This is a genomic window from Vibrio sp. M60_M70 (genome assembly GCF_037162085.1).
GTDB lineage: Bacteria > Pseudomonadota > Gammaproteobacteria > Enterobacterales > Vibrionaceae > Vibrio > Vibrio diabolicus.
On record NZ_JARLUL010000001.1, the window covers coordinates 2,422,203 to 2,537,545 of the forward strand.

The window sequence follows — 115,343 nt, forward strand, 5'->3', positions numbered from 1 at the left end:
ATGAAAAAGGCACCATTCGGACCATCGACGACTCAGGAAAAGCTTCGCCTATTCCAGGAATGGTGATTTACCGCTTTAACTCGCCGCTGACTTACTTCAACGCACCTTACTTTAAACGCCGAGTGTTAGAGCAAGTAGAACATCACAAAGACGCAAGTTGCGTTGTCATCGACGCCGTATCGAGCTTTACTCACTTGGATCTCAGTGTGATGGCAACACTGGCAGATATTCACAATACTTTAAAAAAGAGAGGCGTACGCTTAATCCTCGCAGGAAGGAAACGACGCTTACGTCAATGGTGTGAGCTTACTGGTATCAGCACCAGTGAAGGAGGCATCTTACTGCGAGCCGATATGTACCTTGCCATTAAACTTAGTGGCTGTTACATCAGTGCTGTGGGTGAGGGACAAATTCCTACTGTTCAAAAAGAGCCTGATTTAGAGCAGCCACCCAAACCAATTCCAGAAGTGGCTTAAGTAGAAATTTAATATAGAAAACAGGAAATTAAACTCCTGTTTTCTATTGCTTATTTGCACAGCTGAATACGTGTTACACCTTCGGCTTAAACTTTTTTGTCATCCCTTGGCTTTTAGGAGCCACCAGCCTATAACCAAGCTTTTCGTAAAAGACCGGTTCATCAGCAATCATAGAAACGTAAGAGCCTTCAAGTGCAACAGAAGAAAGATAACCGTCGATGTATTCCATGACTTTTCTACCTAAACCGTTACCTTGATAATCAGAATCAACGGCAACGTCGACAATTTCGAAGTTACACGCCCCGTCACCAACAACCCGACCCATTGCAATGAGCTTTCCTTCATCCCGAACAGATACGCCATATAACGAATTGGGTAGACCAATTTCAGCAGCTTTCAACGATTTGGGTGATAGCCCGGCTTTGATACGCATATCACAGTATTCTTTCGGGCTTGGTACATGCTCTTCATATCTTATTGTCATTATGTACTACTCCTTTGTATCACCTTGGAGCTTACACAACCAAACTGTATAAATAAACAGTTAAAAATTGGAAAGATGTTCCCGTTAAGCACACAAAGTATCGGGTCTGGAAAAGAAGCCACCGACAACTCTGACGCCATAATAGATATAAGTTGCTCTGAAGCTAGACATTCCTTTTTCTAAACATATTTCTCTCAGCAACATATCCGCATGCTTTCGAGCACTTTGAGGCAACACCTCTTCCCTCATGAGTTGGTAAAGAGCATCATGAACTAAAGAAGCTTTCATAATGTTTTTTGTGTCTAATGCTGGCCCACTCGCTCCATCCCATGCATAGCCCTTTTTAATCGTTAACACGCCTTGTTTGGACAAACTAAGAAAAGGGCTGTCATACACCTGACTCACTGAAATGCGAGTCTCAATCTTTTCTTCAGAATGGAGAGTGTATTTGTACTTCTGACGCTTTTTGTATTTCATAACCTAACCGCCTAACTAACTTGAGTGGGAGGAACGGGGATAACTCTCAAATTAGAGTTTCTCAGAGAGTTTTTTCAAGTAGGACTTAGCAAGCTCATGGTTATCTCTACTCAACCACTTAATACAATCAAAGAGTTCCCAGATCAGGCCTTGATCACCACTGGTATAAACTGGGAAATCTTCATGCTTTGGCGCAGGTTCATCAGTAACCATGCCCGCAATCACATCAGCTTTATCAAATAAAGTCTTAAATGGCTTAGAAAGTTTGAAGGGCTCACAGAGATCTAAACAATGAATCTCTGCACTGGTTAGGTCATTAAAAATGTATTTTTTGAAACACGCATTTTCGTTGTGCTCTCCCTCAAGGCGATAAAAAATGTCTTTATTAGCTTCAAACTGGGTAAAACAAAGCTCTGAGGCTTTATGGAAGTTGTTTTGAGTAAAGACAACAACATCAGCGTCCGAAATACGGTCACCTTTTCCTGATGACAATGAACCAAGCAATACCGCAGCAACAACGTCTTTTTCAGAATAAAAGGCATCATAAGCAGACTCAACCAAGGCCTTTTGTCGTGGTAAATGCTCTAGTTCTAACGCTCCAATTGTCATAACTCACTCCGTCGATACGCACTAAAATCAAGTCGAAACGTAAAGAGTATCATGCGAGCTTTATTATGATTAATCAACGTTAAATCATGGTGTTACTTTAAAATAAAATGATTAATGATCATTAGAAACATCAAATTCTGTCTCAAACTTAAACTGAAAAAAAACGGAGCCGATTGGCTCCGTTTCTAGGTTTATGTGTTACTACTATTTCTTTGGCACTTCTAACTGCATCTCTGGCATGGCATCGCGCTTCGCTTTAATTTTGCGCCAGACTATCCATGCAATGATCACAATCAGCAGCATTATCACGTTACCCACCGCGATAATAATCATGCTGCGCTTACGCTCAGCCTCCCGCTCAGCAATAATTTGCTTTTCCATTTCAATACGGCGCTGCTCGGCTAATTCAGCTTCTTTTGCAATTCGAGCGGCTTCTAGATCAACGTCATCAACTACACTGAAGGTTTGCTCTGGAATAGGAAACACCAGTGGACGTTGCGTCGCAAAATCAGTGGCAAAGAGCTCGCCGCGCCATGCGTATTTACCAAGTTCAGCGTCGTTATTGAGGTTCAGCGTGGTTCTCATTCCATCTTTAGAAACCTGGCCTTGGCTGTAGCTAACAAAGCCATCGGGTGCATCTTGTTCCACCGTGACTGCGATTGAGCCTGGCGCGATCATACCTTGCTCACCACTCACCACCAATTGGTGTGGTTTGTCAGGATTGCGCGCCTGAATAAAAGTACGAGAAATTGGGTTCGGATAAACCAAGATGACTTGCTCTTGCGCTCGTAAGAATACGCCATTACCAGAGGTGATTCGCGCACGGTACTTACCGGGCTCAACGTCTATTGGTAGTTGGACAGTGAACACACCATCCCCTGCTTTTTCATCCAAGCCGCGGCCATCATCAGCAAACTCACCCACAACCATCTGCACTGGACGTGCTTCTTTGATCAACTCATCTTCATTTTCGACAAACTTGGTAAATGTCACGCGTAGATTCACGCGTTCAAGGAAGTCGCGCAGTACAAGAGGTTTGTCGTCGGAGGTTAGGCGAGCTGTAAACTTAAGCGCTTCCCCATTATATAATCGGTTTGGGAACACATCCGTGCTGAGCTTTAAGTGAGAAATTAAGCGGATGTTATTTTTAGGAGTGACTTTCCCCACAGCCTGCCATGGGCCTGGCATAGGGTTGTCAACGGAGATAATATCGAGTGAGGCTTCTTGGTACCAACGTACATTGTCGTAGGCGTCCCAAGCATAGTACTTTTTACCGTCAGGGCGGACTAAAACAACTGGCTGAGAACTTTGCTCACGATAAACTAAAAAAGTGATCTGCTCGATGGTTGGATCCACTCGAAAGCGATTGTCTAACAAAGACATAGCAGATTCACTCGATGCACTCGAGAGACTACTCCATATCGCTAAAAACGCGACCAACAAAGCCCTCAGCATAGCTTCTCCTATTGATGCCAAATACAGTCGTTCACCAACTCTAATCTTTTTTGGTGAGCTTCTAGTTCATCGGCACTTGCGCGCAAAACCTTTAGCGCTTTTCTTCCTTCAATACGGCGAATGGTTTCTACCCCACCCTCTTGTTTATTCGCGTTAAACTCTAGACTCGTTTGACCACCCGTCATAAAGAGGTAAACGTCGGCTAGAATCTCCGCATCGAGCAAAGCTCCGTGGAGTGTACGGTGCGAGTTATCAATACCGTAACGTTCACATAAGATATCAAGGTTGTTTCGCTTACCTGGGAAGATTTTCTTCGCCATAGCAAGGGTGTCGGTCACCTTGCAGTAGTCGTCCGTTTTGCCGATGTTAGGATCGAGCATGCCAAACTCGTAATCCATAAAGCCGGTATCGAAGGGCGCGTTGTGGGCAACAAGTTCTGCGCCTTTAATAAACTCAAGAAACTCTTGGTGCACGCTCGCGTATTCCGGTTTATCAACCAAGAATTCATCCGTAATACCGTGAACTTCAACCGCTTCTGGTTGGATTTCACGATCGGGTTTTAAATAAACGTGGAAGTGACGACCAGTCAGCTTACGGTTGATGATCTCCACGGCACCGATTTCAATAATGCGGTGTCCCATGTAGTGAGGACCACCCTCGCGGTTCATACCTGTGGTTTCGGTATCGAGAACGACAATGCGGTTATATTCAGAATTGCTGCTGGTATTCATAAGGTTATGTATGTCAGACTATGCTTTATTAAATGTTTCGGCTAATAGTACCAAAAAATATGACCAAACACGTTGAGATTTTCACTGACGGTTCTTGTTTAGGTAACCCAGGACCAGGTGGTTACGGCATTGTATTGCGTTACAAAGACGTAGAAAAGACGCTTTCCAAAGGCTACACGTTAACCACCAACAACCGCATGGAAATGTTGGCGGCTGTCGTCGCGCTGCAGACGTTAAAACAACCTTGCAAAGTCACTTTAACGACTGACAGCCAATATGTGCGCCAAGGTATTACTCAGTGGATCCATAACTGGAAGAAGCGTGGCTGGAAAACAGCGGATAAAAAACCCGTGAAGAATGCCGATCTATGGCAAGCTCTAGACAAAGAAACCGCACGCCATCAAGTTGAATGGCACTGGGTTAAAGGCCACGCTGGTCATCGTGAGAATGAAATTTGTGATGAGCTAGCCCGTACCGCCGCAGAAAACCCAACCGAGGAAGATACTGGTTACCAACCCTCTTAACGAGATTCTTTCCTCATAGTATTGCCCTCTCGATTCATCACCCCTAGTGGTGTGAGCTTTTTCTTCAAACGCCAATGCGGTTTGATAGGCTTGAGAGGGTATGTTCGTTTCCGTGCCACAATGTAATACAAACTCCCTGCTGGTGACGCCCAATCACCGAGACTGTTTTCCAACCATGTCCACATCGTGCGGTAGCGCTTCATCGGAAACAGCGCGTAACGGTCGCAATGAATCACTTGATAATTAAGTAACCCTAACCAGTCGTTGATGCGGTTCGACGTAAACATTCGTCCACTCCAAGGCAAATTATGTTTACGCCAAGGAAGCAAACTCGCTAATCCAGTCAAACTTAGTGGGTTAAATCCAGTGATTATCAAATAACCATCATCCATCATCACTCTATCGACTTCCCGTAGCAAACGGTGTGGATCGCTTGCATAGTCGAGCTGATGAGCGAGTATCACAACATCAAAGCTTTTTTCTAAAAAGGGCAATTCGTAACCATCTGCAATCACATTATGCAACGGATTCTGGATATCTACGTTGACTTGGTGTTGAATGTTACAATTACAGCTGGTTAGCTCACAGCTCAACCCGCCCAGTTTGAGCATATGGTAACCGAAGAGTTTCGGACACCATTCATCAAGTCGGGTCTGGATTGACTCAAGCACCCACGGACCGTTGTTCATTGCTGACCAAGTCGACGGGTGTGGTATAGTTTTGTTGCTGAGTGCTGGTTTCATTAACCACCTGACTAAAATGGGTGACGGAGAACGAATCGTGTTAGAGATCAAAAGCATACCCGCATTTAATGATAATTACATCTGGCTGATACAAAATAGCGATAAGCGTTGCGCAGTCGTTGATCCGGGCGATGCGAAGCCAGTGTTAGAATACTTGCAGGCTAACGAATTAACTTTAGAAGCGATTTTAATTACGCACCACCACAACGATCACATTGGTGGCGTTCCAGACTTAGTGCGTGCCTTTCCTGAAGTCGCCGTTGTGGGCCCGAAATCTGAGCCAATTCCAACCCTAACGACACCAATGGAAGAAGGCGACAAGCTGGAGTTGTTTGGTGAGATTTTCTTAGTACTTGGGTTACCCGGCCATACTTTGGGACATATCGGTTACGTTGGGGACGGAAAACTGTTTTGCGGTGATGTGCTCTTTTCTGCTGGCTGCGGTCGTATTTTTGAAGGTACGCCTGAGCAAATGTTTGAATCACTGAGCAAACTAACGTCTCTACCAGAAGAAACTCAAGTCTTCTGCGCGCATGAATACACCGCGAGTAACGTGGCGTTTGCTTTAGCGGTTGAGCCTGATAATGAGCAGCTCCGTCAATATCGCGATGATGTAAACCGACTGCGAGCCCTAAACATTCCGACACTTCCAACAACAATACGCAAAGAAAAGTGGATTAATCCGTTCTTGCGAACCACCAATCCTGACGTGGTTCAATCTGTTGCTAGTCGTATTAAAAATAGCGATCCATGCTCGGTTTTTACTGCTTTGCGTGAGTGGAAGAACGAATTTTAACCATTTTCTGCTTGTAAGTTTGCAAGACCCCAGTATTATCAGGGGCTGATTTTTCGAGAAGCGCCACTGGCGCTTCTCTTACGTTTGGGGTTGATATAAATCTATTTGAATTTCTCCCCATTGCATAATTTAGAAGCTCTTTGCCTCTATTAATTAGTTAGTGTTTAAAAGATGTCTATTATCTTGCGACTGCCACGCACATTGTGTTGCGCGACAGGCAGGTGAAGATAAAAAGGCCCTAAATAGGCTGAATCCATGCGTTTGAAGTATACCTGGGCGTTGGCGTTGTTATTATCTGGCTGTCAATTGACTCAGTCAGACTCAACGTCTTCTACACCAGAAACCAATAAATCTGAGCAGACTGCAAAACAAAATGCAGCGAAGGCTCAACCGGGCAACACATCGTCTTTAGCAAAAAAATCCGCTAACGACGCGCCTAAAGTTCTTTCCCCTCAGGAACAAGAAGATGTATGGCAACGTATCGCCATGCAACTTGAAATGGATATCCCAAACCATAAGAAAGTGGACTACTACCGTACGTGGTATCTAAAGCACCCGAATCACCTTTACACAGTGTCTAAGCGTGCGACTCCTTTTCTATACATGATCACAAAACGTATCGAAGAGCGTGGACTCCCAATGGAGCTTGCTTTGCTTCCTGTGGTGGAAAGCTCATTCGATGCCTTTGCCTACTCACACGGTAGCGCGGCTGGATTGTGGCAATTTGTCCCTGGCACCGGAAAGATGATGGGACTAGAGCAAAACTACTGGTATGACGGTCGCCGAGATGTGGCAGCAGCAACGGATGCCGCACTGAACTACCTTGTACAACTAAACGAGCGTTTTGATGGTAGCTGGGAGCATGCAATTGCTGCTTACAACAGTGGTGGTGGCCGTGTTTCTAGCGCAATTCGTAAGAATAAAAAGCTCGGTAAACCTACCGATTTCTTCTCATTGGACTTACCAAAAGAGACCAGCAGTTACGTACCTAAGCTGCTAGCTTTGGCTGATGTCATCGCAAACCAAGACAAGTACGGACTTAATATTCCTGCGATTCCAAACAAGCCTGTTCTAACGCTTGTCGATCCGAAAGAACAGCTTGACCTGGCCATTGCAGCAGATTATGCCGGCATTGGTGTGAAAGAGTTACAAAGTTACAACCCTGCATACAACCAATGGTCGACTGCGCCTGAAGGTCCGCACCAACTTTTGATTCCGGTAGAGAAAAAAGAGACTTTTCTCACTAAGGTGGAGAAAAACCGTGGTAAAGGGATGAAGGTCGCTCGCTACAAGGTGAAGTCTGGTGACTCTTTAAGTGTGCTAGCTAATAAATACGGCACAACCACAAAAGTGATTCGACGTGCAAACGGCCTGTCGAATAACAATATTCGTATTGGCCAATACCTACTGATTCCGACGTCAACAAAAGACGATGCGAAATACGCACTAACGGCACAAAATCGATTAAGCAAGACTCAATCACGTGCTCGTGGACAACTCAAGCTCACTCATGTCGTTCAGTCTGGAGAAAGTTTGTGGTCAATCGCACGTGAAAATAAAGTGTCGTATAAATCGTTAGCAAAATGGAATGGCATGGGCCCTAAAGATCCATTGCGCGTTGGTCAAAAGCTCGTGATTTGGAAGGACTCAGACAAAGGTGCTGTGATTCGTACCGTTTTCTACAACGTTCGCTCTGGTGACACCATTAGCGGCATTGCAAGCAAGTTCAAAGTAAAAACGAACGACATCGTGAAATGGAACTCGCTACACAAGAATAAATACTTACAACCAGGTCAAAAACTTAAGTTGTACGTTGACGTAACGAAGGTAAGTGTATGAACCCATCAAGCAACCCACTTGTGATGCTGTTGGACATTTTTCGTTCTCCAACATCTTGCTTTCTAGCGCTTTACCAACGCGGCGGATGGGGATGGCAACCGTTCATCTTCTTGATGCTTAGTCCGTTTTTATTCTGGGGCGCTTACTTTTCGAATGTCGATTTCACGTGGCTCAGTGACCAACTTGCCGCGCAGTTTCAGCAAATCGACCCAAAGCAGATTGAGCTATTAGAGCCAAACACGCTAATGGCAAGTGCGATCATCAATGATGTATTCAACCGCTTTGCCACCTTACTGTTGCTTGCGCTTTGGTTCTTTCTTGCAACGAAGGCAAGCAAGCAACAATATGGTTACTGGAAGTGGTTTGCCGCGTCGTGTGCAATCTTATTCCCAGCAGTATTGGGCGATATCGCAAGCTACGCGAGCCTGTTACTCAAGCATGGTCAGGTGATGACTTACGCAGCAGATTTAAATAGCCTAAATGGTTTGTTAAAACTGCCACTCACCAACGAGTGGTCGCATTTTGCCAGCTCACTACCACTACTGCTGCCTTGGTACATTGTACTGGGCTACGGTGTTGTGCTTACTTGGACTGAGTTTGAACGTGGGCAAGCCTTGGTGATTGCAAGCCTGCCATGGGTATTCTTCTACGTTATTTGGGCGCTTTATATTGTGGTGACCTAAGCTAGTCATCTAACGTAAATGACAGTAACAATGGGTTATGATCGGAAGCGTCGCTCTGCGGCGCTTTCGCGTATTTGAGGGTCAGTCCTCGGTAAAATACGTGATCCAACGGTAATCCCGTTATAAATTGGACTCGATGATCAGGCGAGAACGTCACTTCTTGCAAGTCCGCGGCTTTTAAGGTCTGTCGCATCGCATTAACGCGAGATTCACTCCAACTATTGAAGTCTCCAGCGAATAGGATCGGCCCTGTATGATGCTTTAAAAGCATTTCAAGAGCCGTTAACTGAGAGACATACTCTTGCGTGCCAACCGTGAAGTTAATTGCATGTACATTCACCACAGCGAGTCTCTCGCCATTGCTTAATTGATATTGGCTGTATAGTGCAGACTTGGGTAAACGCAGCCAAGGCTCTTTAGACGTATAAGCACAGGCTTTTTCTGGTTGCCCTTGAGCGATACTAATCACACCCGCACCGCTGCCCAGCGCCTTAAAGGCACTCACTTGGTTGCTGACCCAGTTGCCATCCACCAACCATTGCTTAAAAGATGGTGTCATGCTGGCTTCTTGCAATAACAGCAGCTGCTTATCAGCAGAGAATTCATTGAGTGCGCTTTGCCAATTATTCCGGTTCTGTTTGTAGATATTCCAGACAAGTACATTGATTTCACCGCCCTGATCCAGAGCTTTTGAGCCGCTAAATTCGATACACCTAATATCCTGCGTCAGCTCTGAACCTGTTTGAGTAATGATTTGCGGCTGATCTGGTACGGTGAAAATAACCTGGAAGCCGACCAATACCGCCATAATAAGAAAAGCTAACGCCAGAAAAAAACGCTTAAACATACGACAAACCTGAATATACGCACCCTAAAACTGGAACAACCAACCTCGGGTTATTTGATTTCACTGAAAGTAAAAAACAAAAAAGGAGCCACTTGGCTCCCTTTTAGCATAATAAATACGAGACAGGTAACAAGAAACCTTAGATCGCGTCTTCGTCTTCTTCACCAGTACGGATACGAACCACACGTTCAACATCAGTAACAAAGATTTTACCATCACCAATTTTGCCGGTTTGCGCGGTTTCAATGATCGTCTCTACGCATTTATCAGCCACATCTTCCGTTACAACGATTTCGAGCTTCACTTTAGGCAGAAAGTCCACCATGTACTCTGCACCACGGTAAAGCTCGGTGTGACCTTTTTGGCGACCAAAGCCTTTCACTTCAGAGACGGTCATCCCTGTAATGCCAACTTCAGCTAGCGCTTCTCGAACATCATCCAATTTAAATGGCTTGATAATCGCTTCAATTTTTTTCATGTTCATCCCTTAAGCTTCAATCGATTGCGCTTATTATCGTTTAGCGTTTCGCAACATTCAATGTTTGTCTCTGATCCACCAGCGAAAATCCAGATTGAGCAAATTAACATAGCGAATATCGTGAGTTGATAAAACCCCAGTGAGGACTGCTCAATGCCCAATCGTCCAAGCTTTTTCAGACTCGCGTTTACTTCAAACTTGCGTAGTAAGCCGCTAGATTAGCGATGTCTTCATCAGACAACAGTGAAGCTTGAGCTTGCATAACAGCAGCAAGACCACCTGTTCGCTCTTTGTTTTTATAGGCTTTAATTGAACTGATAATGTATTGCTCGTTTTGCCCTTTCAGGTTTGGGTAACCCGGAATGACAGCAATGCCGTCGGCGCCATGACATGCTGCGCATACTCCTGCCTTTGCTTGACCAGCTGTGGCATCTCCCGCTGCTAGAGCATGACCACAGAACATGGTTAGCGCCACCATTGCGCCCATGATTGTTTTTTTCATTGCTTCACCTAATCAATTATTATTTAAGGATTTTTATATTTTATAATCGGCATTGTGGCATGAATTTTCATTACCTGCGCCAAATAAGTTCACAATCTTGACCATTAAACGCCTGATCAACGAACAGCTCTGCCACAGCAACGACTCGGTCTTGATACATCAAAATCGGAATTTGACGACGCAGCCAGCTTGGCACATTGTATTCTTGGAACAACTTCTTCAGTTTTCGACTGTGATTACGCGTGGTTGGATGCGCTGATAAGCCTTCCGGATTAAAGGTCACGCGAAGCAATTCTGGCTGACTCGGAAGCGCAATCGTTGCGTTGCTAGAACTCGTCGTTAAGGTCAGCTCCCCTAGCCGCTCTGGAAGCGATAAAACGGTATCGACTTGAATCGTACTTTGCCACTCAGTGACGTCAGCGATTTCCGTTACCCAATAGAGACGATTTCGAAAACGGCGCACTTCACCTTGTTTAAGTTGTAGTTTGGGGTTGGCATCTTGCTGAGCTAATGCGACTTCATTCCAGATAAGATTGAGTTGTACCTGAGTCGGCATACTAGTATTAAGCTTAGCCAGCCACATACGAATCAAGCGCGCACGCGCTAATTCACTGTGCTTAGCCAGTTCTTCAATACTCAAACTTAGATCCGTTTGTAAAGCGCGTTCAAACACCGCGCTCAATAGTTCATCCAATAGCGCTTCTTGTTGAGCACATAAGCTTGCACTGCGCTGAACCGCTTGATGGATACTCGGCCAGCGACCAGACAATTCAGGGATAACACAATGACGAAGAAAGTTACGATCATAACGAGTATCTTGGTTGCTTTCGTCTTCCACCCACTCCAAACCTAATTTAGTAGCCGCGTCTTCGATGGTCTTCCGCTTGATAGTAAGCAATGGTCGAACTAGGGACCCACTAGAAAACGGCATACTCTCCGCCATCGAAGATAACCCTTTTGGCCCGCTGCCTCGCTTAAGAGCAAGGAGAAAAGTCTCTAGTTGATCATCAGCATGTTGGCCGGTCAACAGTATATCGCCTTCTTGAATGTACTTAGTTAAGGCTTGATAGCGAGCTTCACGAGCAAGAAGTTCAATACTTTCACCATTGCTGATGTCTAAGCTCACTCGCTCAATCGAGCATGATATCCCTACTTGTTTTGCCCAAAGTAGGCATTTATCGGCCCAATCATCGGCATTCGAGCTCAAACCATGGTGCACATACACAGCGTGACACTCTATCGAATGCGCTTGTTGATAGCGACTGAGTAATTCGAGTAAAAGACGTGAATCCACGCCTCCGCTAAACGCCAAGACAACCTTAGTGCCTGATTGATAGTAGCGGCCGAGAACTTGAGCAAAATGCGGGTAAAGCGATTCCATAAGCGATCCGATAGGTACAAAAAAGGGCTGGACTCTCATCCAACCCTTTCTATTTTAACTGTTATCACTTGAGATATCAGCTAACGCTTAATAGCAATCACCGAAATTAACAGTAACCGTAGCTCATTAGGCGCTGGTAACGACGTTCACGTAGCGTCTCTTCATCCAATTGTTCTAGCTCTTCTAGCTGACGAAGTAGTGTTGCTTTCATATTCGCTGCCATTTGAACATGATCGCGATGAGCGCCGCCTAGTGGCTCTTCAATGATTTCGTCGATCAGTTCAAGCTCTTTAAGACGAGGAGCAGTTAGACCCATCGCTTCTGCAGCTTGCGGTGCTTTGTCAGAATCACGCCATAAGATTGAAGCACAACCTTCAGGAGAGATTACTGAGTATGTAGAGTACTGAAGCATGTTCACGTAGTCGCCTACACCAATTGCTAGTGCGCCGCCTGAACCACCTTCACCAACAACGTTACAGATTACTGGCACTTTAAGACCAGACATCACTTTTAGGTTTTTCGCGATAGCTTCAGATTGACCACGCTCTTCTGCGCCCACACCTGGATACGCGCCAGCCGTGTCGATAAATGTGATGATCGGCATGTTGAAACGCTCTGCCATTTCCATCAAACGTAGCGCTTTACGGTAACCTTCTGGTTTTGGCATACCAAAGTTACGTTTCACTTTCTCTTTGGTTTCACGACCTTTTTGGTGACCAATGATCATCACAGGGCGGCCTTCAAGGCGAGCCATGCCACCCACAATCGCTTTGTCGTCTGCAAACGCGCGGTCACCCGCTAATTCATCAAACTCCTCAAAAGCGTGTTGGATGTAATCCAGCGTGTAAGGACGTAGTGGGTGACGAGCCAGTTGAGCTGTTTCCCATGCGCCTAGGTCACTGAAGGTTTTTTCTTCAGCTCTAAGCTTTTCTTCTCAAGCTGTTCGATTTCTTTATCCAGGTCAATCGCAGAATCACCACCGTGACGAGAGACATCACGTAATGCTTCAATTTTCGCTTCTAGTTCTGCGATTGGCTTTTCAAATTCAAGAAAGTTTAGGCTCATCTATGAATCCTTGTTTACTCAGCGTCTAACATATTGCGCTGAATTTTTAGTTAAATTCGAGTTCTACCTGGCTTTTGCCAAGCAACTGTTTTAAATCGTCGAGTAATGTATCACTTGGCGTTACTCGCCACTCGGTGCCCAATGTTAACCGCGCTCTGGCGTCGGCACGCTGGTAGTATACATTGACGGGTACGGTTCCGGCTTTGTGCGGTTCTAAAATACGGCTGAACTGCTCAAAAAACTGATCGTTGATCTGAGTTGCATCTATCGATACCGACAAACCACGAGCGTATTTCTCGCGCGCACTGCCGAGATCCATAACTTCACGCGCCGACATTTTAAGGCCACCGTTGAAGTCATCAAAGCTGACCTGTCCAGAAACGACCAAAATTCTGTCTTTTTCGAGAAGTTCAGCGTATCGATCCAGTGCATCTGAGAACAACATCACTTCCATGCGACCACTTCGGTCATCCAGTGTCATAATGCCAATTCGTGTACCACGCTTGGTCGTCATTACACGAGCGGCAATAACCAAACCAGCCACCGTGACAGATTGGTCGCGACGCGTTGGCGTTGCGTCTTTTAGTCGACAACTGGTGTATTTGTTTAGTTCCTTTACGTAGGCGTTAATTGGGTGCCCTGTCAAATATAGACCTAGGGTATCACGCTCGCCCTCTAACCACACTTTTTCTGGCCAAGGCGGAACCTGCGTATACTTATGCTCTACTTCTTCAGGCGCATCCGTTAACACACCAAACATATCCGTTTGACCAAACGCCTCAGCTTGGTGATGTTGACTTGCTGCTTTTACCGCATCATTGAGTGACGCCATCATCGCCGCGCGGTGTGGGCCTAGTCGATCCAACGCGCCCGCGTAAATCAGCTTCTCTATCACTCGTTTATTGACGCGTTTTAGATCAACTCGAGCACAGAAATCAAATAGGTCTTTAAAGTGACCACCTTTATTTCTCGCCTCAAGAATCGCATCGATAGGGCCTTCACCTACCCCTTTTATCGCACCAATACCGTAAACAATTGCGCCATTTTCATCAACATTAAAGCGATATAGGCCAGAGTTGATGTCTGGTGGCAGCACGGTGAGCTTCATACGGAAACACTCATCGACCAAGCCAACGACTTTTTCCGTGTTATCCATATCAGCTGTCATTACCGCGGCCATAAATTCGGCAGGATAATGGGTTTTCAGCCAAAGAGTCTGATAAGAAACCAATGCATAAGCAGCAGAGTGCGATTTGTTAAAACCATAACCAGCGAACTTCTCTACCAAGTCGAAGATTTTCATCGCCAACTCGCCATCGATACCGTTCTTTATCGCACCTTCTTCAAAGATAGCACGTTGTTTTGCCATCTCTTCTGGCTTTTTCTTACCCATTGCACGACGGAGCATGTCCGCACCACCTAGCGTGTAACCCGCTAAGATCTGCGCAATCTGCATTACCTGCTCTTGGTACAGGATGATGCCGTAGGTTGGATCAAGCGTCTCTTTTAGCGACTCGTGTTGCCACTTTTCATCTGGATAAGAGATCGCTTCTCGGCCATGTTTACGGTCGATAAAGTTATCTACCATGCCCGATTGCAAAGGACCCGGACGGAAGAGTGCTACCAACGCGATAATGTCTTCGAAACAGTCTGGCTGAAGTCGTTTGATCAGCTCTTTCATGCCCCGAGATTCAAGCTGGAATACTGCTGTCGTTTCAGAGTTTTGCAACAAACGGAAAGAGGCAGGGTCTTCTAACGGTATGGATTCAATTTGAACCGGTTCTTTACCTTCTCGCTCTAGACGTGGGTTAATCAGTCCTAACGCCCAGTCAATAATGGTTAAGGTACGTAAACCCAAGAAGTCAAACTTAACTAGGCCAGCGGTCTCAACATCGTTTTTATCAAATTGAGTAACCGGAAAGTGACCTTCAGCATCTGCATAAATTGGTGCAAAATCGGTAATTGTTGTAGGTGAAATTACAACGCCACCAGCGTGTTTACCGGCGTTTCGCGTACAACCTTCCAAAATATGACACATGTCGATGAGTTCTTTAACTTCCTCGTCGGCCTCATACAACTCAGGTAGTGCAGGTTCAGCTTTAAACGCCTTATCTAGCGTCATGCCTGGATCGGGCGGGATCAGCTTTGAAATACGATCAACAAAACCAAATGGATGACCCAATACGCGGCCAACGTCACGGATTACCGCTTTTGCCGCCATGGTACCAAACGTGATGATCTGAGACACCGCGTCACGACCGTACATTTCCGCAACGTGGTCAATAACTTGGTCACGTTTATCCATACAGAAGTCGACGTCGAAATCGGGCATCGAAACACGTTCTGGGTTCAAGAAACGTTCGAACAGCAAGTCGTATTCTAGTGGATCCAGATCGGTGATTTTTAGTGCGTAAGCCACCAAAGAGCCGGCACCTGAACCACGTCCAGGACCTACAGGAATTCCATTATCTTTTGACCACTGGATGAATTCCATTACGATCAAGAAGTAACCAGGGAATCCCATTTGGTTGATAACATCTAGCTCTATCTGAAGACGTTCATCATATTCAGGGCGGCGACGTTTCCTCTCTTCCTCATCTGGAAATAGGAACTCTAAACGCTCTTCCAAGCCCTCTCGGGATTTCATGACTAAGAACTCAGTCTCTTTCATCCCTTCAGTTGGGAAGGCTGGTAGGAAGTACTCCCCTAAGCGCACAGTCACGTTACAACGCTTCGCTATCTCGACACTGTTTTCTAACGCTTCAGGAATATCAGCAAACAGCTCGCACATTTCTTCTTCTGTACGAAGATATTGCTGCGGACTGTAGTTTTTTGGCCTGCGCGGATCTTCTAATGTGTAACCATCGTGAATCGCTACGCGTATTTCATGAGCATCAAATAGGTCAGGACTCAGGAATACAACTTCATTGGTCGCCACTACTGGCAAGTCTTGCTGCTCTGCCAATTCAACTGCAAAGTGAAGATAAGTTTCTTCATCTGGACGACCGGTACGAAGTAACTCAAGATAAAAGCGATCTGGAAAATGCTGTTTATAAAAATCAACACACCCCTGCACTATTTGACGGTTGCCTTTCAAAAGGCCGCGACCAATTTCCCCGCTTTTACCGCCGGATAATACAATCAGGCCTTCAGACATTTCAGCCAACCAGGCTTTATCAATCACAGGGTGGTGTTGAACATGTCCACGTAAGTACGCTTTTGATATCAATAACGTCAGGTTCTTATAACCCACATTATCCGCCGCAAGCAAAGTCACTTGAGTCAGCTCTTCACCAAACTCGTCCGACTGCATTTTAAAGTCAGCACCTATGATCGGTTTAACACCACAGCCATGCGCCGTACCGTAAAACTTCACCAAACCACATAGGTTGGTAAAGTCGGTCAACGCCATTGCGGGCATACCGAGCTCAGCAACTTTCTTTACGATTGGCGGAACTTTGTTGAGGCCATCCACCATCGAGAAGTCACTATGAACACGCAGGTGGATGAATTTGGGATCTGACATTAACAGGTACCGTGTAACTCTATTTTGTTGGGGATTCTAACCTAAAGAGGTTGGGTTTATAACACCAATTAGATCGTTTGATTATTCTATGCCTAACGCTTTTTTTACTGGCTTGAAACTCTTGCGGTGTTCACTGATCACTCCGTGTTGCTCAATCGCTTCAAAGTGCGCTTTAGTTGGGTAACCTTTGTGCTTCGCGAAGCCAAATTGTGGATGAAGTTTATCCAACTCTTCCATCTCTTGGTCACGCACGACTTTGGCAATAATTGAAGCCGCACTGATTTCGGCAACACGTAGATCGCCTTTTACTACAGCTTGAGCATCCATTGGCAGCTCCGGACAACGGTTACCATCAATCAACACCAAATCAGGTTGAACCTGTAACCCCGCCACTGCACGCTGCATCGCAACCATGGTCGCCTGCAAAATATTCAGTTGATCGATTTCTTCAGGAGAACAACGCCCGACCGCCCACGCCAATGCTTTTTCTTTGATTTCAGGAAGCAGCGCCATGCGTTTCTTTTCGGTCAATTTTTTCGAATCGTTCAAACCTTCAATAGGATTGTTAGGATCAAGGATAACCGCAGCGGTGACGACGTCTCCCACCAAAGGGCCACGTCCTACCTCGTCGACTCCGGCCACAAACTGATAACCTTGTGGATATTCAAACGGAGGGAGTTCAACTTTGGTTTTGGTCGCTTTTGGTTTAACAGCCATGATAAATCTCTATTTTTCAATCAGTTTTAGAACCGCGTTTGCGGCTTGTTGGTCCGCATCTTTACGAATCCAATGATGCATTTCCGTAAACTTATCTAACATCGGTTTATTGTCGCTTTCCAATAAGCGAGAAACCTCAGTAAACAAATTGTCTGGTGTGCACTCATCTTGTAGATATTCTTTGACGAGCTCATCATCCGCCAAGATATTCGGCAATGACACATACTTCGTTTTCAATAAACGTTTAGCCAAGAAAGCGGTAAATGCATTCACACGATAACCCACCACCATTGGACGCTTGAGAAGCATACACTCCAACGCTACGGTACCAGAGGCCAGCATCACTGCATCGGATGCGGTGATGACGTTACGTGCGGTGTCATCAACTAACTTGAAGTCCAACTCTGGTGCGAGCTCTTTCCATGCTTGTTCAAACTGCTCACGGCGTTTTTGATTAACAAGTGCGACAACAAACCCCAGTTCTGGAAATTTTTTATGAAGTAACTTGCAGGTTTCAATAAATGGCTCAGAGAGCATTTTTAACTCGCTACCACGACTGCCTGGCAGGACAGCAAGCCACTTTTTATCTTGTTCTAAACCAAGCAACTCACGTGCAGGCGCTTGCTCTGATTCAAGTGGGATGGAATCAGCCAAGGTATGACCAATGAACTCGCAAGGTACATTAAATTTGTCGTAGAACGCTTTTTCAAAAGGAAGAAATGCTAACACCAAGTTCGTTGCCGCTTCTATTTTAAAGATGCGCTTCTGACGCCAAGCCCAAACAGACGGACTCACGTAATGAACGGTTTTAATGCCCGCTTGCTTGAGGTCAAGCTCCAGGCGTAAGTTGAAGTCAGGAGCATCGATCCCGATGAAAACATCAGGCGGATTCTGAGTAAAATACTGAACGAGCTCAGCTTTCACTTTAAGAAGTCTCGGTAAGCGGCCTAAAACCTCGACCAATCCCATCACCGCAAGCTCTTCCATATCAAACAGAGACTCGCAACCTTGGGCTATCATTTTCGGACCGCCAATGCCTACGAACTCTGCGTCTGGATATTGTTGCTTTACTGCTTTGATAAAGCCTTCACCTAGCGTATCGCCAGACAATTCTCCGGCAATGATGCCAATACGTAATGGTCTTTCCATATCTACTTCGCTATTTTTCCTGTGCGCTATGGATAACGGTTTGCCTTATCCATAAAACACAAAAAGATCGTAACCTCAAATTCGGTCACGATCTTTTTATTTATTGGTTCATTCGCCAATTAACGAATAATGCCACGTTCCGTCGTTTCCAGAATATCTGAGAAACGCTTCACAGCCGGCCACTCTTGAGCCATTTCAGCCAGAATAGGCTTCACTTCTTCTAGCGTCTTACCTGAACGATAGATTTCTTTATACGCTTTTTGCAGCGCACGAATCTCTGGTTTCTCAAAGCCGTTACGCTTCAAGCCAACAAGGTTCAAGCCGAAAGGAGTCGCGTGGTTACCTTGCGCGAGTACGTAAGCTGGGACATCTTGCACCACTGCTGAGCAGCCGCCAATGTACGCGTAGGCGCCCACTGTACAAAACGGATGAATCGCAGACAGTGCCATCACACCGGCATAATCTTCAACAGTAACGTGACCACCAAGAATCGAGTTATTACCGATATGAGTATGGTTACCAATAACAACATCGTGCGCAATGTGTGCATTCACACATAATAAGTTGTCATCACCAATGATCGTGGTTGCTTTGTCTTGCACTGTGCCGCGGTGAACTTGGACCGCTTCACGAATGACGTTACGATCACCGATAACCACAGTTGTGTCTTCACCACCGTATTTTTTGTCTTGGTTTTCTTCGCCAATGACAGCATGTGGGAAAATACGGTTATCTTTGCCAATAGTCGTGTGACCTTTGATCACAACGTGAGACATCACTTCTGTGCCTTCACCAATTTCAACCGTAGAGGTGATGTACGTAAAAGGACCTACTGTTACGTTAGCACCAATTTTGGCGCCCTCTTCTACCACCGCTGCCGGGTGGATTTTAGCGGTTTCATGAATCATATTAAAACTCTCGACGAGCACACTTCAGTTCTGCAGAACATACCACTTCGCCGTCAACTTTTGCTACACCGCTAAATGCAGCAATGCCGCGACGTTCTTTCAGAAATTCTACTTCAATAACCAATTGGTCGCCCGGAACCACTGGTTTACGGAATTTCGCGCCGTCTACGCTTGCAAAGTAGTACAGTTCATTTTCTGTTGGTGCACCAAATGATTTAAATGCAAGTAAGCCTGTTGCTTGAGCCATTGCTTCTAAAATCAAAACACCTGGGAATACTGGTAGTTGAGGAAAGTGACCTGTGAACTGAGGTTCGTTAACCGACACGTTTTTAATCGCGTGAAGGTACTTCTCTTCTTGGAAGTCTATCACTCGGTCGATCAATAAGAATGGGTAGCGATGAGGTAGTAGCTCTTGAATTTCAGAGATGTTCATCGTTTTCTTTTCAGTAGTCAAAGTCGTCTTCCTATATCAATTTTTTGCCGCCAGGATGGCAAACGTGGCAACAGGTCGTAAAGCCGAATCGCTTTGCAATATACTAGCAAAATACGCACCATCTTGGAGTTAAATCTACTTAGAGCGCGTCATTATAGAAGAAAAAGACCCGCATTTCGCGAGTCTTCGTACAGAATATGGAACTAGAGCCTGTTAGCTTTCACGTTAAATACAGAGCGAAAGATAACTTGTTCTAAATTTCTTCTTTCTGTTCCAGCTGTTTTTCAACCGCTTTCAGGCGCTTATTCATCTCATCAATACGGTGAACTCGAGTTGCAGTTTTACGCCACTCTCTGTTCGTTTGTAGTGGAATACCTGATGAGTAAAGGCCTTTTTCTTCGATACTGCGCATTACCATGCCCATACCTGTAATCGCCACACCATCTGCGATAGTGATATGGCCATTCAGAACAGACGCGCCGCCAATCTGGCAGTACTTACCAATTTTTGTACTGCCCGCGACAATAGTACCACCAGGCATCACGGTACCATATCCGATCTGCACGTTGTGCGCGATTTGAAGTTGGTTATCCAGAATGACATTGTCTTCAATGATAGTATCTTCGAGTGCACCGCGGTCAATCGTAGTACAAGCACCAATCTCAACGCGGTTACCGATACGCACTGAACCAAGCTGAGGAATTTTAATCCACTCGCCTTTGTCATTCGCATAACCGAAGCCATCAGAGCCAATGACGGTGCCCGATTGAACAAGACAGTCATCACCCAATGACACTTCATGATAGATAGTGACATTAGCCCAAAGCTTGGTGTTATTCCCTAGCTTGGCGTTCTTACCGATAAAACAACCAGCGCCAACGCTTACGTTGTCGCCGAGTTCCACGCCCGTTTCAATCACGGCGTTAGCGCCGATTGTAACGTTCTCACCCATCTTAACGTCAGCGGCAATCACAGCACTTGGTGCAATATCGTCTGCCGGTTTTGGTGTGGTATCCATCGCTTGGACCACACGAGCAAATGCGACATAAGGGTCCGAAACCACTAGCGCGTTTCCAACGCATTGCTCTTTATGCTCAGCCTTTACCATAACAACGGTAGCTTGGCACTCAGAAAGGTGTTTTGCGTATTTTGGGTTAGACAAGAAGGTTACATCACCTTCTTGTGCTTTATCCATTGGGGCAACACGGCTTACAACGAGAGACTCGTCACCAAACAGCTCACCCCCGGTAATTGTCGCCAATTCGGCTAATGTTAATGTCTTCATAACTTCTTATTTTAGAGCTTTAATTACGTCTTCAGAGATATTGTATTCTGGCTTGCCGTACTGCAAAGCAGAGATATCAATCACAAGATCGTAACCATTTTTGTCTGCGACTTTCTTAACTGCATCTTGAATCGTTTTGAAAAGCTTCGCTTTTTCTTCAGCTTCACGACGCGCACTTGCTTTTTCAAGTGCTTGTGCTTTCACTTTGTACTCGCTGTCTAGCTTCGCGATATCGATACGTAGCTTTTCAACTTCGTCTTGACCCAAAAGCTCGCCGTCACGTTGTAGCTTCTCAATCTTTGTTTTAGCTTGTGCTTGGATTGACTTCAGTTCATCAGCTTTGCTTTTGAAGTCTTTCTGCATTTTTTGTAGTACAACTTCACGTTGAGGAAGAGCTTGGAAAACTTGAGCTGTATTTACATAAGCAATTTTCTGTGCAGCTTCTGCCGCATTTGCAAACATTGAAGAGCTCAGTACAAGAAGGCCAATCCCAGCCGCTTTGATCATTTTATTCAAAATATTTTCCTCTTTAGAAAGTTCTACCGATAGTGAATGTGAAGAACTCTTCATCATCGCCATCAAATTTCTTAATTGGTTTCGCTAGTGAGAATACTAGTGGCCCCATTGGAGACATCCACTGCAACGCCGCACCGTAAGAAGAGCGGTAGTTGGTTGGATCTGAGTAATCGTAGTAGTAGTTAGCACCCGAAATGTTGCTATTTTCTCGATAATCAAACTCGGTATCCCAAACACTTGCCATATCAAAGAAGATACTGGTACGAATTTGGTTTTGTACTTCCTCTGATGCGAACGGCGTTGGAACGATCAACTCAATACTTGCTAATGCGACTGCGTTACCACCCACTGAATCATCTGTCGCAATATCTGTACCATTGTTAGAGCCGGATGTATCGCGGTAAACCGCTTTAGGGCCAACAGAGTTTGAGCCAAAGCCACGAAGCGATGTAAAGCCACCTGCGTAGTAGTTTTCGTAGAATGGGAACAAGTTATCGTTACCATCCGTTTGACCGTAACCATTACCGTAACCCAAGCGGCCACGGAACAAGAGGGTAAACTCATGCTTTTTAGTTAATGGTACATACTGGCGAACATCGTACTGCAGTTTAAAGTATTGAACGTCAGAGCCAGGTACGGTCATTTTATAGGATGCACGTTGGTGGTTACCTGCCGTTGGGAAGTAACCACGGTTTAAGTTATTACGTGTCCAAGAGATATTGAAGTCGAAGTCGTTCGTATTCAATGCCCCACTTGAATCTATATTATCTTTTTGCGCTTCTAAGAACTGCTCTACCTGCAAGTAAGGCGATAAGTTACCGATCTTGTTGTGCGTATAACCGACACCGAATTCAAAACGGTTCAACTCATCGAATGGGAAGCCCCACGTTAAGCTCGCGCCATAGCTTTCGTTGGTATAGTCAACGATATTGGCTTCTTTAGCTTCAAATTCGTTATAGAAAACCTTACCACCCAAGCTTACACCGTCTAAGTTCCAGTACGGGTCTCGGTAATCTAGACTGATGTTTTTCTGGTAGTCATTCATCATCGCGTTGATACCAACACGGTTACCGCTACCAATAAAGTTATCTTGTTGCAGGCCAACCTGGAAGCTCACACCCGATTCTGTACCGTAGCCAACACCGAAGTTAACGCTACCAGAGTTCGCTTCTTTGACAGAGTAAACTAGGTCAACTTGATCATCACTACCAGGAACTCGAACCGTCTGTACTTCAACATTTTCAAAGTAGCCCAAACGATTTAGACGAGTTTTACCCGTTTCAATCGATTTCGAGTTCAACCAACTGCCTTCCATCTGACGCATTTCACGACGAAGGACCTCATCTTTGGTTGAGTTGTTACCCGTGAAGCGGATATCACGTACGTAAATACGGTTACCCGGGTCTACGTTAACGACCAAAGAAACTTCTTGATTCTCGTCGTCAAACTCAGGAATGGTATTCACTTGAGGATAAGCGTAGCCGGACTCACCAAGCACACGTTTAATACCCTCTTCCATTGAAGTGACCAACGAGCCGTTGTACGTCTCATTGTCTTCAAATGGTACAAGTCGTTCGAACGTCGCTTCCTCACCAATCAAATCACCACGGAACTTTACGTCCTTGACGGTATAAACCTCTCCCTCTTCTAAGCCAAGAGTAATGTATACCCCTTTCTTGTCAGGAGAGATTGCAACTTGTGTCGAATCAACGTTAAATTTTAAGTAACCGCGGTCCAGATAGAATGATTTGAGCGCTTCAATATCACCTGCAAGCACTTGTTTTTGGTACTTTTCGTCAGACAGGAAATTCCACCACGGCACATCAACATTCAAGTTAAAACGAGAAAGAAGGTCCTCATCGCTGAAAACTTCATTGCCGATAAAATTGATTTGCTGAATTTTTGCCGACACGCCTTCAGTAAAGACAAACTTTAGGTCAGAACGGTTACGTGGCAGTGGAGTCACCACAGCTTTTACTGTGGCGTTGTATTTACCTACGCTGTAGTAAAAGTCTTCTAAGCCTTTTTCAATGTTGCTTAGCGTGGTGCGGTCAAGCGCTTCGCCTTCACGAACACCAGATGCGTTCAGGTTTTCTTGTAGCTGCTCGTCCTTGATTGCTTTGTTACCAGAAAATGAGATGCTGGCAATGGTAGGACGTTCTTTGACTTGAACCATCAGAACGCCGCCGTCACGTAACACTTTCACATCTTCAAAGTTACCAGATGCATACAGTGCACGGATAATCTCTGCAACATCGCCTTGGCCAATGGTATCACCGACACGTACAGGCATTTTCAACAACGCAGCACCCAGTGCTACACGCTGCAATCCATCGATTTCAATATCTTGAACTACGAAGTTCTCTGCTCCATTTGCAGATACACTGGTCGCCAGTAAACTTGCAAATAGAATTCGCTTAATCGCCATACTTGTTCTAATTATTCCTTGCTACTGCTTTTGTCTCTGAACTATCACAGACGAGTAAAATCATTAAATAGCGCTAACGCCATGAGCGAGAAGATGATCGCACCACCAATTCTAAAACCCATTTCCTGCACTCTCTCAGGAACGGGACGTCGAATGACTGCTTCAATTGCAAAAAACAACAAATGACCGCCATCCAACATTGGTAAAGGAACGAGATTAATAATACCTAGGTTAACACTAATTAGAGCGAGAAAACCTAAAAAGTAGACCAAGCCATAATCAGCCGTCGCACCTGCGCCTTTGGCTATTGATATTGGACCACTCAGATTATTCAGACCAACGTCACCAACAATCAGTTTCTTAAGCATGCTGATTGTCAAGCCAATGACTTGGCCGGTTTTGTCTACCGCCTTACCTACTGACTCGAATACACCAAACTGAAGGTCGAAGCGATAACTTTCTGGCCATTCTGCGACTTTAGGTGCAATACCTGCAAAACCAACGACTTCTTTGTTAGCTAGCTCACGGCTACCTGGCGTCAGCGTTAATGTTTGCTCATAGCCCTGACGCAATACCGTTAATTCAATCGGTGTATCAGGATTAGAGCGAACCGCTTCAACAACTTGCTTCCACTCCGTGACGCGTTGTTCACCAATAGCGACAATCTCATCACCTGGAAGCACACCTGCTTTTTCCGCCGCTCCACCTTGCGAAACCTGTTCGATAACGCGATACACCTCCGGTGTATACGGCGCAAAACCTAATGACTGCATCGCAGACTGAGTTTCAGGGTCGAACTCCCATTCGCGCAGATCGAGCGTTTTCGTTACTTCTGAACCAACTTCATTCGCTGACGTCAGTGTTACTGTCATCAAATCATCGCCAATATGAGAAATCAATCCCATATTTACCGATTCCCAATCCGGAGTTTTGATACCAGATATCGATTTAAGTTCCATTCCAGATTCAATTCCGGCTTCTGCGACGATCGAATTGGGCGTAACTTCACCAATTACTGGCTTAACTGCTGGGATACCAATAAGAAATACGAGCCAATAGGCGAAGATTGCGAAAAGGAAGTTAAAGATAGGGCCTGCCGCAACAATAGAGGTTCGCTTCCATAGCGGCTTCTTATCAAACGCTAAGTGCTTCTCATGTTCTGGCACCTCATCAACACGGCTATCAACCATTTTTACATAGCCGCCGAGAGGGATCATTGAGATGCTGTACTCCGTTCCGTCTTTGCCTACCTTACTCCAGATAGACTTACCGAAACCGATTGAAAACTTTTCAACTTTCACGCCGCAACGGCGAGCAACCCAAAAGTGCCCAAACTCGTGCACAGCGACAAGAATGCCCAGTGCGACGATAAAAGAAATGAGATTCCACAATATACCAGTCATCAGCTACGCTCGCGTATGGTTTCTAGGGCAATAGTTCGTGCCATTCTATCTAGCTCTAACAAGCTTTCCAAGCTATTCGCATTCTCAGCTTTGCAGCTTGCATTGATTTTATTCAACACAGACTCATTGATGCGAGCGATATCCGTAAAACCTAGGCTGTTATTTAAAAATGCATCAACAGCGACTTCATTCGCTGCATTCAGTGCCGTTGTTGCATGTTGACCTTCATAACAAGCGTCAATTGCTAGTTTTAAACATGGGTAACGAGCAAAATCAGGTTGCAAAAACGTCAATTCGCCAATTTGCGTGAAGTCTAGTGGCTTAACCCCAGCTTCAACTCTTGATGGGTATGACATAGTCAGTGCAATAGGGGTCGCCATATCCGGCTCACCCATTTGTGCCAAAACCGAACCATCGCGGTATTGAACCATTGAATGAATAACAGACTGCGGATGAATAATAACCTTTAGCTGCTCGCGAGCCGCATTAAACAACCATTTAGCTTCGATATACTCCAAGCCTTTGTTCATCATCGTGGCTGAGTCAACGGAAATCTTTGGTCCCATCGACCAGTTTGGATGGGCGATCGCCTGTTCAGGAGTCACCTTTTCCAGTTCTGCGATGTCAGTGTAACGGAAAGGACCACCAGAACCAGTCAGCAAAATATGAGAAATGCCATGTTCTTGTAAATTACAACGACCTAAATTGGTTTGTACTTGCTGTGGTAAGCACTGGAAAATAGCATTGTGTTCACTATCGACGGGAAGTAGCTCCGCACCAAACTCTTCTACGGCATCAATAAATAACTGGCCTGACATGACCAGTGCTTCTTTATTTGCCAACAATACTCGCTTACCAGCTTTCACAGCAGCCATGGTAGGCAGTAGACCAGCCGCTCCGACAATAGCAGCCATCACACTGTCAACTTCGTCCAATGAAGCAATATGGCATAGAGCATCCACACCACCTAATACTTCGGTGTTTGGCGAAACCAAATGTAACTCAGATTGGAGTTGAATCGCTGCGGCTTTGTCCGCCATTACCGCGTATTTAGGTTGCCACTGACGACATAGCCCGATCATCTTTTCAACGTTGGTGCTTGCCGCTAAGGCAACGACAGAAAACAGCTCTGGGTTTTGTTCGACCACTTTAAGCGTGCTTGCACCAATGGATCCAGTAGCACCAAGAATCGTTAACTTTTGCATGTTGTAAGACCGTTAGAAAGCTCAGGAGCGACAATGCCGCTCCTGATAAATTAGAATACGTAGTAAAGAAGAGCAAAAACTGGGAATGCTGCGGTTAGGCTGTCAATACGATCGAGCACACCGCCATGTCCTGGGATAATGTTGCTGCTGTCTTTAATGCCTGAGACACGCTTGAACATACTTTCCACCAGATCGCCGAGCACTGATATAACAACAGTAACCAACGTAATCAACACCATATGGACAGGACTGGAGAACTGAATATCAAACCAATCAGCAAATGCCCACGCCACGATCAATGCCGTGATAATGCCGCCAATAAGCCCTTCAATGGTTTTATTCGGACTGACATGTGGCGCCATCTTACGTTTGCCTAAGCTTTTGCCTGCAAAGTAAGCACCGCTATCTGCAGCCCATACCAAGAAACAAACGTATAACACGAGCTTTGCTCCGTGGTATGGATCTACCGTAATGTCATGAGCTCTAAGAATAACCACACTCCAAAGGAATGGAATTAATGTGAGAAAACCAAACACATGGCGTAAAACAAAATTATTTTGCCAAGATTTCGTCGTTTTGGGATAAGTAATCGCCATTAAGCTAGCAATAATCCACCAAACAAAACCAAGGCCCAGCACAACATAATGAGGCGTTGCTAAATGGTTGAGGCTATGTGCGTCAGGCGAAATATATAGAAAACTAAGTCCGGTAACAATGACTGCCGGAACGAGGGCAGCAAAGCGAGAGTTGCTTCCTGTAAATTGAGTCCACTCCCAAAAACCTAATAGGGTAATTGCAGTTAAAGCGGCAATAAAGCCCATTAGGGGTAATTTAAAAATGCCTAAAATAACCAGGGGAGCTAAAATTAGTGCTGTTATTATTCTCTGTTTCAAACTAACTAGTCCTTATTGAGCTGCCATCAATGCCTTTATTTGTTCACCTGTACAGCCAAAACGACGTTCTCGATTGATAAACCAAGTTACAGCTTCAACTAAGCTGTCTTCGTCGAATTCCGGCCAATACTCGGGTGTAAAGTACATTTCTGCATAAGCCATTTGCCACAACATAAAGTTGCTGATGCGACACTCTCCACTGGTACGAATCAAAAGATCCACTTCAGGTAAGTCTGCCATGGTCAAATGCTCAGTGATTAGCTGCTCATTGATATCCTCTACACGAATCTCACCGTTACGTGCTTTTAACGCTAACGTTTTGGCCGCTTCTGTGATGTCCCACTTACCGCCATAATTGGCTGCAATGTTTATCACCATCCCCGTGTTACCTGCCGTTAGATTTTCAGCTTCTACAATCTTCTTTTGTAGACGCTCACTAAATCGACTGGTATCACCGATCACGCGCAACCGTAAATTATTTTTGTGTAGTTTTTTTACTTCACTAGACAGGACCGTGATAAACAGTTCCATCAAAAGACCCACTTCTTCCTCCGGACGACGCCAGTTTTCACTACTAAAAGCAAATAGCGTCATGGCTTTAATGCCAAGCTTTGAAGCAGCAGCCACGGTCTTACGAACGGCATTAACGCCTTTTTTGTGACCAAATACGCGAGGTTTTCCTTTGGACTTAGCCCAACGGCCATTACCGTCCATAATGATGGCAATATGCTTAGGAAGGGAATCAGAGAAGGCTTGAGAATTTTGCATAGGGAGTTAATTGAGTTCCATCAGTTGGATAGACTAACATAAAAAAACGCTGAGCTGTGAGCACAGCGTTTTCCAACAGTGATGTGTGTGGGAGTATTAAACTTCCATCAACTCTTTTTCTTTTGCAGCAAGAACTTCATCGATCTTCTTAACTGCAACGTCAGTTAGCTTTTGGATCTCTTCTTGTGCTTTACGATCTTCATCTTCAGAGATTTCTTTATCTTTTAGAAGCGCTTTTAGATCGTTGTTTGCGTCACGACGGATGTTACGAACAGCAACACGACCACCTTCAGCTTCACCACGAACAATCTTAACTAGGTCTTTACGACGCTCTTCCGTTAGTGGTGGAAGTGGAACACGGATGATAGTACCAGCAGACATAGGATTTAGACCAAGATCAGACGTCATGATCGCTTTTTCTACTTTCGGAGTCAGCTCTTTATCGAAAACCGTGATTGCAAGTGTACGTGCATCTTCAGCAATAACGTTTGCTACTTGGTTTAGAGGTGTTGCTGCACCGTAGTATTCTACAGAAATACCAGATAGTAGGCTTGGGTGTGCACGACCTGTACGAATTTTAGAAAGGTTGTTCTTAAGCGCTTCAACGCTTTTATCCATGCGCTCTTGCGCGTCTTTTTTGATTTCGTTAATCACAGTTTCACCTTAAAAATGTCATCTTTCCTGAAGAAAGCCTAAAACGGTTGAGCAAAGCAAACGCCACCCTAATGCTTTGGGTGGCACCTTGGGACAAGCTTATTCGTTGATTAGCGTGCCTTCTGCTTCGCCCATAACCACGCGACGTAGTGCGCCTGGCTTGTTCATGTTAAATACGCGGATTGGCATTTTGTGGTCACGAGCTAGCGTAAACGCCGCCAAGTCCATCACTTTCAGCTCTTTATCCAGAACTTCTGCGTAAGATAGCTTATCATACAGCTCTGCGTCTGGGTTTGCTACAGGGTCAGCAGTAAATACACCATCAACTTTCGTCGCTTTTAGTACAACATCCGCTTCGATTTCAATACCACGTAGGCAAGCAGCAGAATCCGTTGTAAAGAACGGGTTACCCGTACCAGCAGAGAAGATGACAACACGGCCTTGGCGAAGCTCACGGATCGCATCAGCCCAATTATAGTCGTCACATACGCCTTTTAGAGGAATGGCAGACATAACGCGCGCATTCACGTATGCACGGTGAAGAGCATCGCGCATCGCTAGGCCATTCATTACTGTAGCAAGCATACCCATGTGGTCACCAACTACGCGGTTCATACCTGCTTCAGCAAGGCCTGCACCACGGAACAAGTTACCGCCACCGATAACTACACCAACCTGAACACCCAGTTCAACCAGTTCTTTAACTTCTTGTGCCATGCGATCAAGGACCGCAGGATCAATACCAAAACCGTCTTCACCTTGAAGAGCTTCACCACTCAGTTTTAATAGAATACGTTGATACGCTGGTTTAGGGTTCGTAGTCATGGAGTTTACCTTCCAAAGAGAGTTGTTGATTAACAGTCATGAATAGACACAAATTCAGTTATGGCTATTCATCACGGCTAATCGTTCACTGCTCATAAAAAGACCGCAGCCAAGGCTACGGTCTAATCTTTATACAGTCTCTAAGGATTAACCTTTTTGAGCTGCAGCAACTTCTTCAGCGAAGCTCATTTCTTCTTTCTTCTCGATACCTTCACCTACTTCTAGGCGAACGAATGTAGAAACTGAAGCGCCTTTTTCTTTCAGCATTTCACCTACAGTTTTCTTAGGTTCCATGATGAAAGCTTGACCTGTTAGAGAGATCTCGCCAGTGAATTTCTTCATGCGGCCAACAACCATCTTCTCAGCGATTTCAGCAGGCTTGCCTTCGTTCATTGCGATTTCAACTTGAACCGCTTTCTCTTTTTCTACTACGTCAGCTGGTACGTCTTCTGGGTTAACGAACTCAGGCTTAGAAGCAGCAACGTGCATTGCAACGTGCTTAAGAGTTTCTGCGTCGCCTTCACCAGCAACAACAACACCGATTTTCTCACCGTGACGGTAAGAAGCAATTGCAGTGCCTTGAACGTATTCTACGCGACGGATAGTGATGTTTTCACCGATTTTAGCTACAAGAGCTACACGTGCGTCTTCGAATTGTGCTTGTAGCTCTTCAACAGTCGCTTTTGAAGCTAGAGCTGCAGCTGCAACTTCTTCTGCGAATGCAGTGAAGTTACCGTCTTTAGCAACGAAGTCAGTTTGGCAGTTAACTTCAAGAAGAACAGCAACGCCGTTTTCTTCTTTGATGATGATTGCGCCTTCAGCTGCAACGTTACCAGCTTTCTTAGCTGCTTTCGCTGCGCCAGATTTACGCATGTTTTCAATTGCTAGTTCGATGTCAGCGTTTGCTTCTACAAGCGCTTTCTTACATTCCATCATGCCAGCGCCAGTACGCTCGCGAAGTTCTTTAACTAGAGCAGCAGTTACAGTTGCCATTCTGTATTCCTCGTTTGATTCGAAATAAGGTAAAAAACAGGGGCCTAACATTGTCGGCCCCCATTGCTAACTATAACTTAGTTTATGCTACACAAAGGTTTCACATAGACCAAGTGTGACACAGAGCCGCTATTATTCAGCTTCTACGAAACCGTCTTTTTCAGCAACTGCAGCTACGTCTTTGTTACGACCTTCAGATACTGCTGAAGCAGCAGCGTTCAGGTATAGCTGTACAGCGCGGATCGCGTCGTCGTTACCTGGGATTACGTAGTCAACGCCGTCTGGGTTAGAGTTAGTATCTACCACAGCGTATACTGGAATACCTAGGTTGTTAGCTTCTTTAATTGCAATGTGTTCGTGATCAGCGTCGATTACGAATAGAGCGTCTGGTAGGCCGCCCATGTCTTTGATACCACCAAGAGATTTCTCTAGCTTCTCCATTTCGCGAGTACGCATTAGAGCTTCTTTCTTAGTTAGTTTGTCAAAAGTACCGTCTTGAGATTGAGTCTCTAGATCTTTTAGACGCTTGATAGACTGACGAACTGTTTTGTAGTTTGTAAGCATACCGCCTAACCAGCGGTTGTTTACGTAAAACTGGTTGCTTGCGATTGCAGCTTCTTTAACAGCTTCAGATGCAGCGCGCTTAGTACCTACGAATAGAACTTTACCTTTCTTCTCGCCAACTTTAGCTAGTTCAGCTAGAGCGTCGTTGAACATTGGTACAGTTTTTTCTAGGTTGATGATATGAACTTTGTTACGAGCGCCAAAGATGAATGGCTTCATTTTTGGGTTCCAGTAACGAGTCTGGTGACCGAAGTGAACACCAGCTTTTAGCATATCGCGCATTGATACAGTTGCCATTTTAAATTCCTCTATGGGGTTAGGCCTCCACATTCCCCATAACTCCGACCAAGCTTCTGCTCAGCACCCCGGAATATGTGACGGAATGTGTGTGATTTAAAGATAAAAGGTTATTCGGATGAAGCTTGCTTCGCCGCTTAGCTTTGCTAAACGAAGAGAACAGTCCTCTATTCCGGCGCGCTTTATACCATATTTTAGCTCACTGTGGCTAGTAAAAATTATTTCTTCACCGTGCCACTTTCTCCTATTTATAAGCAAAACTTTAAACATACGATCGAATTAAGAATGATGTATATTCCTATCTGACTTGGGCTAACGCCCCGATGTCTGATAGAATGCGGCCATTCGCACGTTTACGTGCTTAGGAATAAGTAGAGAAAGCCAATGTCAATCAAGATTAAAACTGCTGAAGAAATAGAACGCATGCGCATTGCGGGCAAACTGGCCGCAGAGATTCTAGAAATGATCGAACCACACATCAAAGTTGGTGTGACGACAGAAGAGTTGAACAAAATCTGTCATGAGTACGCTCTAGAAAAAGGCGCATACTCTGCTCCGCTTGATTACCATGGTTTCCCTAAGTCGATTTGTACTTCAATCAACCATATCGTATGCCACGGTATTCCAGCAGAAAAAGACGAAATCGGTAGCAACGGTCAAATGAAGCCGGCGGTACTAAAAGATGGCGACATCTTAAACGTTGATATTACCGTAATCGTTCCAAATGACGAAAATGCGGATCTGAGCGTGCGTCCTCAAGGTTACCATGGTGACACTTCTAAGATGTTCCTAGTCGGTGATGTTTCACCTGCAAACAAACGTCTATGCATGGTTGCTCAAGAAGCACTGTATGTTGGTATGCGTACCGTTAAGCCAGGTTCAACAGTTGGTGACATCGGTACAGCTATCGAGAAATACATCAAAGAGAACAACAAAAACAACCCTCGCAACAAGTTTTCTATTGTGAAAGACTTCTGTGGCCACGGTATCGGCGATGAGTTCCATGAAGAACCACAAGTGGTTCATTACAAGAACAAAGACCGCCGCGTACTAAAAGAAGGCATGTGCTTTACTATTGAGCCGATGATTAACGCAGGTAAATTTGGTTGCTCTGTTGACGCTCAAGACGATTGGACCGTTTACACAGGCGACGGCAAGAACTCTGCGCAATGGGAACATACCATTGTTGTAACAAAAGAAGGTTGTGAAGTACTGACGCTTCGTAGCGACGATACGATTCCTCGCCTAATGAAAAACGCGTAAAGCTGACGACCACTCGTTGTTTACTATATCCCTGCTTCGGCGGGGATATTTTTTATCTGCCACAAATTTGTTAGATTGTAACTAGATTAGCTTGCACGGATGGCAAATATGACACTTCAGTCCCCTCTTACCTTTTCCGATGAACAAATCAATATCGGAGAGCTCAAACAAGAGTTAGAGAAATTTAGCTCCGATCAAAACCAAGAGTTTCTCAATCATCATCCGGTAACAAGCTTGGTTTTAGCCAGGGCAGAATACATGGATCTGCTTCTGAATCGTTTGTGGCAACATTTTGGCTTCAAAGATATTTACAACATTTCCCTAGTTGCCGTGGGTGGCTATGGGCGTGGCGAGCTACATCCGCTCTCCGATATCGATATTTTGATTCTGTCGAACAATAAACTGCCGACCGCGTTAGAAGCAAAAATCAGCGAATTCATTACGCTGTTGTGGGATTTAAAACTCGAGGTCGGACACGCTGTTCGCACCGTTACTGAATGTGCTGAAATTGGTAAAGCCGATCTAACGGTCGCGACAAACCTTCAAGAAGCGCGTCTACTGTGTGGCAGCGAGGATACCTTTCAGGCACTGAAGAAAGTCGTATTATCAGACTCCTTTTGGCCAAGTGAAACGTTTTATCGCGCTAAAATTCAAGAGCAGAGAGAACGCCATGCGCGTTACCATGATACAACCTACAACTTAGAACCAGACATTAAGTCGACCCCTGGCGGGCTGCGCGATATTCATACATTAAGCTGGGTCGCCCGGCGTCACTTTGGTGCCACGTCATTGCTGGAAATGAGCCGATACGGATTTTTAACTGACGCAGAATACCGAGAATTGGTTGAATGTCAGGACTTCCTTTGGCGAGTGCGTTTCGCTCTGCACATGGAGCTTCGCCGCTATGACAACCGCTTGACCTTTGCCCATCAAGCACAAGTTGCGGAAAATCTAGGCTACGTCGGTGAAGGCAACCGAGGCGTAGAAATGATGATGAAAGAGTTCTATCGCACACTTCGTCGTGTGGCAGAGCTTAATAAAATGCTACTCAAACTTTTTGATCAAGCTATTATTAATGGTGGTGCGACAGAAAGTGCCGAGATTCTCGATGCCGACTTCCAACGTCGTGGCTCTTTGATTGAAGCGCGGAAACCCGCATTGTTTCAAGCTCGCCCAGAAACTATTCTGGATATGTTCTTACATATCGCGAACGACTCAACCATTGAAGGGGTGAGCCCACCAACACTACGTCAGCTGCGCACCGCGCGCCGTCGACTCAACAAATTTTTGCACACCATTCCTGCTGCGCGTGAAAAGTTCATGGCGTTATGTCGTCACCCTAATGCTCTGCATAAAGCATTCAGCCTAATGCACCGATTAGGGGTTATGGCGGCCTATTTACCGCAATGGAGCCAAATTGTTGGTCAAATGCAGTTTGACTTATTCCACGCCTACACGGTTGATGAGCACAGTATTCGCTTACTGAAACACATTAATACCTTTAGTGACCCAGACAATCATGCGAAGCACCCTATTTGTTGTGACGTCTACCCACGGATGCAAAAGAAAGAACTGCTGATTATTGCCGCTATTTTCCACGATATCGGTAAAGGACGTGGCGGCGATCACTCTGTTATAGGCGAAGGTGAGGCTTACGACTTCTGTATTGAGCATGGCTTATCAAAGCCCGAGGCCAAACTTGTCGCTTGGTTGGTAAGACATCATCTATTAATGTCCGTCACCGCACAGCGCCGAGACATTTATGATCCCGATGTGATTACCGAATTTGCCAAAAAAGTCAGAGACGAAGAATCTCTCGATTATCTTGTGTGCCTGACAGTTGCAGATATTTGTGCAACCAACCCAGAACTTTGGAATGCTTGGAAACGAACCTTACTCGCAGAGCTGTATTACTCTACACAACGTGCTTTACGTAGAGGGCTAGAGAATCCTGTCGATGTGCGTGAGCGAATTCGCCACAACCAACAAATGGCCTCTGCAATGCTGCGCAAAGAGGGGTTTGCCGCGCGCGAAATTGAAGTATTGTGGCAACGCTTCAAAGCTGACTATTTCCTTCGTCATACCCATACGCAAATCGCGTGGCACTGCGAACACTTACTTCGCATGGAAGATCCAACTAAGCCTTTGGTCTTGATCAGCAAAAAAGCCACTCGCGGCGGCACTGAGGTGTTTGTATATACGAAAGACCAGCCAGCTTTATTTGCGACGGTCGTGGCGGAGTTAGATAGGCGTAATTTTAATGTACACGACGCGCAAATCATGACCAGCAAAGATGGGCATGTGATTGATACCTTTATGGTTCTTGATCAACATGGCGAAGCGATTGATGAGTCCCGTCATGCCGCGGTGATTAAGCACCTCACCCATGTACTGGAGGCGGGCCGACCAACCAAGATTAAAACGCGCCGTACTCCGAACAAACTTCAGCACTTTAATGTGAAAACCAAAGTCGACTTCTTACCAACCAAAGGTAAAAAACACACTTTAATGGAGTTTGTCGCGCTAGACACACCGGGGCTGTTGGCCAAAGTAGGCCGTACGTTTGCTGATTTAAATATCAACCTTCACGGTGCCAAAATCACCACCATTGGTGAGCGAGCAGAAGACTTGTTTATTTTAACCAGTGATGCAGGGGGAAGATTAAGTGAAGAACAGCAAGATGAGCTAAGAGAGAGATTGATCGAAAAGTTATCTGATGAGGTCGCAGCTTAGATCAAACCTGCCAATCTTTTCGGTTCAGGGCGAGAGCGATCTTGCCCACAAGTTAAGCATTTTGGCTAAATATCAGCTATCTAGCTCATACATTGGCTGCTACAGTTATATCAATATCAATTCGATGTAATAGAGGTAGCCTATGTATCCCCACCTCACTGGTTTGGGTATTCACGACCCTAAGCAGATTGAACGTTATTCCCTACGCCAAGAAGCACACAAAGACGTGCTCAAGATCTATTTCCACAAGCAAAAAGGCGAGCTGTTCGCCAAAAGCGTTAAATTCAAATACCCGCGCCAAATCAAAAATGTTCTTGTGGACAGTGGCAGTCACAAATATAAAGAAGTAACGGAAATCAACCGTAACCTCACATTGGTCATTGATGAACTGAATAAGATCACTAAGCCAACGAAACAACCTGAGGTTGATGTCAAAGAGAAAATTCTCTCAGACCTTCGTCATTTAGAAAAAGTTGTTTCGAGCAAGATCGCAGAGATCGAGGCGGATCTCGAAAAACTAAAGTAAAACGTTAAGTCTTAAATATTAAAAAAGGGTTAGCATTGATGCTAACCCTTTTTATTTGTACTCAATCATTATCTAGATCTAACTGCGCCGATTATCGGTTGATCATCGATTCATCCCACTCAAATCGAGTAAACAATTGCTGCCAAGTCTCATCAATATTGGCCGTCATGACAATCTCTTGATCGGTAAATGGGTGGACGAACCGTAACTCTGAAGCATGCAGTAGCAAACGATGAGAATCAAACTCTGTGCGATACAGCTTGTTGTGCTTTCCATCCCCGTGCGTTGTATCACCCACGATCGGATGGCGTAGATGTGCCATATGACGACGAAGTTGGTGCTTACGCCCCGTTTTAGGTTTCATCTCAACTAAGCAATAACGCGTTGTAGGAAATTTACCCGTTGAATAGGGAACTTCCACCTTAGCCAACGGTTTATATTCCGTCACCGCTTCTTGCGCTTCTTTTTCTTGTGAAGCGAACTTATCCGCAATCTTGTCTAACTCGACTTTGAGCGCGTAATCTAAGACGCCCTCTTCCTCAATCCAACCGCGTACTATTGCGTGGTATGTCTTTTCCATTTTATGTTCAGCAAACATCGGCATGACTTGTGACGCGACTTCACTCGACAACGCAAACACGAGCACACCAGATGTTGGACGATCCAGACGATGCAATGGGAACACATGCTGACCAATTTGGTCGCGCAAAGTTTGCATGACAAATTGAGTTTCGTGTTTATCTAACCAACTGCGATGCACTAACATGCCGGCAGGCTTGTTGACCGCTACAAAATATTCATCCTGATAAACGATCTCCAGTTCAACTGGTTCTGAAGATCGCGCTATTTCTTGTTCTAGCATTCGTTTACTTACACAGTTCGTCAATGGTTCGGATTGTAACAAGCAGCTCTGCGAACTGCGGTTCCTGCTTCCACGCTTCTGAAAAATAGGGCTCGAGAGAAAACCCTCTTGGCAATGGTTGGTTGTTTTCCACTAGCACGTGCATTCTGTCTATAAAGATCCACTGCAACCACTCATGAGGATGCAATGTATCAATCGCAAATGGCTCCACGCTTTGTAAGGCTTGCTCTGAAGGCCTAGTGTGTTGCCACAACTTATGTTCTTTAAGCTGCGTTTCAAGTTGGTGAAGTAAGTCGACCAATTGAGTATTTGTTACCATTAATTCTATCTCGAACCTTGAATTAGCCGAGAATGATACCATTTCTTGTGAAAAGAACGTTAGGACGTCGTATTTAATGGAAAACATTCAAACCCTCACTCAACTGTTGAACAACAGCCGCTGTGATTATCAAATCTTCGATCTTGGTCGTCGTATCAAAACCATCGCTAAGAAAGAGTTTGCCGATGTAGAAAAAGGTCAAGCACCGTACCCATTCCCAATGCAGCGTAAAGCACACCTTGCCATCGCTTATTGGAATGAACAAAAGCAACCTTGGATTTGGTTTCTAAAGTTTGAATTGGACGAGCGCGGTTTGTTAAAGCAAGCGGATATCGGCAATTTCATTAAATACGTAGTGGAAGCCATGGGAACACGCCTCAATGCTGATATCACTGAAGAGCAACAGCAAAAGCTGTCTAATAACCCATATACGTTCAAACCTTCCGAAGACAAAATGGCCGTGTTTCATAGCCAGGTCCGCGCGAACCTCGATCTTCCTACCAGCCAATATTATGAGCACACTCAGCATTACTTTTCAGGTGGTTTAGGCTGGGACAATTGGCAAACCGTAGGTCTGCAAGGGATCACCGACATGGCCGCTCGTTTGGACAAAGAGCAAAACGGGGTAATGATACGCAAAGCGTTGAACCACTTACCGAATGAACCACTTTATGCTCTATTGGGTGCGCTTGAGCATGTAGAGTTACAAGAGCGTTTAGCTGAGCGTATCGCCGAAAAAGCACAACAAGAAATCGCAAGTAGCGAACCGGATCTCTTCCTACTTTCAGCGCTTATCCGAGCTTTGGCTGGCGCACCAACAGCCATTGCCTCTCCAGTTTTAGAAGCGATTTTACAAAGCCCTCGTTTAAGCCATCAGGAAGTACTGATTGGCGTGGCTGGCCGAGCTTGGCACTTACTAGCCAATGAAAAGGTAGCAGAACAGTTTTTGCTGCGTTTAGCTCAAACCGGTAATCAAGCTCTATTTAATCAGTTATTTGCCGATTTAGTGATGCTACCTGAGTTAAGAATGGTGCTATTGCCCCTGTTACATTCAAATCCATCTGAAGAACTAGCAAAGGCGCTAGTAAGCTTACAACAAGCAACAAAGGGATAATAAAGGTTCAGGGATGATTGGTGATCTTTTAGCAATTTTAGGGCTATGCTTTTTCTGTTATCTGTTTTGGCAACAACGTCGTCAAGCCGAACTCGCAAAAGTGGCAATCACGCGTAAATGTGAGCAATTGGATCTCCAATTAATCAGCATCGCCTTTGGTGCCCATAAACTAAAAACGCCAGACGGAGTCTGGCGTTGGCATACGGTGTATCAATTTGAGTTTTCATCGCTTGGTGACGATTGCTACCAAGGGAGTTAACCATGGTCGGTTTCAGGCCGCAGAACTTTCACCTACCACCGCATCGCTTGTAAATTCCATTTCAAAGTAAGGACCATATAGATCCTTACTTTCTTTTGTTTCAACAAATCCCAGTTTTTTCAGCACCGCCATAGAAGCTTGATGGTTGCTATTCACATTAGCTTTCACCTTGTGTAGCCCCAGCTCACGGCACGCCTTGGGGAAAAACGCTTTTAGAGCTTCTGTCGCTAACCCTTTACCCCAATAAGATTTATCAAAAATAAACCCTAACTCAGGCTCGGAATCGAGATGGGAAATGAACACGTGCCCCATATAGTCACGACTGGTGCTTTCTAGCACCGCCATACTATAAATATTTTCATCATCCAGTATTTTCTCAAACATCTGTTTGGCAGACGCGACAGTATACGGACCGTTCATTTCAGCACGGTTTTTCGCACAGCAATTCAGCATGACGAACTCTAGTTGCAACGACTCATTGTAGGGTAGAAGAAGCATTCTTCTGGTTACTATGGCCACATCTGTTCCTTGATTACAACAAACTTTATTTATCCGCAGATCACAAACTCGATGAGCTTGAATATGCTCAATAACTGCGGGGCATAACACCTCGTAGAGAAGCCGAAAGTTAAACCAACTGATTGGAAAGGATATTGATCTGGATTGTTTTTTATTAAGTGTTATTAGGAATTTATAAATTTTGTGATATTGATATACCCAAGTCACCTCGAGGTGCTTAATTCAACGAGAACGACTAGGTATCTTTTTTATATAAGAAAGACCCCGACACATAAGTATCGGGGTCATGGTCTTACTCGCAGCAGTCCGGCTACTAAAAGTGCTCCATGCATCATCCATAATAGTGGCTGATTCCGTCAGCTTATTCCTTACGTCGCCGTCCTAGCGGTGTCCTTATCATCCTGATAGCTAACATTCCCCGTTAGCACACATCACTTGTTCCTTGAGCGGTGTCCCTTGCATCTTCCTGACGCTGTCCATGACCTCTATCCTAGAGGGGTCCATTGTCTATCCTTAGTCATCAACATCCTATTGATGATAGTGTCCTTACAATGTCCTACGCTCCATGCTTGATTAATCATCCTGACCAACCAAATCGTCTTCCTGACGATAACCAAATCCTTGGTGCTTTCCTGTTCCATGTCTGCTTCCTGCTGACAACTCTCAATTTACGCCTTTCCTAAAAATTGACAATCTATCCTAGATAAATATTTATACGCCACATTGGTTAAATAGTTGTTAAATCATTATTTATCAATAACTTGATGATTGTAACTTCTATTTTTCCGCTCACGAAATCGTTTTCTCTCACAACCCATGTAAGAGATCTCTACACCACACATTCCAAATTGCTATTCGCCAAATTAGGGGACTCAACGTATGATGATAGATATATCGTTGTTAAGGATTAAAAATGTTAACTCAAGACGTTACTAAAGAATTAGAAGCGGTAATGGAACAACTGCAACAACAAGGAAAAGAACCAACCGTAGCGTTAGTGAAAGCACGCTTGAAAACGCCCGTCCCAATGCCTGCATTAATCACCGCAATAAAAAGTTGGAAAAGTGCTCAGCGTGTTCCCAAGGTTGAAGTCGCGGCGCAAGCGCACACCGATAATGATCGTCTTGCAACGCTAGAAAGCACGGTGAAAAAATTAGTGGCTCGTATTGAAGAGCTAGAAGCCAAGCTAAGTGAGAAGTCATCATGAAGTTATGGGTAGATGCAGACGCATGTCCGAAAGTCATCCGCGAAACCATTGTGCGTGCCGCCGAACGCACGGGGATTGAATGTACGTTTGTCGCCAACCACGTTGTCCCGGTGCCCAAAAGAGACAACATCCACTCGCTGCAAGTTCCAGCTGGATTTGACATCGCTGACAACGAAATCGTTAAGCGTGTGGAGGCCAACGATTTGGTGATCACATCAGATATTCCGCTTGCAGATGAGGTCATCTCTAAAGGCGCTCAAGCCCTCAGTTCACGTGGCGAGCTTTATACGAAAGACACCATCAAAGCACGTCTAAATATCCGCGACTTCATGGAAACCATGCGTTCAAGCGGAATTCAGACTGGTGGTCCCGCTGCGCTTTCTCAAACCGATCGCCGCGAATTTGCGAACCATTTAGATCGTATTTTGGCTAAATTTAGGAAGTAATCCTCACTCTATTCATATTGAGCCAGCAAATCAAAGCCTGGCTCATTCCTGAAAATTCATTTTCAGCATTGCACCCAAAGCGTGCTCTTACTCCCATTTGTTTTGTTCTGTTTATTTTTCATCTCGCTCGCCATAGCTTCAATATGCAACGTGGTTTATTTTGAACGACGTTTTTAATAAATGTATAGAGAATAATGGGCTTTAACATCGTTTCTAGTGGAAGCTACCTGCCAACGAATCAATGGTCAGATCGAGAGATGGATCGCTTCCTAAAATTGGCGCCAGGGACCTGCCGAAATAAATTCGACGTTGAATATCGTCATGTAGCCAATACAAAAGAGACCGCTATTTACATGGCGGTGCAGGCGATAGAGCAGTGTTTAGGAAACATACATACCCTGAGCTCCGTTGATCTCCTTATCTACGCCAGCGGCACTCACCACCAGTCTCTGCCCTACGACGCCTCAGCGGTTCTCGCCGCGTTAGACGCTCCAACATGGCTAGAAAGTTTTGATTTGAACAGCACCTGTTTATCATTTCTTTCTGCGCTTGATCTTGCTCAGAGTCTATTCTTCGCAAAACGATACCGTCGGATTCTCATTGTAACCAGTGAGCTCGCCACTGGCATCACACTGAATCGAAATTTTACGCTCAAACCAGAAGTTGCAACCCTATTCGCAGACGGTGCCGCCGCATTTTTGCTCGAAGAACAAAACGGTGATGGATTGCTCACCAGTCACTTTGAAACGCATCATACCGGGTATTCATTTTGTCAAATTAAGGGCGGAGGTAGTCATGTCAACCCTCACACCTCAGAGCATCAAGCCTATTTAAAAAGCTGCCAGTTTGAGATAGAGGGCAAAGCACTGTTTAAACATGTGCGTAAAACCTTACCGGCGTTTCTAAAAAAGGCTTTGACGCCTCTCCGGTAACACTCAGCGATATTGATTATTTTCTTCCGCATCAAGCCAGTGCGCACGGGTTAAAAAAACTTCCATCACTCACCGGGTTACCAACCGAGAAAACCGTTAATCACTTTTCGACTTTGGGAAACCAAGTCGCAGCCTCACTCCCAATTAACTTACACTGGCTGCGTAATCAGCCAGAAACAGCAGGAAAACATGTGTTATTAGCTGGCACCGCCGCAGGGTTGTCACTAGGGATGGGAGTGCTAAAACTATGAAAATATTAGTCACTGGTGGCAGTGGGATGTTAGGTAGCGCAATTCTAAGAATGTTTCACCAGCAACATGAACTGCATTTTACAGCACGAAATACAGTCATCGCTAAACAACTCGCCGAGCAATTCGATGTTATCCCACATATAGTCGATTTAAGAGACCACTCAGCAGTTCATGCGGTATGCCAAGGTATGGATGCAATCATCCATTGTGCCGCTCTCTCAAGCCCATGGGGAAAGTGGCAGGCGTTTTATCAAGCCAATGTAGATGCCACCAAAAACCTCGTCAATGCGGCTAATACGCATCAAATCTCGCGTTTTATCCATATTTCCTCCACCAGCGTCTACTTTGACCATCAAGACCGTTGGAATATTCGAGAAACCGACGCCATTGCTTCACACTGGTGTAATGATTACGCACACACCAAATACCTATCTGAACTTGAAGCCATAAAAGGCCAAAGCAAAGCGATCATTTTAAGACCGCGTGGCATTTTTGGTCCCAACGATCGCGCGATTATCCCAAGAGTGCTTAAGGCGATAAAAAACAACACTCTGCTTCTGCCATCGGGTAGAAACCCAGTGGTTGATCTAACTTATGTCGACAACGTTGCCCATGCGGCGATGCTCGCTTGCACTCAGGCAGACCGGCTTCAGCATGGTGATGTCTTCAATATTTCCAACAACGAACCAATGCCAATTGAGACTGTTCTACAAGCTTTATGTGTGGGGTTGAACCTAAAAGTAACGTTACAATCATTACCATACGGTGTGGTATCACCATTATTAAAGCTCAGTGAGCAAATACGAAGGCGCTTACCACATCAGCCAGAGCCAAGGCTCACTTCATACAGCGCAGGATTGTTTAACTATCATCAAACTCTGGATATCAGCAAGGCGATAAAAAACCTGAATTACCAACCGCTTTTTTCAATTCAAGAAGGAATACAGCAGTATGCAAACTGGTCTAAAAATAAAAATCTTTGAGGCTGGACACTGCGTACACCCAGGCTTTGTTGTCAAACCAGGCTCTGGTATAAAGCCTAGAGCATTTCCTGCAGCCGTTGCGTTAATTCAGCACCCGACACAAGGCAACATCCTGTTTGATACGGGATATCACGAGCACTTTTTTAGCGCGACTCGTCCCTTCCCTGAACGTTTTTATGCTTGGACAACACCTTGCCGCTATCAACAAGAACATGGGATTGTTGCGCAGTTAGCAAAAGAAAATCTCAAACCTCATGATATTGAGCATTTAGTGCTCTCCCATTTTCACGCTGATCACATTGCCGCCGTGTCTGAGTTTTCTCACTCTCAATTGCATTGCCAACAAAAAGGGGTAAATGCGATTACTAAAAGTGGTCGAATTAGAGGCGTAAGAAAAGGCTACCTAAAAGCTCTGCTTCCTCCACAACTAGAATCTAACTTCATCATTCATAGTGATTTTTCTGTGCCAATCAGCCAAATTCTTCCTCAGTGCCAAGGGGTTAGCTTGCTCTGTAAAGACATGTTCGACGATGGACTTATTTATATGGTTAGCTTGCCAGGCCATGCTGCGGGTCAAGTGGGCCTATTAGTTAAAAGAGAACGAGGTTGGATGTTCTTACTCGCCGATGCGTGTTGGTTAATTGAGAGCTTGAGTGAAAATATCGATCAGCATTGGCTGGCGAACATGCTTTGCGATGACACAAAGGCCTATAAAAACACCCTCTCCGAATTGAGAAGTTGCTACCAACAAACCCACCACTTTGTTCGCTTCGTGCCTTCACATTGTCAGGAAACTATCCAGCAGCTAATCAAAGAAGGATGGATGAAGTGAGAACGCTTATCTCAGAATTCTGGCGAACCCGCTACCGCCCTTTCGGTTCAAGGGAACAAGTCGAAGCGTGGCAGCAACAACATTTAACGCAACACCTGGATTGGGTATGCTGTCATTCACCGTATTACCGCTCTTTTCAAGGTGCACCACTCAGTGATTTCCCTATCATGAATAAGCAAACCATGATGGAGAACCTTTCAGAGTTAAATACGAAGGGCTTAGATGCTGAACAGTTAATGCAGCAGGCACTCAAAGCAGAGCAGTCACGCAACTTTGCCGCTTCGAAAGTTGGCGATGTTACGGTTGGGCTTTCTTCGGGCACATCAGGCATGCGCGGGTTGTTTCTTGCTGACAAGCAGGAAACACAACTGTGGGCCGGCAATATATTGGCTCGCCTTTTGCCCAACCTATGGCAAAAGCACCGAATTGCACTAGCCTTGCGAGCCAACAGCCCACTGTATAAATCCATCGCGAAAGGGCCTGTCACATTCTTTTATGCCGATTTAACCAAACCTTACCAAGAATGGATAAAAGAGTTGGATGAGTTCCAACCCACGCTTTTGGTTGGTAGTGCGCAAGCTCTTCAGCTCTGCGCCCATTTCAGCGGTCAATTTGGTCAACCCGCAATTCAACCACAACGGATCATTTCTGGGGCAGAGGTTCTAACCGAGAGTGACCGTCACTATATTTCTCAACGGTTCGACAGCGAACTCCATGAAGTCTATCAATGTACTGAAGGTTTTCTTGCATGTACTGATCAGCATGGACAAATGCGCTGGAATCAAGATGTTGTTTACATCCAAAAACATTGGCTGAATACCGAACGTACTCATTACAGCCCAATCATTACCGATTTTCGTCGTAAAACTCAGCCAATTATTCGTTATCAGCTCGACGATATTATTGAGAATAAACAGGATAATGGCGTATTTGAACCTCTTGGCGCAATTGCCGGACGATGTGGTGATCGCCTCACACTAAACGCAAACCACGTCCCAGTGACGGTGTTACCAGATCTCATCTACCGCGCTATAACACTATCAGCCCAAGGTCGCGTGGATTACCGAATCACCCAAACAGGGTCACAAACCATTCAAATTGAAGCGGATGTTCACCACCATAGGGTTATACATCAAGCCTTGATAAAGTTGTTTGACCAATTACGGCTTGATCCTGTCAGATTTAGTTACCGCCCTGCGCCTATTTGGACGCCAATGAATAAACAACGACGTGTGGTGAACATATGCGGGTCTTAATCACCGGAGCCCGAGCACCAGTTGCACTAGAGTGGGCAACCATGTGTATGCATCATGGCCATGAAGTCATTCTCACCGATTCGCTAAAAAAGCCTCTGGGATCATTTTTTGCGAGGCATCGAGTCTTATATACCCACCGCTTCACCTCGATTTACGTTTCCCACCTATCAACAGCAGATCCTAAAAATCATTACTCAGATGCGTATTGATATGGTGATACCCACTTGTGAAGAAGTGTATTACTTGGCTCATGTTGCCAAACAATGTCCAGAAGTAGATTTTTTCTTCCCGATGTGGCGCTGCTCAATGCCCTACACAACAAGTTGACCGTCTTTGAACAACTTAAAGGCTTGCCAGAAATTACACTTCCAAAAACTCGTTTGGTCGCTGATAAAAGTGAGATTGAAATTAATAAGAGAACCGTTCTAAAGCCAGTTTACTCTCGGTTTGGCGGGCAAGTAATAAGAGATGTGACAACTCAGTCTATTTCTGCCGCCACGATATCACCCCTTTTCCCTTGGGTTCAGCAACAAAAAATCCATGGGACTCCGGTGTGTAACTATGCGATTTTTGAACATGGTGACCTTAAAGCACACCAAGCTTATGTGCCGAAATACTGTGTAAACGGCTCGGCCGCCAGTGCTTTTCAGCCGCTCTCATGCGAACGACTAGATACATTTATCGCCGCTTTTGGTAAACGTCATACTTATCATGGGCAAGTGTCGTTTGACTTCATCAAATCACAAAATGAACTCTACGTGATTGAATGTAACCCAAGAGCCACCAGTGGTTTGCACCTACTCTCGTCTCGATGCAATCAACTGCTTCCTAATATGGAGTTTACCAGTCCTTCCAAGCAGCGATTGCATCATTTAGGTCCAATAACACTCATCGCTGAAGGTGGGTTATCCCTGTTCAAGGCTCGAACTTGGCAAGATTGGTGGTCTGGAGTGAATGTGATGCAACAGCATAACTTACCGGTCGGGAGCCAAATCCGGAGTGTGTTTGAATTACTCCGGTTAGCTAGGCAGAACAAGGCGAAATGGAGCGCCGCTTCTACCGTTGATATTGAGTGGAATGGAGAGACGTTGCCATCATGACACTTTCCTCTCAAGAATGGCATCAAACCTTTATCACTCTTATGCAATCGAATCCTATTAATGAATGCACAGCAAGCTTTGGTTGCTACTATGTCGATGATGTTGCCATTCCCTACTCCGTAACACCAAAAATACCAAACAACTGTTATGCCGTGTCCCCTATGACACTGCTTAGTGGCTACGCCGAAGAAGAGCTTCACAAAGTCAAAAATGTGGCTGTTCGATGGGTATGTAAGCTACTTATTAATATGACTAAACCAATCTTATCATTGGCTGGATTGGATCAAGTCCAAACGCTCAACAATCAGTGCTTGTCCACCAATATGTATAGCGGACAATGGGAATCCTTAAACCTTGATGAACTGCGCCGCGTGGCACTCGATCAATACCCCACCTTTCCCTTGGTGCTTCGCTCCCTCAACCAACTTCAGCACTCACACTTAATTCAGCGATTAGAACAGCAACAATGGCAAAGCTTGGTAACACGACAAGTGTATTTACTTGAGGATTGGCAAGCATTCAGCTTCAACCGAGATTTAACGAAAGACTTCAAGCTGTTTAATGATAAAGATTGGCAGTTTAAGCCACTGGCTACTGATGAAGAGTTTCAGCGCGCCAAAGTGTTATATGACATGCTTTACCTTGATAAATACAGCCGGAATAACATCCAGTTTTCAACCCAATATTTAAAGCAGGCTAGCCAGAATAACTTAGTGCATTTAGTGGGACTATTTTATCAAGGAGAGATGCTGGCTACGTTAGGCATAGTAGAAATTGATAACGACATGACTTGCCCAATTTTTGGCTACGATACCAATAAGCCGCAGAGTTTTGCGCTGTATAGAAGAATATCTGCTTATACCATCCGCCACGCAATGATATGCCAGCGTCGCTTTAATATGAGCTCAGGGGCTCCAGCTTTTAAACGCAACCGAAAAGCCCTGCCAGAAATTGAATTTAGCTATGTTTATATTGCGCACTTACCTTGGTACAAACGCGTAATTTGGCAAAGCTTGTGCTGGCTCACTCAGCACTTTTATCGCCCTTTGTTGATGCGTTTTCAGCTATAAAACGACATCGATAGCCAAGCAAGCCTGCGTGCACACAATCTGGATCGATAAAAAAAGCCTGCGACGTTCGCAGGCTTTTGTAATGGAGCTGTGTGAGGTAACCGTTTTTTACGGTGTGTAGTATGTTGCTGCGCCAGGGCCTACTGGTAAACCAAATACGAATACCCATAGATAGAACAACACACTCCAACCGACAATGAAGCAGATTGAGTAAGGTAGCATGGTCGCGATCAGCGTACCGATACCTAAGTTCTTCATGTAACGAGTTGCTACGGCAAGAATCAAACCAAAGTAGCTCATCATTGGAGTAATAATGTTTGTCGTCGAGTCACCAATTCGGTAAGCAGCCTGAATCGTTTCCGGTGCATAACCAACAAGCATCAACATAGGAACAAAAATCGGTGCCGTCACTGCCCACTGTGCCGATGCCGAACCAATCATTAGGTTGATAAAGCCACACATGAGGATGAAGGCAAAGAACAACATTGGGCCAGTTAAGCCAATTTCTTGCAAGAAGCTAGCGCCAGCAACTGCGAATACCTGACCGAAGTTAGTCCATTTAAAGAAAGCAACGAACTGAGCAGCAAAGAAAACTAATACAATGTACATGCCCATAGAAGACATAGATTTCGCCATTGCATCAATTACATCGCGATCCGTCTTCATCGTGCCAACAACTTTACCAAACACAAAGCCTGGGATAGCAAAGAACACAAAGATGAATGCCACGATACTTTTCAGGAATGGAGAACCTGCAATTGTACCTGCATCAGAACGTAAGATGCCGTCAGCTGGAACAACCGTCCAAGCAAGCAACGCGGAAACAACCAGTATAGCAACACCTGCTAGTTTTAGACCTTTCTTCTCAATGTCTGTTAAGCCGCCCATTTTGTCGTTCGACAAATCTTCTGAGGCTTCTTCTTCACTGTATTTGCCAAGCTTTGGCTCAACAATTTTTTCAGTAACAAACGCACCAGTGATTGCAATGAAGAACGTCGAAACAAACATGAAGTACCAGTTAACTTCTGGACCAACAGTGTAAGTTGGGTCAATCATTTGCGCTGCAGTTTCAGTAATACCTGACAGTAGCGGGTCAACCGTACCGATAAGTAGGTTTGCTGAATAACCACCAGATACACCAGCGAATGCCGCAGCAAGGCCTGCAAGTGGGTGACGACCTAGAGAATGGAACAGCATTGCTGCCAGTGGAATAAGTACCACATACCCCAGCTCTGATGCCGTATTTGAAATGATACCAGCGAAAACAACAGTCACTGTTACCATGCGTTGAGATGCGCCCATGACCAAGCCACGCATAGCTGCAGATAGCAAACCAGAGTACTCAGCAATAGCAACACCCAACATCGCAACCAAAACCGTGCCTAAAGGCGCAAAGCCAACAAAGTTTTTCACTAAATTGGTAACGATAAGTTCGAGTCCATCAGCGTTAAGTAAGCTGACGACATGAATCATGCCATCTGCGGCACGACCTTTTGCGCCCTCAGGACGAGGGTCTACAACGGAAACTTCGAAGTATCCTGCAATGCCCGACATCACCAGAATGGCTAAACAGAAAATGGCAAATAGTGTGATCGGGTGAGGTAATAAGTTCCCAAATATTCGACAGTATCCAAAAAGCGCGTAAACAGCGGCTTCTTAGGCGAGTTTTGTTTAATTGAATCAGATGAACTCATCTGTTCCCTCCTTGTTTTTATTCCTGTGCAAATGTGACAAAAATGTCAAAAAAGCGAGCGAAGGGTACTTGAGTAGAAGGTTAAAGAAAAGCCCTAAATGTTACAAACTGTGACCATTAGAGAGTTTTATAACCAACAATGAACAAAAACGTAGATATTTCATCCATGTAAAACAGTTAAGTCAAAATTATCAATTAAACAAAACCATAAGCCAGAAATATGCAGAACGATTACTTCTGCACTGCTTTAAACCTCGGATTCGCCTTACAAATGACATATAGACGCCCTCTTCGTTTTACGATCTGGCAATCCGGATGACGACTTTTTGCACTTTTTAATGATTTGACTACCTTCATGATTTATTCCTTTTCACTCTTAAATTGACCAAAACGACGGTTGAAGTTCGCAATACGACCTTCTGTTTGAACCACTCGCTGTTTACCGGTGTAGTACGGATGGGAGGCTGACGACACATCTAACGTAAAGTAAGGGTAGGTTTTGCCATCTTTCCATTCGATGGTTCTCTCTGTTTTCAACGTAGAACCAACAACGAAGTATTCATCTACGCTGGTGTCGTGGAACACCACTGGACGATATTCAGGGTGGATTCCTAGTTTCATAATACTTTTCCTCTTAATTAAAGTGTTATGTTATAACATTTTAATTAATAATCATTATCAACAAGAAAGCAAGAGAAATTTGTGATACTTTTCATCTCAATGAATTCTTAAAGATGTCCACCATGTATTCCATTGAACCCATCGGCGTCATTGAGACACCGTACAAAGAAAAGTTTGCAGTACCGCGCCAGCCTCGCTTAGTACCAACAGCGAAAGCACGCGTAAAACTGTTAGGCGCAGCGAATAGCCCTGAAGCAGTGCGTGGGCTAAAACAGTTCTCTCACGTTTGGCTGTTATTTTTATTTGATCAGAATTTGGGAGCAGGTTGGAAGCCAACCGTCCGTCCGCCACGACTAGGCGGCAATGAACGAATAGGTGTCTTTGCCTCACGCTCTACTTTCCGCCCAAACGGAATCGGAATGTCAGCCGTTGAAGTAAAAGGAGTCACTAAGCAAGGCGATCAAATCTATCTTGATTTAGGCAGTGTAGATCTCGTAGATGGCACACCGATTGTGGACATTAAGCCCTATATACCCTATTCAGATTCTATTCCAGAAGCACAAGGCGGATACGCAGACCAAGAACCAGAAAAGTCACAAGTCAACTTTTCTGCTCAAGCATTAGCAACGATAGAAAATCGATCCGATACTGACTATGTAAGATCAGTCATTGAACAAGTTCTGGCTCAAGATCCTCGTCCTGCATACAAGAAAAACAAGCCGGACGACAAAGAATATGCGGTAAATTTGTTCGACTTGAACGTAAAGTTCACAGCAACAAGCAACTTAATAACGGTTACCGCTATTGAAAGCTTTTGACAAACGCAATTGGCTGATATTATAGACGGCTAACAAATTTCCCTTTAGGGAACTCCCATACTCCTGCTTATTCAAGCTTGAGTATCTAACTTAAATAAACGGATAAATTTAATGCGTACCAGTAATTATCTTCTTTCTACTCTGAAGGAGACTCCAAACGACGCAGAAGTAGTGAGCCACCAGCTCATGCTACGTGCAGGTATGATCCGTAAGCTGGCTTCAGGTTTATACACCTGGCTACCTACTGGTCTACGTGTACTGCGTAAAGTCGAAAACATCGTTCGTCAAGAAATCGACAATGCAGGCGCAGTCGAAACTTTGATGCCCGTTGTTCAGCCGTTTGAACTATGGGAAGAGACAGGCCGCAGCGAAAAGATGGGCCCTGAGCTACTTCGCTTTACTGACCGTCATGTTCGTCCGTTTGTACTTAGCCCAACCGCTGAAGAAGTGATCACTAGCCTTGTTCGCAATGAAGTGAGCTCTTACAAACAGCTTCCGCTAAACCTGTACCAAATCCAAACTAAATTCCGTGACGAACGACGCCCACGTTTTGGCGTAATGCGTTCACGTGAATTCTCAATGATGGATGCGTACAGCTTTGACATTGATAAAGACGGACTACAAAAGTCATACGACGCAATGCACGATGCTTACTGCAAAGCATTCGATCGCATGGGTCTGGATTACCGTCCTGTACTAGCAGATAGCGGTGCTATCGGCGGTAGCGGCTCTCAAGAGTTCCACGTACTGGCTGAAAGTGGCGAAGACATCATCGCATTCTCTACCGAGTCAGATTACGCGGCAAACATCGAAAAAGCAGAAGCACTAGCTCCAGCCTCTGAAGCAGCGGCACCAACGCAAGAAATGACGTTGGTAGATACGCCAAACGCAAAAACAATCGCTGAATTGGTTGAACAGTTCGAGCTGCCAATTGAAAAAACAGTGAAAACTTTGTTTGTGAAAGCGTCTGACGAAGTTGATGCACCAATCATCGCGCTTATCATTCGTGGCGATCATGAACTGAACGAAGTGAAAGCAGAGAACCTTCCTCAGGTTGCAGCTCCACTGGAAATGGCATCTGAAGAAGAAATTCGTGAGCTTATCGGTGCTGGTCCTGGTTCTCTAGGCCCTGTTGGTCTTAAACTGCCGTTCATCGTTGACCGCAGCGTAGCGGTAATGAGTGATTTCGGTGCGGGCGCGAACATCGATGGCAAACACTACTTCGGCATTAACTGGGGTCGTGACGCAGAGCTTGGTCAAGTTGAAGACCTACGCAACGTGGTTGAAGGCGATCCAAGCCCATGTGGTAAAGGCACTATCCAGCTTAAGCGTGGTATCGAAGTTGGCCATATCTTCCAACTTGGCAACGCTTACTCCGCAGCGATGAACTGTGGTGTACTTGGTCCTGATGGTAAGAACGTCATCCTAGAAATGGGCTGTTACGGCATCGGTATCACTCGCGTCGTAGCGGCTGCTATTGAGCAAAACCATGACAAATACGGCATCATCTGGCCAGATGCAATCGCACCATTCCAGGTTGCGATCGTTCCAATGAACATGCACAAGTCAGAAGAAGTAAAAGAAGCCGCTGAGAAGTTGTACGCTGAGCTAACGGCAATGGGCATCGAAGTGCTATTTGATGATCGTAAAGAACGCCCAGGCGTAATGTTCTCTGACATGGAGCTTATTGGTGTACCGCATACAATTATTATCGGTGATCGCTCAATGAAAGAAGGCAACTTCGAATACAAGAACCGTGCTACTGGTGAGAAAACGCCAGTCGCAATGACTGATATTATCGAGCACGTAAAGGCTCAACTAAAGTAAGCGCTCGACGGTTCTCATTTGAAGTAATTTCAAAATAATTAGAAAGGGTTGGCTTCGGTCAGCCCTTTTTTATTACTGGGCAACCTTACTACTCCCCTTTAGATCTATTCACTTTGTTAATCTTTGGTTCAGCTTCTTGCTATTAAACTGATTTCATCATCTAAAGGAGGTCAGTTATGGATTTAAAAAGTCTTCTAAACCAAGCACTCAAATCAGACTTACTCAAGCAAGGGGCTGATGCGTTAGGTAAACAAACTAACAACATCAAATCCTCATCAAACTCAAGTAGCCTGAAAACGCTAGGAGCAGGTGCCGCTGGCGGAGGCCTTATCGGTATGCTGATGGGCTCGAAGAAAAGTAAAAAAATGACCAAGAAAATAGGCTCGGGCGCATTAAAAGTCGGTGGCGCTGCTGCGCTTGGAGCATTAGCCTACAAAGTTTATAACGACTGGCAAGCCAAACAGTCCGGTCAAGGTGTTCATGAGACCTTTGACCCCGATGACAGCAAACACAGTGTACTAATTTTAAAAGCAATGATTGGAGCCGCAAAAGCCGATGGCCATGTCGATGAAGAGGAAATGGCCCGCATCGAGCAAGCCCTCGCGGATATGGGCGCAGATGAGCACGTACGTCAACTCGTTCAGCAAGAACTAAACAAACCGCTCGATCCTGCTGAAATTGCTAATCAGGCGACCTCTCCTCAACAAGCGTCAGAAATTTATCTCGCGTCTTTGATTGTTGCTGATGAGCAAAATTTCATGGAAAAAGCGTATTTGCAAGAACTGGCAAAACAGCTTCAGCTTTCACCAGAAGTTACTCAGCAGTTAGAAGTACAAATGCAGTGATTAAATCTCGCTCAAGCAACTCCTCAACTTGAGCCAAAACAACTCTGCACTTTGAGTTTCAAATCTGCTGTGTGTATATTGAGATAAGTTATCATTTAGTGGAAAGAAAACATGCAAATATACGGCTGTTGTGAACTGGTTCGTGAGCTTTATGCTCAAATTGGTAGTGGCGATCAAGCTTACATTCCTCAGGCAATTTCATGTGCTGTTAAAGCGCTGAACGATGTTGCGGCGGATGAGTCTCTGCCTAAAGAAGTGCGTGAAAAAGCGGCATTTGCTGCGGCAAACCTACTGATTTCAGATTTTGAGGATAAGTAATGAATCTAGCGAACTTTGAATCCATGGATCCTGTCATGCTCATGAGCATTGTAAATATGAAGCTACGCGACGACTTCGGTGGTGACTTAGATAAACTGGCGGCTTTCTTCGATATCGATCGCGCGGCACTAGAAGCAAAACTGGCTTCTGCTGGTTTTGACTTTCTTCCAGAAGCAGGACAATTCCGTTAACCCGCAGCAATCCCCGCGGGTAACTGAAACGGGGAATAACCAACATTAAAAAGGGCTTGGTGATCACTCATCAAGCCCTTCTCTTTTGTCCAATAGACGTTTCGATTAGCCGAATGAAGCCCAGATGACCGTAGCCACAAGAATTGGACATACAAACTTCACATACGCTGGCCATAACTTACCAAACCAACCTTGCGTAAACTCCGGGCAACCTTGCTCAAGCTCTTTGATTTTTGAGTTGCGATTCCATACCCAACCACCAAATAAGCAGAATAAGAGCGCAGCGGTTGGTTGTAGATACTGAGTAGCAACCGTCGCGACCATACCAAACAGAGCGCCAAAGTTATAAACAATCACCACACTGAACAAGGCGATGAGACCACCTAAAACCCAGCTCGTTGCGCTACGCTTGGTGTTGAAACGCTCACTCACTAACGCCACTGGACACTCTAACATTGAAATGGAAGACGTTAGCGCCGCAATCGTCAGCAATAAGAAGAACACAATAGAGAACAATTGACCAAGCAAACCTAAGCTATCAAACATCAACGGCAATACGGTAAATACCAACGTATCAGAGCTTAATAGAGAGCCATCTTCAGCATAGATTTGAACGCCTTTTTGCATCGCAACAAACATCGCTGGCATCACCACTAACCCTGCAATGAAAGCAACGGCAGTATCTACCATGGTCACGTTCATCGCCATCTTTGGTAGGTTCTCTTTCTTACTCAAGTAAGAGCCATAAATCAGCATTGAACAGCCACCGATCGTAAGCGAGAAGAAGCCCTGCCCCATTGCAGCAAGAATCAACTTGCGGTCCCATACCTTTTCGAAATCCGGTACCAAGTAATGCTTTAGCCCTTCCATCGCACCGTTTTGCGTCATGATGTAAGCAAACAGCAGAGCAAACAAAACAAACAATGCTGGCATCAAACGTGTGGACCACTTCTCAATACCTTGTTTTACGCCACCTTGTACGATGAGAATCGTTAGCACATAAAAAGTAATGGCTCCGAACAAGTTACGTTCAACGCTAAAGCCCTTCAGCCATTGAGTTGCAGCTTCTAACCCCATTAGATCTGTGATTGCACCCAGTAAAAAGCAGATCAACCAACCACCGACAATAGAGTAAAACGCTAAAACAGCGCTTGGTACGCTTAAACCAATCCAGCCCACAATACCGCCGAGCTTTTTACCTACCGGATGATTGGTAAGCGAGCGCATACTATCCACCGGGTTGGCTTGACCATGACGACCAATCGCCATTTCAACCACCAGCATAGGAAATGCGACGATAAGAATCATCACCAAATAAACCAACAGGAAAGCACCGCCGCCATTACTGGCAGCTTGGGTTGGAAAGCCCCAAATATTGCCAAGGCCAACTGCGGCACCTGCGGCTGCTAAGATGAATCCGAGACGAGAGCCAAAATGCTCACGAGGCTGAGAAGAGGTTTGCTGTGTCATACTACTCACACAAAATATCATTGAACTAGCTAACTAGTACACTATAGCAATATTCACTATTCAACAAGAGCACTCCGGTTAAATACTCGACAGTTGAAACAATTCACAGTCATTCAGCTTGTAAATTTTAACGTACATCTCACATTCATCATTCTAAGACCTGGCGACTTTTGTCTTTTTCACACGCTTAGAATTTATGATTCTCCCATCGTGAAGTGAGCCGAAAAATAATGAGCTTTGGTGTAAGGAACGAATAGTTCCTCGTGATACTGTGTCGAAAAGCAGAATATTGTGCTTCGCTTTTTCCCCCTTATGTCTATTTATCAGCTAGTTATTACTCTGTTCTCATTTATATCCATGACTCAAGGAGAGGAAAATGAAGGTCACTCTACTTCACGGAGCGATGGTTGCAGCACTCAGCGTCAGCTACCAAGCTCAAGCCTATAACTGCCAAAGCTTACCCGACTGGGACAGCACTGCGACTTATACATCAGGCACTTTAGTAAAAACGCAAGGAGCCGCTTACGAGGCCGCGTATTGGACGCAAGGCAATGACCCTGTTACCAGTTCAGGGGCTTGGGAGGCATGGAAAGCGTTAGGGCAATGTGATGGTGGAAGCAACAACCTAGAGCCAACAGTGTCATTCTCCTCTCCAACAAACAACGCACAAATTCCCGAAGGCAGTGCGATCACCTTGCTAGCCAACGCAGCCGACGAAGATGGTCAAATCGCACAAGTTGAGTTTGTTGCAGGCAACCAAACGGTTGCTGTGGTAACTCAAGCACCATTCGAAGCATCTTGGACCGCTATTGAAGGTGTCTCGCAATTGACCGCGATTGCGACCGATAATGAGGGAGCCGTTACAACCACGACGATTTCTATCCAAGTTCAACCACAAGTCGAGTTGCCACCACCTAGCATTTCACTGACAAGCCCATCGGGAACGGAAGCGCTTAACGTGGGTGGGAACCTCACGGTGGCCGCTCAAGCTGATGATATTGATGGTGTGGTCACACAAGTTGAGTTCTTCGTGAACAATCAATCCGTCGCGATTGATACCAGCGTACCTTACGAATATCAATGGACCGCGAGTGCTGGTACACATTCGTTTAAAGCACAAGCGACTGATGACACAAACCTCGCAACCATGAGCCAAGAAGTAACGCTTGTTGTTAGTAATTCAGAAACAGGGACGGGCGGATGTGCAGATGCAGTGCCTTACGCGGCGGGCACGAGTTATCAAGTTGGCGACCTAGTTTCTCACCTCAACCAAAAATATCGTTGTGACGTTGCGGGTTGGTGTTCCTCGGATGCGACATGGGCTTACGAACCAGGTGAAGGGCTATACTGGCAAGATGCTTGGAGTGGCCTAGGTGCTTGCTCGACACCACCGCAAGTTACCATTACGGCACCAACGGATGGACAAGTCGTGCTCGCTGGCAGCAATAACGAAATCACGGCAAACGCAAGCGATGCTGATGGCACCGTCACGCAAGTTGAGTTTTTTGCGAACAACACCAGCTTAGGGGTCATCACTCAAGCACCATATTCCGTTACTTGGAACGCCACACTTATTGGCGCTAACCAGCTTAAAGCCGTCGTAACCGATAATGATAACAACACGTCAGAGTCCTTGGTTGGTGTGGAAGTCAGCGATAAAGATTTGGTCGTCTCACTGACTTCACCAAGCAGCGGTCAAACCGTCGGCTTAGGCAAAAACCTCGTATTAAGTGCCGATGCAACGTCTTTAACTTCAGGCATTAAGCACGTTGATTTCATGATCAACGGCTCTATTGTTGCAACCGATACCACGGCACCTTACACAGCCAACTGGACACCAACTGCACTTGGTAACTTTACAGTTAGCGCCCAAGCTGTGGATTTGTCAGGAAGCAATGCATTGTCTGACGCAGCAGCAATAACGGTGGTTGAGCAAGCAGAGAAACGTCACAAACTCATCGGTTACTGGCACAATTTTGTAAATGGGGCTGGCTGTCCAATTCGTCTAGCAGATATGGCTGATGCGTGGGATGTGATTGATATTGCCTTTGCCGAAAATGACCGCAACAGTGATGGTACCGTGCACTTTAATCTATATTCAGGCGATATTTACAGCGATTGTCCAGCGCTCGACCCAGCACAGTTCAAACAAGACATGGCAGCGCTTCAAGCTAAAGGTAAGAAGTTTGTTCTCTCTCTTGGCGGCGCAGAAGGCACGATTACGCTGAATACCGATCAAGACGAAGCCAACTTTGTCTCTAGCCTAACAGGTCTTATCGCTGAGTGGGGCTTTGATGGTCTTGATGTGGATTTAGAGAGTGGATCTAACTTGGTTCATGGCTCGCAAATTCAAGCTCGCCTTGGTCGTGCTTTGCTTCAAATAGAGCAAAACATGGGTGGCGACATGTACCTAACCATGGCACCTGAGCATCCTTATGTTCAAGGCGGCTATGTGGCTTACAGCGGTATTTGGGGAGCTTACATTCCTGTGATTAACGAGACACGCAGCACGCTCGACCTACTTCACGTCCAGCTATATAACAACGGTGGTTTGCCAAACCCATATCTGCCAGGCAGTGCACCAGAAGGCTCTGTGGATATGATGGTAGCGCAATCTAAAATGCTTATCGAAGGCTTTGAATTGGCCGACGGCACTCAGTTTGCACCACTACGTGATGATCAAGTCGCAATCGGCTTACCTTCAGGTCCTAGCTCGGCAAATTCAGGGCAGGCTCCGACACAGAATATTATCAGCGCACTAGATTGTTTAACCAAAGGCACTTCATGTGGCACCGTTAAGCCAGCGTTCAATTACCCGAATTATGCAGGGGTAATGACGTGGTCTATCAACTGGGATCAGCACGATGGTTTTAACTTCTCAAAACCTGTCGGCGATAAACTCACTCAGATGAACGCGCAGTAAGTTGTTAATGAGCAAACGAATAACATCGTCTTGCTTTCATTACTTGTTCAAGTATGTAAAAACGAAAAGAGAGCACAATAGTGCTCTCTTTCTTTATCGCATCAAGTTTTTTACTTTTAAAGGGTAATTAAATCGTAAATACTCGGTAATCTTTTAGCTCAGGGATTTTCTTCAACAAATCGTCTTCTTGCCCTGCCATGTCATCCAACGAGTCGCACAAGTCTTCTGCTTGTTGCTCTACCTCTTTCGAATGCTCAGCTAAACGCTCTTCTACTTTCGCGCTGAGTTCAGCCATACTCTCCGATAATGCAGTGAGGTTTATTCCCCCTCTTCCTTCATTTTTTTCGATAAAGCATCCAACGAACTCGCTAAAAACTCTTTATTGAAGATCTCTTGTGCTTTTGCAAAGTCTTCAGTCCACCCTTGTGTCATGGACTCAAAACTTTCCGCTGGTAGAATGAAATCGCCATCTTTGTAGTAACGTGATTCAACATCAGCGAAAAAGTCCTGTACTGCGACTTTGACGTTATCAAACGCGCCAGGTGCGTCTAGGCTTTCCGCAACATCATCGATGATGTCATTTGCAAGCGCTAAACCATCACTCGCCAACTGCTTTGCTTGTGGAATATACGCGTTCATTTTTTCGCGATAGTCTTCAATTGCCGCTTTTTGGTCGGCATTGAGTTCAATTAGCTCACCTTTGATGAATAGGTTGTTATCCTCATCCACGACAGCTTTATCACCTGTCGTTTGGCGAATTTCCAAGCTTTGCCCATCCATACGGACTTCATTATTGATGTCCACACGACACTGCGCTGCATAACCAGTAGCACTGACCATCAGCAATGAGAGTGTAAAAAGCTTTTTCATGTCATTCTCTTTTATTTAACATTACTCGTGTTAAACATAACACTGAGTGATACATGAGATGTCAGAAAACCGTCACGACTTCGTAACAAGTTGTTTTTTCTCCTATTTTCACATCAATCTCATCGCCTTCTTCTTTCCCGAATAACGCTCGACCAAGAGGAGATTTTGCTGTTAAGACAAAGACTTCCTGAGCCTGATATTTAACAGTCAGACCACCAGAACAAGGGCCTACAAAGAAGTGCTTTTCAAGCAAATTCTCATCTGCGAGAACGACGTAAGCACCTACACCAACAGGTGCGCCTTTAAAGTCGCGAGTCACTAGAGCGCGATATTGGCGCAGCTCGTCTTCACTCTCTTGGATTCGCATAGCTTGTCCATGAGCAAGATACGCGGCTTCAAGTGCTAACGTATCGTACTTATGCTCGGGAACAGTTTCTTCATCTGTCGCGGCATCAATGGCTCGCTGAGCCGATGCATGGGCCACTTGAAGTTTTTCTTCCAGATGTTGGATGATAATTTGGACTAAGTCAGCTTTGTTCATACTTTTAGGACGCGCGTTTGGCACTCAGGGTGTGTTAATGTACCTAAGTTTACCATCAAAGAAAGGTTTCCCTATTATGCAAAGTGACTCGCTGCATCAAACACTTCAATCCGTATTTGGCTTTGACTCATTACGCCAAGGTCAACAACCTGTTATTGAAGCGGTTATGAATGGTTACTCTGCTGCGGCCATCTTTCCTACGGGTTCGGGTAAGTCTCTCTGTTACCAATTGCCAGCAACCGTATTGCCCAATCTTACGCTGGTGATCTCGCCGTTGTTGGCGCTAATGAAAGATCAGCTGAACTTTTTGCAAAGTAAAGGGATCCCAGCCGCTTCTATCGATAGCAGTCAAAGCAGAGAAGAGTCACAACGCGTCATGGCAGGGGTAAAAAATGGACAGATCAAAATATTGATGATTTCTGTTGAGCGCCTAAAGAACGAGCGTTTTCGTGAGTTCATTCGCCAAGTGCCGATCTCTTTGATGGTGGTTGATGAAGCGCACTGTATTTCCGAATGGGGACATAACTTCCGCCCTGATTATCTCAAGCTACCGCAATATCAACGTGAACTGAACATTCCACAATCTTTGCTTCTCACTGCAACAGCAACGCCCGCAGTTATTGAAGACATGAAACAAAAGTTCGATATTGCCAGTGAACATATTACCGTTACAGGCTTCTACCGCCCCAATCTGGATATCTCGGTGATCCCGTGCGAGGAAGCAATGAAACAAGAAAAGCTAAGTGAAATCATCGCCTCTTCTCCTAAGCTTCCGACTATCGTATACGTGACACAACAGCAGACAGCAGAGCAAGTAGCAAAATCACTAATCCATATTGGCATTAATGCTCACGCGTACCATGCGGGTATGAAAAGCGACATCCGTGAACAAATCCAACAGCAGTTTATGGATAGCCAAATTGACTGTATTGTTGCCACGATTGCATTTGGTATGGGGGTCGATAAATCTGATATCCGCCGCGTCATTCACTTCGACTTACCCAAATCGATCGAGAACTACGCACAAGAGATTGGACGTGCAGGCAGGGACGGGCAACGTTCTGAGTGCATTCTGCTAGGCAATACGTCCGGCTTAACGGTGTTGGAAAACTTTGTCTATGGTGATACACCTGAACTAACCTCGATTAACTATGTAGTCGAGCAAGCGAAAGAACATGCTCCACAATGGGAGGTAGTGCCACTGCGTTTATCGCGTGAAAGTAATATCCGCCAATTGCCACTCAAAACCTTGTTGGTTTATTTGGAGCTACATAAACTCATTGAAGCAAAATACAGTTACTTTGCGGAATATCGCTTTAAGTTTTTGCACGATCAGCAATTTATTGTGAATCAATTTCAAGGCGAGCGACGTCAATTCGTGGAGGCTATTTTCTCCTGCTCGCAAAAAGCCAAAGTGTGGTGCCAAGTTGACCTAGAAGCGTTATGGATGAACTATCAATCGGAACGCAGCCGAGTTGTCGCAGCCCTCGACTATTTTCACCAGAATGGTTGGATAGAGCTAGAGAGCAAACAACTGACCGACGTGTACTCTGTTTTGCCAACCACACAGAGTTCTGATGTTTTAATCCAACAACTGTATGAACTGTTCCAATCCAAAGAAAGCAAAGATATCGAAAGAATTCACACCATGCTGCGCTTGTTCCAGTCAGAGCACTGTTTGAGCTCACAATTGGCGAACTACTTTGCGGATCACAATGCACCAGAGCAATGTGGTCACTGCTCCGTGTGTCGTGGTCAAGCCGCTTCGTTCCCAACACCACAAGGTGAGGATATTGAGCCACCTCAAGTAGCAATGTGGGTGCAGGAATTTATTCAGCTCTCCCCTTCAGCTATCAGCAATGATGCTGTCGCCCGCTTCTTGTGTGGAATTAGTACCCCTTTAATTAGCCAGCTAAAAGCTTCAAAACTGGCGGGTTATGGTGCGATGGCCAACACAAGCTTTGGACAAGTATTAGCTCAGGTAGAAGCAGTAAGAGCCTAGAAAAAGCTCAATTGACGCGCTTGGTTCTCGGGCTTGAGCATCACGTTCAAGCCTAAAAGGCGTATTTCCCGTCCGTTTTGGCGCTTAAGAATATCTCTTAGCAAGATCTTGAAGTCCTCAAGCTCTAATTGCGGATGGATATGCTCAATTGTTGTCAGTTGAAAGTCGGCAAATTTGACTTTAATACCTTGTTTAATAATCGATTTATCTGGGCTTGCACGCTCTAAGCGTTTCTCGAGTTCAGGATAAAGTTTATCCTCGATCACTTGCCAACATTCATCATAGCTCGAGATATTCTGGCTGAATGTCCGTTCCACACCGACGGATTTTCTCTCTCGCTCAACGACGACCTCTCGATTATCAATTCCATGGCTACGCTGCCATAAAGATGCTCCCTGACGACCAAACTGTCTCAGCAATTCACGATAGTCGCTGTTTTTAATATCCTCACATCGATAAAAGCCCGCTTGATGTAGCTTCTCAAGACTCACCTTCCCAACACCAGGAATGTTTTCCAGCGGAAGTGTATCGATAACTTCCTGGACCTTATCTGGCGGGATAACAAACTGACCGTTGGGTTTATTCATATCAGAGGCAACTTTGGCAAGGAACTTAATCGGTGCAATGCCCGCCGATGCCGTCAGCCCAAGCTCATTCCATATGTCGCGTCGAATAGACTCCGCGATCAACGTTGCGGAGCCACGACAAGCTGTCGAGTCCGTAACATCGAGGTATGCTTCATCTAATGATAGAGGTTCAATGATAGGCGTATAACGCTCAAAAATAGCACGAATCTGCAGAGAGACTTGTTTGTACACGTGCATTCGACCGGGAACGACTAGTAAATGGGGGCAGAGTTGCAATGCTCGCGCCGTTGACATTGCACTACGAACGCCATATTTGCGCGCCTCATAATTGCAGGTGCTAATCACGCCACGCTGTTTTTCATGACCGCCAACGGCGAGTGCAATGCCACGGTAACTAGGATTATCTCTCATCTCAACGGCAGCATCTCTAGTAAGTAATGTTAAATCGGGAGTTTTTTGTGAGTGAGTGAGTGACATTCCTGAATACAAAACTTAATCTGCTTAAAAAGTACTTACCAAAACCCCTTACAAAAAATTCTGCCAATTTGTCTAAAACTCGACCCTTTCCACCGATTTTTCACTTACATTTTACAGCGGAAGGCTCATTTGTCGGCTTCGCTCAATCAGCTCGATGCCAACGCTTATTCCAACCAACCTCACACCACGACCATTCGATCTAGATAGCGCCTGTTCGCACAAGTTGATAAAGAAAGATCTTTCTAGTTTTTGATGTTTGTGCTCAACAGTCGTTTGTTGAAAGTCATCAAACTTGAGCTTAACACCCAAACGAGAAATGGCCTTATCTGTTAGTGCTTTTTTCAACCTAACCTCAAGTTCAACATACAGGGAATCAATGACATTTATGCACCCATCGAGGTCATGAATGTCAGTCAAAAATGTTCTTTCAACACCAACAGACTTTCTTACTCTCTCAACAACAACAGGCGTATCATCAACACCGTGACACCTCAGCCAAAGAGTATGGCCAAATTTACCAAAGTGCTTTAGCAACGTGCTTTTATCAGATGCTTTGACATCCCTGCCTTTAAACAAGCCGAATTTACTCAGCTTTTCCAATGTAACCTTACCGACTCCATTGATCTTCCCTAGATCTAAGTCGTCAATGAAGCTTTGGATATCAGCAGGTGCAACAACGAATATTCCATTCGGCTTGTTAATATCAGAGGCAACTTTGGAAACAAACTTGAGAGGTGAAACGCCCGCAGAAGCAGTGAGCTTTAGTTCTTCTTGTATTGCGCGCCGAATGTCTTGTGCAATCAATGTTGCAGATCCGCTAAACAGTGGAGAGTCTGTAACATCAAGATAGGCTTCATCAAGAGAAAGGGGTTCTATCAATGATGTATATCGGCCAAAGATCTCATGAATTTGCTTGGAGACTTGACGGTATTTCTCCATGTTACCGCTAATAACGGTGAGATTAGGGCACAGTTTCATAGCCTGTGCAGTAGGCATAGCGGAACGAACGCCGAACGCTCTTGCTTCATAGTTACAAGTAGAGATCACTCCTCGGCCATTCTTTCCACCGATAGCAATAGGTATGTTGCGCAACTGAGGGTGATCCCTTGCCTCAACAGCTGCATAGTAACAATCTAGATCTATGTGTATGATTTTTCTATGCATTCCCGTCACATCCAAAATACCGATGACTAAGTGACTAAAAGTCTAATACAAAATGACTGACTTATACTAATTATACTGTTTATCCAACCAGTTATCGAGGGGGTATATACACTCTCTCATTCAACCCATTTGCCAAAACCATGTTAAGTAAGAATTATAATGGTTTGTTGTCTTTGACAAGTGCTCAGCCATAAGGCTTTTAGTTGGCTTCCCCTCTCTTGATGAGTAACTGGTGAAATGGATTATTCTTTACGTAACAAAGCCTATTCAGGGCTAAGTGAAAGACAGAATCGGCGTGGTCAATGTTTAATTTGGCTAGGCTATCCCTCCCTCACCACCCCTAAAGCTCATAGAATCACTGTTGTGAGCCCGCCAGTTAATCATGAGACCGTGGCCACTAATGAGAAGACTGCTCAGACCATGGCGATTTGTTTTCGCTCAACCTATTGAAGAAACGAAACCATCCATAAAACCAAACAAGAAAACATAAAAAAGAACATATTTGCATATAATTTAATAATCAATTATGTTGATTTACATATAATAATTACAAAGGTCAGTTAAATTTTGACGATAACTTTATTGACTCAACGGGCAAGTACACTCCATTGGTATCATTGGCTTGTACTTTTTTGTCAGCCGTGCTCACTCTTACCGCTTGGGCGGTAACCTCGAGTCAGGTGGAACAAAAAGCAAAAACTCAATTTGAGTTTCAAGCCCATCAGTTGGTCGAACTCGTACAAGAGCGGATGTCGAAATATGAGGAGGCACTGCTCGCAGGAGTGTCAGCCTTACATATGTATCAAGCGCCTGCCTCAAGAGCAGACTGGAAAATTTTTGCTGACCAGTTTGATGTCCCTCGACACTTTCCAGGCATCAACGGTATTGGTGTTATTCACTACGTTCCTGATAACAAAATAAAGCGGTATTTAGAATGGCAAAGAAAGCAACTGTCTGAATATGTGCCGCATCCTGCTCGAACTGCTTCCGAATATTGGCCTATTACCTACATTGAACCAATGCAAAATAACCTAAAGGCCGTGGGACTAGACATGGCACATGAAAACAACCGATACACCGCAGCCAAAAACGCCAGATTAACAAATACAGCCACCATCACTGCTCCAATTACCTTAGTTCAAGACTCAGAAAAGGCGCCGGGTTTTCTGTTTTATGCCCCCTGGTTTTCTGATGAAGTTCCTGAGTACTACGGAGATACAAAAGATGGTTTCTTAGGTTTAGTTTACGCCCCATTTATCGTAAATAAATTGATGAACGGGACTCTCTCTGGAGAGAAACGACTCGTGAATTTCAGTCTCTATGATAATCAAGAATTACTGTACAGTGATCTTAATGTATCAAACATGCGCCATCATTCAGATCCGCACTTTACACAAACTCTAGAGTTGAATATATACGGTAGAGTTTGGACCTTCGTTATTCAAAGTTCGCCGTTGTTTGAAGCGCAGCAAAATACCACTCAACCTCTGCTTATTCTTGTCTTCGGTATTATCGTGGATGGCTTGTTATTTATCCTATTTCTCATGTTGGTTCGTGAAAAAGATCGAGTCGATGAGTATGCAAAGCATTTAACCAAAGATTTGCAATTGCGCACAGACAAGTTAGAAACGGTCACAAAAGACCTTCAAGTCAGAAATCAAGCATTGCAAGAGGCAAATAGAGAACTTGATCAGTTCGCCTATGTCGCCTCTCATGATCTGAAAGCCCCTTTACGCGGCATTTCCCAGCTAGTGACTTGGTTAATCGAGGAATTATCGGAGTTTTTAACCCCTCAAACAGAACAATATGCGTCTTTGCTGAGCAACCGCGTGCAGAGGTTGGAAAAACTGTTGGATGATTTACTCGCTTACTCTCGTGTGGGGCGTAAGCCTGGTCAGCTAGGGAGATTTAATCTCGAGCAATATTGTAAAGAGACATTAGAACTGATTTCTCCCCAACGTAAGATCTCTTTGGTTTGCCACAACCATATCGGAGAGTTTGAGACATTAACGACACCTCTTGAATTAATACTTCGTAATTTAATCAGCAACGCCGTCAAACATCACCACAAGGAAATAGGAACCATTTATGTCTCAGGAGAGGATATCGGAGACATGTATCAGTTTGTGGTTGAAGATGATGGACCAGGGATCCCAGAACAATTCAGGGAGAGAGTGTTTGAATTGTTTCATACCTTACAACCGAGAGACACTGTTGAGGGAAGTGGTTTAGGTCTTTCTATTATTAAGAAAGTTCTGGATTTATACTCATGCCATTATTCTATTGACTCTAGCTCACTCGGAGGATGTGCTTTTCGTTTCTCATGGCCCAAAAATAACCCCGTACTCGTTAAGGAAGCCTCATGACATCCCCTGAATGTAAACCTGTTAATATTCTCTTAGTGGAAGACGATGATATTGATGCAATGGGCATCGAGCGAGCACTCAACACTTTGAAGTTACTTAACCCTATTTACCGAGCTAGAGATGGAATAGAAGCCTTAGAATGCTTGCGAAATGGGGAAATACCTCCCCCTTGTATTGTGCTTCTCGATTTAAACATGCCTCGAATGAATGGACTTGAATTTCTTGGTGAAGTGAGAAGAGATGATGAGCTCTGCTCTCTAGTGATTTTTGTGCTAACCACCTCGAGAAGAGATGAAGAAATTACGGCAGCGTATGAAAAAAATATCGCAGGTTACATGGTCAAATCTTCGGTGAGCCAGGACTTTAATGAAGTTCTTGCTTTTTTAGATAACTACTGGCGCATCGTAGAATTACCAGTTCAATGACTCATGGCGGCAGCATATGAAAGTATTAATTATTGATGACGATACCATCGATAGACTTGCAATTAAGAAAACATTGCGTAGTACAGATTTGCCTATCTCGATAATAGAAGAAGCGCAAACTGCTCATGAAGGGTTAGACAAAGCCCTTAAACAATCTTTTGATGTGATTTTACTGGACTATCAACTGCCACCATCAACGGGGATGGAAGTGCTCATTGCACTCAAATCAAATTCGGATTTTTCCACGTCTATTGTCATGCTCAGCCATAGTAATGACGAAGAGTTGGCTTTGAAATGTATTGAGATGGGTGCTCAAGACTTCGTGATGAAAAATGAAATTTCTTCGATCCGCTTGAGAAGAGCGATTATTATCGCAACAGAGCGCTACTTTTTAGAGCAAAAGGTACTCGAGACTCACACTCAGCTAAAACAACTTGCTGAGACTGACACGTTAACAGGGGTATTTAATCGACACTTTTTTGATGAACGCTTAAAGAAATTTTTACTTATGGCTTCGCGTAGCCAAACACCTTTAGCGCTCTTGCTCATCGATGTGGATCGTTTTAAAGACATCAATGACCAATATGGGCATGTCACGGGAGATCATGTTTTACAGGAAGTAGCACAAAGACTTCAATGCAACACTCGAGATAGTGATTCTTTATTTCGTATAGGAGGTGACGAGTTTGCAGTGATTGCAACTAACTTAGCGTCTGAAGAGCAGGTTGACTTAATTGTACGACGTATACTCTCTGCGTTTGAAAGTAATTTCAACATTGACCAGCAATGTATTGAGGTTTCTATTAGCATCGGGGTAGCCAGTTATCCTGAGTGTGCATCAAACTCATTAGAGTTGAGAAAGTGTTCAGATATCGCGCTATACAGGGCAAAAGAGAAAGGTCGAAAACAGGCACAGTACTATTCTAAAGCCTTTCATGATACGGTTGATCAACGTTTACGCATTGAAAGTAACCTTAAGCAAGCCATACAAAAAGAGGAATTTGAATTACATTATCAACCTCAATTTGACAAATCAATGCGACTTGTTGGCGCCGAAGCGTTGATTCGTTGGTATCATCCAGATCTAGGCTTCGTCCCACCAGACGTATTTATTCCAATTGCAGAAGAGTCTGGGCTCATTGAGAATATTGGTGAATGGGTGATTGAAACGGCGATTAGGCAAATGTCGATATGGCGAACAGCATGCTTCTTTCCTGAGTCTTTTACGTTAGCAGTGAACCTTTCTCCGAAACAACTATCCGCTCCTCAACTGGTCGAAAGGGTTGCTGCATTTTTGCATTTGTATGGAGTCGGTGCTTCTCACATTGAGTTTGAAATTACTGAAAACTGTTTACTCCCGAAAGGCAACGCTTCGAAAACGTTAAACGAGCTCAGTCGGTTAGGTATTCAAATCGCCATTGATGATTTTGGTACTGGCTATTCATCCTTATCTCATCTCAAATATTTTCCAATCGATATTATCAAAATTGATCGCAGCTTTTTAAAGGATATCGAAGTTCACACTTCTCGGCAGTTGTTTGAAGCCATCTGTGCATTTGCACGCTCACTTAACTATGAGATTATTGCTGAGGGAATAGAAACTCCTGAGCAACACAGAGCTTGTAACTCTATGAATGTGTCAAGAGTTCAAGGATTTAAATACTCCAAACCACTTACCGTAGAGAGCTTTGAAAAGAGGTATTTACTCAAAGTTTGGAGAGAGGGGTAGGAAAAGTGTTCGAGTAAACATTTTTTAAATTCACCAAGTAACTTCTGAAATGTTTTAACTCAACCACAAGAAATGTAGCTCACTCAAGGTGCCTACTTTAGTTTGATTCGTTTCCCTCAAGCAGCCCCCATCAAACTCGGTTGATATCTATGCTTTACAGTAAACGTATATTTAGCCGAGTCACCTTCTCTTTTAAACTACATTCTGATTATAGTGTAAAGGAGAAAGAAAATTGTTAGCGAATATCAGATACACAACTGGAGAACTCAGCAAAGGCTTTGTTGCTTAAATAGATGGAACTAAATCTAGAAGCTACGATCTGATCGGCTACACCCATCAATAGTCGTAGCCTCATGCCGAAACCTCGTTACAAAACAACTAACTGGAGACAGTACAACAAAGCCTTAATCAACCGTGGTTCTCTGACCTTTTGGATTGATGAGGAAACGATAGCCGAGTGGAAACAAAACAAACAAGGCAAGCGTGGTAGACCTCGCCGATTCAGCGACCTAGCCATTACTACCGCACTGATGGTGAAACGCATTTTCTCTATGCCATTGAGAGCGCTACAAGGTTTTCTAGACTCTGTATTTAAGCTGGCTCATATCCCGCTTATTTGCCCGCACTACACCTGTATAAGCCGTCAAGCTAAGGAAGTTGAGGTTTCATTTAAAACCAAAACCAGAGGAGCAATACAACACCTGGCAATTGATGCCACTGGCCTCAAGGTTTATGGCGAGGGTGAATGGAAGGTCAAGAAGCATGGTACTGATGGGAAGCGTAGAGTCTGGCGTAAACTGCATATTGCAGTAGATACAAGCACTCACGAAATAGTCGCAGCAGAGCTGAGTTTATCTAACGTAACCGATGCCGAAGTGCTCCCCAACTTACTAAAGCAAACGCGTCGTAAAATAATTGAAATATCAGGTGATGGTGCTTATGACACAAGGAATTGTCATGATGCGATACGGATTAAGCGAGCGGCTGCGCTTATCCCACCACGAGAAGGGGCTGCATTCTGGGAACAAGGGCACCCTCGTAATTTAGCAGTAGGTTGTCAAAAGCTCTACGGCTCCAACAAGAAATGGAAAAAGTGGTATGGTTATCACAAGCGCTCACTATCAGTGACAGCAATGTACCGAGTAAAACAGATGCTAGGTGGGAAATTAAGCCTAAGAAATTACAATGCTCAGGTTGGCGAGACTTACGCTATGCTCAAAGCACTGAACAAGCTTACAGGACTTGGTATGCCTGAAACTCAGTATATTGCTTAATAAGGGAACAACTTTGGGCAGCCATGTCTTCCAACCGAATTAAGCAACAAAGCCGTTGTGGAGTGGTCGCTTGTATAGCTTATAGTGAGGTTCGCTTGATAGATACAGCTCCTTTAATTATAAATTAGTGAGCTAGATAGAGCCCCAAAAGATAACTTTTGGGGCTCATCGCGGTTAAAGTTTGATGTCTTTAGTCATACCAGCTTCAGCGTGTCCCGGAATGTTGCATGCAAGCTCTATATTCTTATCACCTTGGAAACTCCAAATTAGTTGTTCCGTTTTACCTGGCTCGACGGTGATAGAGTTGCCTGAACTGCCTGAATGATGCATTTGCTGGCTGCTCATCTTTCTCATCATTTCTCTGTGTTCTAATTGCTCTTTTTCAGAACCAATCGAAAATTCGTGGTTGATTTTTCCGGTATTCATAACCACAAACTGAACAACATCGTTTGGTTCAATCTTTATTTCTTCTTTAAAGGTGATTTTCATATCGTCTGAGAGTGTGACATAAGCGATTTTAGTCGGTTTTAAACTAGGCGCAGGCATGCCGACATCAGACATCCCCTCGGAGCTCATCGTATTACCATGATCCATTGCTCCTTGGTTAGTCGTTGTCATATCCGCTAGTGCAGCAGAAGAGCTTACCGTTAGGGCAATAGCTAGAGCGAGTTTTTTCATATGTATATTCCTTACTATTGGAGCTGATATTTACTTTGTTTCATGCTGTTTCCACAGCTTAAATATTGCCGGGATAACGAGCAGAGTCAGTAGCAGGGCAGATGCCATACCACCAATCATGGGGGCAGCAATGCGCTGCATGATTTGTGAGCCTGCGCCTTCTCCATACATAATGGGGATGAGGCCAATAATAACGGTAACAACAGTCATCATTACCGGGCGGACACGCAACCCGGCGCCTTCACGAATGGCGTTATTCAGATCATCAGGCAATAAGGGCACTTTTTTATCCTGAGCTTTCAGCTTGGTAAAGTGCCAGGCCTGATTGAGGTAAACCAGCATGATGACTCCAATTTCGACGGCGACGCCTGACAGGGCGATAAAACCGACCCCTACTGCGATAGACATGTTGTAATTGAGAACGTACATCAGCCACAGCCCGCCAACCATCGCGAGTGGTAATGTCGTCATTATGATCAGTACTTCTCCCACGCGACCAAAGCTGAAAAACAGCAGTAGCGTAATAATGGTGAGGGTAATTGGAATAACAATGCTGAGACGCTGTTTAGCACGTTCCATATATTCATACTGACCAGACCAGGCAAGTGAATAACCTGCTGGGAGTTTCAGCTCGTCTGCCACACGTTTTTGAGCTTCACTAACGTAAGAGCCGAGGTCACGGTCTTCAATGTCGACAAATACCCAGCCATTAGGGCGGGCATTTTCGGTTTTAATCACAGGAGGACCGTCTTCATAGCGAACATCTGCGACATCAGCCAGCGCAATTCGGGCACCGTTTTGAGTGACTAATGTTAAGTTTTGCAGTTTATCGACAGAGTCGCGGTAGTCTTGTGGATAGCGAACATTGATAGGATAACGCTCAAGCCCTTCAATGGTTTCACCCACATTCATTCCGCCTACAGCCGTTGATACCACCTGCTGAATATCTTTGATACTCAAACCGTAGCGTGCAGCAGAGCGACGTTTGATATCCACAGTCACATAGCGTCCACCAGCAACTCGTTCTGCGTAGACAGAGGCGGTGCCTCTGACACCATTTAAGATAGGTTCAAGTTCAGAGCCAATACGTTCAATCGTTTTTAGCTCAGGGCCGACAATTTTAATGCCAATAGGCGTTTTGATCCCGGTAGAGAGCATGTCTATACGGGTTTTAATCGGCATTACCAAGGCATTGGTGACACCGGGGAACTGGAGTAATGTATTGAATTCTTTACGCAGAGATTCTGTTGTGACTCCTTCCCGCCATTCTTCGCGAGGTTTCAGTTGAATAACCGTTTCGATCATCGTCAGTGGCGCAGGGTCAGTTGCAGTATCGGCACGGCCAACTTTACCCCACACCGATTTTACTTCCGGAACGGTTTTTATCAGCTTATCCATTTGTTGCAATAATTCACGGGCTTTACCAACAGAAATGCCTGGGAAAGTGGTTGGCATATACATTAAATCGCCTTCATCCAGAGGAGGGATGAATTCACTGCCAAGCTTGCTGGTTGGATAGTAAGCGGACGCCATTAGGGCAATCGCTATAACTATCATCGATTTTGGATAATTAAGGCTAATGTTAAGCAGCGGACGATACAGTCCAACCAGTATTCTGTTTACCGGATTCTTATGTTCAGGGAGAATTTTACCACGGATAAAATAGCCCATTAATACAGGGACTAATGTTACCGACAGGCCCGCCGATGCTGCCATCGCATAGGATTTAGTGAAAGCGAGAGGTGAGAACATCTTGCCTTCCTGTCCTTCGAGTGCAAACACTGGCACAAAGCTTAGCGTGATAATAAGCAGTGAGAAGAATAGTGGGGCTCCCACTTCCTGAGCTGCATCCCCAATGACTTTCCAGCGGTTCTTATCGGTGAGCGGTGTTCGTTCTATGTGCTTATGCACATTTTCTATCATTACGACGGCACCATCCACCATCGCGCCAATAGCAATGGCAATACCACCCAGTGACATGATATTTGCGTTGATACCCTGCCAGTGCATAACAATAAATGCCGACAAAATCCCGACAGGCAGGCTAAGCGCGATAACTAAAGATGAACGAATGTGGAACAGGAACAGTGCGCAGACAATCGCCACAACGATGAACTCTTCCGCCAGTTTTTTCCAAAGGTTATCAACGGCTGCATTAATCAGGGTTGAACGGTCATAAGTCGGAACAATCTCAACACCTTCTGGCAGGCCGAGTTTCAACTCCTCCAGTTTGGTTTTGACATTACTGATTACCTTGCTCGCATTCTCGCCAAAGCGCATTACAATAACGCCACCCACGGCTTCACCTTCACCATTGAGTTCAGAGATACCACGGCGCATTTGTGGGCCGACTGAGATATCAGCGATATCACCCAGCATCAAAGGTGTCCCTTCTTTCGTGACTTTGAGTGGTAACGCCTGGATGTCCCCAATACTGGTCAGGTAACCGGTAGTACGGACCATATGCTCCGCTTCAGCAACCTCGATAACGGATGCCCCGGTCTCCTGGTTACCGTTTTTAATCGCCATATTTACTTGTTGAAGTGTCAGGTTATAAGCTCGTAGTTTTGCCGGATCAATCTGGATCTGATATTGCTTAACCATGCCGCCAACGGTAGCCACTTCCGACACACCATCGACGGTTTGCAGTTCATATTTTAAGAACCAATCCTGCAAACTGCGTAGCTGCGCTAAGTCATGTTGCCCGGTTTTATCCTGCAATACGTAACTGAACACCCAGCCTACACCGGTCGCATCTGGCCCCAGTGTGGGTTTGGCATTTTCAGGCAATTTAGGCGCAACCTGACTTAAATACTCCAGCACGCGGGAGCGAGCCCAGTACATATCGGTTTTATCATTAAAAATGATATAAACGTAGGAGTCGCCGAAGAAGGAGTAGCCACGAACGGTTTCTGCACCGGGTACAGCCAGCATCGCGGTTGTGAGTGGGTACGTGACCTGATCTTCCACTACCTGTGGTGCTTGTCCCGGATAGCTGGTTTTGATGATAACCTGCACATCGGAAAGGTCCGGAATAGCGTCAACGGGAGTATTTTTAACACTGAACAAGCCTGAGGCGACCAGAGCAACTGTTGCCAGTAGCACGATAAGGCGATTGCTCAGGGACCAGCGAATAATGGCGTTAATCATTGTTCGCCTCCCAGGTGCTCAATGTCTTTTAACGAATAATTGTCCTTATCTTTTTCAACTAGAAACCGGACACGGTCACCTTCCTGAATACCGGATAGCTCAACGTCGGGGTCAACTTTGAAATTCATTTCTCCCGCATTCCAGTGCCATTCGGATACCGGTAAGTGTTTAAGGGTAATCATGCCGAAATCTTTCATCAGCATGGTGATGTTTCCTTCTAGCCATACACTTTCGTTGGTGCTAACACCATCAATACGCGATAAATCAGCAGATTGACTGGACTCTGAATCCAACAGGAATTGAGCGGAAGATACGACGTTACTTTTATCAGTCAGCCCTTCAAGAACTTCGACCTCATTTCCGGCTTCACGTCCGATACGGATACGTGCAGAGCGGAACTTACCATCACCTTCAGACAGTACAACACGTGTCATGCCACCTGAACGAATGACCGCTGATTTTGGAATGGTCAGTACGGATTCATCGGTGACAGTCTGTAAGGTGATGTTGGCAAACATGTTAGGTTTCAGCTTGCCTTGTGGGTTGGGGAATTTAAGGCGCAGTCTGAGAGTTCGGGTTTGTGGATCTAAGATAGGATAGACGTAGTCAATCTCACCATCCCATTCCTGGCCCGGAAGTGCATCCAGCTTCATTTTCGCTTTGCTGCCGACCTTAACCCATTGTGATTGACGTTCAAAGACTTGGGCAACAACCCACACGTTATCTAGCGACCCTGCACTTATCACGGTTTGAGCCGGTGACAAATATCCACCCTCGCGAACATTTAAGCTGGCAATAATACCGTCAGCTTTCGCTTTGATATCAATGGATTGAGATGCTCTACCACGTTTTACGATGGATTGGATTTGTGGGAGGTCTACACCTAATGTGATGAGACGCTCGGTTGCGCCTTTGATTAATCCTCTACGACCTGTCCGGTAAGCGTTAAGAAGTTCTTCCTGCGCCTTAACCAGTTCAGGAGAGTATAGGGTAAACAATACATCGCCCTGATTCACTTTATCGCCGATAGCGCTGACGTTAAGTTTTTCTACCCAACCAGCAACACGGACGTTGATTTGCCATAAACGGCTTTCATCGAACACAATGTAACCTACAGTGTCGATGCTTGGTGACAACGGTGTAAGCTGAGCCTGTACCACTTTGACACCCAAATTATTTTCAACAGAAGGATCGATGGTGACCGTTCCTGGCTTACTTTCTTCGGCGCCATCTTCGGCATAAACAGGAATTAAGTCCATACCCATTGGCGATTTACCCGGCTTATCGCGTTTGTAGCTTGGGTTCATGGGTGCGACCCAGTAAAGAGGCTCATTGCTGGCTTTCGCATTACTTGCGGTATTGCTGGTTGTCTCATTACCCAAAGCCGAATGCGTTAATATCGTTTGCGCACCAAAGCCCAGTGTCGCGCCAATAATGAGCGCGATGGTTGTAACGTGAATAGTTTTCATTAGTTGACCTCGTTATTACTGCTCTGACGATGTAGCGAGTTGTGGCGTATCTACCTGATATTGATAGCTATTGAGTAGCGTTGACAGATTGTTATTCGTCAGATTTAAATCGGTGATAAGGCGTTGATATTCGAGTTTTAGAGCGAGCTCGTCTCGGGTGGCGAGGATCACATCATTGAATTGTGCGGTGTTGTTCTGGTAACCGCGTTCGGTGGCTTTCACCTGAGAAACTGCCTGAGGTATCAGTGTTGATTCAAAACGTTCAATGCGTTGTGACAAGTTGTTTTGATCAACAAGTAACGAGTTTACCTTCGCATTGAGCTGTTTGAGTAAGGTATCTTTTTGAAATTGAGCAGCACCTACCTGATATTGAGCCGCGGCTAAGTTTTGGTCCTGACGGTTTCCGGTGAATAAAGGAATGTCCATAGTGATGAAGGCGCTGACCACATCCGATGCCGGTTCACCTTTCATGTTGTTGGCCTGACGATAGCCATACGCCATTTCCACACCAAATTGTGGTGAGTAGGACTCTTTTGCAATATCGACCTGTGTACGGCTGGCTTCAATAGAAACATCGACCATACGAACCGTTGGGTATTGGTTAAGTCGCGAGTAGTAGTTACCGTTACTGGAGGTGTTTTCCAACGCCTGCAACACTGACCAGTCCAGAGTATTTGAAGCCTGTAACTGATTTGCACTGAGTAACCAATCAGAGCCAAGCCACTCGGATAATTGAGTCGTCAGTCTTTGTTGTGTCTGTGCATTAGCCTGAAGTTTTTCATCAAGCTTAGTCACCTGAAGCTGGGCGTTAATCAAATCCTGAGCTTCACTTTTTCCGATGGAATAGTTGGTTTGAATAAAAGCCTCGAGCTCTTCCATGAGTTGTTTATTTTCTAACAGAATCTTATGTGCTACCTGCTGATAACCCAACTCCAGCCAAACTTTTGTGATAGCATTGATGACTTCCAGCTCTCTGGCGGTCACTTTTAGCTCAATTCCACTGGCTTGCTGGTTGGCTTTTATGCTGTTCAGTTCAAGGGTGTCTCCACGACCAAATTGCTGTGAGATACCAGCAGAGATATTGGTCATCGCATCTTCATCGAATGCGAAGCTGTCTACCGGCAGACCTGATACTCCAAGTTTGAGCTTTGGATCTTGCTGGGTAGAACTAGCTTTCCCTGTTGCTCGCATGGCCTGTGCTTGCGCATAAAATTGACGGCGAGAATCGTCATTCGCCAGTGCTGTCGTAATAATTTGAGATAGCTGATTGGCGGCCATAGACTCTGCGTTACCTGGCTTTTGCTCACCAGCGTATGCAGACGCAGCCGTCCATACCGCTGCGCTGATAGTCAGCGCCAAAAGGCATTGTTTTAATTTCACTTATTTAATCCATCACAGAGCGCGTGGCGCGCATGAGAGCTCTTCCGTATGAATTGACGGAACCTAAATATTTGAGATGAAATTAAGCGATCGGAGGTCGATAGAGGCTTTGCGTCTTACGGATAACATCACCAGATATTAGTGATGTGACCAGAGCGAGAGAGGTACTTACAGTGATTAAAACATGAGGTGTGGTCAGAGCCGCCAAAGAGGCCACGCAGGCAGTGTCACAGCAGATTTGGGCTGTATCAGAGACGACTTCACAGTGCCCTTTAGTGCTTACAGTGTCTTTTCCCTCAATAGCTTGATAATGAGATGACATCTGCTGTGCCTGACAACTCATTAAGGAAACCATTTGTTGCAAGTCGTGCAAATTTGCGCTGTTCATCACGGTTAAACCTGATGAAAATCCAGACACAAGCAAGGCTGCTAATGTCCAGAGAGTGATCCAAGTTGTCGGAATGAAGTTTAAGCGCATACTTTATATTTTTTTAATATGATAGTGCTAAGTAAATTGATACGGCCTCATATATGCACCAATATCATCGATTTAAATTACTGCAAACTAAAAAGTGACTCTACTTATTTGTTAGCAGTAATAAAAACAAAGCTCGACAATAGGCAAGATCAGGCATAACTAAATCTACATTACACATTCACTTGCTCACGAATATTTATCTATTACTATCACGAACCATGTAGTGTACTTTAATATTAACCTTACCCACATACTCCAATTCACCATTTACATTCATTCGCTCTTGTACTGTTACGAAACCTAAATTCTCTAAATGCGTGCTTTTTGAATACGTGTTAAACGTTAAAATGCGGAATTCATTATTAAGTTCTTGTGCTGACATAGTTTTTAAACGATGCAACTCAGATAATCCTAGCTGATAGGCTTCATCTGACGTAGTAGCTAGAGCCACAGAGACGGTTTTTGAGTCTACTCGGCTGATGTAGTTACCACCATTGTACAACGGCTGTGCGAATACAGGTACAGATGCCAATGATATTATAGAAGCAATAATAGCTGTTTTGATTGTATTCATACTTTTTATCCTCAGTGTCATGATTTTCAATCATTGCTATTATTGAGCACAACTACTGACATTATCCTTTCTGAAAAATGACTTTTTTGTCATAAAGCATAGATTTGTAAAAGAAGTTTATATAAAAGGACTTTGATGTGGTGGACGTACCACCTTATGACGTGGCTTTGCTTCCTGATTCGAGTTCAATTAAAAACGCATCTAACTGGCTAATTTTAGGCGCTCATCATTGTTTCAGGCATACTAGCCCCGTGAGCTTGCTTAACGCTTTTATCATGCCGTAATCTAGCCAAATTGGGCATTGTAATTACTTAAGCTTAGCGTCCCACCGAGCAGTTTCTTCACACGGCGGAACATCCCCGTCTCTGAGAGCGAACGTTTATGGTAACCGACTCCTAAATTGCGAGGATGACCTTATTCCCTGGAGGATGCACCTTCTCTTAGTGGGATGAGTTGTCTGACATACCATGCGTACTTATGGATACGTGGATACTGCATTTCTTTACCGTCACGATTGGTAGACTTTGCAAAAGCTTCAGCGATGTCTTTAGAATCTGCTGCACGCCATAAAACTCCATCGACGCCTAATAACGTAAATGGCTTACCAGAGCGGTCAACAATATCGAGCATATTTACAATGTCAGCCTTGGATTTATCGTTATAGATAGCCATTCCAACCAGTAACCATGCCATCGACTCTAAAGTTAGCTTTCGTTTTCTTAGAGTAACAGCATCAGTAAGCTCATAAGCACTATTTATGAGTTCAATGGGCAAGAGGTCTGCGAGTATTTCAACTTAATTCGGTTTGTAACTGCTAATGATGTCGAGGGCTTGAGAAATGTGCATAAAATGAATAAGAAATGAAAAACCTGACCAGACCCATTTATACTTCACCCTTTTTCATTGTTAGAGTAAATTCAGTGACTCTTTCAATGGAGGACACAATGATTTCACCACCATGAGCCTGAACAATAGACCGGGTAATGGCTAAACCTAGTCCTGCACCAATGCTTCTACTATGTTTCCTGGACTTATCGGCTCGGTAGAAGCGGTCAAACAGGTAGGGTAAAGAACTTTCCGGAATTGTTTCTCCGGTATTTTTTATCTTGATAGAATTGTATTCTCCACCTTCTTCTGCAATCTGTATGGATACTACAGAGCCAACATCACAATGTCTCAGCGCATTAGAAATAATATTGCCAACGGCACGCTGTAGCATCTGTTTATCACCAAACTGCTTACCACCCCCAAGTAACTCTAAACAAACTTCCTTCTCGTCAGCCATAAATTCATAAAATTCAAGCAGTGGCCTGATGACTTCTGCTAATTGGAGCATCTCTCTATTAGTGTGAAGTAAATGATTTTCTGACTTAGCCAAATAAAGTGTATCTTGGATAGTCTTGTTCAACCTTTCCAACTCCTCCACATTGGAAAGGAGTATCTCTTCATACACCTCCTCTGTCCTTTTTGAAGATAAAGTGACGTGCGTCTGGGTCATAATGTTGGTTAAAGGAGTTCGGATTTCGTGTGCAATATCGGAAGAAAACTCGCTCAACCGGTTGAAGCCATGCTGTAAGCGATCCAGCATTTCATTTTGTGTTTCAACCAGTTGTACCAGTTCTATAGGAAGCTTTTCAACCGGTACTCTAATATCCAACCGATTCGGACTAACTTTACTCAGATACTTCTGTAAAACGTGCAGAGGCTTTAAGCCTTTGTGAACAATAAACACCGCATACAACCCTGATATCACGCTCGCAATGACAAATGTCCACAGCAGGACAGTATTAAACTGACTAATAAATAAGAGATGGTGGTCGATATTGAGCCCAAGCACAATAGCGCCGTAATGCGGATGTTTTAACTGAAACAGGAAAGCGCGATATGTTTCTCCACCGGCCGTCCATTCCATCGATTTTAGCTTTTTTGCATTCTCGGGCAGAGATAACGTCGTGTTCGTGAACACAGGCATGCCATCCGGGTCTAATACCCAAAAGTAAGCCGACTCGACCTTTAACGCTGTAATAGCATTATCACTTAAACTATTAAACGATGAAAAAATTGTACGATAATAGTTCTCAAGGCGTTTGTAATCTTGTTGATAAAAATGATGTTTAATTGAATACTGAACAATTAAGGAAAATGAAGCAAGGACGACAAATGAAGATGTCATGTACATGACAATAAGCTTAGTAGCCATTGAGTTTTTATGTTTCAACTTCATTATTCTAGGGAGTCATCAAGTTTATAGCCCATACCACGCACCGTATGAATTAATTTAATGTTATAGGGTTTGTCAATTTTAGCTCGCAATCTTTTAATTGCCACATCAATAACATTAGTATCACTATCAAAGTTCATGTCCCATATCAAAGAGGAGATAAGTGACCGCGACAACACTTCGCCACGTCTTTGCAGAAATAGTTCTAATAAAGAGAACTCTTTGGCGGTCAGCAGAATCACGTCGCCGCCTCTGTGAACTGTCCGTTTCAAAAGATCCATAGATAAATCAGCGACAGCTAAGGTCGCATCATTCTTGAATTGCCCTTTTTGTTGCCTTAACGCATTTTTAACCCGGGCAAGCAACTCAACAAAAGCAAAAGGTTTGACGACATAATCGTTCGCTCCCAATTCCAATCCCTTAACCCTGTCTTCTACCTGATCTTTTGCAGAAAGCATAATAATTGGTGTATCTAATTGACTGCTTCGCATTGTTTGTAACACTTGCCAACCATTTAACTTCGGAAGCATGATATCTAATATGATGAGATCATAATGATTGGTGGTCGCTTGGTAAAGTCCATCGACACCGTCATAAGCAAGATCAACAACGTAGCCTGACTCTGTAAATCCCTTTTTTAAGTAACTGCCTGTTTTAGGCTCATCTTCAACAATTAATAGCTTCATTTTTAATAAATATCATGGTTTTTATGTACTTAGATCTTTAATATACAGACCAGCTCAAATAACTTGAATCGGATATTGCCGAATGATTGCTCAACCGATGTCATTGTTACTTAATCGTTTTAATTGTCACGATGTTCTGCGTAGTGATAGCTGACATTAACTTCACCTTTGTACAGTACCTGCCCAGCATCGTTCGTAAATTCCTATACTGTTACATAATCGGTTTTATTCAAATGGATATCATTACTACTGTCGCTGGTGATTAATAATTTATGATTGAGCTCTTGTAGTTGCTGTAACCCCAGTTTATAGGCTTCTTGTTTTGAAGAGACCGATTCGGTATGAAATGTGCGAGTGTCCAGTCTTTCCTCAAAATTGCCATTAGTACTAATATACTAGCCAGCTAGGAGGTTTCCGCTTAGTAAAATCAGGGCTGCTGTCGTAAAAGTCATTTTTATCAGTTTCATTGGATTTCCTTTTGTTGTGTTGATAGTTGTAACTTGATCACACCTTGGTGGAGCTATGGTGTTGAACTCATTGGTTGATATCAACGCCATACACAGAAAGATTATCAATGAAAACGGTCAAGCAGTCGTCACTTGACCGTCATATTAATGATTCAATCAGAAGCCGACATTGAGCATAGCAACAATCTTGTATGTATCCTCGGAGCTTTCTTGATAGAAATCCCCCATAAAGCCGTAAGAACCACGTAAACTCAAGTCATATATACTGGCAAATTTTTTACCGAACTGTGTGGACAATTCAGCACCGATATTTGAACCATTTGCCTGTGAAGCACTCTGAGGGGCATCGTCAGCCACTCTGAAGTAACCAGCGCCATACTTAACATAGTAGTCATCTTCTAGCACCTGCTCACCAGAGAGCATCAAACCCAACAAGCCGTACCCTTGGTAAGCCGCATCATAAACTGCCCTACCGCCTTGCGAGCCGTTGTTATAGTATGAATCAGTTCCAAATATCATCAGGTTACTACTGTTGAGCTCATAACCTGAATTGTTTTCAGCAAAACGATCTGTCCCATTACTGCTGTCGTCAGCAGGAATATAGATACCGTGGACTTTAATATAACCGCCAGTCCAGTGTTTTTTAGCATAGAGATTTAACATTAATGCTTCCCCATCAGAAGCATTTGAGTCCATTCCCGACGCAATCTTATAGAGTACAGAACCACTATAAGCCATGTCACCATAGTTGTAGTCAACGTAGGATCCGAGATAAATATCGTCCGTTCGAGCAGCCGTACCATTAATCGCATCTTCGTTCCTATTGTTGATTGAGCCTCCAGTAAAACCGTAACTGAGATTATCGCTAGGGCTTAACTCACCATTCAACACGTAGAAGTCGACGTCGTCTGACGAATCTCTTTCTCCTTCATCCCATTTAAACCACCCCCGCTCAGGCTGACCGTGTCTATATTGCCCAAAAACGAGATGCCGTTCATGTCATCATCTGTCACAAAACTCTCATATTTACCAAAACCATACCCTTGAATGCCCGTTCGTACCTTCCAGTCCGTATTCGGTAGTCCAAAATCAACGTAAGCGTTTTTTGTCTCAATACCAACGCCATCAGAACTGAGTTTGCCACCTGAACCTGCGACCGTCTTACTACCTTTTTCACCAAAGGGAGCATCGTACTCACCGTACCAAACCACAGTAACATTTTCATTCAGGTCGCCGGTGATCTTCATACGCAGACGCTGATCAACCCAAGAACTACTATTATCGTCAGTTTCATCGAGGCTTTCCACCGTGCCTTGCATACGGTAATAACCATTAAGCCTGATAGCAGATTGGTCATTTTTTAGTTTGGCGACTTCTGCGGTAAGTTGTTCAATTTCACCCTTCAAACCATCTAGCGATGGTGAAGCGACATCACCTAGTGCAGGAGCTGTAATTAGTACCACTGCCAAAGGAGCAGCCATTTTTATTTTTTTCAATCATTTATGTAATTTCCTTGTATCGTCGAGACAGGACAAAAATCTATTGATTCTCATATAATTTCCGACATTCCTACCCCTTACTACAGAAAGAGAGGGGGCATTTAATTGCATGCTAGTACTAACAAAGTTACTAAGGAGACAAAGAAAAATATGCCATATAATATTATGGTATCGCCCCACTCAACAAAATTAAAATACTGGCAAAGCAATATCACTCTGCTTTCTACTCAAAAAAAATAACTACACAGACAAGGTTGATTAATTTGTACTAGGGCGTGTTGATCTTTGCTGTACATTTCGTGATCAACAATACATCGGTAGCCACATTAACATGAATGCCAGCGATAACATGCTGGCATAATTCCTTTCTAGCTTGTCATATCTACTTGAAATAGCTCGATAATGCTTAATTCTCCCAAAGGCATTTTCGACCAAGTGACGATACTTATATAGACACCAATCCATGCTGTCTTTGTCTATATCTTGTCCGTAATTGCGTTTAGCAATTACCGTTTCTCCGCCACGTTCCTTAACAAAAGTACGGAAAGGTTCGCTGTCATATCCTTTATCACAAACGATGGTATTAACTTCATCGAGTTGCTCAACTAAGCTTTCGGCATGTACTATATCGTGGCGTTGTCCTTCTGATAAATCAAAGCAAATCGGCAGGCCGCCACTATCCACGGCTAAGTGAATTTTGGTTGAGTTGCCCCCGCGACTTTTTCCTATTTGCTCTGAGCTTTCAGTCGCTGCACCTGTACTATGCTGATGCGCTCGAACTATAGAGCCATCAAGAAAGACCCATTCAAAATCAGCCATACTAGATAAGCTTTTGAAAAGTTTATCTAAAACCCCTTTCTTTGACCAAAGATTAAATCGTCTGTAAACGCTACTCCACTCTCCGAACTCAGAGGGGAGATCTCGCCAAGGAACACCTGTTCTCATTCGATAAAGTATTCCTTCAAATGTCATTCGATGTTCAGTTTTATCGTAAATACGACCTGTACTTTTCATAACTTGGAGTAGCAGTTCCCAGCGAATATCAGTTAGCATTGTTCTTGGCATGGTATTGGTTATAGTTTTACTTTTGGCGAAGCAAATTATAACTCTTTACCATGCTGTTCAAAAAACACTCACGAAAGATCAACACGCCCTAACCATGCATTTCTTTGAATAGGAAATCATTCATATAATTTATATAAAGAAACATTAACAAATCCTCCATGTCATAAACATGACCAAAGAATTACATTAGTGTCATTTTAGTTTTATTACATTTAAAAAAAGGAGGGGAGGGATGACATAGAAAATAGTGATACAAGTACTTAATTGTGATAGAAAACATTTATAATATAAAAAGTGACGAACAGTATAAAACAATAATAATGGATTCATTCTTTATACTTATGGTTTATTTCATGACAAACTTGTCATTCTTTGGTCAGGAATAATTCATTATGTTTAATTTACACTAGGAATCCACTGCTTACTCATATGGAAACATTTGAGGCTCATTATTTTATTTATCATTTATAGCTGGGCATTACGCTCAGCTTTTTTATTATCACTACTTAACAAACGTTATCTCTATCTAATACGAGATTAAACAGAGGGAGAGGATGAATAATAATGACAAAAGATAGGAATAAGAAAAATCTAGTTCGCTCTTTCACCAAAGAAACGGCTTTGTTGCGTAATTCGATGGAACTAAATCAGGAAGTTGCGATCTGATCGGCTAAATCAGCTAATCTTCGTAGCCTTATGCCGAAACCTCGTTATAAAACAACTAACTGGAAACAGTACAACAAAGCCCTAATCAACCGTGGTTCACTTACTTTCTGGATTGATGAAGAGACCATAAGAGAGTGGAAGCAAAGTAAACAGAATAAGCGAGGTAGGCCTCGTCGATTCAGCGACTTAGCCATTACTACAGCACTCATGGTAAAAACGCGTTTTCTCTATGCCATTGAGAGCGCTGCAAGGTTTTCTAGACTCCGTATTTAAGCTGGCTAACATACCGCTTGTTTGTCCGCATTACACCTGTATAAGCCGTCGAGCTAAGGACGTTGAGGTTTCATTTAAAACCAAAACCAGAGGTGTGATACAGCATCTGGCCATCGATGCCACTGGTCTCAAGGTTTATGGCGAAGGTGAATGGAAGGTCAAAAAGCATGGTACTGATGGGAAGCGCAGAGTCTGGCGTAAGCTACATCTAGCAGTAGATACCAGCACCCACGAAATAGTCGCAGCAGAGCTGAGTTTATCTAACGTTACCGATGCCGAAGTGCTTCCCAACCTACTTAAGCAGACACGTCGTAAAATCATTGAGATATCAGGTGATGGTGCTTATGACACAAGACATTGCCATGATGCAATACGTGTAAAGCGAGCGGTTCCGCTCATCCCTCCAAGGGAAGGAGCAACCTTCTGGGAACAAGGACATCCTCGAAATCTGGCGGTAGGTTGCCAGAAGCTGTACGGCTCCAACAAGAAGTGGAAAAAGCGGTATGGTTATCATAAGCGCTCGCTATCAGAGACAGCAATGCATCGAGTGAAACAGTTGTTGGGTGGGAAACTCAGCCTCCGAAATTACAATGCTCAGGTTGGTGAGACTTACACAATGATTAAAGCGCTGAATAAGCTTACAGGACTTGGTATGCCTGAAACTCAGTATATTGTCTAAAAGTCGCTCAACTTTGGGCGGTTTGGTTTCTCGTCTGAATTACGCAACAAAGCCATTCAACGGCTGAGTCGTCAATCCAAAACGTTACTGAGCCTCGCTTGCACAATGCTTCATTATACTCACTCCAGTTCGCTATCTTCTTCTTTGACTTACCCATAACAACACCATGCTTCGACTACATGGGATCAGATCGCAGGATAGAGGAAAGGTTCAACTGATTTAGTCAACAACGCCTGAAAATACTCATCATCACTATAATGGAAAGAAATACCATAAAAGTCGCAAAACCCAAGCCTATCTTTTGACCAAGTCTCAAGTTATTAAACATTTACATTAATCCAGAAAATATCATATACATCAGATATTTATACATGAAACCACAAAAATATTCAGATAATCTATATCATGCTAAATATCAATTAAAATTTTGAAAAAAAGAAAAAAGCCCGGCCATAAGCACGAGCTAAATTTGAAGTAGATAAAGAGAAATTATGTAAGGAATCGGTAACTAGCTTTCTTTTTCCATCATATTTTTTCCCATTGCTTTGTCGCAACCTTTCTCTGACATCATTTGGTGCATTTCCGTCATCATGGCATGCACTTGCGTCATCATCTGCTGGTGATTTTCCATGTTCTGCATCATATCCATCATCGGCATTTCAGCGGATGGAGAAGTGTTACTCTCCGAACCGTGGTGCTGATTATGCGAACCTTCAGTAGCGTTGTCTTTTACCATATCCTGTGCAAATATTGGTGCAGAAATAAGGCTACCGATCAGCATTGTTGTAAGAACAGTTTTCATTATTCAATCCTTATTCTCTTTTTAAATTTAAAGTTGTACGGCGTTATCAAAAGACTTAGAAATCGTGGTTTCCTGATTCGTTGCTTTGAATGAGATAAATCAAGCGCTAAATCGACCACCATCATTCGTTTTATCTTCTACCATTTGCACCTCTTTCTTATCCTGCAGTTCTTGAGAAGCATCCTGATCTTTTGTACTTCCTGGCATCATAAATTTCATCATCACCCCGTGCATGACCAGACATAAAATCAGAGGCACAAGTGCGGTACCAAGCAGAGACGGACTAAACGAACTCATGGTTGAAGAGAGCACCAGGAACGGTATTCCGACCATAAACAATACACATAGCAGCATCATCCAACCATGGCCTTTGTGCTCGCCGTGTCCCGAATGGTAACTGTGATTTTTGTTGTTATCTTTCATAACTTTCTCCAAATTACTTACTCTATTTAGTGCTGATCTTAGCCTACAGTACCTGTCAGTAACCGGACGATAATGATGACAATATTGTCATTTTCTGCCGAGTTGTTTCCCCCAAAACCACCAGATGATCAGTACAATGGCTGTAAGACCTATTACGTTCACCCACATATCAACCTCCTATTTATTACTGATAGAACGGCCTGGCTTGTATAAGCGCAACCGGTTTGCGTTAGTGACGACCGTAACAGATGACAGCGACATTGCTGCGCCTGCAATGATTGGGCTTAGAAGCCAGCCCGTAAATGGAAATAGTAATCCTGCTGCGACCGGTATACCTAGGGAGTTGTAAATGAACGCCCCCCAGAGGTTCTGTTTGATATTTGTCATCGTTGCACTGCTGATCCCTATAACATCTGAAATACTATGCAGAGAGCTTCGCATCAGAGTGATATCCGCACTCTCAATGGCAACATCGGTGCCGCTTCCGATAGCAAACCCAACGTCGGACTGAGCAAGTGCCGGAGCATCATTGATCCCATCACCAACCATGCCGACAACTTTTCCCTGTGCCTGAAACTCTTTAATCCAGCGAAGCTTATCCTCCGGCATTAGCCCTGCATAAAACTCGTCAACATTTGACAAGCTCGCAACCGCCCTAGCCGTATTTTCGTTATCTCCGGTTAGCATGACGACATGAATGCCTTGTTTGTGAAAACGATCAATCGCACTTCGAGCATCTTCTCTTATAGGATCGCTGATACCAAAAAGAGCCTGAATATCGTTATCTACAGCAAAGTACACCACAGTATTTGCATCTTGTTCCCACTGAGTGGTGTATTCACCCACGGTCTCTATTTTCAGTCCAAACCGATTCATGAGCTTATCGTTACCAAGGAGCAGTCTTTTCCCATTGTAGTGAGCCTGCACTCCCATACCGGTTAAGGACTCAAACTCGGATACTTGTGGTGACTCTCCAGATTGAGCGTGATGTTGCGCATAGCTGGTTAATGCCTGAGCCAATGGGTGGTTAGAGCCTTTTTCCAAAGTCTCAACCAACGACAAAATATTTTCTTCACCCGAAAAGACACGGTAGTTTGTGACCTCAGGTTTACCCTGTGTGATGGTCCCGGTTTTATCCAATACGACAACATCCAATTCACTTGCCCGCTGTAAGGCTTCTCCGTTGCGGATCAAACCACCAAACTCTGCCGCCTTCCCAACTCCAATCATGGTAGATATTGGCGTCGCTAGCCCGAGAGCGCAGGGACAAGCGATAATAAGTACTGAGGTTGCGGCAACAATCATATAGACCAGCGTTGGCTGCGGACCAAAGTTGTACCATATCAAAGCAGTCATAATGGATAAGATCATAACTGTTGGAACAAAAACAGCAGAAACCTTGTCGGCTAAGTGACTAATAGGAGGTTTCGAGTTCTGCGCATTGGAGACCATGCTGATAATCTGAGCAAGAACAGTGTCACTACCTACCTTTTTCGCTTCAAACACAAAACTTCCCTGACCGTTTATGGTGCCTGCGGATACCTGACTGCTCGGTTGCTTCTCTATGGGAATCGGTTCACCGGTTAACATAGACTCATCTATCGTCGTACGCCCATCAGTGACCACACCGTCCACAGGAATTTTCTCACCTGCTCTTACCCGGATCTTGTCCCCCCGCATCACCTGTTCGACAGGAACGGAGACATCTTGTCCGTCACGAATCACCACCGCAGTTTTAACTCTCAGATCAAGTAACCGTCTTATAGCCTGAGACGTTCTGCCTCTGGCCCGAACCTCAAGCGCTTGCCCAAGGTTGATCAAACCGATTATCATTGCGGTCGCCTCAAAATAGAGGTGTCTGGCACTTTCAGGTAACCATTGAGGTCCTAAAACTACCAACATTGAATAGAGCCAGGCCGTCCCAGTGCCGAGTGCAATAAGAGTATCCATGTTGGCGTTACGATTTAGGAACGCTTTCCAGGCCCCCTTAAAAAAATGCTTGCCGGCTCGCCACAAAATAACCAATGTCAACAAACCGATACCAAGCCAGAGAGCTTGCTCTGAGAGGGTATTTACATTCATAGGGCCACCCAGCAGGCCATAACCCATCAATGGAATACCCAGTCCCAGGCCGATAATACTTTGCCTGATTTTAAACCGATACTCTTGGGCTTCCTGCTCTGCTTTGATATCTTCCGCCTCATCAGCATCAACGATTTCACTGGCATCGTAACCAACCGCCTGAATCGCCTGAATAAGTGATAGTGTTGATTGATGAGACTGAACGGTCGCTGTACGGTTGGCAAAGTTGACACCCACAGATTCAACACCTTCCAGATTTGTCAGAGCCCCCTCAATGGTATTGATACAACTGGCGCATGTCACTCCCACTAAAGCCAGATTCACCGTCTTTTTTTGAGCCAATAAGTCCATATGAACAGTGGTCGTATTAGCTTCAGCCACATCGGGAATAGCGGTATTCCGCTCTTCGTTTAGGCCACTGTACCCTAACTCCAGTAAAATACGTTCCACCTCTGAATCACTGACATGGCTATTGACAATTAACCGCTGAGCCAAAATGTCCACTGACACATCAGCGTTGTTATCAACATATCTAATGCCAGACGTGATTTTTTTAACGCAGTTTTGGCAAGAAACGTTAGCCAATATTGTTTCGTATTGGTGAATTACGGGCAAAGTCGCAGCATATCCAGTGCTGGAAATAATTTGTATCGCGTTTTCTGGTTCCAATGTGGTAATAAGGTCTGCTTTATCTTTACTATTATTAATAACCAGAGAGATATCAGGATCACTTTCCCTTAAAGCAGAAACGATCTTTGTAACACAATTGCCACAACTGACACCTGATAACGCAAGAGAATATTCTTCAACCTTCATTTTTTACCTCCTGAGAGTTAATCGATGGATGTTTATCTGACCAGCCTTCAATCAGGAAGCATATCGCCTTCCCGTCAGGAGTTATGTCTGGTTCATGCACCCACTCGGAATAAGTTTCTTCCATAACAGCCAGGTGCATCTGATATTCTTTAATTTTTTGTTGCATCTCAGATATTTTATCACTCAGCATTTTCCGTACTTTCAGACAGGGAGATTTTCCTTGCTGAGAGTATTCTATGATCTCTTCAATCTGGCTTAAGCTAAAGCCAATACTTCGTGCATGACTAATAAACCGCAATCTATCCACAGCACTCGGTGGGTAAATTTTATAGCCGTTACTTGGGTCTTTCATCGCAGAGAGCAGTCCTTTTCTGGTATAATAACGAACCGTTTCCGCGGTAACCCCGACTGTCCGGGCAATTTCAGTTGTCAGCATACTTAACCCTCCGAATGGCAACGAAATAGTGAGATAACACAAAATTACTCTGGATAATCAACCAAATAAAAAAACTAACAACACAATGACCGCTAACATACCTAAAGTCACTTTCAACAATAATTTAGGGTCACTGGTTCCGCCATTAGGCGTTTTATTACAACAACTCATAACTAACTCCTTACACCTTTATCTATGTTTCTATTTTGAGTTTAAAACCTGTGTGCAACACATAGGTCAAGAGACTATCGTCAATTTTTCGGTGCTCATTGGGGTCTAACTCTATACGATAAAAGAAGAGAACATGAAGATGAGTAACTTAGAATAAATTGATTATTAATCGCCAAGTTACATGCCCTATAAATTTTGCATCATCACCGACACCTTCGTATTTTTAAACCCAGCTTATAGAAACCTGATAGACCTAAATACCCATATTATTGCGCTGCCCCGATGCGTTAACGCACCTGTAATAAAATCCTTGTATATTGAACAGAAACAAGACTAAATACACGCCTAACCCTTTAAGCATGGTACCCATTTCTTACTATTGGGACCTCCAGCTGGAGGCCGATTACAACAACTCATAATATTTTCTCCATATCATTTATTGAATACTGTGCCGGTATTAAGATACTCAGACATCAGCAGAGCTGTTGTCAGTCGCTAGTATTTGTTAAACAGACTTAGTTTGCCTTCTCTATCAAAAGCAACAATATTAAAGCCTTGATATTCTTCACCCTCTCTAGCCATACCAGGTGAATAACGAGGCATTCCCGGGACTGACAAACCTGATATATCCTGAGGTCTTTCTATTAAGAGACGAGCAATATCTGCTTCAGGAACGTGGCCTTCAATCATATATCCGTCGATAAGCGCCGTATGACAAGACGCTAGCTGTTTAGGCATATTGAATGGGGCTTTTACCGACGCCCAGTTTTCCTGCTTGTGAATATTGACGTGATATCCCGCCTTCTCCATTGTGGCTGCCCATTGACTGCAACAGCCACATGTCGGCGACTTATAAAGCTCTACGACAGGATTAGCAAAAGTGCTTGCACTAAACATAAGAGCTGAAATAGCGGTAATGTTGAGATACTTATTCATAAATTTTCCTTTTATTCAGAACCTGAAGGACATATCAAGAACATGCTGGTTGTATTGCAATCTGTATTCACCGGGTTGTGCTTTCCACGTATACAATTCTGTTGCATAGGGTTCGATTGAAAGTATGTGACTATTACCAATCGGCATCAAAGACAAATCGATAGAATCAAAAGTTTTGTTGAATATAACCAGTTGATTATCTGATTCCTTATCAATGTCCACCTTGGTGTATGAAACCTCCCCATCAATCGCCCACTCAATGAGTTCCAACTTACCCAAAGCTCTGAGATATCCAGCCAGAGCATATTTATCTCCATCGCTAAGCGCATTATTCAGTAGCTTCATTGTTGGCTCATTCTGAAGGGCATAATTTATCTGGCTTAGTGAGTGGTCTCTTATATTTCCCCCACGTTACCGCCCCCTTGAGCAAACAGACCATGGCATGCAGTGCATCCATAGCCACCAACCGTACGAAAAAGGTTTTGGGCTTGTTTAAATTCAGCAGAATCCAATGCTAATGCTGGTACGTCTTGGCTCACTTCTTTCAAACTAGAGTCCCTCTCTGGGTCATGCATACCTTCATGAGCTAATGCTGTGATCGAATTCAACCCAAGTAGCAAGGCAGCAAAGCAAGCTAAAGGTTTTCGAATATTCACTGATGATTTTCCTTTTCGAGTTGATAGATACTGCAAAAATGCTCGTTAGCTAATAACGAAATTGAGCCGGTTATACAGAAAAGCTTCATGCAAGATAAGCATGTCAAAGCCACTGTTGACGAGGGTATTAACCGTTAGGAAGGAATCAGACTATTGGAGGGTGATACAAATTGCCTGTTACCGCGTTGACATACTCAGCAGTTTCCCTGAAGAAAGGGATACGTTGGGGTGTTTGAGAGTTTCTAATAATAAGTTGATAAATCAGCAGAGCGCTAGCCGGACAGTTTGAATGGTAGCACTGATGCCCTGGATTCATAACATTGGCCGAATCATAACAATCAGTTTCGGTCGTTATTGATTCGAGTTGTGATGACAAATACTTTAAATGCTCATAATGTGAAATAGACGATACAGTTAAAAAATCGCCCCTATTTTTGAGCGGCATATTAAGAGAGGTACTGGCAGATACGCTAGAGAGCAATAAAGCAAACAGTGTGAGTCCAGTTAACCAAATTGTATGCGATGGTTTTAGCATTACAACCTCTCAGATGTCCTTACAAAATTGTGTTGGTGGCACAACCTGAGAGAACTCATAGTCCCTAAGGTCTAAACCTCAAATGTTCCCATATGAGTAAGCAGTCGATTTCTAGTATAAATAAAATACAATGAATTATCCCTGACCAAATAATGACAAATTCGTCATCAGATTGCTTCTTGCAAAATAGATGGAAAATAAAATTCACTGTATGCTATCTTGGAGCAGAAACTGGGTAAGATTGACATTCTTGCTCGCAAAGTCCAACCTTCCAACAAATCCTCATTATCTTGTTAGCTAAGGCAATCAAAACAACATAATGACGTGTACCCTCTAACTTGGCTATCCACTGACTACTAGACATGAAGTCGAGAGGCTGTGGCTACGCTGAGCTGTGACGGCGTATGAGTCTGGACGGCAGTGACTTACCGATGCTGGTAAGGTGATGTGACCCGCAGGCAGCACCATGCGACAGAGAAAACGCTCTCTTCCAAACGAGCCAGAACACCGGTATTAGATGGTGTGACTAAACATCACCTACAAGGGAAGAAATTGAGCGACTATCTACGCGAGCTCAGGCTAGAACTACAATCTGGTAACTACCAGCCTATACCCGCTAGACGCACCTATATACCTAAAGCAAATGGGAAACAACGCCCACAGGGCATTCCAACCCTGCGTGATCGCATAGTTCAACGGGAGATCTTGATGGCAATGGAGCCAATATGGGTAAATGATTTCCACTCATTATCTTATGGCCTCAGACTAGATCGCAGCGTCCACCATGCAATCTGTACGGTCAGGTCACAGCTTACAGACACCAGTGGTCGATCGGTTATCGAAGGTGACCTATCCAGTTACTTCGACACCGTACATCTATGCTTATGCTCAATATTGTGCATAAATTTCTCATGGGCTTTGCTAGTCAGCGGGGTCCCTAATACCTTTCTTCGAAGGTAAAAGCTCGACAACAGCTCGCCTTTCTTAATGAGCAACATTTAGCTCTCCACAATGAGAAATAGCCAATGCCTTGTCACGTTAATTAGATAGTACGCCCCACTACACTCAGCACAATCGCTGAACTTCGGGAGATGCCATCATGTCAGCTATCAAAACAATCGGTATCGATCTTAGTAAATCTAAATTTCATTTAGTTGGTCACGAGCATTCTGGTCAAGAGCTTTATCGGCACAAGTTCTCCAGAGCTAAACTGCTTCAATTTATCTCTGCACATGAACCTGTAACTATAGCAATGTAAGCCTGTTGTAGCGCAAACTGGCTAGCTAGATGCTGCCAAGAATTTTAAGCTCATTCCACCTCAATATGTTAAGCCCTACGTTAAAAGCCACAAAAATGATTTCATTAATGCCGACGCTATAGCCGAAGCGGCGACAAGACCTAAAATGAGGTTTGTAACGCCTAAATCTGAAGAGGCGCAATTAGGAAGTGTGATTCGTCGAATTCGAACTGACTACATTAGGGAAAGAACGGCTGTGATGAACCGAATTTCATCAACTCTTGTTGAGTTTGGTTTCAGTTTTCCTCGCGGTCATGCAAATATGAAACAGCTCTTCCAGTGGCTTGCTGACACTGGGCAATCAGTTCCTCCGTTACTTATTTTTGAGTTACGAGAACAACTTGAACATTACAATCACCTCAATGAGAAGATTAAAGAACAAGATAATAAGATTGAAAGTCTCAACCATGACAATGAGCTATTGGCCTTGCTGCACTCTATACCTGGTATCGGCCCAATGACTGCTGCTTGCTGTCTGTCAGCGGTGTCCAATCCGAAAGACTTTTCTAGCGAGCGTAATTTTGCTGCTTGGATAGGCATAGTTCCATTTCAATATCCAACAGGAGGCAAGCCTAGGCTTCTTGGAATATCGAAACGGGGTAACAAAGAACTGCGAGAACTCTTTTTTCATGCAGCAAGATCTGTACTGTGGAGAGATGCTACTGCAGAGAAATATTTTGGCACATGGTTACTAGACTTGAAGTGCCGTAAGCCATTCAATGTAGCTCTAGTAGGATTGGCAAACAAGCTAGCCAGAATCGCTTGGTCGGTTATGGCAACTCATAAGGCTTTCGTGATCAGAACATAAATCAAGTTTGCATATGAACAAGAAAGATGACAAAACGGTTAGACCACCAGATTGAAAACCTGTTGTCCAGAACAGCAACTAGAATGCTTTCACATTTTTGAGGACAATCTGGCGCGGATCTCATCGTGGATCTGAGGCTAAAGAAAAAGTCTCAATTAGACTCCGAATACATATATGGTCTCCCCCATTTGCGCAAGCAGCATTTCGATGATAAGGGACAGGTTAGCGGTGATATATTCGGTCTCTCATATTGAAACAATAATTTCAGACCTTGATGAACCATTCGCACGTACCATCCTACTAATCATTAGCTCGGACTTAATATCCGATGTATTCATCAGGTTTTGGGTACGTCGGTTTGACCTGTGTTTCATCTTAGATGCTAATCACACAAATTAGGTGATATTGAAAATTTCAGATTAAAGAGCTAGCAACCTGCTAACTTCTCGATGGGTTTATACTCCTGTTTCTTAGTCACAATAACCCACGCCATCCGTAACATTTTGTTCGCGAACGCGATGACAGCTCGATTAAAGCCTCTTTGCTCAACCAAGCGGTTAATCCAGATACTAAGCTTATCGGTCTTCTTCTTAGCATGAGCAACTACAGCTCTTGCCCCGTTAACAACTAAAGAGCGGAGGTGGGAGTCACCCCTTTTACTAATGCCCAGTAAGACATTTTTTCCTCCAGTGCTGTTTTGACGGGGGATTAGTCCTAAAGCTGCCGATGCATCTCTGCCGCGCTTAAACTGATACCCATCTCTCATCCAGGAGGTTAAGGAAATGCTCACGATAGAACCGACACCGGGCATTGTAATTAAACGCTGACAAGTATCATTAGATTTAACAGTAGCTTCTATATAATCCTGATACACACTCAGTTCTTTCTCGATATCGAGCAATCGCAAATATTGGCGGTTAAGAAATTGGCGAAACACATTGGTCAGCTCATTTTCAGCATCTTCTAGTATTCTGGGGACTTCTTTTTTAACTGTAGAGGCTCGTTGGGATATGACGATACCGTATTCACTCAAAAGGCCACGAACATGGGTAATTAGTCTGGTTCGTTCGACATTTAAAAGTCGGCGCATATGAAGGATACTTTGCTGATCCTGTTGTTCAATTGATTTTATCGCGACCGTTCGTATGGCTCCGTGTTGCGAGGCTTCAGCTATCGCTTGAGCATCGTTGTAATCATTCTTCTGACCACGTAAATACCCCTTAACATGCTGGGGCGGCAAAAGTTGAACATCATGACCAAGGTTTCTAATCTCACGCCCCCAGTAATGCGCTGAGGAGCAAGCTTCTATAGCAGCGACTGACAGTTCTAGGTTTGCTAAGTATGGTAGTACCTGGTTTCTGCTTAACTTCTTTCGAGTTACCCGCTTCCCGTGCTCGTTCAAAACCACAAAGAAAAAACTATTTTTTGCTAAATCTAGACCTATTGTTTTACGCTTAAACGAACTATTCCCCTTATATCCGATCAATTAGAACTAGTTCTATTTTGGCGCAATATGACGCGGTTAGTGGGTGGGGGAGACCATTTCATCATTAACTCAAACCAGCTCCGTTATTTTGAATTTTCACTTGCAAAACGGGGCGTACCATACATCCTGGACAAAACCTTGTCAGTTATATTACTAAAGTAGAATATAACTGATTATTTGAGGTATGGGAAAGTAACGCCCTGTTAAGGTGTGAGTAACGCAATACCAAAGCCGCCGCATACCACCTAAAACACCAAACACAACGCATAGTAAAAATACCACGCGTTACGAATCACTCTTGAACGCTTTGTATGGTTTATTTTTACTACGTGGTAAACACTTTAACCATACCAACACAGGCAAGACCAACAAACCCGTTAACATTATATCTGCTACCGTATGATAGCCTTGATATAGCATCAACAAACAATACGATAACATTGATATTATCGTTATAGACCTTACCGTTTTTCCTATAAAACATAGAGTTACCACAAACACCAATGCCAAGGCAGTGTGAGTGCTGTAATCAAGACCAATAGACGCAAAAGCGCCAAGGTACTTATCTGCAAACATTAATGTATAAATGTAAAGCGCACCCAAAAACGTTGTTACTACATCGATCAAGGCACTTCTTACATCTGAAATAAACCCCTTTCTTACAAACCAAAGTAACGACAAAATACCTAGCAGAGGCACATATGAATCAGCGATGGCATCTAATTGTTGATAAGTCATTCTATTAACTCCCGAACTCCTGTTCATGCACATTCCAGCGTGCACAATAGCGAAGAAAGACATTAAACCTAGACTCATTCGCTATCGGACAAAACAAGCAAAAATAACTCAGGATTGAGTTAGAAACGAGCATTATTCATTTGCAACTTTGACACAAGGATATTTACCGAAAAAGCCTAACGCCCTGTTAAGGTGTGAGTAACGCAATGCCGAAGCTCCCTCATACCACCTTAAACACTAAACGCAACGCATAGTAAAAATGCTACGCGTGCCAAATCCCTCTTGAACGCCTTGTATGGATAATAAGTACTCCAATCGGGTAAGGTGAGACCCAGACTTTAGCTGCAACTAAAGTTCTTCTATCTGGTAGTTCGATTGAACGATGGCTCCTCAATTGAGAGACCGGTAACAAGTACGAACGCCAGATAGAACTCCAAGCACCACACTCGAATAGTCTTCTGGGTCTCGAGCCCGCATTTGCAAGCAAGAGTTAGCTTATTATGAATACAAACACACTTCAAAACATTAATGTCGGCGTTGATACTGGTAAGTCACAATTAGACATCTACATCCGACCACTCGATATTTACTTCACTGTCCCGAACACCGAAAAAGGCATCAGCGATGCCATAAAAACCATTAAGAAACACAAACCTCAACGTGTCGTCATCGAAGCTACAGGTCGATTAGAAATGCCTTTTATACTCGCCTGTGACAAAGCCAAATTACCTTATGTTATTGCCAACCCACTACGTATTAAAAGGTTTGCTGGTGCCATTGGTCAACGAGCTAAGAACGACCGTTTAGATGCCGCTCTCATCGCACATTATGCCGAACGTGTTCAGCCAGAACTGACCAAACTAAAAAGCGAAAACATACGCCTTATGAGTGACTTAGTCACAAGGCGTAACCAGCTACTCACCATGCAAACCATGGAAAGAAACCGACTACAAATATTACCTAAGAATATCTCGTCTACGATTACCCCTATCCTTACCGCCCTGAAAAATCAGATTGAAAAAGTAGAAGCAAAGATAGCGAAACTGATTGAGAGTTGTCCTGAGTATCAAGCCAAAAATACTATTCTCCAAAGCATGCCTGGTGTTGGTAAAGTCCTTGCTGCCTCCCTAATTAGTAATGTACCCGAGCTGGGCTTTATCACTAACAAACAAGCTTCTTCTCTCATTGGTGTCGCACCAATAACAAGAGAAAGTGGCCGCTTTAAAGGTAAGCGGCTGATACAAGGAGGGCGGTCTCAAGTTAGGACCGTTATGTATATGGCGATGATGTCGGCTATCCAATGCAACCCTGTTTTCAAAGCAACTTATGAACGACTACTTACGGCAGGAAAACCGAAAAAAGTTGCCATTGTTGCCTGCATGAGAAAGATGGTTGTTATCTTAAATTCAATGCTAAGAGATGGTGTTATGTGGGATACAGATAGCCTCAAAAATTAACTATTGACGCCATAGTCTCTTGTTAAGCGTATTTATCATCCCAAGTTCAAAGATTTAGGAAGGTTTTCATATATTTACACCTGATGAATTATCGGCTTACGCAACGAGTATATCCGCCGTAGCTGCATTGCTATCAGCGGTAGCAGCATTTAAAACAAACCGTACCGCAAAAAGTGCAATCAAACTACAGCAACAACTAGAAAACAGTAAACTCAGTTTTATCAAACACCAAGAGAGCTTAAAATTACTTCAGTCAATAATTTCATCTTTCGCTGAAATAAAAGCTCTTGCCAAATCAGAACGTTGTGACGAGAACAGACAAAAATCGATGAAGTAATTTCTCGGTTCAAAAGTGATATTAAAATACTAAAGGCGATTAACTCTGAAATTGGAGCCCTGATCTACAGCTGGGAAATTGAGCGTGAAATGGGAAACGACTCCATACCAAGAGTGGTTTACTACATAATAGGAAACCTACATGCGATCATTGGCGATAAGTACGATGAATTTTTCAAAGCAAAGAAACTTTAGCTCAGTAATATCCAAGAACAACTTTTTTAAATCTATCGCCAAGTTTGACGTTTAACGCCGCGTTAAGTAGTGAGCAACGCTACCGCCGAACTTAAACCGTTGTGTCGTAAGAACCTTAAAGCTATTAGCTAATGAATTAGGCGTGCCTTTAAGTTTCTTTTTCAGTGAAGATTAGAGCTCTCGGGAAATAGCGTGCCTAGTGGCTAAAATGACGGAAGAGGAAAGGAAAGAAAAGAATTTATCGTGTCATTGCTCAAAAACGTAAAGTGTAGGGGCATGGTGGCAGAACCGCTCTTTTCACGAAGAGCATTTTCCTGTGCTTCTAGCGCTTTCTGCTGTCCGTTTGCCATCTTACCCCAAGACGCTTGGCTTCGCTTACCAGCCCAGTTTGTCTCTAAGATCCATTGGCATTTTTTGGATCACGATGTCGATAACCTCTTGAGTATTTATACACTTTAGATCTTTAAGTTCTCGCTCCGCTTTCTGATAGCGGCTCACGACTTCCTTCTTCTTCTCTCGTCTAATGCCTGTCATTTTTCGTTTTTTTGCTTCTCTTGCTCAGCCTGATGCAGCGCTAGAAGCTCATTATTCAAATCATTGAATAACAACAGTATATGCGGACTGAAAGACGACGCGACAAAGATACTTTGCGCTGTCACCCCCACTTTTCTAGCTACATTCGACTTTTTCATTTGGTAAAACTTGGGGGTTTTCGTTGTTGCGACTTTACCAAACGCCTTAATTTCCTTTGAGATCTCAGCCTGTAGCTCCAAAATCGCATAATAAGACTTGTAAGTCGTATGGTCTTTATCATCAACCAACCAAAGCGGTATATTGCTCTCTTCGCTATCTGAGTCATCATCCAGTCCATTAAGAAACTCCTCACTGAGCAAATCGTGCTTAGCCATATCGTTTTTTCTCCTCTTGTACCTTGTGATGAATAGCGTCGATGGCGCCCTTTATCTCTGACAATACCAGATCTACCTTATCCGCATTCTTGTTGTTTCGAAGCTCTTTGATCCGCTTCCAACTCGAAGTAAGTGCTGGAAGGTGGGCCTCCAATAGAAAACCAATCCCGTTGGGCTGCAGAGCCTCTTTGATCATCGGCTGAATCGTTACCCAAATACCTCGAATATTCCCTTCCGTGATCAACCCGTTGGCACAATTTAGACAAAATTCGAGCTTTGCATCTTGAGGGTTTAACGTCCCCATCTTTGCGCATTTAGCACGACCCTCTGCGCCGTCGCGAGGCATGCACACGACAAAACGACTCGGTTGTACGCTGATAATGCGCCCCAAAATGGCGTCTCTTAGATTATGCACCTCACTATCACTTCTCACTTTTGTCGAGCCAATGAGTTTTTTGACAAAGCGAGCTACCCCTCCAATCTGCTTTTCTTCAAACTCGTGCGATGACATGAGTTCCAACACAATGGAGTTTAAATAGCGTTGTTCGGCTAACTTCAAGAAACCTCTGGGTTCTTTATCTCGCAAATAAGCCATGAAGAACGAAGCGTCCAAGTGGCAGAACTGGTGCCGGATAACTGCACCAACATCCCCCTGATAGCGAGTCAATACGGCCTCAGCCCATATGTGGCGGAAAGCGTGGGGTGATGGGTGACGCACCCCGTTCAATAGTTCTGCCATGATATCGGACATTGTTTTTTTATCATTAAGGTTTGCCTCGCCTGATAGCAGCAATGCCCTTGTCTCGTTCGATAAATACTGTTTAATAATTCTCTCATGCTCATTATTTTCCAATGAGCAACGCCGAACGAACGCTACGAGAGATTTTTTGAATTTTTCCTGAATTTTAGGCCCATTAAACGATGAATGGGATAATCGCAGCCAATCACGCTTTACCTCTTTGGCTGTCAACAGCAGATGACGATACCGAGCACTGTCCACAGGGTATTTCTGTGCTAACGCATCAAATTCAGTCTGCTCTAAAGCAGTCAGTACCCTGCCTTCTTGTCGCAATTCCTCCAAACGCACGACATCATTAAACGGTGGGTAATTGATGAAACCCGCCCAGTTTGCCTTAACTCTGGCTTCTACGTACGTACTCGAGTCATAGGCAGTTTGTTTGTCTCCTCTGGTCGATGTCAGCGCATAGAGACAGGGCTCATCGCGCACATGGCCAAAAACTTCATTCAGTTGCGCTGCCAGTTGATAACACTGCGAGGTCACCTCTCTGTCGATTTTCGTTAGAGCATTAGTTTTAGGGACAAGCCATTTTAATTTGAAACGAAACGGCACATACGCGCTGTCTAAGATGTCCAAATTGGGCTCAGTTTGTATCGCGCTTAGTGGAAACCCATACTCGGACATTCGGTAGCCCGTCCAAGCGATAACAAGGGCGCTTATAGCGTGCAGCTGTATCGCTAAGCTTTTTTGAGTGATTGAAAGGTATTATTGGCAGAGTTTGCCAACAAACTCTTCACCCATTTCTGGATTGAGGCAAGGCATTCCTTACTGGTGAGTCGATCCTCACTTACAATTGCTGTCATCTTGTCGTACACATCATCCACACTCACCGTATTCAGTGACTGACTGTTGATTGATAACTTGTCTAATGAAGACAAATACCCATTCCAAACCTCACCCGGTGATTTACGGCCCTGTAAACCTAAGTATTTTTGCAGCATTAGAACGCGTATTACTTCAACCGCATCAAATCGCTCGCTTAATCCAAGCTCAATCACCAACGAGTGAATGCTCGCATCCTTTAACGATGTGACCGCATCAAAGCGCTTACCGTACTCGCTAACGAGCAATTTCTCGGTCATAACTTTTAGCTCTTGGTGATTGATACCTTGAGTATGGGGATCTGTATTGTATCGAGACTTACCTAAATCTTTACCTTGTAACCCTGCAAGTATGACTTTGAAGAGTCGATTTTTCGGCACGCTTTCCTTGATATTCGGTATCCCAAAGTGCTCAAATACAGCCCCTATCGCTCTTTGACACACAGCAGTGTAAAGAAAGTTATTTTGATAAACGCGATTCAGGTAATCCACATAGTACTGTCCAAGCTCTAACCCCAAGTGATTGAAGCTCCCCCTTTTTTATATTCATTTAATTTAATATTGTACTTAGCTATACACACGTTATCGAGACTAGATTCCACCTTAGGGACTGTAAGGTCACGTCCGATGACGCCATCAACTCCCAAGGCTTTTAACTTGTTTCTTATGACCATAAATGGTACCGGTCTGATAGAACTTCTGTAAGCCGGTATCGATACGCGCTTAAAAAAACCATCGTGTTTAGCGACTCGGCTCATAAACGAGCTCCAAAAGTCAACAAGCAAAGGGACACTTAGCGCTACTTCTCCTTGCTCTTTTAGGAAAGCGAAGAGGTGCATCACCATCTGGTAAGCAGGCCCAACATGATCCGCATTTTTTGGGGTCAATACGATAGAGCAAAACAGTTTCGCGTATTGCTTGCTGCTTAAGGCTCTGTCTAATTGACTTGTTTTCAGCGAGGCGGGAGATTCAAGATTGAACGCCGGCAAATCGAACACTGAAAAATCAATAGAGGTTTTGCTTTTTCCTTTGGAAAAAAACCAGATATCATCGTCATATCCTCCGTGTTCCTCCTTGAATAGTGGGCTAGCGCGAAGTTTTAGGTCTTGATCGTGCCAAAAAGAATCTGTCGGTGTGGTAAATATGGTTAGTGCCACTTTTCCTCCCGTTACAATGAGTGAAAAACGCTCATCACGACGCCTTTTTTGGTCATTTCATTAAATTGCTTTGTACCCATGTGAACAGCGTGTTGGCTCATTTTGCCTAATGTAGCCTCTATCCATTCTGCTGTCGGCATGACCGTCTTAAAAAGCAAATCCGGATTAGTTGCGAGTAGTTTTTTATAATGTTTTTTAAACTCATGGAGGTAGTTGAGCATTTTCAAAACGGTTAGCGGACTGTCGATAACATATATAGGCTCTAGAGGCTCATTTTTTGTGTTATTTAAGGAAAGTACCCCAACCTCATCCACCCTCCCTTTGCCTTGTCCAGTGACCAACCGCAACCTAGCGTTCATCTCCTCGCTTTTATAAGAGATCCCCTCAGACACCGCCATGAACTCGCTGTTAAATGCGGCAACTTTTTCTTCGTTGTCATGACTAAAATCTAAATTGAACACATTTTGGATCAAGTCAAACATCACCTCGCGCGTGATCCGGCCGGAACTGTTCATCCACTGTTCGTTATCCTCCGTGAGATAGCTACTCTTTTCCGTTTTATTGCTGTGCGAATTGCTGTTGAGCAGGTACTCGTAGGTGTAAGGATCGCTAAATGCATGGACAGCACTGTTTTTTATTGCTTGAAGTCCAAATAAACACTTCGGGCAAGGAGATCTTAAATCCTTACCTAACGCCCATCTCTCTTGAGTCAGTTGCTTTTTCCGAACTAAACTCACATTTGAAGTATGCACGCCGCTTTTAATCAGCGCACACAAGGCTTTCGGCATTAGGACGGGGATCTTCTTTTTGCTGTGCGCCGCTTCTACGGCTGCATGCATACCCTCAGATTGCAAAAGAAGCCTCAGCAAGCCTGTTATTGAACGGATACCATTCCTGATATCCCATTCATGCGTGGTGCACAGCAGCTCCCCGTCTTGCGCGGAGTCGAGGTAGGTGAGCAGCGCCTGACCTTCGATGTCTCTTACTGAAAGTGCACGTGTGGTATGAAAGACCCGTGCTCGCCCCTTAAAGTACTCACATTCAATCTGTCTGACGCGACCACCTACTTCCAGTTTTCGAAAGTCCCTGTTCGTTAACTTTGGGATATCGTATGGTTGAACAGCCAACCCAGCCATCAGCCAGCCAAATATGGCTCTTTCAATAACCGTAATGACTTGTGCCTCGTCTCGCCATAAAGCGCATAGCACCTCTAGAGAAAAAAGAGAACCGGAACCATCTGAAGTAATATTGTATCTACAAAAATCTGAATTAACTCGCTGTTTGCGACGGATTTTGTTCAAGAATAATGCATCGCATGATTCTTGAGTGCCCAACGCCCCTATCAGCTTTAAGTAGTTTTCTTCACTAGTAGTATTGGACAACAGTAATACCTCTAGCACAGATCGCAATGACGGGGGCTTTTCTTTGCTTTGATGATACGCGCTGATCAAGCGATAGAGCACCGTCCCTATGTGCGTTTTTATTCTTTCTCTACTCAACGATGCGAAATCAACATCCATAAGGGTGGTGAATTCGGGTTGAGCTTTTTCAAATAAGCGGCTCAGCGCAACTTTATACTCCGACATTTGCAAAATGACCGTGGCAGCGGTCAAGCTCAGGGAGTTTACCGTTAGTTTCGGCGAGGCAAGTCCAGTGTACAGTTTACCGCCAATGCCAATTTCGTCATCTCTTAACCAGTCCAATGCACCGAAATAATTGGCAAGCGACTTTTGGGCTTTGTTTAAGTTTGGACTAATCTTGGTTGCTCTCAACTCCCTTATAAACAGGTAGTCCTCAAGCTCTACTTCTTCCTGAAAATGCACAGAGTTAATCGCGTGCAGCAAGATATTCCTTAATCCTATTAAAGGACTATAGCCTCCATGATTTTGCAGTTCGTCCATACGTTCAGCTTCATATTGCTTAAGGATGTTATAACGATTCTCAACAGAGTAGTCGTTCAGCCACGTAATAAATGGGAAAGCAGAGCTTGCAAATACATTTTTTGCGCTTTTAGCTGCGGTTTTGTCAAAAAAGGCGTAGTTGTATGCAGCAATCATCACCTTATAAAGCACAACTTTATCGGGGTGAGACCAATCCTGCATACTGAGTGTATACTCAGCAGTTGCATTACTTTTAGGAACAAATAATGTTTTAGCGGTGTAGGGCTGCTCCAGAAGAGCATCTGGCTGACGTTGTTTCTTAATATCAGCGTACTGTGCCTCCACTTCATCGCTTGTCAACGACTGAACACCGCTCTCTCGCTCGCCATTACGCATGGATGGCTTCCTTACGCAGTGCCTCTAACTCACCACAGGCATGAATATAAGTTTTGGTTGTCTGAGCCCCATATGGGCCCGTTATGGAATGCCCCATACGTCGAGCGGTTTCCAGATAAACCGCTGACTCGGTAGTGATAGTTTCGAATCTTTTCCTGTTTGACAGGCATAAGTTGTAAAAAATATCTGTCCCAAAAGAGTGTCTCAAATGGTGATAGACATTTTCCTTTTGGATAGTCTGATGGCCTGAGTAAGCTGCTGGATAATCGCTCATTTTTCCACGCAGTTGCTCGCTTATCTTGTAGAAAATCTGACTGGCAAATTTGCTACCAATCACACGACCTTTTGTGTGGTTTCGCGCATTAGATACAAGCAATTGGTTCACTTTAGTCAATGGCCGCTCTGTCTCGTAGTAGCGCTCCATCAATTGTAGATGATGGCGAGAGAGATATAGCTTGCGTGATCTGCCAGTTTTTGTATTAAAGGAAGGAAGGTGGTATTCAAAGTCCTCTTTTTCAGGCTCCTTTCTTAACTGCTGAAATAGGCTCTTCAAACCGCGACGCATTTCTCCATCGGCTTTAAAATCATCTAGATAAAACCCACGGTTCTCGGATGAACGACACCCCTGCTCCCCGCCGTTCATTAGCACGATTTTCTCAAGCAAGCAGCTTGACTCGCGATAAAGGAGATGTCTAGTCGCCGGCAGGAGGTATTTAACCACCATATTGGTCTTGCCGTTCGCTCTAGCTAACGCGCGATTATCTGAATAAATACATACCTTTTTTTGCTTAGTGCCCAAAAAAAGGTCAGCCAGTTGTAATAGCTCGTCAGGGCAGTGACCGCCTTTGTGACCGAATCCAAACTTTTTTCCATCTCAGCTATGAGGTAATCATTGATGTACTCGTTAATGATGTCTGCAGGGAAAGCCGTGTGTCGATCAAGAGTAATATAAGGATGTTCGTGCTCATCGACCCACTCTAAAAAGAGGCCGAGCTGGTGACCCCGATCATATTGGGATCAATCTGAGATGTGTGTTTCTTGGAAATAGGCTTTTGTATACCCGGTGACCTTATCAAGCTTTTCGGTATACGCGACCGTGGAACCGTTACTTCGTGTGTATCGAGAATAGATGCAAGGTATCAAGATAGGGAGATTATCATTATAAAGATAAATCCAGTGCCCGTTGTGTAAATTGTCATTGATTCTTTGCATACAGTTTCATCCCAGAGGTTACCACCCTATGTATAAAACCGTAGTAGACTTTGAATCACTTTCAAATTTAATCCTAGATTAATACCTTACCTTTTAAAAACAATCCATATCGACGTGAATGATTTTTCTGATTCGGTCTGACATAGCCATTAAACACTGTTCAAAAACACAGTATAAATTAAATCTGCCTTGATAGAAATGAGAGTTTGTAAACGTGCTTTAATCTCGTAACATCACATCAAGCTGATCGACCAACTCTGCCCAGTCTGCGTCTTCTTCAATGGCTTGTTTGAGAAATGTGGCCTGCGAACTTGTCCAAAAGCTGGCTTCATGCAGAGGGGCTGAAGCTCTTTTGTGCCGATGTTCGTTAATAAAGTCCTTTATCTCTTGAGGAGAGCTGCCGAGGCCTAGTTGTTGAAACAATTCAGCCATACCGTGTTGATGCATTTCCATATTTCCTCCTAAGTTAACGCGCTTTAGTTTGAGTATATAACCAAATAACAGTTAAGTACGGTGATTAAAGGGAAATGACTTGGCTGTGAAGTCTGCACCGACTTAAGCTTCCGGTCATCCTAGATTAAACGTAGCAAGCAAAGTATAAACTCTCAGAGAAGTAGAGCGAGAGATATAAAAAAACCCAGCTTTAGCTGGGTTATTTTGTATTACTCTTTGGATGACCGATACTTAAGCAATTCGATCTTTTTCCCATGCAGCCAATTTCTCAGCTCGCGCCGCTTCACGTGCTTCACGTTTCTTACGCGCGTCACATGGTTCTGGACAGTTACATACTTTCTCAATACCTACTGCACCAAGACCGCCACAGCTACCCTTCACTACTTTCTTCTGGAAGATGTAGCCAACAGCCATCGCTGCGATTACCGCAACAAAAACTGCAAACGTAATTAGAAATGTACTCATAAGAACATGCTCACTTCTGTTGTTATTTCTTCATGAACGGCTTGTATGCTTCCGAAGCCAGCTCTTTAAAACCATTTTCCGTCTTCACAATCATGAAAACAGGAATATTATTTTCGTTCGCAATTGCCATGCCTTTGTCTTCACCTAGCACCATAAGACCAGTTGCAAGACCATCAGCAGTCATCGACGATTTATCTAATACCGTTACAGACACCACTTTATGATGAATAGGTTTGCCTGTTCTTGGATTAATAATATGAGAGTATCTCACACCATTACTCTCAAAGTAATTACGATAGTCACCACTTGTTGCAATTGCCATGTCCCCTGGCTCAATAATTTCTTGAATTGAGCGCTCATCAATAGTCGGCTTTTCAATCGCTATGCGCCACGGCACGCCTTCACGATTCACGCCTTTGAGGCGCATTTCGCCGCCCACTTCTACCATGAAGTTATGAACCCCTTCAGATTGAAGGTAGTCAGCAACCACGTCAACCCCCCAACCTTTAGCAATAGTTGATAAATCGACATACAAGTTAGGAATATCTTTGGACAATTTATTGCCATCAACAGATAGGTGGTGAATGCCAGTATTGGCTTTGCGTGCCGCTAGCTCTTCATCTGTAGGAACGACATCAGGGCGAGCTTCTGGGCCAAAGCCCCACAGGTTAACTAAAGGACCGACTGTCACATCCAATGCGCCTAAAGTAAGACCGTTGAGACGAATCGCTTCTTTGACTACGGTTGCTGTTTGTGTCGATACAGTAAATGGCTCACTCGTTTGATGCTGGTTAAAGCGACTTAATTCTGAATCATCACGGTAGGTCGACATTTGGTCATTGACTTCTTCCAGTAAGCGATCAATTTCCGTCTGCATCGCTTTTGGCGTAGGAATACCATCTTGCTCGATATATTTGATGTTATAAGAAGTCCCCATGGTAGGGCCACTTAGATGAATTTGATCTGCTGGCTGCTCACAGCCAGCCAAAATCAATAGAGAAGCGAATGCAACAAGCCACGTTTTCACTTGTTAACTCCCAATGTTGTTGAATTGATATGGGGAATGGGACCGATTACTTAAATCCAATTACCTATATCAACTGTTGAATATTATTTTTACTTCTACAAAAAATAATGGCTAGCTCTTAGAGAGCTAGCCATAGATTCAATCACTTGGAGGGATTAACCACCGAAGTCATCTAGTAGGATGTTTTCATCCTCTACACCTAGATCTTTTAGCATGCCGATAACAGCCGCATTCATCATAGGTGGACCACACATGTAGTATTCACAGTCTTCTGGCGCTTCGTGATCACGTAGATAGTTCTCGTAAAGAACGTTGTGAATAAAGCCAGTGTAACCATCCCAGTTATCTTCTGGAAGTGGATCAGACAGTGCACAGTGCCATACGAAGTTATCATTCTCAGCTTGTAGCATATCGAAGTCTTCTACGTAGAACATTTCACGCTTAGAACGTGCGCCGTACCAGAAAGACATCTTACGCTTAGAGTGTAGACGCTTAAGTTGGTCGAAGATATGTGAGCGCATTGGAGCCATACCAGCACCACCACCAACGAATACCATTTCTGCATCTGTATCTTTCGCAAAGAACTCACCAAATGGACCAGAAATAGTACACTTGTCGCCTTCTTTTAGAGACCAGATGTACGAAGACATGATGCCTGGTGGTACGTCTGGGTTGTTCGGCGGCGGAGTTGCGATACGAACGTTAAGCATGATGATACCGTGCTCTTCTGGGTAGTTAGCCATTGAGTATGCACGGATGGTCTCTTCGTTAACTTTAGACTCGTAACGGAAAAGGTTGAACTTCTCCCAGTCTTCACGGTATTCCTCAGGAATATCGTAGTCTGCGTATTTCACGTGGTGAGCAGGTGCTTCAATCTGGATGTAACCACCAGCACGGAAAGGTACTGATTCGCCATCTGGAATTTGTAGCTTAAGCTCTTTGATGAATGTCGCTTTGTTATCGTTAGAGATAACGGTACATTCCCACTTCTTAACGCCGAAGATTTCTTCAGGAAGCTCGATGTCCATGTCAGTTTTCATAGCAACCTGACACGCTAGACGCTCACCTTCACGTGCTTCACCTTTAGTAATATGGTCAAGCTCGGTTGGTAGGATGTCGCCACCACCTGATTTAACTTTTACGCGACACTGACCACATGAGCCACCGCCACCACAAGCAGAAGATACGAATACGCCAGCACCGGCTAGAGCACTCAGTAGCTTACCACCTGGTTGTGTAACGATCGCCAGAGAAGGGTCATCGTTCACAGAAATTGTAATGTCACCTGTTGGTACAAGCTTAGACTTAGCGAAAAGAATCACTAGTACTAGTGCAAGTACGATCAGAGTAAACATCACTACACCAAGAATAATGTCCATTGACTATTCCTTAATTGTTGCGGTTTACCCGACTTACAGTTGAACACCAGAGAAAGACATAAAGCCTAACGCCATAAGACCTACAGTGATAAATGTGATACCAAGACCACGTAGACCTGGAGGTACGTCAGAGTACTTCATCTTCTCACGGATACCTGCAAGAGCAACGATTGCCAGCATCCAGCCCACACCAGAGCCGAAACCGTAAACGATAGATTCAGCAAAGTTGTAGTCACGTTGTACCATGAAAGATACACCACCGAAGATTGCACAGTTTACTGTGATCAGCGGTAGGAAGATGCCTAGCGCGTTGTACAAAGGTGGGAAGAAACGGTCTAGAACCATCTCTAGAATCTGTACAAGTGCTGCAATTACACCGATAAAGGTGATGAAGTTTAGGAAGCTAAGGTCCACGCCCTCAACTAACGCGTTCTCTCTCAGAACTAGGTTGTATACTAGGTTGTTCACAGGAACAGCGATAGTCAGTACTACCACAACTGCAACACCTAGGCCGAAAGAGGTCTTAACCTTCTTAGATACGGCAAGGAAAGTACACATACCTAGGAAGAAAGACAGAGCCATGTTTTCGATGAAAATCGATTTAACTAACAGACTAATGTAATGTTCCATGACGTCCTTACTCCTTCGCTTCTACTTGTTCTGGTTTCAGAATACGGATTACCCAGATAAGGAAGCCGATTAGGAAGAATGCTGATGGTGCTAGTAGCATTAGGCCGTTAGGCTGGTACCAACCACCGTTGCTCACTAGAGGTAGAACTTCTAGGCCAAATAGTTTGCCTGAGCCAAATAGCTCACGGAAGAAACCTACAGTGATAAGAACGAAGCCGTAACCTAGACCGTTACCAATACCGTCAATAAGAGATGGTACTGGCGCAGACTTCATTGCGAATGCTTCAGCACGACCCATTACGATACAGTTAGTGATAATCAGACCAACGAATACAGATAGCTGTTTAGAGATATCGTATAGGTAAGCTTTTAGCACCTGGTCTACCACGATTACTAGCGATGCGATAATTGCCATCTGAACGATGATACGCACACTGTTAGGAATGTGGTTACGGATCAATGAAACAGAGAAGTTAGACAACGCAGTTACAAATGTTACCGCTAGCGTCATTACAAAAGCTGTTTCTAGTTTAGTTGTTACTGCAAGAGCAGAACATACACCAAGAACTTGTAGCGCGATTGGGTTGTTATCCAATACTGGCGCTAGAATGCTCTTTTTAACGTTTTGTGCACTAGACATTAGTTAAGTTCTCCGTCACGAACTTTTGCTAGGAAAGGACCAAAGCCCTTGTCACCTAACCAGAAGTCAAATGTGTGTTGAACACCATTACTAGTGAGCGTTGCTCCTGATAGGCCATCAACACCGTGCTCAGAACCTTGCGGTGCGCCGCCTTTCACGACCTTAATCGCTGGCTGATGATCTTCATTGTACAATTTCTTGCCAATGAATTGATCGCGCCATGAAGGGTTCTCTACTTCACCACCAAGTCCAGGAGTTTCACCTTGCTCGTAGTAAGTAATAGCAGACACAGTGTTACCATCAGTTTCAACGGCTACAAAGGCATACATCATCGACCATAGTCCTTTACCGTGCATAGGCAAGATAACTTTTTGGACTTCATCTTGGTCTTTTACTAAGTACACCACTGCTGTATTCGCACGACGACGGATATCAGCGACGTCTTCTTCTGGTGTCAATGCGATTGAACGTTCTGCATCTTTTGATGCTTCACGCTGATCGTACGTAGATGCATTACCCTCAGTAAAGTTACCTGTTTCAAGGTCTACCAGACGAGGTTCGATGTACTCAGCAAATAGCTCTGGTACTTTCTTACCGTTCGCGTCAATGCCTGCAACTTCAACGATCTTTGATTGCTTATCTAGGACAGCGTTAGCTTTTTGCTTATCACGCAGACCTACTGCTGCTGTTGATACGATGATTGAACAAACAAGGCTCAACCCGATAACAACACCCAGCGTCTTTTTAATGCTGTCGTTATTACTTGCCATAGCGTGCTAGTCTCCGCTTGATGTTCTTCTCAATCACTACATGGTCGAACAGAGGTGCGAATAGGTTCGCGAATAGAATCGCCAGCATCATACCTTCTGGGTACGCCGGGTTAACTACACGGATCATCACACACATTGCACCAATCAGGATGCCGTACCACCATTTACCTTTGTTAGTAAATGACGCTGATACTGGGTCCGTTGCCATGAAGAACATACCGAATGCAAAACCACCTAGAACTAGGTGCCAGTGCCATGGCATGTTGAACATTGGGTTAGTGTCAGAACCGATCACGTTAAACAGAGTCGATACTGCAATCATACCGATCATTACGCCCGCAATGATGCGCCATGAAGCGATTCGCATGTAAACGATCATCGCTGCACCGATCATTAGAGCTAGAGTCGATACTTCACCAATAGAGCCAGGGATGTTACCGATGAAAGCGTCCATCCAAGTGATAGGAGAACCAGTTACTGTGTTAACTAGAGCACCGTTACCACCTTGAGCCCATTGGCTAAGAGCAGTTGCACCAGAGAAGCCGTCAGCTGCAGTCCATACTACGTCACCCGAGATTTGCGCTGGGTAAGCGAAGAATAGGAATGCACGACCTGCAAGTGCAGGGTTAAGGAAGTTACGACCTGTACCACCGAAGATCTCCTTCGCAACAACAACACCAAATGTGATACCTAGTGCCGCTTGCCATAGAGGTAGCGTTGGTGGAACGATAAGTGCGAACAAGATAGAAGTAACAAAGAAGCCTTCGTTTACTTCGTGCTTACGCACCATACAGAAAAGCACTTCCCAGAAACCACCAACAAGGAATACTGTTGCGTAGATAGGTAGGAAGTAGGTCGCACCTAGTAGCATCTTACTGCCAACCCCTGCATCAGCGGCAATCGTTCCGCCCAGCATTTCAGTTAGCCAGTAGTGCCAGTTACCAGAGATAACTGTCGCTAGTTGATCACCAGCATACATGTGGTTAAGCGCTGCAATAGCTTGGCCACCTGCGTTGTACATACCCCAGAACATTGCTGGGAATACCGCAAACCAAACCATGATCATGATACGTTTTAGGTCAACGCTATCACGAACGTGCGAGCTTTTATTTGTTACGATACCTGGAGTGTAAAAAACTGTTGCTACAGCTTCGTACAGGGCAAACCATTTTTCGTGTTTACCACCAGGCTCAAAATGATGCTCGATGTCTTCAAGAAACTTTTTAAGAGCCATGAAAATTACCCTTCCTTCTCGATAGTATCTAGGCATTCACGAAGTAACGTACCGTACTCGTACTTACCTGGACATACAAAGGTACACAATGCTAGATCTTCTTCATCCAGTTCAAGCGCACCCAGTGCTTGAGCACTGTCTGTATCACCTGCACATAGATCACGAAGCAGCAGAGTAGGCTCCATATCTAGAGGCATTACGCGTTCGTAGTTGCCAATTGGAACCATTGAACGATCACTACCATTGGTCGTCGTTGTCATATTGAACAACTGACCTTTGAATACGTGACCAAGGAAAGAGCGAGTTACCGAGAACTTATTCTTACCAGGCATTGCCCAGCCAAATAGTTCTTTCTCACGGCCTTCACGTAATACAGAAACCTGTTGATGGTAACGGCCAAGGTATGCGTGTGGACCAGTTGCATGTGTACCTGTCAGTACAGAACCAGAAATCACACGAACTTCGCCAGGCATCAGCTCGTTATCTGTTAGGTCATCCAAGCTTGCACCGATTACGGTACGAACTAGACGAGGGTTATTCACAACTGGACCAGCTAGAGACACAACACGATCTGTGTATAGCTCACCAGTTAGGAACAGCTTACCGAACGCGATAACGTCTTGGTAGTTGATGCTCCATGCCACATTTTCTGCATTCACTGGGTATAGGAAATGCATGTGGGTGCCAGCAAGACCTGCTGGGTGAGGGCCATCGAAGACGTGTTCTTCTACGTTAGACTGTGAAGAGCGTGGCAAACTAGTGCCAGATTTACATACGTAAACCTTGCCTTCTGTCAGGGCTGAAAGAATGTCTAGACCAGCAATGAATGCTTCTTGTTGCTCATTAATGATCAACTCAGGCTTAGCTGCTAGTGGATTAGTATCCATTGCAGTTACGAAAATAGCCTTAGTAGAAGACTCGATTGCAGGAACCTTGCTAAACGGACGAGTACGTAAAGCGGTCCATAGGCCAGAGTCAACCAACTGAGTCTTGATCACTTCACGATCTAGACCTGAAAGTTGAGCGGCTTCGAACTTATCAAATGTCACCTGCTCTTCACCTGCCACTTCAATCACTACAGATTGAAGGACACGTTTAGCGCCACGGTTAACTTCGATCACTTTACCGGCTGCTGGTGCAGTAAATTTCACGCCAGGGTTCTTTTTATCTTCAAAAAGAACTTGCGCTTTTTTCACTTCATCACCAACGCGGACATGCATGGTAGGACGCATGCCAACGTACTCTTCGCCAAGCAAGGCGACTTTTTTGATGGTCTTACCATCATTAATCACCTGGGATGGAGTTCCTGCGATAGGAAGATCCAAGCCCTTCTTTATTGTAATCATACGCACTTGCACTACTTTTATCGGGAAAAAGATTCTTTTGATTGCGTAACTTTTAGACACGACATCAGTGTCCGGTTTTGATGTTGTTTTAAACATCAAAATCGCAACATCCTATTAAAAATCTCGTCACAAGGAATACGCGAGATTTATCAGGTGCCGTAGTCTAGCATTTTTTAGGAACTTGATGCCATGACCAATCATTAGAATAGAGGGGTTATTTCGGTAGAATCAGGTCTAAAAGGTCAAAGAATAGTCATAACTTTGACCGATCGCACAAATGCCATATTCCATACATATCTTATGGAAAAGTCATATTCATCGCCTGAAATATCCTGCAATTTCCATTCATTTGTTGAAACACTGTTAACACATTTTTTAACCAGAATTTGTGCCACATCGATGCCCCTAAAGAATGTAAAACGAAAAAAGATGGCCTTAGCCACCTTTTCTCTGCACCTTTATATTTTGCGTCTTTAGTGACCGCCACCCATACACATAGGGCTATCAGGAGCGCCATCTTGTTCTCGCTTCCACTCTTCATCAGTGTATGTATGGATAGCTAGTGCATGAATGTGGTTATCCAGCTCATCTGCCAAAATTTGATGAACTTGGCGATGGCGTCCAATCAAACGCTGTCCCGCGAACGAATCACTCACAACAATCACTTTGAAGTGACTCTCCGAGCCTGGTGGCACATTATGCATGTAGCTCTCATTAATCACTTTGAGATAGCTTGGTTGCAGCTCACTGTGTAGTTTCTTCTCTATGATTTCTTGGATCATATTCGTTCCTCATTGATGCGAATTCCATAAGTATATACCTAAGTAAAGCAGACGTGTATCACTCAAACATCACTCTCATTATTGATGCATTTTACGTTCAACTGATTTCAAAGCGCTTGACGCTATGAACATGCCTAGAGAGCGACCACCACTGAACACGTAAAATTTGACAGCTTTTTGTATCTCGACACGTCATCATTTGCGACAATAACACTTAATTTCTAAATCAACTTACATTTAGCTATGAAAACCGAACTGAATCTTCACGAGCGAAGCTTAACACTTCATCGTTTCCCAAAACGCAGCAATGAAACTCTACAAGCGTGGGATGCCGGTGATGAGTATCTTATTAATCATGTTGAAGAACTTGCTTTGCCAGACAATCAAAACATCCTCGTGATTAATGACAACTTTGGTGCCCTCTCCTGCTGGTTTTCAGAAAAGCACCATGTGACGCTAATGAGTGATTCTTTCATTTCTCATAAAGGTGTGCAGCAGAACCTTGAGCAAAACCAGTGCAATAAGGTAGCGTTTGCAACCACGATGGATCCCGTACCTTCCAATACTGTTCTCGTATTGCTGCAACTGCCAAAAAGTAACCGTCATCTCGTTTGGATACTCAGTCAGTTAAGAAAAGCACTGCCTGCATCCTGCCCCGTCATTGCAGTTAATAAAGCGAAAGACATTCATACTTCAACGCTAAAACTGTTTGAAAAATATTTGGGTGAGACAAAAACATCTCTGGCATGGAAAAAGCACCGATTGGTATTTGCTCAAGCAACGGTTGAACCAACAATTGAAGTGAGCCCTTTCACTACTTGGCGCGTTGATGGCGAAGATATCGAACTCAAGAACATGCCAAATGTCTATTCAGGAGAAAGCTTAGATTTAGGTGCGCGTTTTATGCTGCAGCACCTACCTCAAGACCCATTGGTAGATAATGTTATCGATCTCGGTTGCGGTAATGGTGTTCTGTCTGTGAAGTTTGGTCAGCTGAATCCGAATGCTCGATTAACATGTGTTGATGAAAGCTTTATGGCGCTTGAGTCCGCGAAGCAGAACCTGCTAGATAACCTTGGTAAAGATAGATACATACAGTGTGTTGCAAACAATTGTTTGGACGGTTTTAAACACAACAGCTGCTCTATGATTATGTGTAACCCACCCTTTCACCAACAGCAGGCAATCACCGATCATATTGCTTGGCAAATGTTCTGTGATGCAAAGCAAGTATTAAGTGAAGGTGGTAAGTTACTGGTGATTGGAAATCGTCATCTTGGTTACGACGCAAAACTAAAACGGCTGTTTGGCGATAAGAATGTGAAACTTATCGCTTCCAACAATAAGTTTGTGATTTTACAGGCCACAAAAAATCCTGCTAAATTAAGCGCAAAATAAGCTTTAGCAAAATAGTTAAAAGGAATAATAAAATGAGAAAATTGGTACTTGCGGCTTCGGTTGCATTGCTTGCTGCGTGTTCAGCTCCTCAACAGCCTCAGCTGAATTTGATGCCAGAAA

General features: G+C 44.2%; 102 protein-coding genes and 12 pseudogenes (2 of these 114 cut by a window edge). 36 read left to right on the plus strand and 78 right to left on the minus strand.

The window, feature by feature from the left end; translation table 11 throughout:
* Positions 1-476, plus strand: partial view of a SulP family inorganic anion transporter gene (locus P4S59_RS11240; protein WP_046875514.1) — the final stretch only. Its footprint begins 1,300 nt before the window's first position; 476 of the gene's 1,776 nt are visible here — the last part of the coding sequence; its start codon lies off the left edge, out of view; the stop codon is at positions 474-476.
* Between the two features lie 73 nt (positions 477-549).
* Here the strand turns inward: P4S59_RS11240 and P4S59_RS11245 are convergent, their stop codons facing one another.
* The 5 genes from P4S59_RS11245 to dnaQ all read right to left on the minus strand — a co-directional run bounded on the left by P4S59_RS11245 (position 550) and on the right by dnaQ (position 4,232).
* Positions 550-960, minus strand: coding sequence for a GNAT family N-acetyltransferase (locus P4S59_RS11245; protein ID WP_134647196.1), 411 nt, complete (start codon positions 958-960; stop codon positions 550-552).
* 84 nt (positions 961-1,044) lie between these two features.
* Positions 1,045-1,437, minus strand: a complete 393-nt coding sequence (locus P4S59_RS11250; RefSeq protein WP_074191689.1) for a DUF1353 domain-containing protein — start codon at positions 1,435-1,437, stop codon at positions 1,045-1,047.
* A 51-nt stretch (positions 1,438-1,488) separates the two neighbouring features.
* Entirely contained in the window at positions 1,489-2,046 is a 558-nt protein-coding gene (locus P4S59_RS11255; RefSeq protein ID WP_258642850.1) for a hypothetical protein, read from the minus strand.
* A 204-nt stretch (positions 2,047-2,250) separates the two neighbouring features.
* A complete protein-coding gene (locus P4S59_RS11260; protein ID WP_337168411.1) occupies positions 2,251-3,501 on the minus strand; it encodes a TIGR03503 family protein in 1,251 nt (416 codons plus the stop codon).
* Between the two features lie 8 nt (positions 3,502-3,509).
* The gene (dnaQ, locus tag P4S59_RS11265; protein WP_005380385.1) at positions 3,510-4,232 is read right to left on the minus strand and encodes a DNA polymerase III subunit epsilon; all 723 of its coding nucleotides are present in this window, start codon (positions 4,230-4,232) and stop codon (positions 3,510-3,512) included.
* A gap of 59 nt (positions 4,233-4,291) precedes the next feature.
* Here dnaQ and rnhA point away from each other — a divergent pair, with 59 nt between their 5' ends.
* Positions 4,292-4,756, plus strand: coding sequence for a ribonuclease HI (gene rnhA / locus P4S59_RS11270; protein WP_012841509.1), 465 nt, complete (start codon positions 4,292-4,294; stop codon positions 4,754-4,756).
* On the opposite strand, the gene P4S59_RS11275 is transcribed toward rnhA, so the two are convergent.
* Entirely contained in the window at positions 4,753-5,499 is a 747-nt protein-coding gene (locus tag P4S59_RS11275; protein ID WP_012841508.1) for a class I SAM-dependent methyltransferase, read from the minus strand. The two genes, rnhA and P4S59_RS11275, sit on opposite strands and share 4 nt — an antisense overlap.
* Before the next feature lie 37 nt (positions 5,500-5,536).
* On the opposite strand from P4S59_RS11275, the gene gloB reads away from it, so the two are divergent.
* The 3 genes from gloB (at position 5,537) to P4S59_RS11290 (ending at position 8,817) form a co-directional block, all read left to right on the plus strand.
* Positions 5,537-6,295: a hydroxyacylglutathione hydrolase gene (gloB, locus tag P4S59_RS11280; RefSeq protein ID WP_258623081.1), complete on the plus strand. Its 759-nt coding sequence runs from the start codon at positions 5,537-5,539 to the stop codon at positions 6,293-6,295.
* A 255-nt stretch (positions 6,296-6,550) separates the two neighbouring features.
* On the plus strand, positions 6,551-8,134 hold the full coding sequence (locus tag P4S59_RS11285) for a lytic transglycosylase (protein ID WP_337168412.1): 1,584 nt from the start codon (positions 6,551-6,553) through the stop codon (positions 8,132-8,134).
* A complete protein-coding gene (locus P4S59_RS11290) occupies positions 8,131-8,817 on the plus strand; it encodes a YIP1 family protein (RefSeq protein ID WP_104969701.1) in 687 nt (228 codons plus the stop codon). Before P4S59_RS11285 ends, P4S59_RS11290 begins: the two co-directional genes overlap by 4 nt.
* A gap of 1 nt (position 8,818) precedes the next feature.
* Here the strand turns inward: P4S59_RS11290 and P4S59_RS11295 are convergent, their stop codons facing one another.
* From P4S59_RS11295 to rpsB, 21 genes and pseudogenes are all read right to left on the minus strand, one after another.
* Positions 8,819-9,664, minus strand: coding sequence for an endonuclease/exonuclease/phosphatase family protein (locus P4S59_RS11295; RefSeq protein ID WP_237308246.1), 846 nt, complete (start codon positions 9,662-9,664; stop codon positions 8,819-8,821).
* Between the two features lie 139 nt (positions 9,665-9,803).
* Entirely contained in the window at positions 9,804-10,142 is a 339-nt protein-coding gene (glnB, locus tag P4S59_RS11300; protein ID WP_005436810.1) for a nitrogen regulatory protein P-II, read from the minus strand.
* Between the two features lie 187 nt (positions 10,143-10,329).
* Positions 10,330-10,644, minus strand: coding sequence for a c-type cytochrome (locus P4S59_RS11305; RefSeq protein ID WP_256935674.1), 315 nt, complete (start codon positions 10,642-10,644; stop codon positions 10,330-10,332).
* A gap of 70 nt (positions 10,645-10,714) precedes the next feature.
* Entirely contained in the window at positions 10,715-12,025 is a 1,311-nt protein-coding gene (gene tilS, locus P4S59_RS11310) for a tRNA lysidine(34) synthetase TilS (RefSeq protein ID WP_301659732.1), read from the minus strand.
* A gap of 106 nt (positions 12,026-12,131) precedes the next feature.
* Positions 12,132-13,090: pseudogene (gene accA, locus P4S59_RS11315) on the minus strand (acetyl-CoA carboxylase carboxyl transferase subunit alpha).
* Positions 13,091-13,136: 46 nt separating this feature from the next.
* On the minus strand, positions 13,137-16,616 hold the full coding sequence (gene dnaE, locus P4S59_RS11320) for a DNA polymerase III subunit alpha (RefSeq protein WP_256956206.1): 3,480 nt from the start codon (positions 16,614-16,616) through the stop codon (positions 13,137-13,139).
* A gap of 81 nt (positions 16,617-16,697) precedes the next feature.
* Positions 16,698-17,333 (minus strand): ribonuclease HII, encoded by a 636-nt coding sequence (gene rnhB / locus P4S59_RS11325; RefSeq protein WP_167426315.1) that lies wholly within the window; start codon positions 17,331-17,333, stop codon positions 16,698-16,700.
* A 9-nt stretch (positions 17,334-17,342) separates the two neighbouring features.
* Complete coding sequence (lpxB, locus tag P4S59_RS11330; RefSeq protein WP_006741666.1) at positions 17,343-18,482, minus strand: lipid-A-disaccharide synthase; 1,140 nt, start codon at positions 18,480-18,482, stop codon at positions 17,343-17,345.
* 119 nt (positions 18,483-18,601) lie between these two features.
* On the minus strand, positions 18,602-19,390 hold the full coding sequence (gene lpxA, locus P4S59_RS11335) for an acyl-ACP--UDP-N-acetylglucosamine O-acyltransferase (RefSeq protein ID WP_203347008.1): 789 nt from the start codon (positions 19,388-19,390) through the stop codon (positions 18,602-18,604).
* A 1-nt stretch (position 19,391) separates the two neighbouring features.
* Positions 19,392-19,844 carry a 3-hydroxyacyl-ACP dehydratase FabZ gene (gene fabZ, locus P4S59_RS11340; RefSeq protein WP_005380349.1) on the minus strand — a complete coding sequence of 151 codons (453 nt, stop codon included), beginning with the start codon at positions 19,842-19,844 and terminating at the stop codon, positions 19,392-19,394.
* 232 nt (positions 19,845-20,076) lie between these two features.
* The gene (gene lpxD, locus P4S59_RS11345; protein WP_065645509.1) at positions 20,077-21,108 is read right to left on the minus strand and encodes a UDP-3-O-(3-hydroxymyristoyl)glucosamine N-acyltransferase; all 1,032 of its coding nucleotides are present in this window, start codon (positions 21,106-21,108) and stop codon (positions 20,077-20,079) included.
* A gap of 6 nt (positions 21,109-21,114) precedes the next feature.
* Positions 21,115-21,624 carry an OmpH family outer membrane protein gene (locus P4S59_RS11350; protein ID WP_005391804.1) on the minus strand — a complete coding sequence of 170 codons (510 nt, stop codon included), beginning with the start codon at positions 21,622-21,624 and terminating at the stop codon, positions 21,115-21,117.
* Positions 21,625-21,637: 13 nt separating this feature from the next.
* Complete coding sequence (gene bamA, locus P4S59_RS11355; protein ID WP_337168413.1) at positions 21,638-24,052, minus strand: outer membrane protein assembly factor BamA; 2,415 nt, start codon at positions 24,050-24,052, stop codon at positions 21,638-21,640.
* 44 nt (positions 24,053-24,096) lie between these two features.
* Positions 24,097-25,455, minus strand: a complete 1,359-nt coding sequence (rseP, locus tag P4S59_RS11360; protein WP_124008424.1) for a sigma E protease regulator RseP — start codon at positions 25,453-25,455, stop codon at positions 24,097-24,099.
* Positions 25,455-26,660, minus strand: a complete 1,206-nt coding sequence (gene ispC / locus P4S59_RS11365; protein WP_109169611.1) for a 1-deoxy-D-xylulose-5-phosphate reductoisomerase — start codon at positions 26,658-26,660, stop codon at positions 25,455-25,457. Before ispC ends, rseP begins: the two co-directional genes overlap by 1 nt.
* A 50-nt stretch (positions 26,661-26,710) precedes the next feature.
* A complete protein-coding gene (locus P4S59_RS11370) occupies positions 26,711-27,553 on the minus strand; it encodes a phosphatidate cytidylyltransferase (protein WP_048625888.1) in 843 nt (280 codons plus the stop codon).
* Between the two features lie 12 nt (positions 27,554-27,565).
* Positions 27,566-28,321, minus strand: coding sequence for an isoprenyl transferase (locus P4S59_RS11375; RefSeq protein ID WP_006741661.1), 756 nt, complete (start codon positions 28,319-28,321; stop codon positions 27,566-27,568).
* A gap of 96 nt (positions 28,322-28,417) precedes the next feature.
* Complete coding sequence (gene frr / locus P4S59_RS11380) at positions 28,418-28,975, minus strand: ribosome recycling factor (protein ID WP_337168414.1); 558 nt, start codon at positions 28,973-28,975, stop codon at positions 28,418-28,420.
* Between the two features lie 99 nt (positions 28,976-29,074).
* Positions 29,075-29,800: a UMP kinase gene (gene pyrH / locus P4S59_RS11385; RefSeq protein ID WP_005380329.1), complete on the minus strand. Its 726-nt coding sequence runs from the start codon at positions 29,798-29,800 to the stop codon at positions 29,075-29,077.
* Positions 29,801-29,947: 147 nt separating this feature from the next.
* Positions 29,948-30,793, minus strand: a complete 846-nt coding sequence (gene tsf, locus P4S59_RS11390; RefSeq protein ID WP_012841502.1) for a translation elongation factor Ts — start codon at positions 30,791-30,793, stop codon at positions 29,948-29,950.
* Between the two features lie 132 nt (positions 30,794-30,925).
* Positions 30,926-31,654, minus strand: coding sequence for a 30S ribosomal protein S2 (gene rpsB / locus P4S59_RS11395; RefSeq protein WP_012841501.1), 729 nt, complete (start codon positions 31,652-31,654; stop codon positions 30,926-30,928).
* 384 nt (positions 31,655-32,038) lie between these two features.
* Here rpsB and map point away from each other — a divergent pair, with 384 nt between their 5' ends.
* The 3 genes from map (at position 32,039) to P4S59_RS11410 (ending at position 36,176) form a co-directional block, all read left to right on the plus strand.
* Complete coding sequence (gene map / locus P4S59_RS11400; RefSeq protein WP_005380326.1) at positions 32,039-32,917, plus strand: type I methionyl aminopeptidase; 879 nt, start codon at positions 32,039-32,041, stop codon at positions 32,915-32,917.
* A 108-nt stretch (positions 32,918-33,025) separates the two neighbouring features.
* Positions 33,026-35,650 (plus strand): bifunctional uridylyltransferase/uridylyl-removing protein GlnD, encoded by a 2,625-nt coding sequence (glnD, locus tag P4S59_RS11405; RefSeq protein ID WP_104974891.1) that lies wholly within the window; start codon positions 33,026-33,028, stop codon positions 35,648-35,650.
* 142 nt (positions 35,651-35,792) lie between these two features.
* The gene (locus P4S59_RS11410) at positions 35,793-36,176 is read left to right on the plus strand and encodes a DUF3461 family protein (protein ID WP_005380322.1); all 384 of its coding nucleotides are present in this window, start codon (positions 35,793-35,795) and stop codon (positions 36,174-36,176) included.
* Between the two features lie 91 nt (positions 36,177-36,267).
* On the opposite strand, the gene truC is transcribed toward P4S59_RS11410, so the two are convergent.
* On the minus strand, positions 36,268-37,038 hold the full coding sequence (truC, locus tag P4S59_RS11415) for a tRNA pseudouridine(65) synthase TruC (protein ID WP_046874970.1): 771 nt from the start codon (positions 37,036-37,038) through the stop codon (positions 36,268-36,270).
* A 4-nt stretch (positions 37,039-37,042) separates the two neighbouring features.
* The gene (locus tag P4S59_RS11420; RefSeq protein ID WP_005391784.1) at positions 37,043-37,357 is read right to left on the minus strand and encodes a YqcC family protein; all 315 of its coding nucleotides are present in this window, start codon (positions 37,355-37,357) and stop codon (positions 37,043-37,045) included.
* A gap of 76 nt (positions 37,358-37,433) precedes the next feature.
* Here P4S59_RS11420 and P4S59_RS11425 point away from each other — a divergent pair, with 76 nt between their 5' ends.
* On the plus strand, positions 37,434-38,471 hold the full coding sequence (locus P4S59_RS11425; protein ID WP_337168415.1) for a DUF3549 family protein: 1,038 nt from the start codon (positions 37,434-37,436) through the stop codon (positions 38,469-38,471).
* 13 nt (positions 38,472-38,484) lie between these two features.
* Positions 38,485-38,783, plus strand: a pseudogene (locus tag P4S59_RS11430) (DUF3301 domain-containing protein).
* Here the strand turns inward: P4S59_RS11430 and P4S59_RS11435 are convergent.
* On the minus strand, positions 38,743-39,228 hold the full coding sequence (locus tag P4S59_RS11435; RefSeq protein WP_080936742.1) for a GNAT family N-acetyltransferase: 486 nt from the start codon (positions 39,226-39,228) through the stop codon (positions 38,743-38,745). The pseudogene P4S59_RS11430 and the gene P4S59_RS11435 overlap by 41 nt on opposite strands.
* A 934-nt stretch (positions 39,229-40,162) precedes the next feature.
* On the opposite strand from P4S59_RS11435, the gene P4S59_RS11440 reads away from it, so the two are divergent.
* The 8 genes and pseudogenes from P4S59_RS11440 (at position 40,163) to P4S59_RS11475 (ending at position 47,326) form a co-directional block, all read left to right on the plus strand.
* The gene (locus P4S59_RS11440; protein WP_337168416.1) at positions 40,163-40,456 is read left to right on the plus strand and encodes a hypothetical protein; all 294 of its coding nucleotides are present in this window, start codon (positions 40,163-40,165) and stop codon (positions 40,454-40,456) included.
* Positions 40,453-40,902, plus strand: a complete 450-nt coding sequence (locus P4S59_RS11445) for a YaiI/YqxD family protein (RefSeq protein ID WP_012841495.1) — start codon at positions 40,453-40,455, stop codon at positions 40,900-40,902. Before P4S59_RS11440 ends, P4S59_RS11445 begins: the two co-directional genes overlap by 4 nt.
* Before the next feature lie 194 nt (positions 40,903-41,096).
* Positions 41,097-42,085 (plus strand): annotated as a pseudogene (locus P4S59_RS11450) (ketoacyl-ACP synthase III).
* On the plus strand, positions 42,082-43,068 hold the full coding sequence (locus tag P4S59_RS11455) for an NAD-dependent epimerase/dehydratase family protein (protein WP_109169605.1): 987 nt from the start codon (positions 42,082-42,084) through the stop codon (positions 43,066-43,068). Before P4S59_RS11450 ends, P4S59_RS11455 begins: the two are co-directional and overlap by 4 nt.
* A complete protein-coding gene (locus P4S59_RS11460; RefSeq protein ID WP_337168417.1) occupies positions 43,037-43,900 on the plus strand; it encodes an MBL fold metallo-hydrolase in 864 nt (287 codons plus the stop codon). The genes P4S59_RS11455 and P4S59_RS11460 overlap by 32 nt, the downstream gene beginning before the upstream one ends.
* Positions 43,888-45,156: a F390 synthetase-related protein gene (locus P4S59_RS11465; RefSeq protein ID WP_337168418.1), complete on the plus strand. Its 1,269-nt coding sequence runs from the start codon at positions 43,888-43,890 to the stop codon at positions 45,154-45,156. The genes P4S59_RS11460 and P4S59_RS11465 overlap by 13 nt, the downstream gene beginning before the upstream one ends.
* A pseudogene (locus tag P4S59_RS11470) lies at positions 45,144-46,256 on the plus strand (ATP-grasp domain-containing protein). Before P4S59_RS11465 ends, P4S59_RS11470 begins: the two are co-directional and overlap by 13 nt.
* Entirely contained in the window at positions 46,253-47,326 is a 1,074-nt protein-coding gene (locus tag P4S59_RS11475; protein WP_337168419.1) for a hypothetical protein, read from the plus strand. Before P4S59_RS11470 ends, P4S59_RS11475 begins: the two are co-directional and overlap by 4 nt.
* Before the next feature lie 108 nt (positions 47,327-47,434).
* On the opposite strand, the pseudogene P4S59_RS11480 reads toward P4S59_RS11475, so the two are convergent.
* The 3 genes and pseudogenes from P4S59_RS11480 to P4S59_RS11490 all read right to left on the minus strand — a co-directional run bounded on the left by P4S59_RS11480 (position 47,435) and on the right by P4S59_RS11490 (position 49,640).
* A pseudogene (locus P4S59_RS11480) lies at positions 47,435-49,020 on the minus strand (AbgT family transporter).
* 230 nt (positions 49,021-49,250) lie between these two features.
* Entirely contained in the window at positions 49,251-49,376 is a 126-nt protein-coding gene (ykgO, locus tag P4S59_RS11485) for a type B 50S ribosomal protein L36 (RefSeq protein WP_009844388.1), read from the minus strand.
* 3 nt (positions 49,377-49,379) lie between these two features.
* Positions 49,380-49,640, minus strand: coding sequence for a type B 50S ribosomal protein L31 (locus tag P4S59_RS11490; protein WP_074191704.1), 261 nt, complete (start codon positions 49,638-49,640; stop codon positions 49,380-49,382).
* 122 nt (positions 49,641-49,762) lie between these two features.
* On the opposite strand from P4S59_RS11490, the gene tsaA reads away from it, so the two are divergent.
* From tsaA to P4S59_RS11515, 5 genes are all read left to right on the plus strand, one after another.
* Positions 49,763-50,458, plus strand: a complete 696-nt coding sequence (tsaA, locus tag P4S59_RS11495; RefSeq protein ID WP_337168420.1) for a tRNA (N6-threonylcarbamoyladenosine(37)-N6)-methyltransferase TrmO — start codon at positions 49,763-49,765, stop codon at positions 50,456-50,458.
* 111 nt (positions 50,459-50,569) lie between these two features.
* The gene (locus P4S59_RS11500) at positions 50,570-52,285 is read left to right on the plus strand and encodes a proline--tRNA ligase (RefSeq protein WP_046874977.1); all 1,716 of its coding nucleotides are present in this window, start codon (positions 50,570-50,572) and stop codon (positions 52,283-52,285) included.
* Between the two features lie 176 nt (positions 52,286-52,461).
* Positions 52,462-53,130, plus strand: coding sequence for a tellurite resistance TerB family protein (locus P4S59_RS11505; RefSeq protein WP_337168421.1), 669 nt, complete (start codon positions 52,462-52,464; stop codon positions 53,128-53,130).
* 111 nt (positions 53,131-53,241) lie between these two features.
* On the plus strand, positions 53,242-53,448 hold the full coding sequence (locus tag P4S59_RS11510) for a YaeP family protein (protein ID WP_140145451.1): 207 nt from the start codon (positions 53,242-53,244) through the stop codon (positions 53,446-53,448).
* Complete coding sequence (locus tag P4S59_RS11515; RefSeq protein WP_109169594.1) at positions 53,448-53,639, plus strand: DUF4250 domain-containing protein; 192 nt, start codon at positions 53,448-53,450, stop codon at positions 53,637-53,639. Before P4S59_RS11510 ends, P4S59_RS11515 begins: the two co-directional genes overlap by 1 nt.
* 105 nt (positions 53,640-53,744) lie before the next feature.
* Here P4S59_RS11515 and P4S59_RS11520 read toward each other — a convergent pair whose 3' ends face one another.
* Positions 53,745-55,109, minus strand: a complete 1,365-nt coding sequence (locus tag P4S59_RS11520; protein WP_046874979.1) for a sodium-dependent transporter — start codon at positions 55,107-55,109, stop codon at positions 53,745-53,747.
* A 376-nt stretch (positions 55,110-55,485) separates the two neighbouring features.
* Here P4S59_RS11520 and P4S59_RS11525 point away from each other — a divergent pair, with 376 nt between their 5' ends.
* Positions 55,486-58,032, plus strand: coding sequence for an Ig-like domain-containing protein (locus tag P4S59_RS11525; protein WP_337168422.1), 2,547 nt, complete (start codon positions 55,486-55,488; stop codon positions 58,030-58,032).
* A gap of 127 nt (positions 58,033-58,159) precedes the next feature.
* Here P4S59_RS11525 and P4S59_RS11530 read toward each other — a convergent pair.
* Both P4S59_RS11530 and P4S59_RS11535 read right to left on the minus strand, forming a co-directional pair.
* Positions 58,160-58,902: pseudogene (locus P4S59_RS11530) on the minus strand (YggN family protein).
* Positions 58,903-58,963: 61 nt separating this feature from the next.
* Complete coding sequence (locus P4S59_RS11535) at positions 58,964-59,443, minus strand: GreA/GreB family elongation factor (protein ID WP_337168423.1); 480 nt, start codon at positions 59,441-59,443, stop codon at positions 58,964-58,966.
* Between the two features lie 76 nt (positions 59,444-59,519).
* Between P4S59_RS11535 and P4S59_RS11540 the strand changes: the two genes are divergently transcribed.
* Entirely contained in the window at positions 59,520-61,445 is a 1,926-nt protein-coding gene (locus tag P4S59_RS11540) for a RecQ family ATP-dependent DNA helicase (protein WP_337168648.1), read from the plus strand.
* Here the strand turns inward: P4S59_RS11540 and dinB (P4S59_RS11545) are convergent.
* Positions 61,442-62,509: a DNA polymerase IV gene (gene dinB, locus P4S59_RS11545; protein ID WP_337168424.1), complete on the minus strand. Its 1,068-nt coding sequence runs from the start codon at positions 62,507-62,509 to the stop codon at positions 61,442-61,444. The two genes, P4S59_RS11540 and dinB (P4S59_RS11545), sit on opposite strands and share 4 nt — an antisense overlap.
* Positions 62,510-62,620: 111 nt before the next feature.
* On the minus strand, positions 62,621-63,673 hold the full coding sequence (gene dinB / locus P4S59_RS11550; RefSeq protein WP_086586506.1) for a DNA polymerase IV: 1,053 nt from the start codon (positions 63,671-63,673) through the stop codon (positions 62,621-62,623).
* A gap of 680 nt (positions 63,674-64,353) precedes the next feature.
* On the opposite strand from dinB (P4S59_RS11550), the gene P4S59_RS11555 reads away from it, so the two are divergent.
* From P4S59_RS11555 to P4S59_RS11570, 4 genes are all read left to right on the plus strand, one after another.
* Positions 64,354-66,039 (plus strand): CHASE domain-containing protein, encoded by a 1,686-nt coding sequence (locus tag P4S59_RS11555; protein ID WP_257381999.1) that lies wholly within the window; start codon positions 64,354-64,356, stop codon positions 66,037-66,039.
* A complete protein-coding gene (locus P4S59_RS11560; RefSeq protein WP_025590354.1) occupies positions 66,036-66,464 on the plus strand; it encodes a response regulator in 429 nt (142 codons plus the stop codon). Before P4S59_RS11555 ends, P4S59_RS11560 begins: the two co-directional genes overlap by 4 nt.
* Positions 66,465-66,480: 16 nt before the next feature.
* On the plus strand, positions 66,481-68,193 hold the full coding sequence (locus P4S59_RS11565; RefSeq protein WP_337168425.1) for a two-component system response regulator: 1,713 nt from the start codon (positions 66,481-66,483) through the stop codon (positions 68,191-68,193).
* Between the two features lie 353 nt (positions 68,194-68,546).
* Positions 68,547-69,467, plus strand: a complete 921-nt coding sequence (locus P4S59_RS11570) for an IS5 family transposase (RefSeq protein ID WP_086586504.1) — start codon at positions 68,547-68,549, stop codon at positions 69,465-69,467.
* Between the two features lie 174 nt (positions 69,468-69,641).
* Here the strand turns inward: P4S59_RS11570 and copI are convergent, their stop codons facing one another.
* The 13 genes and pseudogenes from copI to P4S59_RS11635 all read right to left on the minus strand — a co-directional run bounded on the left by copI (position 69,642) and on the right by P4S59_RS11635 (position 83,134).
* Positions 69,642-70,145 (minus strand): copper-resistant cuproprotein CopI, encoded by a 504-nt coding sequence (gene copI, locus P4S59_RS11575; RefSeq protein ID WP_337168426.1) that lies wholly within the window; start codon positions 70,143-70,145, stop codon positions 69,642-69,644.
* A gap of 30 nt (positions 70,146-70,175) precedes the next feature.
* Complete coding sequence (locus P4S59_RS11580; protein WP_086586502.1) at positions 70,176-73,295, minus strand: efflux RND transporter permease subunit; 3,120 nt, start codon at positions 73,293-73,295, stop codon at positions 70,176-70,178.
* Positions 73,292-74,764 carry an efflux RND transporter periplasmic adaptor subunit gene (locus tag P4S59_RS11585; protein WP_337168427.1) on the minus strand — a complete coding sequence of 491 codons (1,473 nt, stop codon included), beginning with the start codon at positions 74,762-74,764 and terminating at the stop codon, positions 73,292-73,294. Before P4S59_RS11585 ends, P4S59_RS11580 begins: the two co-directional genes overlap by 4 nt.
* 15 nt (positions 74,765-74,779) lie before the next feature.
* Positions 74,780-76,144: a TolC family protein gene (locus tag P4S59_RS11590; protein ID WP_086586500.1), complete on the minus strand. Its 1,365-nt coding sequence runs from the start codon at positions 76,142-76,144 to the stop codon at positions 74,780-74,782.
* A gap of 82 nt (positions 76,145-76,226) precedes the next feature.
* Positions 76,227-76,562: a hypothetical protein gene (locus tag P4S59_RS11595; protein ID WP_337168428.1), complete on the minus strand. Its 336-nt coding sequence runs from the start codon at positions 76,560-76,562 to the stop codon at positions 76,227-76,229.
* Positions 76,563-76,818: 256 nt separating this feature from the next.
* Positions 76,819-77,196 (minus strand): DUF3316 domain-containing protein, encoded by a 378-nt coding sequence (locus tag P4S59_RS11600; protein ID WP_086586499.1) that lies wholly within the window; start codon positions 77,194-77,196, stop codon positions 76,819-76,821.
* A gap of 215 nt (positions 77,197-77,411) precedes the next feature.
* Positions 77,412-77,649 (minus strand): annotated as a pseudogene (locus P4S59_RS11605) (IS5/IS1182 family transposase); the annotation flags it as partial.
* A 27-nt stretch (positions 77,650-77,676) separates the two neighbouring features.
* Positions 77,677-77,985: pseudogene (locus P4S59_RS11610) on the minus strand (transposase domain-containing protein); the annotation flags it as partial.
* Between the two features lie 94 nt (positions 77,986-78,079).
* Positions 78,080-79,396, minus strand: coding sequence for a heavy metal sensor histidine kinase (locus P4S59_RS11615; protein WP_337168429.1), 1,317 nt, complete (start codon positions 79,394-79,396; stop codon positions 78,080-78,082).
* Positions 79,397-79,419: 23 nt separating this feature from the next.
* Positions 79,420-80,103, minus strand: coding sequence for a heavy metal response regulator transcription factor (locus P4S59_RS11620; RefSeq protein ID WP_086586497.1), 684 nt, complete (start codon positions 80,101-80,103; stop codon positions 79,420-79,422).
* 623 nt (positions 80,104-80,726) lie between these two features.
* The gene (locus tag P4S59_RS11625; protein WP_337168430.1) at positions 80,727-81,461 is read right to left on the minus strand and encodes a hypothetical protein; all 735 of its coding nucleotides are present in this window, start codon (positions 81,459-81,461) and stop codon (positions 80,727-80,729) included.
* Positions 81,455-82,051, minus strand: a complete 597-nt coding sequence (locus tag P4S59_RS11630) for a hypothetical protein (RefSeq protein WP_337168431.1) — start codon at positions 82,049-82,051, stop codon at positions 81,455-81,457. The genes P4S59_RS11625 and P4S59_RS11630 overlap by 7 nt, the downstream gene beginning before the upstream one ends.
* 321 nt (positions 82,052-82,372) lie before the next feature.
* The gene (locus P4S59_RS11635; protein WP_110176700.1) at positions 82,373-83,134 is read right to left on the minus strand and encodes an IS5 family transposase; all 762 of its coding nucleotides are present in this window, start codon (positions 83,132-83,134) and stop codon (positions 82,373-82,375) included.
* A 696-nt stretch (positions 83,135-83,830) separates the two neighbouring features.
* On the opposite strand from P4S59_RS11635, the pseudogene P4S59_RS11640 reads away from it, so the two are divergent.
* Positions 83,831-84,752 (plus strand): annotated as a pseudogene (locus P4S59_RS11640) (IS5 family transposase).
* Positions 84,753-84,798: 46 nt separating this feature from the next.
* Here the strand turns inward: P4S59_RS11640 and P4S59_RS11645 are convergent.
* From P4S59_RS11645 to P4S59_RS11680, 8 genes and pseudogenes are all read right to left on the minus strand, one after another.
* Positions 84,799-84,909: pseudogene (locus P4S59_RS11645) on the minus strand (IS5/IS1182 family transposase); the annotation flags it as partial.
* Positions 84,910-85,260: 351 nt separating this feature from the next.
* Positions 85,261-85,554 carry a hypothetical protein gene (locus tag P4S59_RS11650; protein WP_086585565.1) on the minus strand — a complete coding sequence of 98 codons (294 nt, stop codon included), beginning with the start codon at positions 85,552-85,554 and terminating at the stop codon, positions 85,261-85,263.
* Positions 85,555-85,653: 99 nt separating this feature from the next.
* Positions 85,654-85,977: a hypothetical protein gene (locus tag P4S59_RS11655; protein ID WP_086585566.1), complete on the minus strand. Its 324-nt coding sequence runs from the start codon at positions 85,975-85,977 to the stop codon at positions 85,654-85,656.
* 177 nt (positions 85,978-86,154) lie between these two features.
* Complete coding sequence (locus P4S59_RS11660; RefSeq protein WP_337168432.1) at positions 86,155-88,875, minus strand: heavy metal translocating P-type ATPase; 2,721 nt, start codon at positions 88,873-88,875, stop codon at positions 86,155-86,157.
* Positions 88,865-89,311, minus strand: a complete 447-nt coding sequence (locus tag P4S59_RS11665; protein WP_086585568.1) for a MerR family transcriptional regulator — start codon at positions 89,309-89,311, stop codon at positions 88,865-88,867. The genes P4S59_RS11660 and P4S59_RS11665 overlap by 11 nt, the downstream gene beginning before the upstream one ends.
* A 666-nt stretch (positions 89,312-89,977) precedes the next feature.
* Positions 89,978-90,418: a DUF411 domain-containing protein gene (locus P4S59_RS11670; protein ID WP_086585569.1), complete on the minus strand. Its 441-nt coding sequence runs from the start codon at positions 90,416-90,418 to the stop codon at positions 89,978-89,980.
* A gap of 15 nt (positions 90,419-90,433) precedes the next feature.
* Entirely contained in the window at positions 90,434-90,763 is a 330-nt protein-coding gene (locus P4S59_RS11675) for a hypothetical protein (protein WP_337168433.1), read from the minus strand.
* 50 nt (positions 90,764-90,813) lie between these two features.
* A complete protein-coding gene (locus P4S59_RS11680) occupies positions 90,814-91,074 on the minus strand; it encodes a hypothetical protein (protein ID WP_337168434.1) in 261 nt (86 codons plus the stop codon).
* 1,057 nt (positions 91,075-92,131) lie between these two features.
* Between P4S59_RS11680 and P4S59_RS11685 the strand changes: the two genes are divergently transcribed.
* A complete protein-coding gene (locus tag P4S59_RS11685; RefSeq protein WP_438816378.1) occupies positions 92,132-92,569 on the plus strand; it encodes a reverse transcriptase domain-containing protein in 438 nt (145 codons plus the stop codon).
* Between the two features lie 139 nt (positions 92,570-92,708).
* Positions 92,709-93,714 (plus strand): annotated as a pseudogene (locus P4S59_RS11690) (IS110 family transposase).
* Between the two features lie 427 nt (positions 93,715-94,141).
* Here P4S59_RS11690 and P4S59_RS11695 read toward each other — a convergent pair.
* The gene (locus P4S59_RS11695) at positions 94,142-95,200 is read right to left on the minus strand and encodes an IS110 family transposase (RefSeq protein WP_337168435.1); all 1,059 of its coding nucleotides are present in this window, start codon (positions 95,198-95,200) and stop codon (positions 94,142-94,144) included.
* Positions 95,201-95,485: 285 nt separating this feature from the next.
* Positions 95,486-95,938 carry a hypothetical protein gene (locus tag P4S59_RS11700; RefSeq protein WP_257381840.1) on the minus strand — a complete coding sequence of 151 codons (453 nt, stop codon included), beginning with the start codon at positions 95,936-95,938 and terminating at the stop codon, positions 95,486-95,488.
* A 500-nt stretch (positions 95,939-96,438) separates the two neighbouring features.
* Here P4S59_RS11700 and P4S59_RS11705 point away from each other — a divergent pair, with 500 nt between their 5' ends.
* Together P4S59_RS11705 and P4S59_RS11710 are read left to right on the plus strand one after the other, a co-directional pair.
* Positions 96,439-97,395: an IS110 family transposase gene (locus P4S59_RS11705; RefSeq protein WP_033906599.1), complete on the plus strand. Its 957-nt coding sequence runs from the start codon at positions 96,439-96,441 to the stop codon at positions 97,393-97,395.
* A 637-nt stretch (positions 97,396-98,032) separates the two neighbouring features.
* Positions 98,033-98,191: pseudogene (locus P4S59_RS11710) on the plus strand (helix-turn-helix domain-containing protein); the annotation flags it as partial.
* A 110-nt stretch (positions 98,192-98,301) separates the two neighbouring features.
* On the opposite strand, the gene P4S59_RS11715 reads toward P4S59_RS11710, so the two are convergent.
* The 17 genes from P4S59_RS11715 to bolA all read right to left on the minus strand — a co-directional run bounded on the left by P4S59_RS11715 (position 98,302) and on the right by bolA (position 113,825).
* Positions 98,302-98,460 (minus strand): hypothetical protein, encoded by a 159-nt coding sequence (locus P4S59_RS11715; protein WP_337168436.1) that lies wholly within the window; start codon positions 98,458-98,460, stop codon positions 98,302-98,304.
* On the minus strand, positions 98,457-98,834 hold the full coding sequence (locus tag P4S59_RS11720) for a hypothetical protein (RefSeq protein WP_337168437.1): 378 nt from the start codon (positions 98,832-98,834) through the stop codon (positions 98,457-98,459). Before P4S59_RS11720 ends, P4S59_RS11715 begins: the two co-directional genes overlap by 4 nt.
* Positions 98,827-100,209, minus strand: a complete 1,383-nt coding sequence (locus tag P4S59_RS11725; RefSeq protein ID WP_337168438.1) for a hypothetical protein — start codon at positions 100,207-100,209, stop codon at positions 98,827-98,829. Before P4S59_RS11725 ends, P4S59_RS11720 begins: the two co-directional genes overlap by 8 nt.
* Before the next feature lie 101 nt (positions 100,210-100,310).
* Positions 100,311-100,973, minus strand: a complete 663-nt coding sequence (locus tag P4S59_RS11730; protein WP_337168439.1) for a hypothetical protein — start codon at positions 100,971-100,973, stop codon at positions 100,311-100,313.
* Positions 100,964-101,611 (minus strand): hypothetical protein, encoded by a 648-nt coding sequence (locus P4S59_RS11735; protein ID WP_337168440.1) that lies wholly within the window; start codon positions 101,609-101,611, stop codon positions 100,964-100,966. Before P4S59_RS11735 ends, P4S59_RS11730 begins: the two co-directional genes overlap by 10 nt.
* Positions 101,612-101,622: 11 nt before the next feature.
* Entirely contained in the window at positions 101,623-103,887 is a 2,265-nt protein-coding gene (locus tag P4S59_RS11740; protein WP_213970991.1) for a hypothetical protein, read from the minus strand.
* Positions 103,880-104,686, minus strand: a complete 807-nt coding sequence (locus P4S59_RS11745; protein WP_337168441.1) for a hypothetical protein — start codon at positions 104,684-104,686, stop codon at positions 103,880-103,882. The genes P4S59_RS11740 and P4S59_RS11745 overlap by 8 nt, the downstream gene beginning before the upstream one ends.
* 632 nt (positions 104,687-105,318) lie before the next feature.
* Positions 105,319-105,552, minus strand: coding sequence for a DUF2789 domain-containing protein (locus tag P4S59_RS11750; RefSeq protein WP_012841486.1), 234 nt, complete (start codon positions 105,550-105,552; stop codon positions 105,319-105,321).
* A 231-nt stretch (positions 105,553-105,783) separates the two neighbouring features.
* Positions 105,784-106,017: a (Na+)-NQR maturation NqrM gene (nqrM, locus tag P4S59_RS11755; RefSeq protein WP_005436655.1), complete on the minus strand. Its 234-nt coding sequence runs from the start codon at positions 106,015-106,017 to the stop codon at positions 105,784-105,786.
* 22 nt (positions 106,018-106,039) lie between these two features.
* Complete coding sequence (locus P4S59_RS11760; protein ID WP_047008896.1) at positions 106,040-107,044, minus strand: FAD:protein FMN transferase; 1,005 nt, start codon at positions 107,042-107,044, stop codon at positions 106,040-106,042.
* A 155-nt stretch (positions 107,045-107,199) separates the two neighbouring features.
* The gene (gene nqrF, locus P4S59_RS11765; protein WP_005380271.1) at positions 107,200-108,423 is read right to left on the minus strand and encodes an NADH:ubiquinone reductase (Na(+)-transporting) subunit F; all 1,224 of its coding nucleotides are present in this window, start codon (positions 108,421-108,423) and stop codon (positions 107,200-107,202) included.
* A gap of 33 nt (positions 108,424-108,456) precedes the next feature.
* Positions 108,457-109,053, minus strand: a complete 597-nt coding sequence (gene nqrE, locus P4S59_RS11770; RefSeq protein ID WP_005380270.1) for an NADH:ubiquinone reductase (Na(+)-transporting) subunit E — start codon at positions 109,051-109,053, stop codon at positions 108,457-108,459.
* A gap of 7 nt (positions 109,054-109,060) precedes the next feature.
* Complete coding sequence (locus P4S59_RS11775) at positions 109,061-109,693, minus strand: NADH:ubiquinone reductase (Na(+)-transporting) subunit D (protein WP_005380269.1); 633 nt, start codon at positions 109,691-109,693, stop codon at positions 109,061-109,063.
* Positions 109,693-110,463 carry a Na(+)-translocating NADH-quinone reductase subunit C gene (locus tag P4S59_RS11780; RefSeq protein ID WP_006742550.1) on the minus strand — a complete coding sequence of 257 codons (771 nt, stop codon included), beginning with the start codon at positions 110,461-110,463 and terminating at the stop codon, positions 109,693-109,695. The genes P4S59_RS11775 and P4S59_RS11780 overlap by 1 nt, the downstream gene beginning before the upstream one ends.
* On the minus strand, positions 110,453-111,697 hold the full coding sequence (locus P4S59_RS11785; protein WP_006742551.1) for an NADH:ubiquinone reductase (Na(+)-transporting) subunit B: 1,245 nt from the start codon (positions 111,695-111,697) through the stop codon (positions 110,453-110,455). The genes P4S59_RS11780 and P4S59_RS11785 overlap by 11 nt, the downstream gene beginning before the upstream one ends.
* Before the next feature lie 5 nt (positions 111,698-111,702).
* Complete coding sequence (locus P4S59_RS11790) at positions 111,703-113,043, minus strand: Na(+)-translocating NADH-quinone reductase subunit A (RefSeq protein WP_041853022.1); 1,341 nt, start codon at positions 113,041-113,043, stop codon at positions 111,703-111,705.
* A 473-nt stretch (positions 113,044-113,516) separates the two neighbouring features.
* Positions 113,517-113,825, minus strand: coding sequence for a transcriptional regulator BolA (bolA, locus tag P4S59_RS11795; RefSeq protein ID WP_005380262.1), 309 nt, complete (start codon positions 113,823-113,825; stop codon positions 113,517-113,519).
* Positions 113,826-114,068: 243 nt separating this feature from the next.
* On the opposite strand from bolA, the gene P4S59_RS11800 reads away from it, so the two are divergent.
* Positions 114,069-115,223: a methyltransferase gene (locus P4S59_RS11800; protein WP_337168442.1), complete on the plus strand. Its 1,155-nt coding sequence runs from the start codon at positions 114,069-114,071 to the stop codon at positions 115,221-115,223.
* Positions 115,224-115,255: 32 nt separating this feature from the next.
* A protein-coding gene (locus tag P4S59_RS11805; RefSeq protein ID WP_012841484.1) for a YajG family lipoprotein crosses the window boundary here: on the plus strand, positions 115,256-115,343 show its 5' portion. Its footprint extends 482 nt past the window's final position; only the first 88 of its 570 coding nucleotides appear in the window; the start codon lies at positions 115,256-115,258; its stop codon lies off the right edge, out of view.

Excerpts from the sequence above, each read along its gene's own strand:
- P4S59_RS11500 (WP_046874977.1), top strand. The coding sequence starts at position 50,570 with ATGCGTACCAGTAATTATCTTCTTTCTACTCTGAAGGAGACTCCAAAC.
- P4S59_RS11250 (WP_074191689.1), bottom strand. The coding sequence starts at position 1,437 with ATGAAATACAAAAAGCGTCAGAAGTACAAATACACTCTCCATTCTGAA.
- dnaQ (WP_005380385.1), bottom strand. The coding sequence starts at position 4,232 with ATGAATACCAGCAGCAATTCTGAATATAACCGCATTGTCGTTCTCGAT.
- P4S59_RS11675 (WP_337168433.1), bottom strand. The coding sequence starts at position 90,763 with ATGAAGCTACTGAATAATGCGCTTAGCGATGGAGATAAATATGCTCTG.
- P4S59_RS11440 (WP_337168416.1), top strand. The coding sequence starts at position 40,163 with ATGTTAACTCAAGACGTTACTAAAGAATTAGAAGCGGTAATGGAACAA.
- P4S59_RS11475 (WP_337168419.1), top strand. The coding sequence starts at position 46,253 with ATGACACTTTCCTCTCAAGAATGGCATCAAACCTTTATCACTCTTATG.
- P4S59_RS11260 (WP_337168411.1), bottom strand. The coding sequence starts at position 3,501 with ATGCTGAGGGCTTTGTTGGTCGCGTTTTTAGCGATATGGAGTAGTCTC.
- P4S59_RS11535 (WP_337168423.1), bottom strand. The coding sequence starts at position 59,443 with ATGAACAAAGCTGACTTAGTCCAAATTATCATCCAACATCTGGAAGAA.
- ispC (WP_109169611.1), bottom strand. The coding sequence starts at position 26,660 with ATGCAAAAGTTAACGATTCTTGGTGCTACTGGATCCATTGGTGCAAGC.
- P4S59_RS11540 (WP_337168648.1), top strand. The coding sequence starts at position 59,520 with ATGCAAAGTGACTCGCTGCATCAAACACTTCAATCCGTATTTGGCTTT.
- P4S59_RS11665 (WP_086585568.1), bottom strand. The coding sequence starts at position 89,311 with ATGCTGACAACTGAAATTGCCCGGACAGTCGGGGTTACCGCGGAAACG.
- map (WP_005380326.1), top strand. The coding sequence starts at position 32,039 with ATGTCAATCAAGATTAAAACTGCTGAAGAAATAGAACGCATGCGCATT.
- P4S59_RS11670 (WP_086585569.1), bottom strand. The coding sequence starts at position 90,418 with ATGAATAAGTATCTCAACATTACCGCTATTTCAGCTCTTATGTTTAGT.
- P4S59_RS11460 (WP_337168417.1), top strand. The coding sequence starts at position 43,037 with ATGCAAACTGGTCTAAAAATAAAAATCTTTGAGGCTGGACACTGCGTA.
- P4S59_RS11635 (WP_110176700.1), bottom strand. The coding sequence starts at position 83,134 with ATGCCAAGAACAATGCTAACTGATATTCGCTGGGAACTGCTACTCCAA.
- P4S59_RS11585 (WP_337168427.1), bottom strand. The coding sequence starts at position 74,764 with ATGAAAACTATTCACGTTACAACCATCGCGCTCATTATTGGCGCGACA.
- lpxB (WP_006741666.1), bottom strand. The coding sequence starts at position 18,482 with ATGGAAAGACCATTACGTATTGGCATCATTGCCGGAGAATTGTCTGGC.
- ykgO (WP_009844388.1), bottom strand. The coding sequence starts at position 49,376 with ATGAAGGTAGTCAAATCATTAAAAAGTGCAAAAAGTCGTCATCCGGAT.
- rpsB (WP_012841501.1), bottom strand. The coding sequence starts at position 31,654 with ATGGCAACTGTATCAATGCGCGATATGCTAAAAGCTGGTGTTCACTTC.
- copI (WP_337168426.1), bottom strand. The coding sequence starts at position 70,145 with ATGAAAAAACTCGCTCTAGCTATTGCCCTAACGGTAAGCTCTTCTGCT.
- P4S59_RS11515 (WP_109169594.1), top strand. The coding sequence starts at position 53,448 with ATGAATCTAGCGAACTTTGAATCCATGGATCCTGTCATGCTCATGAGC.
- glnD (WP_104974891.1), top strand. The coding sequence starts at position 33,026 with ATGACACTTCAGTCCCCTCTTACCTTTTCCGATGAACAAATCAATATC.
- P4S59_RS11255 (WP_258642850.1), bottom strand. The coding sequence starts at position 2,046 with ATGACAATTGGAGCGTTAGAACTAGAGCATTTACCACGACAAAAGGCC.
- P4S59_RS11580 (WP_086586502.1), bottom strand. The coding sequence starts at position 73,295 with ATGATTAACGCCATTATTCGCTGGTCCCTGAGCAATCGCCTTATCGTG.
- P4S59_RS11525 (WP_337168422.1), top strand. The coding sequence starts at position 55,486 with ATGAAGGTCACTCTACTTCACGGAGCGATGGTTGCAGCACTCAGCGTC.
- truC (WP_046874970.1), bottom strand. The coding sequence starts at position 37,038 with ATGCTAGAACAAGAAATAGCGCGATCTTCAGAACCAGTTGAACTGGAG.
- bolA (WP_005380262.1), bottom strand. The coding sequence starts at position 113,825 with ATGATCCAAGAAATCATAGAGAAGAAACTACACAGTGAGCTGCAACCA.
- P4S59_RS11410 (WP_005380322.1), top strand. The coding sequence starts at position 35,793 with ATGTATCCCCACCTCACTGGTTTGGGTATTCACGACCCTAAGCAGATT.
- P4S59_RS11510 (WP_140145451.1), top strand. The coding sequence starts at position 53,242 with ATGCAAATATACGGCTGTTGTGAACTGGTTCGTGAGCTTTATGCTCAA.
- P4S59_RS11305 (WP_256935674.1), bottom strand. The coding sequence starts at position 10,644 with ATGAAAAAAACAATCATGGGCGCAATGGTGGCGCTAACCATGTTCTGT.
- P4S59_RS11275 (WP_012841508.1), bottom strand. The coding sequence starts at position 5,499 with ATGAAACCAGCACTCAGCAACAAAACTATACCACACCCGTCGACTTGG.
- glnB (WP_005436810.1), bottom strand. The coding sequence starts at position 10,142 with ATGAAAAAAATTGAAGCGATTATCAAGCCATTTAAATTGGATGATGTT.
- P4S59_RS11295 (WP_237308246.1), bottom strand. The coding sequence starts at position 9,664 with ATGTTTAAGCGTTTTTTTCTGGCGTTAGCTTTTCTTATTATGGCGGTA.
- P4S59_RS11800 (WP_337168442.1), top strand. The coding sequence starts at position 114,069 with ATGAAAACCGAACTGAATCTTCACGAGCGAAGCTTAACACTTCATCGT.
- P4S59_RS11570 (WP_086586504.1), top strand. The coding sequence starts at position 68,547 with ATGCCGAAACCTCGTTACAAAACAACTAACTGGAGACAGTACAACAAA.
- rnhA (WP_012841509.1), top strand. The coding sequence starts at position 4,292 with ATGACCAAACACGTTGAGATTTTCACTGACGGTTCTTGTTTAGGTAAC.
- P4S59_RS11715 (WP_337168436.1), bottom strand. The coding sequence starts at position 98,460 with ATGACAGGCATTAGACGAGAGAAGAAGAAGGAAGTCGTGAGCCGCTAT.
- P4S59_RS11775 (WP_005380269.1), bottom strand. The coding sequence starts at position 109,693 with ATGTCTAGTGCACAAAACGTTAAAAAGAGCATTCTAGCGCCAGTATTG.
- bamA (WP_337168413.1), bottom strand. The coding sequence starts at position 24,052 with ATGGCGATTAAGCGAATTCTATTTGCAAGTTTACTGGCGACCAGTGTA.
- P4S59_RS11245 (WP_134647196.1), bottom strand. The coding sequence starts at position 960 with ATGACAATAAGATATGAAGAGCATGTACCAAGCCCGAAAGAATACTGT.
- P4S59_RS11285 (WP_337168412.1), top strand. The coding sequence starts at position 6,551 with ATGCGTTTGAAGTATACCTGGGCGTTGGCGTTGTTATTATCTGGCTGT.
- P4S59_RS11465 (WP_337168418.1), top strand. The coding sequence starts at position 43,888 with ATGGATGAAGTGAGAACGCTTATCTCAGAATTCTGGCGAACCCGCTAC.
- P4S59_RS11620 (WP_086586497.1), bottom strand. The coding sequence starts at position 80,103 with ATGAAGCTATTAATTGTTGAAGATGAGCCTAAAACAGGCAGTTACTTA.
- P4S59_RS11785 (WP_006742551.1), bottom strand. The coding sequence starts at position 111,697 with ATGGCTCTTAAAAAGTTTCTTGAAGACATCGAGCATCATTTTGAGCCT.
- P4S59_RS11750 (WP_012841486.1), bottom strand. The coding sequence starts at position 105,552 with ATGGAAATGCATCAACACGGTATGGCTGAATTGTTTCAACAACTAGGC.
- dnaE (WP_256956206.1), bottom strand. The coding sequence starts at position 16,616 with ATGTCAGATCCCAAATTCATCCACCTGCGTGTTCATAGTGACTTCTCG.
- P4S59_RS11490 (WP_074191704.1), bottom strand. The coding sequence starts at position 49,640 with ATGAAACTAGGAATCCACCCTGAATATCGTCCAGTGGTGTTCCACGAC.
- P4S59_RS11615 (WP_337168429.1), bottom strand. The coding sequence starts at position 79,396 with ATGGCTACTAAGCTTATTGTCATGTACATGACATCTTCATTTGTCGTC.
- dinB (WP_086586506.1), bottom strand. The coding sequence starts at position 63,673 with ATGCATAGAAAAATCATACACATAGATCTAGATTGTTACTATGCAGCT.
- dinB (WP_337168424.1), bottom strand. The coding sequence starts at position 62,509 with ATGTCACTCACTCACTCACAAAAAACTCCCGATTTAACATTACTTACT.
- P4S59_RS11420 (WP_005391784.1), bottom strand. The coding sequence starts at position 37,357 with ATGGTAACAAATACTCAATTGGTCGACTTACTTCACCAACTTGAAACG.
- nqrM (WP_005436655.1), bottom strand. The coding sequence starts at position 106,017 with ATGAGTACATTTCTAATTACGTTTGCAGTTTTTGTTGCGGTAATCGCA.
- nqrF (WP_005380271.1), bottom strand. The coding sequence starts at position 108,423 with ATGGACATTATTCTTGGTGTAGTGATGTTTACTCTGATCGTACTTGCA.
- tsaA (WP_337168420.1), top strand. The coding sequence starts at position 49,763 with ATGTATTCCATTGAACCCATCGGCGTCATTGAGACACCGTACAAAGAA.
- P4S59_RS11445 (WP_012841495.1), top strand. The coding sequence starts at position 40,453 with ATGAAGTTATGGGTAGATGCAGACGCATGTCCGAAAGTCATCCGCGAA.
- P4S59_RS11650 (WP_086585565.1), bottom strand. The coding sequence starts at position 85,554 with ATGAAAACTGTTCTTACAACAATGCTGATCGGTAGCCTTATTTCTGCA.
- P4S59_RS11435 (WP_080936742.1), bottom strand. The coding sequence starts at position 39,228 with ATGCTTCTTCTACCCTACAATGAGTCGTTGCAACTAGAGTTCGTCATG.
- nqrE (WP_005380270.1), bottom strand. The coding sequence starts at position 109,053 with ATGGAACATTACATTAGTCTGTTAGTTAAATCGATTTTCATCGAAAAC.
- P4S59_RS11655 (WP_086585566.1), bottom strand. The coding sequence starts at position 85,977 with ATGAAAGATAACAACAAAAATCACAGTTACCATTCGGGACACGGCGAG.
- P4S59_RS11660 (WP_337168432.1), bottom strand. The coding sequence starts at position 88,875 with ATGAAGGTTGAAGAATATTCTCTTGCGTTATCAGGTGTCAGTTGTGGC.
- P4S59_RS11520 (WP_046874979.1), bottom strand. The coding sequence starts at position 55,109 with ATGACACAGCAAACCTCTTCTCAGCCTCGTGAGCATTTTGGCTCTCGT.
- tsf (WP_012841502.1), bottom strand. The coding sequence starts at position 30,793 with ATGGCAACTGTAACTGCTGCTCTAGTTAAAGAACTTCGCGAGCGTACT.
- lpxD (WP_065645509.1), bottom strand. The coding sequence starts at position 21,108 with ATGAAGACATTAACATTAGCCGAATTGGCGACAATTACCGGGGGTGAG.
- lpxA (WP_203347008.1), bottom strand. The coding sequence starts at position 19,390 with ATGATTCATGAAACCGCTAAAATCCACCCGGCAGCGGTGGTAGAAGAG.
- P4S59_RS11720 (WP_337168437.1), bottom strand. The coding sequence starts at position 98,834 with ATGGCTAAGCACGATTTGCTCAGTGAGGAGTTTCTTAATGGACTGGAT.
- P4S59_RS11600 (WP_086586499.1), bottom strand. The coding sequence starts at position 77,196 with ATGAATACAATCAAAACAGCTATTATTGCTTCTATAATATCATTGGCA.
- pyrH (WP_005380329.1), bottom strand. The coding sequence starts at position 29,800 with ATGACTACGAACCCTAAACCAGCGTATCAACGTATTCTATTAAAACTG.
- P4S59_RS11290 (WP_104969701.1), top strand. The coding sequence starts at position 8,131 with ATGAACCCATCAAGCAACCCACTTGTGATGCTGTTGGACATTTTTCGT.
- tilS (WP_301659732.1), bottom strand. The coding sequence starts at position 12,025 with ATGGAATCGCTTTACCCGCATTTTGCTCAAGTTCTCGGCCGCTACTAT.
- P4S59_RS11740 (WP_213970991.1), bottom strand. The coding sequence starts at position 103,887 with ATGCGTAATGGCGAGCGAGAGAGCGGTGTTCAGTCGTTGACAAGCGAT.
- P4S59_RS11375 (WP_006741661.1), bottom strand. The coding sequence starts at position 28,321 with ATGCAAAATTCTCAAGCCTTCTCTGATTCCCTTCCTAAGCATATTGCC.
- P4S59_RS11505 (WP_337168421.1), top strand. The coding sequence starts at position 52,462 with ATGGATTTAAAAAGTCTTCTAAACCAAGCACTCAAATCAGACTTACTC.
- P4S59_RS11790 (WP_041853022.1), bottom strand. The coding sequence starts at position 113,043 with ATGATTACAATAAAGAAGGGCTTGGATCTTCCTATCGCAGGAACTCCA.
- P4S59_RS11700 (WP_257381840.1), bottom strand. The coding sequence starts at position 95,938 with ATGACTTATCAACAATTAGATGCCATCGCTGATTCATATGTGCCTCTG.
- P4S59_RS11455 (WP_109169605.1), top strand. The coding sequence starts at position 42,082 with ATGAAAATATTAGTCACTGGTGGCAGTGGGATGTTAGGTAGCGCAATT.
- rseP (WP_124008424.1), bottom strand. The coding sequence starts at position 25,455 with ATGACTGGTATATTGTGGAATCTCATTTCTTTTATCGTCGCACTGGGC.
- P4S59_RS11425 (WP_337168415.1), top strand. The coding sequence starts at position 37,434 with ATGGAAAACATTCAAACCCTCACTCAACTGTTGAACAACAGCCGCTGT.
- P4S59_RS11705 (WP_033906599.1), top strand. The coding sequence starts at position 96,439 with ATGAATACAAACACACTTCAAAACATTAATGTCGGCGTTGATACTGGT.
- P4S59_RS11565 (WP_337168425.1), top strand. The coding sequence starts at position 66,481 with ATGAAAGTATTAATTATTGATGACGATACCATCGATAGACTTGCAATT.
- rnhB (WP_167426315.1), bottom strand. The coding sequence starts at position 17,333 with ATGGCTGTTAAACCAAAAGCGACCAAAACCAAAGTTGAACTCCCTCCG.
- P4S59_RS11560 (WP_025590354.1), top strand. The coding sequence starts at position 66,036 with ATGACATCCCCTGAATGTAAACCTGTTAATATTCTCTTAGTGGAAGAC.
- P4S59_RS11780 (WP_006742550.1), bottom strand. The coding sequence starts at position 110,463 with ATGGCAAGTAATAACGACAGCATTAAAAAGACGCTGGGTGTTGTTATC.
- P4S59_RS11630 (WP_337168431.1), bottom strand. The coding sequence starts at position 82,051 with ATGGCTGCTCCTTTGGCAGTGGTACTAATTACAGCTCCTGCACTAGGT.